91 protein-coding genes and 14 pseudogenes (2 of these 105 running past the window's edge) are annotated in these 114,123 nt (G+C 72.5%); 48 read left to right on the top strand and 57 right to left on the bottom strand.

Going from position 1 to position 114,123, the window contains the following annotated elements:
* Nucleotides 1-1,926 carry the 3' portion of a discoidin domain-containing protein gene (locus KUM38_RS26480; protein WP_217132543.1) on the top strand. 126 nt of this gene lie to the left of the window's left edge, so the window shows 1,926 of its 2,052 coding nt (coding positions 127-2,052); the start codon falls outside the window, past its left edge; the stop codon is at nt 1,924-1,926.
* Nucleotides 1,927-1,934: 8 nt separating this feature from the next.
* Here the strand turns inward: KUM38_RS26480 and KUM38_RS26475 are convergent, their stop codons facing one another.
* Both KUM38_RS26475 and KUM38_RS26470 read right to left on the bottom strand, forming a co-directional pair.
* Nucleotides 1,935-3,515: a glycerol-3-phosphate dehydrogenase/oxidase gene (locus KUM38_RS26475; protein WP_217132536.1), complete on the bottom strand. Its 1,581-nt coding sequence runs from the start codon at nt 3,513-3,515 to the stop codon at nt 1,935-1,937.
* Nucleotides 3,512-4,120, bottom strand: a complete 609-nt coding sequence (locus tag KUM38_RS26470; protein ID WP_217132534.1) for a TetR/AcrR family transcriptional regulator — start codon at nt 4,118-4,120, stop codon at nt 3,512-3,514. Before KUM38_RS26470 ends, KUM38_RS26475 begins: the two co-directional genes overlap by 4 nt.
* Before the next feature lie 82 nt (nt 4,121-4,202).
* Here KUM38_RS26470 and KUM38_RS26465 point away from each other — a divergent pair, with 82 nt between their 5' ends.
* Together KUM38_RS26465 and KUM38_RS26460 are read left to right on the top strand one after the other, a co-directional pair.
* A complete protein-coding gene (locus tag KUM38_RS26465) occupies nt 4,203-5,795 on the top strand; it encodes an FAD-binding oxidoreductase (protein ID WP_217132532.1) in 1,593 nt (530 codons plus the stop codon).
* A 55-nt stretch (nt 5,796-5,850) separates the two neighbouring features.
* A complete protein-coding gene (locus tag KUM38_RS26460; protein WP_217132529.1) occupies nt 5,851-6,732 on the top strand; it encodes a YegS/Rv2252/BmrU family lipid kinase in 882 nt (293 codons plus the stop codon).
* On the opposite strand, the gene KUM38_RS26455 is transcribed toward KUM38_RS26460, so the two are convergent.
* Nucleotides 6,726-7,178 carry a hypothetical protein gene (locus tag KUM38_RS26455; RefSeq protein WP_217132528.1) on the bottom strand — a complete coding sequence of 151 codons (453 nt, stop codon included), beginning with the start codon at nt 7,176-7,178 and terminating at the stop codon, nt 6,726-6,728. The genes KUM38_RS26460 and KUM38_RS26455 overlap by 7 nt on opposite strands.
* An 87-nt stretch (nt 7,179-7,265) precedes the next feature.
* On the opposite strand from KUM38_RS26455, the gene KUM38_RS26450 reads away from it, so the two are divergent.
* The 9 genes and pseudogenes from KUM38_RS26450 (at nt 7,266) to KUM38_RS26415 (ending at nt 15,827) form a co-directional block, all read left to right on the top strand.
* A complete protein-coding gene (locus KUM38_RS26450; protein ID WP_308409055.1) occupies nt 7,266-7,955 on the top strand; it encodes a transcriptional regulator in 690 nt (229 codons plus the stop codon).
* Nucleotides 7,956-7,978: 23 nt separating this feature from the next.
* Nucleotides 7,979-8,535 (top strand): annotated as a pseudogene (locus KUM38_RS42195) (DUF488 family protein); the annotation flags it as partial.
* A 130-nt stretch (nt 8,536-8,665) separates the two neighbouring features.
* On the top strand, nt 8,666-9,103 hold the full coding sequence (locus KUM38_RS26445) for a Fur family transcriptional regulator (RefSeq protein ID WP_217132524.1): 438 nt from the start codon (nt 8,666-8,668) through the stop codon (nt 9,101-9,103).
* 33 nt (nt 9,104-9,136) lie between these two features.
* Entirely contained in the window at nt 9,137-11,368 is a 2,232-nt protein-coding gene (gene katG / locus KUM38_RS26440; RefSeq protein WP_217132522.1) for a catalase/peroxidase HPI, read from the top strand.
* 129 nt (nt 11,369-11,497) lie between these two features.
* Nucleotides 11,498-11,728 (top strand): DUF2945 domain-containing protein, encoded by a 231-nt coding sequence (locus KUM38_RS26435; RefSeq protein WP_217132520.1) that lies wholly within the window; start codon nt 11,498-11,500, stop codon nt 11,726-11,728.
* A complete protein-coding gene (locus tag KUM38_RS26430) occupies nt 11,725-12,075 on the top strand; it encodes a DUF3140 domain-containing protein (RefSeq protein WP_374227081.1) in 351 nt (116 codons plus the stop codon). Before KUM38_RS26435 ends, KUM38_RS26430 begins: the two co-directional genes overlap by 4 nt.
* A gap of 206 nt (nt 12,076-12,281) precedes the next feature.
* Nucleotides 12,282-13,244 (top strand): YihY/virulence factor BrkB family protein, encoded by a 963-nt coding sequence (locus KUM38_RS26425; protein WP_217132518.1) that lies wholly within the window; start codon nt 12,282-12,284, stop codon nt 13,242-13,244.
* Between the two features lie 148 nt (nt 13,245-13,392).
* Nucleotides 13,393-13,881: a hypothetical protein gene (locus KUM38_RS26420; protein ID WP_217132516.1), complete on the top strand. Its 489-nt coding sequence runs from the start codon at nt 13,393-13,395 to the stop codon at nt 13,879-13,881.
* A gap of 299 nt (nt 13,882-14,180) precedes the next feature.
* Entirely contained in the window at nt 14,181-15,827 is a 1,647-nt protein-coding gene (locus KUM38_RS26415) for a cellulose binding domain-containing protein (RefSeq protein WP_217132514.1), read from the top strand.
* Nucleotides 15,828-15,890: 63 nt separating this feature from the next.
* Here the strand turns inward: KUM38_RS26415 and KUM38_RS26410 are convergent, their stop codons facing one another.
* The 3 genes and pseudogenes from KUM38_RS26410 to KUM38_RS26400 form a co-directional block, all read right to left on the bottom strand.
* Nucleotides 15,891-16,313: a DUF350 domain-containing protein gene (locus KUM38_RS26410; protein WP_217132512.1), complete on the bottom strand. Its 423-nt coding sequence runs from the start codon at nt 16,311-16,313 to the stop codon at nt 15,891-15,893.
* A gap of 343 nt (nt 16,314-16,656) precedes the next feature.
* Nucleotides 16,657-17,472, bottom strand: a pseudogene (locus tag KUM38_RS26405) (serine/threonine-protein kinase); the annotation flags it as partial.
* The gene (locus KUM38_RS26400; RefSeq protein WP_254397735.1) at nt 17,469-18,314 is read right to left on the bottom strand and encodes a hypothetical protein; all 846 of its coding nucleotides are present in this window, start codon (nt 18,312-18,314) and stop codon (nt 17,469-17,471) included. The gene KUM38_RS26400 and the pseudogene KUM38_RS26405, both read right to left, overlap by 4 nt.
* 180 nt (nt 18,315-18,494) lie before the next feature.
* On the opposite strand from KUM38_RS26400, the gene KUM38_RS26395 reads away from it, so the two are divergent.
* The 3 genes from KUM38_RS26395 to KUM38_RS26385 all read left to right on the top strand — a co-directional run bounded on the left by KUM38_RS26395 (nt 18,495) and on the right by KUM38_RS26385 (nt 20,668).
* Nucleotides 18,495-18,851 (top strand): hypothetical protein, encoded by a 357-nt coding sequence (locus tag KUM38_RS26395; RefSeq protein ID WP_217132502.1) that lies wholly within the window; start codon nt 18,495-18,497, stop codon nt 18,849-18,851.
* Between the two features lie 166 nt (nt 18,852-19,017).
* Nucleotides 19,018-20,250, top strand: coding sequence for a glycoside hydrolase family 16 protein (locus KUM38_RS26390; protein WP_217132500.1), 1,233 nt, complete (start codon nt 19,018-19,020; stop codon nt 20,248-20,250).
* Between the two features lie 37 nt (nt 20,251-20,287).
* Complete coding sequence (locus KUM38_RS26385; protein WP_217132813.1) at nt 20,288-20,668, top strand: hypothetical protein; 381 nt, start codon at nt 20,288-20,290, stop codon at nt 20,666-20,668.
* A gap of 57 nt (nt 20,669-20,725) precedes the next feature.
* Here KUM38_RS26385 and KUM38_RS26380 read toward each other — a convergent pair whose 3' ends face one another.
* The 3 genes and pseudogenes from KUM38_RS26380 to KUM38_RS42190 all read right to left on the bottom strand — a co-directional run.
* A complete protein-coding gene (locus KUM38_RS26380; RefSeq protein ID WP_217132497.1) occupies nt 20,726-24,694 on the bottom strand; it encodes a metallophosphoesterase in 3,969 nt (1,322 codons plus the stop codon).
* 140 nt (nt 24,695-24,834) lie between these two features.
* The gene (locus KUM38_RS26375; protein WP_254397734.1) at nt 24,835-25,965 is read right to left on the bottom strand and encodes an acyltransferase family protein; all 1,131 of its coding nucleotides are present in this window, start codon (nt 25,963-25,965) and stop codon (nt 24,835-24,837) included.
* Nucleotides 25,966-26,083: 118 nt separating this feature from the next.
* Nucleotides 26,084-26,218, bottom strand: a pseudogene (locus KUM38_RS42190) (glycoside hydrolase family 11 protein); the annotation flags it as partial.
* A 158-nt stretch (nt 26,219-26,376) separates the two neighbouring features.
* On the opposite strand from KUM38_RS42190, the gene KUM38_RS26365 reads away from it, so the two are divergent.
* Nucleotides 26,377-26,943, top strand: coding sequence for a tellurite resistance TerB family protein (locus KUM38_RS26365; protein WP_217132495.1), 567 nt, complete (start codon nt 26,377-26,379; stop codon nt 26,941-26,943).
* On the opposite strand, the gene KUM38_RS26360 is transcribed toward KUM38_RS26365, so the two are convergent.
* Nucleotides 26,920-38,685 (bottom strand): non-ribosomal peptide synthetase/type I polyketide synthase, encoded by an 11,766-nt coding sequence (locus KUM38_RS26360; RefSeq protein ID WP_217132494.1) that lies wholly within the window; start codon nt 38,683-38,685, stop codon nt 26,920-26,922. The genes KUM38_RS26365 and KUM38_RS26360 overlap by 24 nt on opposite strands.
* Nucleotides 38,686-38,816: 131 nt before the next feature.
* Between KUM38_RS26360 and KUM38_RS26355 the strand changes: the two genes are divergently transcribed.
* The gene (locus KUM38_RS26355) at nt 38,817-40,268 is read left to right on the top strand and encodes a WGR domain-containing protein (RefSeq protein WP_217132493.1); all 1,452 of its coding nucleotides are present in this window, start codon (nt 38,817-38,819) and stop codon (nt 40,266-40,268) included.
* A gap of 134 nt (nt 40,269-40,402) precedes the next feature.
* Complete coding sequence (locus KUM38_RS26350) at nt 40,403-41,125, top strand: FAD binding domain-containing protein (protein WP_217132491.1); 723 nt, start codon at nt 40,403-40,405, stop codon at nt 41,123-41,125.
* A 91-nt stretch (nt 41,126-41,216) separates the two neighbouring features.
* On the opposite strand, the pseudogene KUM38_RS26345 reads toward KUM38_RS26350, so the two are convergent.
* The 6 genes and pseudogenes from KUM38_RS26345 to KUM38_RS26320 form a co-directional block, all read right to left on the bottom strand.
* Nucleotides 41,217-41,627, bottom strand: a pseudogene (locus KUM38_RS26345) (AIR synthase-related protein); the annotation flags it as partial.
* A 24-nt stretch (nt 41,628-41,651) separates the two neighbouring features.
* Nucleotides 41,652-42,002, bottom strand: a pseudogene (locus KUM38_RS26340) (DUF6084 family protein); the annotation flags it as partial.
* A complete protein-coding gene (locus KUM38_RS26335) occupies nt 41,981-42,622 on the bottom strand; it encodes a DUF5947 family protein (RefSeq protein WP_217132489.1) in 642 nt (213 codons plus the stop codon). The pseudogene KUM38_RS26340 and the gene KUM38_RS26335, both read right to left, overlap by 22 nt.
* Nucleotides 42,619-43,203 carry a hypothetical protein gene (locus KUM38_RS26330; RefSeq protein WP_217132478.1) on the bottom strand — a complete coding sequence of 195 codons (585 nt, stop codon included), beginning with the start codon at nt 43,201-43,203 and terminating at the stop codon, nt 42,619-42,621. Before KUM38_RS26330 ends, KUM38_RS26335 begins: the two co-directional genes overlap by 4 nt.
* A gap of 62 nt (nt 43,204-43,265) precedes the next feature.
* A pseudogene (locus tag KUM38_RS26325) lies at nt 43,266-43,508 on the bottom strand (hydrogenase); the annotation flags it as partial.
* A 66-nt stretch (nt 43,509-43,574) separates the two neighbouring features.
* Nucleotides 43,575-44,291, bottom strand: a pseudogene (locus KUM38_RS26320) (hypothetical protein).
* 160 nt (nt 44,292-44,451) lie between these two features.
* Between KUM38_RS26320 and KUM38_RS26315 the strand changes: the two are divergent.
* Both KUM38_RS26315 and KUM38_RS26310 read left to right on the top strand, forming a co-directional pair.
* Nucleotides 44,452-44,748: a hypothetical protein gene (locus KUM38_RS26315; protein WP_217132836.1), complete on the top strand. Its 297-nt coding sequence runs from the start codon at nt 44,452-44,454 to the stop codon at nt 44,746-44,748.
* 302 nt (nt 44,749-45,050) lie between these two features.
* Nucleotides 45,051-45,353 (top strand): hypothetical protein, encoded by a 303-nt coding sequence (locus tag KUM38_RS26310; protein ID WP_217132476.1) that lies wholly within the window; start codon nt 45,051-45,053, stop codon nt 45,351-45,353.
* Nucleotides 45,354-45,408: 55 nt separating this feature from the next.
* Here the strand turns inward: KUM38_RS26310 and KUM38_RS26305 are convergent, their stop codons facing one another.
* Together KUM38_RS26305 and KUM38_RS26300 are read right to left on the bottom strand one after the other, a co-directional pair.
* A complete protein-coding gene (locus tag KUM38_RS26305) occupies nt 45,409-46,887 on the bottom strand; it encodes a glutamate-cysteine ligase family protein (RefSeq protein WP_217132470.1) in 1,479 nt (492 codons plus the stop codon).
* Nucleotides 46,888-46,978: 91 nt separating this feature from the next.
* The gene (locus tag KUM38_RS26300) at nt 46,979-47,422 is read right to left on the bottom strand and encodes an SRPBCC domain-containing protein (RefSeq protein ID WP_217132468.1); all 444 of its coding nucleotides are present in this window, start codon (nt 47,420-47,422) and stop codon (nt 46,979-46,981) included.
* Nucleotides 47,423-47,561: 139 nt separating this feature from the next.
* Between KUM38_RS26300 and KUM38_RS26295 the strand changes: the two genes are divergently transcribed.
* Nucleotides 47,562-48,005, top strand: coding sequence for a DNA-binding protein (locus tag KUM38_RS26295; protein ID WP_217132461.1), 444 nt, complete (start codon nt 47,562-47,564; stop codon nt 48,003-48,005).
* Between the two features lie 22 nt (nt 48,006-48,027).
* Here the strand turns inward: KUM38_RS26295 and KUM38_RS26290 are convergent, their stop codons facing one another.
* Nucleotides 48,028-48,687 (bottom strand): lysophospholipid acyltransferase family protein, encoded by a 660-nt coding sequence (locus tag KUM38_RS26290; protein WP_217132459.1) that lies wholly within the window; start codon nt 48,685-48,687, stop codon nt 48,028-48,030.
* A 204-nt stretch (nt 48,688-48,891) separates the two neighbouring features.
* Between KUM38_RS26290 and KUM38_RS26285 the strand changes: the two genes are divergently transcribed.
* From KUM38_RS26285 to KUM38_RS26265, 5 genes are all read left to right on the top strand, one after another.
* Complete coding sequence (locus KUM38_RS26285) at nt 48,892-49,083, top strand: DUF2795 domain-containing protein (protein WP_217132450.1); 192 nt, start codon at nt 48,892-48,894, stop codon at nt 49,081-49,083.
* 73 nt (nt 49,084-49,156) lie between these two features.
* Entirely contained in the window at nt 49,157-49,570 is a 414-nt protein-coding gene (locus KUM38_RS26280; RefSeq protein WP_217132445.1) for an SRPBCC family protein, read from the top strand.
* A gap of 30 nt (nt 49,571-49,600) precedes the next feature.
* The gene (locus KUM38_RS26275) at nt 49,601-50,137 is read left to right on the top strand and encodes a (2Fe-2S)-binding protein (RefSeq protein ID WP_217132443.1); all 537 of its coding nucleotides are present in this window, start codon (nt 49,601-49,603) and stop codon (nt 50,135-50,137) included.
* Nucleotides 50,138-51,157, top strand: a complete 1,020-nt coding sequence (locus KUM38_RS26270; protein WP_217132440.1) for a xanthine dehydrogenase family protein subunit M — start codon at nt 50,138-50,140, stop codon at nt 51,155-51,157.
* Nucleotides 51,154-53,283, top strand: a complete 2,130-nt coding sequence (locus KUM38_RS26265) for a xanthine dehydrogenase family protein molybdopterin-binding subunit (protein WP_217132439.1) — start codon at nt 51,154-51,156, stop codon at nt 53,281-53,283. Before KUM38_RS26270 ends, KUM38_RS26265 begins: the two co-directional genes overlap by 4 nt.
* Here KUM38_RS26265 and KUM38_RS26260 read toward each other — a convergent pair.
* Complete coding sequence (locus KUM38_RS26260) at nt 53,261-54,103, bottom strand: pentapeptide repeat-containing protein (protein WP_308409048.1); 843 nt, start codon at nt 54,101-54,103, stop codon at nt 53,261-53,263. The two genes, KUM38_RS26265 and KUM38_RS26260, sit on opposite strands and share 23 nt — an antisense overlap.
* 181 nt (nt 54,104-54,284) lie before the next feature.
* On the opposite strand from KUM38_RS26260, the gene KUM38_RS26255 reads away from it, so the two are divergent.
* The gene (locus tag KUM38_RS26255; RefSeq protein ID WP_217132434.1) at nt 54,285-55,256 is read left to right on the top strand and encodes a pirin family protein; all 972 of its coding nucleotides are present in this window, start codon (nt 54,285-54,287) and stop codon (nt 55,254-55,256) included.
* A 774-nt stretch (nt 55,257-56,030) separates the two neighbouring features.
* Nucleotides 56,031-56,549 (top strand): transposase, encoded by a 519-nt coding sequence (locus tag KUM38_RS43695; RefSeq protein ID WP_217132433.1) that lies wholly within the window; start codon nt 56,031-56,033, stop codon nt 56,547-56,549.
* Nucleotides 56,550-56,962: 413 nt separating this feature from the next.
* Here the strand turns inward: KUM38_RS43695 and KUM38_RS26245 are convergent, their stop codons facing one another.
* The 3 genes from KUM38_RS26245 to KUM38_RS26235 form a co-directional block, all read right to left on the bottom strand.
* The gene (locus KUM38_RS26245) at nt 56,963-57,352 is read right to left on the bottom strand and encodes a hypothetical protein (protein ID WP_217132431.1); all 390 of its coding nucleotides are present in this window, start codon (nt 57,350-57,352) and stop codon (nt 56,963-56,965) included.
* 270 nt (nt 57,353-57,622) lie between these two features.
* A complete protein-coding gene (locus KUM38_RS43690; protein ID WP_217132427.1) occupies nt 57,623-57,802 on the bottom strand; it encodes an HNH endonuclease signature motif containing protein in 180 nt (59 codons plus the stop codon).
* A 200-nt stretch (nt 57,803-58,002) separates the two neighbouring features.
* Entirely contained in the window at nt 58,003-59,316 is a 1,314-nt protein-coding gene (locus KUM38_RS26235) for a phytase (RefSeq protein WP_217132425.1), read from the bottom strand.
* A gap of 292 nt (nt 59,317-59,608) precedes the next feature.
* Here KUM38_RS26235 and KUM38_RS42185 point away from each other — a divergent pair.
* Nucleotides 59,609-59,770: pseudogene (locus KUM38_RS42185) on the top strand (pirin family protein); the annotation flags it as partial.
* 153 nt (nt 59,771-59,923) lie between these two features.
* Here the strand turns inward: KUM38_RS42185 and KUM38_RS26230 are convergent.
* Nucleotides 59,924-61,021 carry a GlxA family transcriptional regulator gene (locus KUM38_RS26230; protein WP_254397733.1) on the bottom strand — a complete coding sequence of 366 codons (1,098 nt, stop codon included), beginning with the start codon at nt 61,019-61,021 and terminating at the stop codon, nt 59,924-59,926.
* Nucleotides 61,022-61,074: 53 nt separating this feature from the next.
* Between KUM38_RS26230 and KUM38_RS26225 the strand changes: the two genes are divergently transcribed.
* Genes KUM38_RS26225 through KUM38_RS26215 form a run of 3 tightly spaced genes read left to right on the top strand, consistent with a single transcriptional unit; the run spans nt 61,075 to nt 63,103 of the window.
* Nucleotides 61,075-61,728, top strand: a complete 654-nt coding sequence (locus tag KUM38_RS26225; RefSeq protein ID WP_217132423.1) for an HD domain-containing protein — start codon at nt 61,075-61,077, stop codon at nt 61,726-61,728.
* A 2-nt stretch (nt 61,729-61,730) separates the two neighbouring features.
* A complete protein-coding gene (locus KUM38_RS26220; protein WP_217132421.1) occupies nt 61,731-62,375 on the top strand; it encodes a DJ-1/PfpI family protein in 645 nt (214 codons plus the stop codon).
* Complete coding sequence (locus tag KUM38_RS26215; protein ID WP_217132418.1) at nt 62,372-63,103, top strand: DJ-1/PfpI family protein; 732 nt, start codon at nt 62,372-62,374, stop codon at nt 63,101-63,103. Before KUM38_RS26220 ends, KUM38_RS26215 begins: the two co-directional genes overlap by 4 nt.
* A 168-nt stretch (nt 63,104-63,271) precedes the next feature.
* Here KUM38_RS26215 and KUM38_RS26210 read toward each other — a convergent pair whose 3' ends face one another.
* Entirely contained in the window at nt 63,272-63,838 is a 567-nt protein-coding gene (locus KUM38_RS26210) for an ATP-binding protein (RefSeq protein WP_254397732.1), read from the bottom strand.
* A 263-nt stretch (nt 63,839-64,101) separates the two neighbouring features.
* Here KUM38_RS26210 and KUM38_RS26205 point away from each other — a divergent pair, with 263 nt between their 5' ends.
* Together KUM38_RS26205 and KUM38_RS26200 are read left to right on the top strand one after the other, a co-directional pair.
* Nucleotides 64,102-64,977, top strand: coding sequence for a helix-turn-helix transcriptional regulator (locus tag KUM38_RS26205; protein WP_217132416.1), 876 nt, complete (start codon nt 64,102-64,104; stop codon nt 64,975-64,977).
* 56 nt (nt 64,978-65,033) lie between these two features.
* Nucleotides 65,034-65,849: an SAM-dependent methyltransferase gene (locus KUM38_RS26200; protein ID WP_217132408.1), complete on the top strand. Its 816-nt coding sequence runs from the start codon at nt 65,034-65,036 to the stop codon at nt 65,847-65,849.
* A gap of 52 nt (nt 65,850-65,901) precedes the next feature.
* Here the strand turns inward: KUM38_RS26200 and KUM38_RS26195 are convergent, their stop codons facing one another.
* Nucleotides 65,902-66,462, bottom strand: coding sequence for a GNAT family N-acetyltransferase (locus tag KUM38_RS26195; RefSeq protein ID WP_217132406.1), 561 nt, complete (start codon nt 66,460-66,462; stop codon nt 65,902-65,904).
* Nucleotides 66,463-66,638: 176 nt separating this feature from the next.
* Complete coding sequence (locus KUM38_RS26190) at nt 66,639-67,628, bottom strand: YafY family protein (RefSeq protein WP_217132404.1); 990 nt, start codon at nt 67,626-67,628, stop codon at nt 66,639-66,641.
* 33 nt (nt 67,629-67,661) lie between these two features.
* Here KUM38_RS26190 and KUM38_RS26185 point away from each other — a divergent pair.
* Nucleotides 67,662-68,162: pseudogene (locus KUM38_RS26185) on the top strand (DUF664 domain-containing protein); the annotation flags it as partial.
* A 45-nt stretch (nt 68,163-68,207) separates the two neighbouring features.
* On the opposite strand, the gene KUM38_RS26180 reads toward KUM38_RS26185, so the two are convergent.
* The 14 genes and pseudogenes from KUM38_RS26180 to KUM38_RS42180 form a co-directional block, all read right to left on the bottom strand.
* Complete coding sequence (locus tag KUM38_RS26180; protein ID WP_217132403.1) at nt 68,208-68,990, bottom strand: enoyl-CoA hydratase/isomerase family protein; 783 nt, start codon at nt 68,988-68,990, stop codon at nt 68,208-68,210.
* On the bottom strand, nt 68,987-70,252 hold the full coding sequence (locus KUM38_RS26175; RefSeq protein ID WP_217132401.1) for a cytochrome P450: 1,266 nt from the start codon (nt 70,250-70,252) through the stop codon (nt 68,987-68,989). Before KUM38_RS26175 ends, KUM38_RS26180 begins: the two co-directional genes overlap by 4 nt.
* Nucleotides 70,253-70,358: 106 nt before the next feature.
* Nucleotides 70,359-71,654 (bottom strand): cytochrome P450, encoded by a 1,296-nt coding sequence (locus tag KUM38_RS26170; RefSeq protein ID WP_217132804.1) that lies wholly within the window; start codon nt 71,652-71,654, stop codon nt 70,359-70,361.
* A 102-nt stretch (nt 71,655-71,756) separates the two neighbouring features.
* Nucleotides 71,757-72,359 carry an ATP/GTP-binding protein gene (locus KUM38_RS26165; RefSeq protein ID WP_217132399.1) on the bottom strand — a complete coding sequence of 201 codons (603 nt, stop codon included), beginning with the start codon at nt 72,357-72,359 and terminating at the stop codon, nt 71,757-71,759.
* Nucleotides 72,334-72,708, bottom strand: coding sequence for a DUF742 domain-containing protein (locus tag KUM38_RS26160; protein WP_030827099.1), 375 nt, complete (start codon nt 72,706-72,708; stop codon nt 72,334-72,336). Before KUM38_RS26160 ends, KUM38_RS26165 begins: the two co-directional genes overlap by 26 nt.
* Nucleotides 72,705-73,106, bottom strand: coding sequence for a roadblock/LC7 domain-containing protein (locus KUM38_RS26155; RefSeq protein ID WP_217132397.1), 402 nt, complete (start codon nt 73,104-73,106; stop codon nt 72,705-72,707). The genes KUM38_RS26160 and KUM38_RS26155 overlap by 4 nt, the downstream gene beginning before the upstream one ends.
* Nucleotides 73,103-74,311, bottom strand: coding sequence for an ATP-binding protein (locus KUM38_RS26150; protein WP_217132395.1), 1,209 nt, complete (start codon nt 74,309-74,311; stop codon nt 73,103-73,105). The genes KUM38_RS26155 and KUM38_RS26150 overlap by 4 nt, the downstream gene beginning before the upstream one ends.
* A 420-nt stretch (nt 74,312-74,731) precedes the next feature.
* On the bottom strand, nt 74,732-76,012 hold the full coding sequence (locus KUM38_RS26145; RefSeq protein ID WP_217132392.1) for a low temperature requirement protein A: 1,281 nt from the start codon (nt 76,010-76,012) through the stop codon (nt 74,732-74,734).
* Between the two features lie 54 nt (nt 76,013-76,066).
* Nucleotides 76,067-76,624 carry a vitamin K epoxide reductase family protein gene (locus tag KUM38_RS26140; protein WP_217132390.1) on the bottom strand — a complete coding sequence of 186 codons (558 nt, stop codon included), beginning with the start codon at nt 76,622-76,624 and terminating at the stop codon, nt 76,067-76,069.
* 50 nt (nt 76,625-76,674) lie between these two features.
* The gene (narI, locus tag KUM38_RS26135) at nt 76,675-77,421 is read right to left on the bottom strand and encodes a respiratory nitrate reductase subunit gamma (protein WP_217132388.1); all 747 of its coding nucleotides are present in this window, start codon (nt 77,419-77,421) and stop codon (nt 76,675-76,677) included.
* Nucleotides 77,421-78,227 carry a nitrate reductase molybdenum cofactor assembly chaperone gene (narJ, locus tag KUM38_RS26130; protein ID WP_217132386.1) on the bottom strand — a complete coding sequence of 269 codons (807 nt, stop codon included), beginning with the start codon at nt 78,225-78,227 and terminating at the stop codon, nt 77,421-77,423. Before narJ ends, narI begins: the two co-directional genes overlap by 1 nt.
* On the bottom strand, nt 78,224-79,768 hold the full coding sequence (narH, locus tag KUM38_RS26125) for a nitrate reductase subunit beta (RefSeq protein WP_217132384.1): 1,545 nt from the start codon (nt 79,766-79,768) through the stop codon (nt 78,224-78,226). The genes narJ and narH overlap by 4 nt, the downstream gene beginning before the upstream one ends.
* A complete protein-coding gene (locus KUM38_RS26120) occupies nt 79,768-83,466 on the bottom strand; it encodes a nitrate reductase subunit alpha (RefSeq protein ID WP_217132383.1) in 3,699 nt (1,232 codons plus the stop codon). The genes narH and KUM38_RS26120 overlap by 1 nt, the downstream gene beginning before the upstream one ends.
* A 119-nt stretch (nt 83,467-83,585) precedes the next feature.
* Nucleotides 83,586-83,696 (bottom strand): annotated as a pseudogene (locus KUM38_RS42180) (ketosteroid isomerase); the annotation flags it as partial.
* A 522-nt stretch (nt 83,697-84,218) separates the two neighbouring features.
* On the opposite strand from KUM38_RS42180, the gene KUM38_RS26115 reads away from it, so the two are divergent.
* Together KUM38_RS26115 and KUM38_RS43685 are read left to right on the top strand one after the other, a co-directional pair.
* The gene (locus KUM38_RS26115; RefSeq protein WP_217132380.1) at nt 84,219-85,466 is read left to right on the top strand and encodes an MFS transporter; all 1,248 of its coding nucleotides are present in this window, start codon (nt 84,219-84,221) and stop codon (nt 85,464-85,466) included.
* Between the two features lie 26 nt (nt 85,467-85,492).
* Nucleotides 85,493-85,864: pseudogene (locus KUM38_RS43685) on the top strand (hemerythrin domain-containing protein).
* Between the two features lie 66 nt (nt 85,865-85,930).
* Here KUM38_RS43685 and KUM38_RS26105 read toward each other — a convergent pair.
* The 5 genes and pseudogenes from KUM38_RS26105 to KUM38_RS26085 all read right to left on the bottom strand — a co-directional run bounded on the left by KUM38_RS26105 (nt 85,931) and on the right by KUM38_RS26085 (nt 90,424).
* Nucleotides 85,931-87,148 carry a serine hydrolase gene (locus KUM38_RS26105; protein WP_217132378.1) on the bottom strand — a complete coding sequence of 406 codons (1,218 nt, stop codon included), beginning with the start codon at nt 87,146-87,148 and terminating at the stop codon, nt 85,931-85,933.
* A 55-nt stretch (nt 87,149-87,203) separates the two neighbouring features.
* Nucleotides 87,204-87,761 (bottom strand): annotated as a pseudogene (locus KUM38_RS26100) (alpha/beta fold hydrolase); the annotation flags it as partial.
* Between the two features lie 181 nt (nt 87,762-87,942).
* Nucleotides 87,943-88,479 carry a hypothetical protein gene (locus KUM38_RS26095; protein ID WP_217132374.1) on the bottom strand — a complete coding sequence of 179 codons (537 nt, stop codon included), beginning with the start codon at nt 88,477-88,479 and terminating at the stop codon, nt 87,943-87,945.
* Nucleotides 88,480-88,572: 93 nt separating this feature from the next.
* Nucleotides 88,573-89,050 (bottom strand): annotated as a pseudogene (locus KUM38_RS26090) (SDR family oxidoreductase).
* Nucleotides 89,051-89,221: 171 nt separating this feature from the next.
* The gene (locus KUM38_RS26085) at nt 89,222-90,424 is read right to left on the bottom strand and encodes a globin domain-containing protein (protein ID WP_217132372.1); all 1,203 of its coding nucleotides are present in this window, start codon (nt 90,422-90,424) and stop codon (nt 89,222-89,224) included.
* 305 nt (nt 90,425-90,729) lie between these two features.
* Here KUM38_RS26085 and KUM38_RS26080 point away from each other — a divergent pair.
* A pseudogene (locus KUM38_RS26080) lies at nt 90,730-91,115 on the top strand (cupin domain-containing protein).
* Between the two features lie 86 nt (nt 91,116-91,201).
* Here the strand turns inward: KUM38_RS26080 and KUM38_RS43015 are convergent.
* The 3 genes from KUM38_RS43015 to KUM38_RS26070 form a co-directional block, all read right to left on the bottom strand.
* Entirely contained in the window at nt 91,202-91,333 is a 132-nt protein-coding gene (locus tag KUM38_RS43015) for a hypothetical protein (RefSeq protein ID WP_302181272.1), read from the bottom strand.
* A 98-nt stretch (nt 91,334-91,431) separates the two neighbouring features.
* A complete protein-coding gene (locus KUM38_RS26075; RefSeq protein WP_217132802.1) occupies nt 91,432-91,923 on the bottom strand; it encodes a cupin domain-containing protein in 492 nt (163 codons plus the stop codon).
* 186 nt (nt 91,924-92,109) lie between these two features.
* A complete protein-coding gene (locus KUM38_RS26070) occupies nt 92,110-92,583 on the bottom strand; it encodes a carboxymuconolactone decarboxylase family protein (protein WP_217132355.1) in 474 nt (157 codons plus the stop codon).
* 279 nt (nt 92,584-92,862) lie between these two features.
* Here KUM38_RS26070 and KUM38_RS26065 point away from each other — a divergent pair, with 279 nt between their 5' ends.
* The gene (locus tag KUM38_RS26065) at nt 92,863-94,371 is read left to right on the top strand and encodes a PTS transporter subunit EIIC (RefSeq protein WP_217132353.1); all 1,509 of its coding nucleotides are present in this window, start codon (nt 92,863-92,865) and stop codon (nt 94,369-94,371) included.
* 257 nt (nt 94,372-94,628) lie between these two features.
* Here the strand turns inward: KUM38_RS26065 and KUM38_RS26060 are convergent, their stop codons facing one another.
* The gene (locus tag KUM38_RS26060; RefSeq protein WP_217132351.1) at nt 94,629-95,525 is read right to left on the bottom strand and encodes an RNA polymerase sigma-70 factor; all 897 of its coding nucleotides are present in this window, start codon (nt 95,523-95,525) and stop codon (nt 94,629-94,631) included.
* A 523-nt stretch (nt 95,526-96,048) separates the two neighbouring features.
* Here KUM38_RS26060 and KUM38_RS42165 point away from each other — a divergent pair.
* Together KUM38_RS42165 and KUM38_RS26050 are read left to right on the top strand one after the other, a co-directional pair.
* The gene (locus KUM38_RS42165) at nt 96,049-96,249 is read left to right on the top strand and encodes a hypothetical protein (protein WP_254397729.1); all 201 of its coding nucleotides are present in this window, start codon (nt 96,049-96,051) and stop codon (nt 96,247-96,249) included.
* A gap of 399 nt (nt 96,250-96,648) precedes the next feature.
* Nucleotides 96,649-97,524 carry an endonuclease/exonuclease/phosphatase family protein gene (locus tag KUM38_RS26050; RefSeq protein WP_217132349.1) on the top strand — a complete coding sequence of 292 codons (876 nt, stop codon included), beginning with the start codon at nt 96,649-96,651 and terminating at the stop codon, nt 97,522-97,524.
* Between the two features lie 37 nt (nt 97,525-97,561).
* Here KUM38_RS26050 and KUM38_RS26045 read toward each other — a convergent pair whose 3' ends face one another.
* Both KUM38_RS26045 and KUM38_RS26040 read right to left on the bottom strand, forming a co-directional pair.
* Nucleotides 97,562-99,025, bottom strand: coding sequence for an MFS transporter (locus KUM38_RS26045; protein WP_254397728.1), 1,464 nt, complete (start codon nt 99,023-99,025; stop codon nt 97,562-97,564).
* Between the two features lie 367 nt (nt 99,026-99,392).
* Nucleotides 99,393-100,742, bottom strand: a complete 1,350-nt coding sequence (locus tag KUM38_RS26040; RefSeq protein WP_217132345.1) for a family 43 glycosylhydrolase — start codon at nt 100,740-100,742, stop codon at nt 99,393-99,395.
* Nucleotides 100,743-100,982: 240 nt separating this feature from the next.
* Between KUM38_RS26040 and KUM38_RS26035 the strand changes: the two genes are divergently transcribed.
* The 6 genes from KUM38_RS26035 to KUM38_RS26010 all read left to right on the top strand — a co-directional run bounded on the left by KUM38_RS26035 (nt 100,983) and on the right by KUM38_RS26010 (nt 107,485).
* Nucleotides 100,983-102,248: an ROK family transcriptional regulator gene (locus KUM38_RS26035; RefSeq protein WP_217132343.1), complete on the top strand. Its 1,266-nt coding sequence runs from the start codon at nt 100,983-100,985 to the stop codon at nt 102,246-102,248.
* Nucleotides 102,235-103,092, top strand: a complete 858-nt coding sequence (locus KUM38_RS26030) for an ABC transporter permease (protein WP_217132341.1) — start codon at nt 102,235-102,237, stop codon at nt 103,090-103,092. The genes KUM38_RS26035 and KUM38_RS26030 overlap by 14 nt, the downstream gene beginning before the upstream one ends.
* Nucleotides 103,089-103,901: an ABC transporter ATP-binding protein gene (locus tag KUM38_RS26025; RefSeq protein ID WP_217132339.1), complete on the top strand. Its 813-nt coding sequence runs from the start codon at nt 103,089-103,091 to the stop codon at nt 103,899-103,901. The genes KUM38_RS26030 and KUM38_RS26025 overlap by 4 nt, the downstream gene beginning before the upstream one ends.
* 20 nt (nt 103,902-103,921) lie before the next feature.
* Entirely contained in the window at nt 103,922-104,923 is a 1,002-nt protein-coding gene (locus tag KUM38_RS26020; RefSeq protein ID WP_217132337.1) for an aliphatic sulfonate ABC transporter substrate-binding protein, read from the top strand.
* A 92-nt stretch (nt 104,924-105,015) separates the two neighbouring features.
* Nucleotides 105,016-106,482 carry a sulfatase-like hydrolase/transferase gene (locus KUM38_RS26015; protein ID WP_254397783.1) on the top strand — a complete coding sequence of 489 codons (1,467 nt, stop codon included), beginning with the start codon at nt 105,016-105,018 and terminating at the stop codon, nt 106,480-106,482.
* 16 nt (nt 106,483-106,498) lie between these two features.
* Nucleotides 106,499-107,485, top strand: coding sequence for a formylglycine-generating enzyme family protein (locus KUM38_RS26010; protein ID WP_217132333.1), 987 nt, complete (start codon nt 106,499-106,501; stop codon nt 107,483-107,485).
* 123 nt (nt 107,486-107,608) lie between these two features.
* Here KUM38_RS26010 and KUM38_RS26005 read toward each other — a convergent pair whose 3' ends face one another.
* Complete coding sequence (locus KUM38_RS26005) at nt 107,609-108,658, bottom strand: LLM class flavin-dependent oxidoreductase (RefSeq protein WP_217132331.1); 1,050 nt, start codon at nt 108,656-108,658, stop codon at nt 107,609-107,611.
* Nucleotides 108,659-108,917: 259 nt separating this feature from the next.
* Between KUM38_RS26005 and KUM38_RS26000 the strand changes: the two genes are divergently transcribed.
* Nucleotides 108,918-110,147, top strand: a complete 1,230-nt coding sequence (locus KUM38_RS26000; RefSeq protein WP_217132329.1) for an NAD(P)/FAD-dependent oxidoreductase — start codon at nt 108,918-108,920, stop codon at nt 110,145-110,147.
* Here the strand turns inward: KUM38_RS26000 and KUM38_RS25995 are convergent.
* The 4 genes from KUM38_RS25995 to KUM38_RS25980 form a co-directional block, all read right to left on the bottom strand.
* Complete coding sequence (locus KUM38_RS25995) at nt 110,069-110,686, bottom strand: TOPRIM nucleotidyl transferase/hydrolase domain-containing protein (protein WP_217132327.1); 618 nt, start codon at nt 110,684-110,686, stop codon at nt 110,069-110,071. The genes KUM38_RS26000 and KUM38_RS25995 overlap by 79 nt on opposite strands.
* Nucleotides 110,687-110,756: 70 nt before the next feature.
* Nucleotides 110,757-111,839 (bottom strand): lytic polysaccharide monooxygenase, encoded by a 1,083-nt coding sequence (locus tag KUM38_RS25990; protein WP_217132324.1) that lies wholly within the window; start codon nt 111,837-111,839, stop codon nt 110,757-110,759.
* A 188-nt stretch (nt 111,840-112,027) separates the two neighbouring features.
* Nucleotides 112,028-113,155, bottom strand: coding sequence for a cellulose binding domain-containing protein (locus KUM38_RS25985; RefSeq protein ID WP_217132322.1), 1,128 nt, complete (start codon nt 113,153-113,155; stop codon nt 112,028-112,030).
* A gap of 273 nt (nt 113,156-113,428) precedes the next feature.
* Nucleotides 113,429-114,123, bottom strand: the 3' portion of a protein-coding gene (locus tag KUM38_RS25980; protein ID WP_217132320.1) for a LacI family DNA-binding transcriptional regulator. Its footprint extends 328 nt past the window's final position; 695 of the gene's 1,023 nt are visible here — the last part of the coding sequence; its start codon lies off the right edge, out of view; the stop codon is at nt 113,429-113,431.

The raw sequence follows: 114,123 nt of genomic DNA, 5'->3' as shown, positions 1-114,123 counted from the left end.
CCCGCGCCCGACTCCGGGATCGGCGTCACCGGGGAGCCGTTCAAGGGTACGAACGCCGCGGGCGAGGTGCGCGGGTTCGTCGACGCGCACAACCACATCATGTCCAACGAGGCGTTCGGCGGCCGGCTCATCTGCGGCAAGGCCTTCTCCGCGAAGGGGATCGCCGACGCGCTCAAGGACTGCCCCGAGCACTACCCCGACGGCTCGCTCGCCCTCTTCGACTTCATCACAGGCGGCGGTGACGGCAAGCACGATCCGGTCGGCTGGCCCACGTTCGAGGACTGGCCCGCGCACGACTCCCTGACCCACCAGCAGAACTACTACGCCTGGATCGAACGCGCCTGGCGCGGCGGACAACGGGTGCTGGTCAACGACCTCGTCACCAACGGCGTGATCTGCTCCGTGTACTTCTTCAAGGACCGCGGCTGCGACGAGATGACGTCGATCCGTCTCCAGGCGAAGCTGACCTACGACATGCAGGCCTACGTCGACGGGATGTACGGCGGGCCGGGCAAGGGCTGGTTCCGGATCGTCACCGACAGCGCGCAGGCCCGCGACGTCATCGCGCAGGGCAAGCTCGCGGTCGTCCTCGGCGTCGAGACCTCCGAACCGTTCGGCTGCAAGCAGGTCCTGGACGTCGCGCAGTGCGACAGGGCCGACATCGACGCCGGACTCGACGAGCTGTACGCACTGGGCGTGCGCAGCATGTTCCTGTGCCACAAGTTCGACAACGCGCTGTGCGGGGTGCGCTTCGACGAGGGCGCGCTCGGCACGGCGATCAACGTCGGGCAGTTCCTGTCCACCGGCACCTTCTGGCAGACCGAGAAGTGCACCGGGCCGCAGGCCGACAACCCGATCGGGCTCGCCTCCGCGCCCGGCGCCGAGAAGAAGCTCCCCGCGGGCGTCGAGGTCCCGTCGTACGACGAGGACGCGCGGTGCAACGTCCGCGGGCTCACCGAACTCGGCGAGTACGCCGTGCGCGGCATGATGAAGCGCAACATGATGCTCGAGATCGACCACATGAGCGTCAAGGCCACCGGCCGGGTGCTCGACGTCTTCGAGTCCGAGTCCTACCCGGGAGTGCTCTCCTCGCACAGCTGGATGGACCTCGACTGGACCGAACGGGTCTACGGCCTCGGCGGGTTCGTCGCCCAGTACATGCACGGCTCGGAGGAATTCGTCGCCGAGGCGGACCGCACCGGGGCACTGCGCGACGAGTACGGCGTCGGCTACGGCTACGGCACGGACATGAACGGTGTCGGCGGCTGGCCGGCCCCGCGCGGCGCGGACGCGCCCGACGCCGTCACCTACCCCTTCCGCAGCGTCGACGGCGGCTCCGTCCTCGACCGGCAGACCACCGGTGAGCGCACCTGGGACCTGAACACCGACGGCGCCGCGCACTACGGCCTCGTCCCCGACTGGATCGAGGACATCCGGCGCGTCGGCGGGCAGCACGTGGTGGACGACCTCTTCAGGGGAGCCGAGTCCTACCTCGACACCTGGGGCGCCTCCGAACGGCACCGGGCCGGGGTGAACCTCGCCGACGGCGCACCGGCCACGGCCAGTTCGACGGAGTGGAACCCGTTCACCGACCACGCGCCCGGCCGGGCCGTGGACGGCGACCGGGGCACCCGCTGGGCCAGCGACTGGAGCGACGACCAGTGGCTCCGCGTCGACCTCGGCGCCACCCACCGGGTCGGGCGCGTCACCCTGGACTGGGAACGCGCGTACGGCACGTCGTACCGCGTCGACCTCTCCACCGACGGCACCGACTGGCGGACGGTCTGGTCCACGACGTCCGGCGACGGCGGCCTGGACACGGCCGTGTTCACCCCCGCACCGGCCCGCCACGTCCGTGTCCAGCTCCTGGACCGGGGGACCGAGTGGGGGTACTCGCTCCGCGAGGTCGGCGTCCACGGCCGCTGACCCCGTGCTCAACCGCCTGGTGAAAGCGCCCCGTTCACGAGCTCGCGCACTACGCCGAGAGCCGTGGCCCGGTCGGCGGGGACGAGTCCGAGGCGGGTACGGCGGTCGAGCACGTCCTCTTCGTCGAGCGCTCCCTCGTGGCGCAGGGACCAGAGCAGCTCGGCGCCGGTGACCGGATACCCGGGCAGTACCGGCTCGCCCAGCCGGGCATCCCGCGCGGCGAGCGCGTGGACGGCCGGGGCCTCGGTGCCGTAGAGCCGGACGAGGCGGCGCGGCGCGGGCAGTCCGGCGAGGACGTGCGGCGGCGCGGCGCCCACCAGGGGCAGGGACGCGGTGGGGGACGGGCCGGCCGGCAGGCCCCGGACGCGGACGGCGGTGTCGACGGCGTCCTCGGCCATCCGCCGGTACGTGGTGAGCTTGCCGCCGACGACGGTGACGACGCCCTCGGAGGAGGTGAGCACCGCGTGGCGCCGTGAGAGGTCGGCGGTCCTCGGTGCCGTGCCCGGGCGCGCCGCCGTGGTGTCCAGCAGCGGCCGCAGTCCGGCGAAGGTGCCGGCCACGTCGGCGCGGCGGACCGGCGCGTGCAGGGCGGAGCACAGGACGTCGAGGAGGAAGCCGATGTCCGTCTCGGGCGCCCGGGGGACGTCGGGGATGTCGCCGTCCACGGGTTCGTCGGTGAGGCCGACGTAGACCCGGCCGTCGTCCTGGGGCAGGACGAGGACGAAGCGGTCGCTCTCCCCGGGGACCGGGATGTGCAGGCCCGCGGTCAGGGGGCCGAGGCTCTCGGGGCGCAGGACGAGGTGGGTGCCCCGGGAGGGCCGTATCCGGACGCCGTCGACGAGGCCGCCCGCCCAGACACCGGACGCGTTGATCACCGCGCGGGCGCGGATCTCGCCCTCCTCACCGGTGAGTTCGTCACGGACGCGGGCGCCCGTGGAGGTCAGCTCCAGGGCGCGGACCCGGGTCAGGATCCGCGCGCCGCGCGCCGCGGCCGTACGAGCCAGGGCGGTCACCAGCCGGGCGTCGTCGGTGAGCCGGCCGTCCCAGGACAGCAGGCCGCCGCGCAGCCCGTCGCGCCGCAGCGCGGGCGCGAGGTGACGGGTCTCCACCGCGCCGATCCGGCGCGGCGGGGGCAGGGTGGCGCGGGCCGTGCGGGCGGCCAGGCGCAGCGTGTCGCCGGCCCGGAACCCGGCCCGCGCCAGGGCGGCCTGACCGCGCGAGACCAGCGGGGTGAGGGGCAGCACGAACGGCTGGGCCCGTACGAGATGGGGTGCGGTGCGCTCCATCAGCACCCCGCGTTCGACCGCGCTCTCGTGGGCGACGTCGAGCCGTCCGGAGGCGAGGTAGCGCAGTCCGCCGTGGATGAGCTTGCTGCTGAACCGGGACGTGCCGAAGGCCAGGTCGTGGGCGTCGACGGCGACCACGTCCAGCCCGCGCGCCGCGGCGTCCAGCGCCGCCCCGGCGCCCGTGGCGCCGAGACCGACGACCAGCACGTCGACGACCGGGCCGCCGACGGAGCCGGCCAGTTCACGCGCGCGCCGGCGGGCGGACAGGGACGAGGCGGAGGGGGGACTGCCGGGGGAGTTCACGGGGTGAGGGTCCTCTCCAGGATGTCGCGCAGCTCGCCGAGGAACGCCTCGGAGGTGAGCTCGGGGTCGTCCTCGTCGGTCATGGTCCGCAGGGACAGGGTGAAGGACTGCACGATCAGCAGCACCGACCGCGCCTGCCGTCCGGGGTGGGCGGCGCGCACCGAGCCGTCGGCGTGCCCCTCGCGCAGGGAGCCGGCCAGCAGTTCCAGCAGGGCCTCCTGGCTCGCCCCGCGGCGGTCCAGCACGTAGGGGAGGAGCAGTTCGGGGTCCACGTCGAGGATCTTCCGGAAGAGCGGGTGGGCGCCGAAGGCGCGGACCGCCGCCACCAGCCCTTCGGTGATCAGCTCGCGCGTGGGCACGCCCGGCCGGTGCTCGGGGATCGCCCCGGTGGCGACCGCGATCCACTCCCGGGTCATCAGGTCGCCGACCAGTGACCGCACGTCGGGCCACCGCCGGTACAGCGTCATCCGGGAGACCCCGGCGCGGCGGGCCACGTCGGTGAGGGTGGTGCGGCGGACCCCGACGGCCAGGACGCAGTCCCGCACCGCGTCGAGCACCGCGTCGTTGTCCGAACCGCCGGAACCGTTGTGACGAATAGGCGTCATGTGTCACAGTGTAACGCCACGGCGGCCGCCGGGCGACCTCGACGGCCCCGCTCATTCCGACCGACCGGTGAGGACGACAGCCATGGACATGCTGTGGAGCGGCTGGGGGGACCCGGCCGAGGCGACGCCGCTGCCCGACACGGTGATCGGGCTGTTGCGCGATCTGCTCGGCGTCGAGCCGCGCGAGGCCGGACCCCTCGCCATCGAGGACCTGACCGTCCCGGAGAGCCCGCTGCCGCCCGCCGCGCGCCGCGCCCTGATCGCGGCCCTGGGCGACGCGGCCCATGTGCGCACCGACGCCGAGACGCGCATCCGGCACACCCGCGGCAAGTCCACCCCCGACCTGCTGCGCATCCGCGAGGGCGACCTCGCCGCCGTCCCGGCCGCCGTACTCCTGCCCGGCGGTCACGACGAGGTGCTCGCCGTCCTGCGGGTGTGCGCCGAACACGGCCTGCCGCTGGTGCCGTTCGGCGGCGGCACCTCGGTCGTCGGGGGCCTCGCCCCCGAACGGCGCGGTGCCTTCGTCGCCCTCGACCTGCGGCGCATGGACGGCCTGCTCGACCTCGACCCGGTCTCCCGCACCGCCACCCTGCAACCCGGCCTGCGCGCCCCGCGGGCGGAGGCGCTCCTCGCCGGGCACGGCTTCACCCTCGGCCACTTCCCCCAGTCCTACGAGTGGGCCACCGTCGGCGGCTTCGCCGCCACCCGCTCCAGCGGCCAGGCGTCCGCCGGGTACGGCCGCTTCGACGAGATGGTGCTCTCCCTCACCCTCGCCACCCCCGAGGGCACCCTCGACACCGGCCGCGCCCCGCGCTCGGCCGCCGGGCCCGACCTGCGCCAGCTGGTCCTCGGATCGGAAGGCGCGTTCGGCGTCATCACCTCCGTGACCGTACGCGTCCGGCCCGTCCCGCGGACCCGCCGCTACGAAGGCTGGCACTTCCCCTCCTTCGAGGAGGGAACCACCGCACTGCGCCGGCTCGCCCAGGACGGACCGCGGCCGACCGTGCTGCGCCTGTCCGACGAGACCGAGACGCTGATCGGCCTGGCGGACCCCGACGCGATCGGCTCCGGCGCACGACAGGCCGCCGGCTGCACGGCGATCGCAGGGTACGAGGGCACGGAGGAGGACACGGAGTATCGCAGGGAGCGCGCCGCGGCCGTCCTGCGCGCGTGCGGCGGCACGCCGCTCGGCGAGGAGCCGGGCCGGCGCTGGGCACACGGCCGCTACTCGGCCCCGTACCTGCGCGACGCGCTCCTGGACGCCGGGGCCTTCGCGGAGACGCTGGAGACGGCGACGTTCTGGTCCCGCGTCCCCGGGCTGTACGCCTCCGTCCGCGACGCGCTCACCGCCACCCTCACCGGGGCCGGCACCCCGCCCCTGGTGATGTGCCACATCTCGCACGTCTACGAGAACGGCGCCTCGCTCTACTTCACCGTGGTCTCAGCCCGGGGCGAGGACCCCGTGGCGCACTGGACGCGTGCCAAGCACGCCGCGGGCGAGGCGATCCTCGCCGCCGGCGGCACGATCAGCCACCACCACGGGGTGGGCACCGACCACCGGGACTGGTACGTCCGCGAGGCGGGCCCGCTCGGCGTCGCCGCCCTGCGTGCCGTGAAGCGGCGACTGGACCCGGCGGGGCTGCTCAACCCCGGCGTCCTGCTGCCCGCCGGCTGACCCGGAAACCCCGACCGCCCGTCCCCATCCCGTCGGCCCGCCCGGAGGCACACCGATGCGACAGTTCACCGCCGTCGTCAACCCCACCGCGGGCGCGGCCGCCGGAGCGGCCGCGCTGCTCGCCCTGGCCCGGCACCTCCGCGAGGAGGGCGCCGACCTGCGGACCGAGTACAGCCGCAGCCTCGCCCACGCCCGCGAACTGGCCCGCGAGGCCGGGCGGGAGGGGCGGGTCGTCCTCGCCGTCGGCGGGGACGGCATCGCGGGCGGGATCGGCGGCGCGCTCAGCGGGACCGGCGCGACCCTCGGCCTGGTCCCGGCCGGCCGCGGCAACGACTTCGCCCGCGCTCTCGGACTGCCCCGGGACCCGGCGGCCCTGGCCCGCGTCCTGCTCCACGGCGAGCCGCGCCCGGTCGACACCCTCGAGGTCAGCTCGGCCGTCCACGACCGCACCGTCGTCCTCGGCAGCGTGTACGCCGGGGTGGACGCGCTCGCCAACCGCCACGCCAACCGGTCCAGGCTGCTGCGGGGCTCCGCGTCCTACTACGCGGGCGGCCTGCGGGCCGTCACGACCTGGCGGCCCGTCCGCTACCGGGTCACCGTCGACGGCGAGGAGCACCCGCACACCGGCTACACGGTGGTGGCCGCCAACTCCGGCTACTACGGCTCCGGCCGCGTCATCGCGCCGGACGCCCGCGTGGACGACGGCCTGCTGGACGTCGTGATGATCGAGGAGGCGCCCCGGCGGCTGTTCTTCGCCCTGATGAACGAGCTCAGGACCGGCGCCCATGTGCGCCGGCCCCAGGTGCGGGTCCTGCGGGGCAGTGAGATCCGCATCGAGGCCGACCGCGACGTTCCCTACGGCACCGACGGAGAGGTCGACGCGGTCCTCCCCGTCACGGTCGGGGTGCTGCCCGGAGCCCTTCGCGTCCTCTACTGACCGCCACCGACCGCCGTCGGACCGGTGCCGTGGTACCGCTGGGCCAGCCGGGCCAGCGCCACCGCGCCCAGCAGCAGCCCGAAGTCGCGCAGCGCGACGTCGTAGTAGCCGGACAGCGTCAGCAGGTTGACGATGATCCCCGCGAGCCAGCCGGCGACCAGCCAGCCCCCGAAGCGCGGCGCGACGCCCACGACGACGCCGGCCACGATCTCGATCACCCCCACCGCGTACATCGCCGACTGCGCGCCGCCCGGGACGATGCCGTCGATCCACGGCGCGAGGTAGGCCGGCCAGTCCACGAGGAGGTTCGCGAACTTGTCCAGGCCGAACAGGATCGGCGCCACGGTGAAGCCGGTGCGCAGGATGACGTACGCCTGGTAGCCGGGGTCGGTGAGCGCGACCCGCCGAGGCGTGACCGACGTGCCGCTCGTGGTTGTGGAGGCCATGGCCTGCACCTTTCTTCTATCGACAACTCTCATTGACGATAGAAGCGCGATTCCGCTCTTTAGTCAATGGCTGTTGCTTTTACACTGGTGTTCGTGGACGACACGGAAGAAGTACGCGACAAGGACATCGCAGCGATCTCGGCCATTGCCGCTCTCGACGAGCCCACCCGCCGGCGGCTCTACGACTACGTGGTGGGCCGGCGCCACCCGGTCGGCCGGGACGAGGCGGCCGAGGCCCTGGGGCTGGCCCGGCAGACCGCGGCCTTCCACCTGGACCGCCTGGCCGCGGAGGACCTGCTCGACGTGCTCCACGTCCGGCGCAGCGGACGCAGCGGTCCGGGCGCGGGCCGCCCGGCCAAGCTCTACCGCCGCTCGGCCGCGCAGATCGCCGTCAGCCTCCCGGACCGGCGCTACGAACTCGCCGGCCGGCTGCTCGCCCAGGCCGTGGAGGAATCCGGCACCAGCGGGGAACCCGTGCGCGAGGTACTGCACCGCAGGGCGCGGGAACTGGGCGTACGGCTGGGGACGGACGGCGACGGGACGGAGGTCTTCCGCGTACTGGAGCGGTACGGCTTCGAGCCGCGGCACGACGGCGGGTCCGTCGTCCTCGGCAACTGCCCCTTCCACGCGCTGGCCCGCGCGCACACGCAGACGGTGTGCGGCATGAACCTGCACCTGATGCGCGGAGTCCTCGAAGGACTCGGTGAAACGGGGCTCGAGGCCCGTCTGGCACCGGAACCGGGCCGGTGCTGCGTCCGCCTGGAGCCCGCCGCCTGACCCCGGCCGCGAGGAGGCGCGCCATGACCCCGCGCGAGTTGTCGGCCTTCGGCCACGGCACCGCGGACCGGGAGGCGCGGGCCGGGAGGCGCTGACCGCACTGCTGCACGACGCGGGGATCGCCGCCGTCGTGGACGTCCGCATCGGCCCCGGCGGCCGCCGCGATCCCGACCGGCCCGATGGCTGCCCGAGTCGGGCATCGCCCACCGCCGGGAGAGGGACCTGGGCGGCTTCCGCGCACCGCCGCCGGACTCGCCCGACACCGTCTGGCGCAACGAGTCCTTCCGCGGCTGCGCCGCCCACACCCGCACCCCGGGTTCGTCGCCGCGACGGGCACCCTGCTGGAACAGGCCGCCCGCGAACCGACCGCGGTGACGTGCGGTGAATCCGTGCGGCGGCGGTGCCACCGGCGGATCGTCGCCGACTTCGCCCTCCCTCGCCCGCCGCGTGCCGGTATGTCACCTGATGCACGCTCGCCCGCCACGTGCCGGTGCGTCACCTGATGCGCGAAGGGCGCCGCACACGGCACAGCCCCACCCCCGGCGCACGCCTGCGCGGCGACGGGCCGCTCGTCCACGACGGCACCGCCGCCGCGTCGGCGTGGACGGCGTCACGCAACCCGGGAGCCACCCACAGTTACCGGACACGTCCCAAGACTGGACCGGTTCGTTCTCTGGAATTATTCGTGTCTGGGCCTATAGGTTCGGCGCATGACCGCATCCCGGCCGTCGACCACAGCCGAGGAGCTCCGCGGTGCGGGGCTCCGTGCGACGGCGGCCCGCGTCGCCCTCCTCGAAACCGTCCGCCAGGGCGGCCACCTCGGAGTCGAGGCGATCGCCTCCGAAGTGCGCCGGCGCATAGGGCACGTCTCCCTGCAGGCGGTGTACGAGGCGCTGAACGCGCTCACCGGGGCGGGGCTCGTGCGCCGTGTCGAGCCGGCCGGCAGCCCGGCCCGCTACGAGGGCCGGGTCGGGGACAACCACCACCACGTGGTGTGCCGTTCCTGCGGTGTCGTCGCCGACGTCGACTGCGCGGTCGGTGACGCGCCCTGTCTGACCGCGTCCGGCGGTCACGGTTTCGTGATCGACGAGGCCGAGGTCGTCTTCTGGGGTCTGTGCCCCGACTGTTCCACCTCCCGCAGTACCTGAACTGCGCGAAGCTCTTCGCCCGGAAGGACTCCCATGACCGAGAACCATGACGCGATCGTCACCGAACCCAAGACGGAGGAGGCAGGTGGCTGCCCGGTCGCGCACGGGCGCGCCCCGCACCCCACCCAGGGCGGCGGAAACCGCCAGTGGTGGCCCGAGCGCCTCAACCTGAAGATCCTCGCCAAGAACCCGGCCGTGGCGAACCCGCTCGGCGAGGACTTCGACTACGCCGAGGCGTTCCAGGCCCTCGACCTCCCGGCGGTGAAGCGGGACATCGCCGAGGTGCTGACCACCTCGCAGGACTGGTGGCCGGCCGACTTCGGCCACTACGGCCCGCTCATCGTCCGGATGGCCTGGCACAGCGCGGGCACCTACCGCATCAGCGACGGCCGCGGCGGCGCCGGCGCGGGCCAGCAGCGCTTCGCCCCGCTCAACAGCTGGCCGGACAACGCCAACCTCGACAAGGCCCGCCGCCTGCTGTGGCCGGTCAAGAAGAAGTACGGCAAGAGCCTGTCCTGGGCCGACCTGCTGATCCTCTCCGGCAACGTCGCCCTGGAGTCGATGGGCTTCACGACCTTCGGCTTCGCCGGCGGCCGCGCCGACGTCTGGGAGCCGGAGGAGGACGTCTACTGGGGTCCCGAGTCCACCTGGCTCGGCGACGAGCGCTACACCGGCGACCGCGAGCTGGAGAACCCGCTCGGCGCCGTCCAGATGGGCCTCATCTACGTCAACCCCGAGGGCCCCAACGGCAACCCGGACCCGATAGCCTCGGCCCGCGACATCCGCGAGACGTTCCGCCGCATGGCGATGAACGACGAGGAGACCGTCGCCCTGATCGCGGGCGGCCACACCTTCGGCAAGACCCACGGCGCGGGCCCCGCCGACCACGTCGGCGCCGACCCGGAGGCCGCCGGTCTCGAGGAGCAGGGCCTGGGCTGGAAGAGCACCTTCGGCACCGGCAAGGGCGGTGACACGATCACCAGCGGTCTCGAGGTGACGTGGACCAACACCCCGACGACCTGGGACAACAGCTTCTTCGAGATCCTCTTCGGCTATGAGTGGGAGCTGTTCAAGAGCCCCGCGGGCGCCCACCAGTGGCGGCCGAAGGACGGCGCGGGGGCGGGCACCGTGCCCGACGCCCACGACCCGTCGAAGAGCCACCAGCCGACGATGCTGACCACGGACCTCGCGCTCCGCTTCGACCCGGTCTACGGCCCGATCTCCCGGCGCTTCCTGGAGAACCCGGACGAGTTCGCGGACGCCTTCGCCCGCGCCTGGTTCAAGCTCACCCACCGCGACATGGGTCCCAAGTCGCTGTACCTCGGCCCGGAGGTGCCCGCCGAGACCCTGCTGTGGCAGGACCCGCTGCCGGAGCGCACGTACGACCTGATCGACGCCGCGGACGTCGCCGCCCTCAAGGAGCGGATCCTCGCCTCGGGTCTGCCGGTGTCCGAGCTGGTGTCGACGGCGTGGGCGTCGGCCTCGTCCTTCCGCGGCAGCGACAAGCGCGGCGGCGCCAACGGCGCGCGCATCCGCCTGGAGCCGCAGCGTGGCTGGGAGGCCAACGACCCCGACCGGCTGGCGGTGGTGCTGCGCACCCTGGAGGGCGTCCAGGAGTCCTTCAACGCCGAGCAGATCGGCGGCAAGCAGGTCTCGCTCGCCGACCTGATCGTGCTGGCCGGTGCCGCGGGCGTCGAGAAGGCCGCCAAGGACGGCGGCTTCGACATCGAGGTCCCGTTCACGCCGGGCCGCGTGGACGCCGCGCAGGAGGAGACGGACACGGAGTCCTTCGCCGCGCTCGAGCCGACCGCCGACGGCTTCCGCAACTACCTGGGCAAGGGCAACCGCCTGCCCGCCGAGTTCCTGCTGCTGGACAGGGCCAACCTGCTGACGCTGAGCGCCCCCGAGATGACCGTCCTGGTCGGCGGCCTGCGGGTGCTGGGCGCCAACCACCAGCAGACCTCGCACGGCGTGTTCACCACGGCCCCCGGCACCCTGACCAACGACTTCTTCGTCAACCTGCTCGACCTGGGCACCACGTGGAAGTCGACGTCCGAGGACCAGACCGTGTTCGAGGGCCGCGACGCGGCCACCGGCGAGGTCAAGTGGACCGGCACCCGTGCCGACCTCGTGTTCGGATCGAACTCCGAGCTGCGCGCGCTCGCGGAGGTCTACGCGAGCGACGACGCCAGGGAGAAGTTCGTGAAGGACTTCGTCAAGGCGTGGGACAAGGTCATGAACCTCGACCGGTTCGACCTCGTCTGATCCCCTCGTCCCGCTGATCCGGGCCGGCCCTCCGGGGCCGGCCCGGACGTGTGCCGCCACGGGATGCGCGCGGTCCGCCGTGCCACCAGGGTGGAAGGGAGCCGACCGCCACCGAAGGAGGCGCTGGACATGGGCAAGGGCACCGGCCGCGGCGAGGATCTCCACAAGGGCGACGAGGTCGCCTGGAGCAGCCACGGCAGCGAGACGACGGGCAAGGTCGAGAAGAAGATCACCGAGCGTACCGAGGCGGCCGGGCGCACGGTCGCCGCCTCGGAGGAGGAACCGCAGTACGAGGTGCGCAGCGAGAAGTCGGGCAAGTCGGCGGTCCACAAGCCCTCCGTGCTCAAGAAGAAGAAGTGAGCGCCGTGGAACCGGACCGCAAGGACGAGACCTGGGACGAGTTCCGCGAGCTGGTCAACATGAAGCCGGCCGACCTCGAGAAGTGGCTCGGCATGGAGGAGTCCCGCAGCGCGGGTCAGCACGCGGACGGCGGCGAGTCGACCGGTCACGCGTCCGGCCGCCGCATCGTCGGCATCCTCCGGACCGGGAGGAAGGACCTCTCCGACGACGACTACGAGCACATGCGCAAGGTCGTCGGCTACATCCGCCGCCACCTCGCCCAGCGCCCGTCCGGCGACGTACGCGACACCCGCTGGCGCCACTCGCTGATGAACTGGGGACACGACCCGCTCGGCGACGGCTCCTGACGCCACCACCCGCGGGCCTCCCGGGGAAACCGCCTCACTTCCTGACCGAGGTGTCACGCGCCCGCCGCCTGCGCACGGCTGCGCGCGCCCGGTGAACTCTCGCCCGCCGTGGTGGTGGAACGGCACGGAGCCCCGCAGGTGTGACGGAGGGCAAACGGGCCATCAATGAGGGGAGCAGAGCCACTCGGCGCGAGGAGTGTCCGCGTATGGGAACCGTCGTCCACGTCCCGCAGACCCGGGACATGATCGGAGAGGAACTCTCCGGAGACGAGGCGTTCGCCGCGCTGCGGCACTACGGGGGCCTGCGGCTGCTGACCGACTCCTTCGCCCGCTTCCGCTACGCGGACGGCTTCTCCAACGCACGGGCGCTCGCCTTCCAAGTCGTCCTCGGCCTGGTGCCGTTCACCGTGGCGCTGGTCGGTCTGGCGACCTCCGTGCACACCGAGGGCGTGGGCCGGGTCATCGAGCTCACCCTCGGCCGGATCGTGCCCGGCGCCAGCGCCGACATCGTCGAGGACGCCTTCGAGGGGACCCGGCGCAGCGCCCACGACGACGTCGGGAGCGCGCTGGCGCTCTGGCTCGGCCTGGGCTTCGCCCTGCTGAACCTCGCCTCCGCCATGGGCCAGATCGAGCGGGGCGCCAACCGCATCTACGGGATCGAACGCGACCGCCCCTTCCCCCGCAAGTACGGCAGGGCCGTCCTCCTCGCGCTCACCGCGGGCCTGCCGCTGGTCCTCGGGTTCGTCGTGCTCGTCGCCGGCGACGCGGTGGGCGACGCGGTGGTCCGGGTGGCCGGGGGATCCGGCGGCGCGAGGTGGTGGACCGTGCTGCAGCTGCCGGTGGGGCTGGCGCTGGCGTGGGTCGCCTCGGCGGTGATCTTCCGCTGGTCGCCCCGGCGTACCCAGCCCGGCTACACCTGGCTGGCCTTCGGCTCGGCCGTGCACCTCCTGCTGTGGGTCGCGGCGACGTGGCTGCTCGCCCTGTACGTCGAGGGCAGCGGGGCGTTCGGCGCCCTGTACGGGCCGCTCACCGCCTTCGTCGCGCTGCTGCTGTGGGCCTACCTCACCGCCGTCGCCCTCTTCCTCGGCATCTCCTTCGCGGCCCAGCTCGAAGCGGCGCGCGCCGGCATCGACGCGGCGGTCCGCCCGGATCCGGGACCGGGCGCCTGACCTGCCGGGACGAACACGTCGGCCGGGAATTGGGCGTGGCGCCTGCGCGTTGTCGGTGTGAGGTTGCACAATGATCGGAAAAGGAGATCAACTCCGGCGCCGCGCTGGGTAGACGGTCTCGTATCCCGGCTCCGGAAAGGTCCTGCTGATGCTCGCCACCGTCGACCGTCCGAACACCCTCGTCGCCCTGCCGACCGCGCGCCGCCGACCGGACCACCGTCGCGGCGGACCGATAACGACCGAGTTCCCGGCCGTCCCTTCCCGGCCGCGCACCCCGGCCGACACCACCCTCACCGACGTGCTGCGCATCATCTCCGACCCGCGCACTCCCACGTACGTCACCGAGTACGCCAACGGCCGCCGCAGGTACAGCTACTGGCGCCCGCTCGACTCGGCCACCGGCGCGGGGGGCTGTTACGCCGCCCTGCCCACCGCCGAATGCGACGCGTTGCACGCGGCAGGGCGGATCACCCTCGGCGAGCCCGTCGTGGACCCTCACCGCACGACGTACCGCGTCCGCCCCGCCACCCGCTCCGGTCAGGCCCCCCGCGCCCAGTCGGCCGCACGCCCCGAGTCGGCCGCCCGCGTCCGGCCCGAGCCGGTCCGCCCGGTACGGGAGCGCGCCCGCGTGGCCTGACCGGGGCGGCGGCGCCGTGGTCAGGCTGTGCCGCGGGCGTGTGCCCGTGACCGAATTCGCGTCCTGCTGTCGGTCGGGGCGGCAGCGCGATCGCAAGTCGTCCGAAAGTTTCGCTCGCATCGCCCTGGCGGACGTGGTGTTCTGAGGCGGGGTCTTCGGCGTCAAGGCAGATCGCATGCGGCTTCCGGCTTTCGGCAGGGGTCCGAAAGAGTCAATCTGAAACGGGTCTGTCGGTGTTGTTGTCATGTCCCTGAAGCCGTTTCTAGCCTGGGAGCGCTCCCACCCTTCTGGAGGTACCGATGCGCTTCCCCCGACACTGGGCCTGGGCCTGGGTGGCCGCGGTCTTCGCGGTTGCCGTGAGCCTGGCCGTCGCCGCTCTCTTCCCACGGCCGGGCACCGCCGACCCCCTCGTTCCCGTCGCGGCGGAACCCGGTGTCGAGGACGACGGAGCCGACTGCGCCGTCCCCGACACCGGGCCCCTCACCTCCTACTCCAAGCTCCCCGACCCCTTCCGGAAACTGGACGGCACGCGCATCTCCACCCGGTCCGACTGGCGTTGCCGGCGTGCGGAGATCCGGGAGCTGGCGGAGAGACACGTCTACGGTCAGAAGCCCGCCAGGCCCGAGAGCGTCACGGGCACGGTGTCGCGCACCGGCATCACCGTGCGGGTGACGCACCAGGGCAGGAGCGCGAGCTTCTCCGCGAGCGTCGACCTGCCGGGCGGTACCGGCCCGTTCCCCGCGGTCGTGGTGCTCGGAGGGCTGGGCGCGGACACCGCCACCATCAAGAACTCCGGCGCGGCCGTCATCTCCCTCGACCCGTACGCGGTGGGGAAGGAGGGCACACCCCGCAGCGACAAGCAGGGCGCGTTCTACGGCCTCTACGGTTCCTCCAGCAGCACCGGCCTGCTCATGGCCTGGTCATGGGGGGTGAGCCGGGTCATCGACGTCATCGAGCAGTCCGACGGCAGCGTGCTCCGCGCGGACGCCACCGGGGTCACCGGTTGCTCACGCTTCGGCAAGGGCGCCTTCGTGGCCGGCGCCTTCGACCAGCGCATCGCGCTCACCATGCCGATCGAGTCGGGCAGCGCCGGCACCGGCGTCTTCCGCGGCATCCCCGGTGAGAGCGGCGCGCAGCCGCTGAGCAGCGCCTACTCCGAACAGCCCTGGCTGGGCGACGCCTTCGGCTCCTTCACCGGCAGCCCCGCCACCCTCCCCGTGGACACCCACGAGATCGTGGGTCTGGTCGCGCCGCGAGGGCTGCTCGTCATGGAGAACCCGCACGTCGACTGGCTGGGCGCCCGGTCGGGCAGCGTGGCGGCGCTGGGCGGCGCCGAGGTCTACAAGGCGCTGGGCGCGGGCGGGAACATCAGCTACTGGTCCGACGTACAGGACGGCACCCACTGCGCGGCCCGGCCGGAATGGCGCACCCCGCTGCAGCAGAACATCCAGAAGTTCCTGCTGAAGTCCGGTAGTTCCTCCGGGGTGTTCAGGATCTCCCCGGCCAAGTCCGGCGACCTCTCCGCATGGCGGGACTGGCAGACCCCGGGCCTCGCCGACGGCGGCTCGAGCGGCGGCGGCACCGGCGGTGACACAGGGGGAGGCGACGGCGGTGACACGGGCGGCGGTCCCGGCACGCCGGACGACACCTGCACCGCCACCTACCGCACGGTCAACAGCTGGTCCGGCGGCTTCCAGGGCGAGGTGACCGTGCGCAACGACGGCAGCGGCGCCCTCGACGGCTGGACCGTCGGCATGACGCTCGCGTCGGGCCAGTCCCTCAGCAGCCTCTGGAACGGCCGGAACACCGGGACCGGTGGAGCGGTCACGGTGCGCAACACCGAATGGAACGGCGCCGTCGCACCGGGCGCCACGACCACCTTCGGCTTCACGGCCACCGGCAGCTCCTCGACGGCGCCGCACACGCTCACCTGCACCGGCTCCTGAACCGCCACCGCCCGGCCGCCGCGCCCCGGGACGCGGCAGCCGGGCGGTGCGAAGGCACCCGCGTCAGGCGATGGACGCCGAAATGACGGCGGACACCGCGAGGTTGCAGGACGCCGTCACCCAGACCGCCGGGTGGGGTTCGGGCTCGACCAGCGTGGCACCCAGCCGCCCCGGGGTGATGAGGTCCACCACCAGGAACGCCACGGCCATCATCACCAGACCCAGCACGCCGAACGCCGCGGTCGACGCCAGCCCCTTGCCGAAGTCCTCGTACGTGGTCCAGATCGACGTGAACACGATCCCGCCGATGCCGAGCAGCGCGGAGCTCAGCACCATCGCGGCGTTCCGATTGCGCTCCTGCCAGATCTGCCGGCCGAGCTTTCCGGGCGTCAGCACGTCGACCAGGACGATGCCGAGGACCAGCAGTACCAGTCCGAGTGCGCCGTAGGCGGTGGCCCGGCCGAGTCCGTTGACGATGTCGCTCATGGGGGTGCCGGCTCCGTAGCGTGAGAGATCGTGAGTGATCGCGGTCAAGGGCGAGCAAAATGTAGCGCACCCGTTCGACCCCCCGTGGTCCGGTGCCCCGTCATGCCTTCCGGCCGATGTCGTCCGCGCGGGCGACGAAGCGGGCGGCGCCGTCGGTGACCCGGTAGAGGAAGGCGCCGCCGTCCTGGGTGGCGTCGTAGAACTGGCCGCCGGGATCGTAGGAGATCCTGCGCGTGATGCCCTGCCAGGGGCGGCGCAGCAGTTCGGAGCGGAGGGCGGAGGGGCCGTCGTCGCCGGCGGCGGTCAGGCCGTGGGCCGCGAACCGGACGGTGTCGTAGGCCTCGGCCCCGTCCGGGACGTCCTCGGCGAGCTGCGCGGCCGTCTCCGCCGCCGTGGGGCGCGCCCCCGGATCCTTGTCGAGGCAGCGGGCCACGAGCGGCCGTGACGCGGCCCCCACCCCGTCCAGTTCCGGATCGTCGTGGACCGTGCGGTACAGCAGCGCGTCCGGCTCCCCGGTGCCGAAGGGCGGCCGGCCGGACATCGCGTACGCCAGGACGCAGCCCAGCGCGAAGACGTCGCTCGCGGAGCCGGCGGGCTCGCCGCGCGCCTGCTCCGGGGCGAGGAAGCCGGGGGTGCCGACCACGAGCCCCGACGCGGTCAGCGCGGTGTCGTCGACGGCCCGGGCGATACCGAAGTCGATGAGCCGGGGGCCGTCCGGGGCCAGCAGGATGTTGCCGGGCTTGACGTCGCGGTGCACCAGCCCCGCCGCGTGCACGTCGGCCAGCGCGCCGGCCAGCAGCCCGCCCAGGACACGCGCGGCCCGGGCCGGCAGCGGGCCCTGCGCGGCGACGGCCTCGGCGAGGGAGGACCCGGGGACGAACGCGGTGGCCAGCCACGGCGTCCGCGCGTCGGCGTCCGCGTCGAGCACCGGTACGACCCAGGGGTTGTCCACCCGCCGGGCGAGCTCCGTCTCCCGTGCGAACCGGGCCCGGAACGCGTCGTCGGCGGCGCTCTCGGCGTGGATCACCTTGACCGCGGCCAGCTTCCCGGCGTCGGTGCGCCCCAGATAGACCACGCCCATGCCGCCCGCGCCGAGGCGCCGCAGCAACCGGAAGCCCGCGATGCGGGAAGGATCGGACGGCCGCAGCGGCTCACTCATCGCGAGCCTCCCTTCCCGCCCGGCTCCCGGGCGTCCGCCAGCCGGTCGATGTCGGCGGCGACGAAGCCGACCCCCTTGGCCACGTCCGCCGAGACGGCGGACTGCTCCTCCTCGGTCCGCCCGCCGCCGATACGGGCGGTGGCGGCCACGGTGACGGGACCGAGCCGGTACTTGAACCAGTCGAAGGGACGCGCGCCCTTCTCCCCGTCCACCAGGTACTCCCCGGTCTCCGTGAGATCGTCGTCGGCGATGGCGTTGCGTTCCTCGTCGAACGGATTGGCCTGCGAGTACAGCCCCCGCACCCGCTGCGTGGCGTTCAGTCGCTGCTCCGGACAGCGCAGCGCCTCCTCCAGGGAGACGGCCATGTCCCGTCGCCCGGCCGCGGTGTCCTCGTGCACCGTCACGGTGACGGACACGTACACGGCCTCCTTGCCCTTCGCCTCCGGCAGGACGAACGCCCGGGTGAGGCTGGCCAGTACCCGGTCCGGCAGTGGCTCGCGGCGCCACAGACAGTCCTCGCCCAGCACCGCCCACTCGGCCGGATCGCTCTCGTACGGATCGTTCTTGCGGAAGCCGACGCCGAAGTAGTCGGGCCGCACGGTGATTCCGCGCACGAACTCGACCGCCTCGGCCCGGGTGCCGGGCGCCCGGTCCTCCGCCACGGTGTACGGGCCGGTGTCCTCGGAGGCGGCCGGGGACGACGGGCCGGGACCCGGTTCACCGGCCGTGGTCCTCCCTCCCCCGGACGGCTTCGGGGCGCCGGTCCCCTCCTCCGTCCCGGTGCACCCCACCAGCAGCAACGTCCCCGCCACCGCGGCCACGACCGGTCTGTGCGCGACCATGCTCCGCCCCCGCTCCCCAACGGCCGGACTCCTCGCAAGCAGTGTGACGCGTGGTGAGGCGACCGGGTAGCAACTCGACTTCACACAAGGGAACTTGGCCGATGTAGTCGGCAAGGAGTCATGCCCGCGCACATCCGGGGCATCAGAAGTCCACCGGACGGGCCGCGAAGGAGAACAGTCATGAGCAGGGGCAGCCGCACTCTCATCGCCCTGTACGTCGCCGTCGCCCTCTGGCTCTCCTTCTGCACCGTGCGCACCTGGGGCGCCGTCCCCCTCTGGACCACCCTCGCGATGGCGGTCGCCTCGCTCGCCCCGGTGATCGGTGTCGTGCGGGAGACCGTCATCGCCGACGAACGGCGCGCCGTCGCCGTCCTGCGGGAACGCGAGGGCCGCCGGGCGGCGTGGCGCGACGCGGCGGCCGCCGCGTTCGCGCGGGCGGAGGTGGAGGCCGCGTGCTGCGAACGCTGGTGGACGTCGTGCGCGACCGAGCACGACCCGGGCTGCGCGCACCGGACCTCGTGGGGCACGACGGCGTGAACGGGGGTCCGGGTGCGGCCCGGGCGCGCGCCCGGCGATTCCTGGTCCGTACCAGGGGCTTGACGCCCTCTTATCTCACTCCTTAAATCAAGTGGCTGCACCTTCACCCCCACAACCTCGGTCGGCGCACCCGTACATCCGGGTCGCCGTACGGAAAGGGAGAGCCATGTCCTCTCCACGCAGACTCCGCAGATGGCTGGTCGCCGCCGTGTCCGCCGCGCTGGTCGCGTCCGGCGCGGCAGGGACCGCGAAGGCGGAACCGGCCGATGCCGCCGCCGCGGCGGCCGTGACGTTCTCGGACACCTTCGACGGGCCCGCCGGCGCGGCGGTCGACTCCTCGAAGTGGCAGATCGAGACCGGCGACAACGTCAACAACCACGAGCGGCAGTACTACACGTCCGGCAACAAGAACGCCGCCCTGGACGGCCAGGGCCACCTGGTCATCACGGCCCGCAAGGAGAACCCCGCCAACTACCAGTGCTGGTACGGAACCTGCCAGTACACCTCGGCCCGGCTCAACACCTCCGGCAAGTTCACCGCGCAGTACGGACACGTCGAGGCGCGGATGAAGATCCCGCGCGGACAGGGCATGTGGCCCGCGTTCTGGATGCTGGGCACGCCGGTCGACTGGCCGGACTCGGGCGAGATCGACATCATGGAGAACGTCGGCTTCGAACCCTCCACGGTCCACGGCACGATCCACGGCCCCGGCTACTCCGGCTCCGGCGGCATCGGCGCCGGCTACACGCTGCCGGGCGGCCAGGCCTTCGCGGACGCCTTCCACACCTTCGCCGTCGACTGGGCACCGGACTCGATCACCTGGTCCGTCGACGGCAACGTCTACCAGCGGCGCACCCCCGCCGACCTCGGCGGCAAGCAGTGGGTGTTCAACAAGCCGTACTTCCTGATCCTGAACCTGGCGGTGGGCGGCTACTGGCCCGGGGACCCGGACGGCTCCACCGTCTTCCCGCAGCAACTCGTGGTGGACCACGTGTCGGTGACGACCGGTGACTCCCCGGCCGGCGGCGCGATCCGCGGCCTGGCCGGCAAGTGCGTCGACGTCGCCGGGGCCGGCACCGCCAACGGCACCCCCGTACAGCTCTACGACTGCAACGGCACCTCCGCGCAGAACTGGACCGTGGGCTCCGACGGCACGATCCGCGCCCTCGGCAAGTGCCTGGACGTCGCCTCCGGCGGCACCGCCGACGGCACGCCGGTCCAGCTGTGGGACTGCAACGGCACCGCCGCCCAGAGATGGGTCGTCACCGCCGCCCGCGACATCGTCAACCCGCAGGCCGACAAGTGCCTGGACGTGACCGGCAACAACTCCGCCAACGGCACCCGCCTGCAGATCTGGACCTGCACGGGCGGGGCGAACCAGAAGTGGACGGTGGGCTGAACCGGTGAGACGCCCCCGTTCGCCCTCGGGCTGGACCATGGCCGTGTTCGGCGTGCTCGCCGCCGTTCTCGGCACGGTGGGCCTGGTCTCGCCGGACACGCAGCTGTCGCTGCTCGGCCTCGCCACGCCCGGCGAGCGGGGGAGCGGCGACCACACACCGGCGTTCGTGACGGCGTCGTCGACGGCGGCGCTCAACATGGGCGTGTACTACGTGCTGGCCGCGCTCGCCGACTGGCGGGCCTTCTTCCGCTGGACGGTGCCCTTCCGGCTGCTGACCTGCACGGTGTTCACGGTTGCCGTGATCGGCGGGAGGGCGCCGGAGGCGTTCGTCGGCGTCGCGCTCTGGGAGGGCCTCGGCGCCGTCGCGACGGGCGCGGCACTCCGGTACGAACGGCGTGGCGGCACCGGCACGAGGTGAACACACCGCCGCCCCGGACCGGTCGGGTCCGGGGCGGCGGTGTGGTTCGGCAACCGGTCAGCGCCGGTCCGCGGTGGACGCGAACCACGGGTAGGCGGGTACGCCGGGACCCCAGGCGCCGGGCCGGCCGCGGGCGTCCTCGGTCACGAAGACGCTCGGCTCGGACGCGGTCACGCCGCCGCCGGCCGAACGCGCCGTGACGAACCACGCGTGGGCCGTGCCCGGCCTGAGGTTCTTCCAGGTCACCGAGGCGACCTCACCGGAATCGACCCTGTCCCTGCCGATGACGCGCACCGGGTCGTACAGCGCCAGCGAGTCCGTCCTGAACGACGTGGTGCGGGTGCTGAGGTCCACCGGCAGCACCATGTTGTCCTCGGTGCCGTCGTAGCGGTGGTCCGCGTCGTACTCGGTGGCGCCGAACTCGTCGAGCAGCGGCGAGTAGGTGTCCACCGTCAACTCGGCCCGGTCGACGTCGAACTGCAGCATCCGGAAGAAGCTCGAACCGAACCGGAGCTGGTCGTCGGGCCGGTAGCCGCCCACCTCGGTGAGCCCGAGCCGGTCGGCGGACACGGTGTAGAACTGGTAGTCCGCGAGCAGCTCGACGACGCCGTGGGAGACCTCGCCCACCTTCGGCTTCACATTGGTGCCCACGCCGTGCTCGTGACCGGCGAGGATCAGGAACACGTTCGGGTTGTCCTGCACCACCGTCCTGTACAGCATCGACCCGTCGGGCGCGGAGAACGGGGCGCCGCGTCCGTCGGGGCTGCTGCTCGGCGCGAGGTAGTCGTGCGAGAGCAGGATGCCGTTGCGGTCCGGGTAGCGCTCGAACACGGAGTCGGCCCAGGCGGCCTCCTCCTTCGTCACGCCGTACGACAGGCCCACCACCACGAACTCGACACCGCCGGCGGAGAACAGGTCGTAGTGGTTCTGGTTGTCACCCGGCCGCCAGGGACCGCCGTACTCGGCGTGCCGCCAGCCCTCGGACAGCGCCTGGTAGCGGTCCGGCCCGTAGTACCGGTTGTAGAGCGCGTCCGGTCCGTTCTCGGTGCCCGACTGGTTGTCGTGGTTGCCCGCGATCACACCGTTGGGGACCCCGGCGTCGTCGAGGATCCGCTGCTGCTTCGAGGACACCTCCATCTCGCCCACGACCTGCCGCCGGGTGGCCTCGTCGGCGGGCTTGCGGATGTTGTTCTCGATGATGTCGCCGGTGTGGGCCACGTACGAGATCTTCCGCTCGTCCTTGTTGGCGGCGATCCAGCGCGTGACGTCCCCGTACGCCTTCTCCCACACCGCGCGCTCCGCGGCCGTCTCCTGCTCCACCGCACCCTCGGAGAGGTACTGCGTGTCGGTGAAGTGGACGATCGAGAAGTCGTACGCGTCGGGGTCGGCGAACCGGTCCGGGTCACCGGCGTCGATGTCGTCGGCGAACGGGTCCTCGCCGGTCACCATGACGTGGACCCGCTGCCGGTCGACGTACGCACGGTCGACGACCGCCGTCAGCACGGTGTCGCCGTCGGCGGCGCCCCGGGCGCTGGTCAGGACGTCCCACCGCTTCGTCGCGGTGTTCCACACGCGCAGCGCGGCGAGCCGTTCGGGGTCGATGACACCCTCCCAGCGCAGCACCGGCGCGTCGGTACGGCCCTTCACCGGGACGTCGAAGCGCTGGTAGGTGACCTCCTGGGCGGCGGGTGCGTCGAGGGTCCTGCCGTCGGCGGGCGCGAGGCCGGCGGCCTTCACCCGGCGCTCGCCCGGCACCCGCAGCGTCGTGGGGACGGAGTCCGCGGTGCCCTCGTACACCTGCCGCGGCGTGAGGATCTCGGCCTCGGAGAACGTGGCGCTCACCGTGCCCCCGTCGGGCTCGGCCACCTCGGCCGACAGCCGGACACTGCGGCCCGCGTCGGTCGTGCCGGCCTTCGGGGTGAGGCCGGTCGGGGTGTCCGGGATACCGGCGGAGGTGAACGTCACCTCGCGGGTGCCGGTGTTGCCGAGGCTGTCGGTGCCGGACACCGACAGGGTGTGCGCACCGGCGGACAGGCCCGGACCCACGGCCGTGCCGGGCTCGACCGGCTTCCCGTCGAGCTTCACCTCGGGGCCGTCGACCACGCCGGACGCGTCCTCCAGCCGTACGTCGAGCACGACCGACGCGGTGATCCGCTGCCCGGCGGCCGGGACACTGGCGGTGACCCGGGGCGCCGAGTTGTCGGTGACCAGCGTGCGCGTGGCCTTCTCGCCGGACCGGGAGACCGCGGCCAGGGTGTGCTCGCCGTCGTCGATCCGCCGGGTGTCGAGGTCGGCGCGGAGCCCCTGTGCGGGACCCTCGACGAAGAACTCGAGGTCGATCTCGGCCAGCGGGTTGACGTTGTCCCCGCAGTTGCCGTCGCCCAGGCTGTACGAGCCCTTGATCATCCGTCCGGTGGCGGTGCCGCTCGCCGGGGTGAGGGTGATGCCGGAGACGGCGAAGTCGTCGCGGTTGTCCCCGCACGAGGTGGGATACGTGCCGGCGACGAAGTCGACGGTGTTCCAGCCGGGCTCCAGCCACTCGTTGGGGAAGGCCAGGTCGACGTGCTGTCCGGCGAAGTCGCTTTCCAGCACCTGCTTGCGGCCGTTCACCAGGACGTGGTTCCCGTAGCGGGCCTCGATCGAGTTGCCGCCCACGGTGAAGCCGAGGGTCGCGGTCCCCGCGCCGAGGGTGTCACTGACGTGCACGGCGGGGGCGTCGATCGAGTAGTGCAGCTCGACCTCCCGCAGGCGGGTGTCGCTGTCGCCGCAGGAACCGTCGCCCAGGGCGTAGGAGTCCGCGACGTCCCGGCCCGTGACGGTGCCGCCGTCCAGGGCGAGTTCGAGGTGCGCGATGTCGAAGTCGTCGCGGTTGTCGCCGCAGCCGTCCCGGTACGCGCCGGTGACCACCTTGACGGTGTTGTCGCCCGGCACCAGGTGACGGGCCGGGACCGCGATCTCCGTCCGCTGGCTCACCCAGGTGCCGCCCAGGTCGATCCGCTTGCCGTTGACCAGCAGGTGGTTGTCGTACTTGTCGTCGATCGAGTTCGACCCGACGTCGAAGGAGAAGGTGGCCGCGCCGTTGCCGAGGTGCCCCTCGGTGACGGGCGCCGCCCCGTCCACGGTCAGCGACTCGACGCCGCCGCCGGTCCCGGCCGGGAGGCTCGCGGACACCGTCCGCGCGCCGGCCACCAGCGTGCCGTCCTCGGGCAGCAGCCGGGGCGCGCCCGCGGGCGCGTTGTTGACGGTCACGTCGTTCTCGACCGTCTTGCCCGACGTGGTGGTCGCACTGAGGACGTGCGTGCCGTTGCCGAGCTTCGTGGTTTCCAGGTCGGTACGCAGTCCGGTGGTGCCCTGCGGGTCGCCGAGGACGAAGAAGGTGAGGGTCGCCCTCGTCCGCAGGGTGGGGTTGGTACCGCAACTGCCGTCGCCGAACGAGTAGGTGTACTCGTTCTCCTCGCCGTCGGCGGTCTCGCCGAGGAGCTCCAGGGTGATGTCCGAGAGCACGAAGTCGTCGTGGTTGGTGCCGCACGAGCTCTCGACCGTACCGGCGACGATCTCGATCGTGTTCTCGCCCTTGACCAGGTGCTGGTTCGGTATCTCGATCGTGCCCCGCTCGTTGACGAGGTCGCCGATGTCGGCCCGGTGGCCGCCGTTGACCACGATGTGGTTGCGGTAGCGGGCCTCCGTCGAGTTCGAGCCCACGTCGAAGGTGAGCCGGGACACCCCGACCGTCCGCTCCGCGTCGACCTCCTTCCCGTCGACCGCCAGCTTCGTCACGGAGTCACCGGCGAGCGTCGGTGTGGCCGCGACGCGCTCGGTGCCCTCCAGATAGGTCCCGTCGCGGGGGACCAGCGTCGGCAGGCTGGTCCCCCCCGCCGAACCGGCCTGTTCCGTGGGCCGCTTCGGGTCGGCCTGGGCCGCCGCCGTGGTCCCGCCCACCAGGAGCAGCGCCGCGAGCGCCACTCCCGTGAGACGCCGCGCCCCGGACCCGCCGCCCGGCCGTCTTCGCCGCAGTCCCGTTCGCATCAGCAGCCGCCCTCCCTGATCGCCGCACGTTGAAGGGCACACCGGCTGATGCGGGCATGCCCATGGCGCATCCTGGGCGGCGCGGATGAACGCGGGGGGAGCAGCCGTGAACGATCAGGGAAAGGAGGTATCCGGTCCGGTCAGCGCCTGAACGCCCAGGCGGGCCTCGGCTCCACCGCCCAGCGGAAGACCCGTCGCACCGGCGGTGTGCACAACGCCGTCACGACCACGGCGGCGACCAGGGTGACCGTGACCTCGCCGAGCGGGCGGTACAGCCAGTCCGGGTCGTACCAGCCCCAGTACTTGCTGACCTGCGCGACGAAACCGTGCAGCAGATAGCCGTACATCGTGGCCGCGCCCAGCGTCGTGAACCAGGTCCGCCGCCCCGGCACCCAGGCGAGGAAGCAGGCGACGAGGAGCAGCGAGCAGCCGAACAGGACCAGGGTCACGGCGGGGCCGTACCACGCCGGGGCGGACAGTTCCTGCGCACTGTCACGGTGGTAGAGCCAGGCGGACGTCACCCGCGGGACCGCCCAGTACGCCACGGTCAGCGCGCCGGCGAACACCGGTACGGCCAGCATCCGCACCCGGCGGCGGCGCACCGCCCGGAAGTGCTCGGGCCGCAGGACGAGACCGAGCACGAAGTACGGCAGGAACTGCAAGGTGCGCTGCATGTCGAGGTCCTCGCCGAGCGACGGTGAGACCGTCGCCAGCATGGCGACGACGAGCGCGACGGGAACCGGCCACCGCACGAGCTTCCACAGCGGCGTGGTGAGCCGCCACACGAACAACGCGGCCAGGAACCACGTCAGGTACAGCGGCTCCAGCAGCGTGACCGGCCGGTCGGGGACGCCGTCCGTCCACCGGGTGAAGAAGGTGTACGCCGTCTCGAACACGAGGTACGGCAGGGCGACGCCGGTGACCAGGCGCTTGACGCGCTCCGGGCTGCCGTCGAAGCCGCGCGAGTGGTAGCCCGCGAGGACGATGAACGCGGGCATGTGGAACGCGTAGACGAGCATGTACAGCGCGCTGACGGCCCGGCTGCCGTCGCGCAGCGGCTCCCAGGCGTGCCCCACCGCGACCAGCACGATCGCCAGGTACTTGGCGTTGTCGAAGAAGGCGTCACGCCGCGGCGCCCGCCGGGACGCGTCGTCCTGTCCGGCGGGCGCCCGCTGTCGCTCCGTCCCGCTCGCGTCGGCCGTGCGGGTCGGCTGTGGCGCGGTGGTGTCCCCGGTACGGGGTGTGACGGCGGGGATGTGGGGCGACGACATCCCCGCCGCCTCACCCGTCCTGCGGGTGGCCAAACCTGTGATCTGTTCAGCCGCTGACCGAGATGTTCGGGTTTCCGCTGCTCTGGTGGCCCTCGGTCGTGAGGATCATGCAGTAGGTGAAGCTGCCCGAGCACCGCACCGTCCGCCGTCCGCCGTTGCTCCAGCCCTTGCCGCAGACGAAGGTGCCGGTGTTGCTCCACCGGGTGCTGTAACTGCCGCCGGAGGACAGCGCCATGGAGACCGAGCCGCCGCCGAGCACGCTCCTGCGGCTGAACTGCGGGTCCTGTGACGGCGAAACTTTCGGAATGCTTCCGGATCGGCTTTGCTTTTCTTTTGCCGTCCGGGAACATGGTCGGGGCCGCGTCCGTTTGACCGGACGGACCGTGACAGCGACAGAAGAGGTGGCACCAAGTGGCGATGTTTGACCGGCTCAAGGAACAGGCCAGGGCCCTCCAGCAGTCCCAGGGCGCACGGGCGGGAGGCGGACAGCAGCACGGGCACGGTTCCTCCTCGGGCGGTTCCTCCTCGGGCGGCGGCTCCAAGGCCCAGCTGATGGGGTTGTTCAAGTCCCAGCTCGCGTCGGCCAAGGCGGAGCTCAAGAGCGGCGCCTACCGGGACGCCAGCATGGCGATGTGCGCGCTGGTCGCCGCGGCCGACGGACGCGTCGACCCGGCCGAGCGGCAGCGCGTGGAGGAACTGATCGTCTCCAACGAGGTGTTGCAGAACTTCCCGGCGGACCAGCTCCGCAAGCGGTTCAACGAGCACGTGGACCGGCTCACGGCCAACTTCGAGCTGGGCAAGGCCCGGGCGCTGGAGGACATCGCCAAGGCGGCGAAGAAGCCGGCCGAGGCCCGGGCCGTCGTCCAGACCGGCATGGTCGTCGCCGGGGCCGACGGCAGCTTCGAGCCGGCCGAGCAGTACGCCGTGCGCGACGCCTGCTCGGCCCTCGGCCTGTCACCGGCGGAGTTCGGTATCTGACGGCGGCTCGGACAGACCGGCGCCCGGTGCCGGGTCGACGGTGTGACCGAGCAGGTGCAGCGGTGCCGCCGTGACCCCGGCCTCCTCCACGGCGTCCCAGTGGGCCCGCGCCACCGCCGCGTCCACCAGGCCGTGCACCAGCGGCAGCCGGTCGTCCGAGGCGCGCAGCAGGGACTCGGTGCGGCAGGAGGCCAGGGTCCCCTCGATCCAGGGCTGGGCGAGGTAGCCGGCCGCCGCCGCGTCCGGGAGGTCGGCGGCGACCTCCCGGCCGGTGTGGCCGACGTGCAGCAGCCCGCCGCCCACGACCAGGACGTCGCCCCGTTCCCGCATACGGGCCAGGGCCCGTCCGGTGTCGAAGCAGTGCGGGAAGGAATCGTCGACCACGACGGCACCGGGCCGGAGCCGGTCGACGTCGAGCACCGCCGTCGCCCCGCTCACCGCCGTCACCAGCAGATCCGCGGCGTGCACGGCGTCCGGCAGCATCCGCTGCGCCTCGGCGACCTCCACCTCGCCGGCCAGCCCGCGCTCCCGCAGCCGACGGCCGAGTTCCCGCAGCCGTGGCCCGCTGCCGCGCACATCGCACAGCAGCAGACGCCGGGGCGGGCGGGCGGCCAGCGACAGCAGCAGCTCGAGCGAGGACGCACCGATCGAACCCAGCCCGGCGAACGCCACCTCCAGGTCCGCGAGGTCCCGGCCGGTCGCGTCCAGCGCCGCGTGCACCGTCTTGACCACCGACACCACCGTCGCCGCGTGCCCCGTCGTCACCGCCGACGGGTACTGCCGGTGCCGCAGCACGTCGAAGCCGTATCCGGTCAGCGACGGGATCATCCCGGCGAGGGACACACAGCGCGCGCCCAGGGAGGCGGCCAGCGACACCGCGCGAGCGGTGTGGTCCACCAGGGAGGCCCCCCGCCCGAGTTCGTCGGCGAACAGCGGCACGCACACGAAACCCGACCGGCCCAGCGGCGTGCGCACCGTTTCCAGCAGCCTCGGCCCGCCGTCGGGGAACAGCAGGTCGCGCACCTCGGCCCGGGGCAGCGCCGCCTCGGGCAGGCCGGCCAGTCGTGCGAGGTGCTCCGGCGCCGGCAGATAGCCGACGAGAGCCGCGTCCATCGTCCCCCGCCGCTTCCTCGGCGGGGGCACCACGACCCGGCGGTTCCCGGCCGCCCGCACCAGACGGGCGCGCACCGAGCGGACGAAGCCGTCGAGCGCGGCCGGCGAGAACGCGGCGGCGTTGCCCCGGACCGTGACCCGCAGCTCGTCACCGTCCGGCCGTACCGCCATGAACAGGTCCGTCGCCGACGACGGCGGCAGGAACATGCTGTCCGCCGCCTCCCACGACACCCGCAGCGCGCCGTCGCCCCGCGGGGCCAGCGCGGCGAAGTCGAGGTAGGTGAAGAAGAACTGCGACGTCACGGGCAGACCGTCGGCGCGCCGGGGAACGACGTCCTCGTGGGCGCGCGCCTCCTCCGCCTCCGCCACGATCCGGCGCAGCGCGTCACCGGACTCCCCGTCCGTCAGGGGCGCGTCGGCCGCACCGGCCGGCCGCACGGGTACGGCGCCGGCGAACGGCCCGAAGATCCGGTGCGCGTCGGGCAGCGCGCCGTCCCGGCCGCTGACCGCCAGGCCCACGACCAGATCCGGCCGGCCCGTCACCGCCGTCAGCTCCTGGTAGTAGGCGGTCAGCAGCGGGGCGTACAGCGTGGTCCGCGCGGCCGAGGCGACCTCGCGCAGGGCGGCCGTCAGTGTCGCGTCGAGCGTGAACCCGGCCGACTCGAAACGGTGGTCGCCGCTCACGGCGGCGGTGCGCAGCACCGGCGGCCGGTACGGGGCGCTCAGCCGGCCGGCCCGGGCCCGGTGTCCCGCCGTGGCCGGTGCGCGGGCGCCGGACCCGGCCGCCGCCAGGGCGTGGTCGCGGAAGCCGGCCCGCGGCGCGGGCGGTCCGGGCACGGCACCTTCCGCCAACCGGTCGTACACCTCGGTGAGTTCCCGTATCAGCAGTGCCGAGCTGTAGCCGTCGCCGATGAGATGGTGCGCGTGCACCAGCAGGACGTGTTCCCGCGGCTCCAGGGTGAGCACCCGGAGGCGTATCAACGGCCACGCCCAGGGTTCCAGGCGTCGCTCCGCCTCGGTCGCGGCCCGCTCGTCCACCTCGGCGGGCCCGGCGACCGTCTCGAAGTCGACCGGCAGCCGCAGCGACCGGGGCAGCTCCTGCTGAACGGGCGGCCGGGCACCGGCGGGAAAGACGGTGCGCAGCATGCCGTGGCGCTCCACCAGCACGTCCACCGCCCGCTGGAAGAGGTCCGGATCCAGCGGCCCGGACAGCCTGAGCCGCGCCAGCCACGTTCCGCCGCCCGGCGAGAGCGCCTCGGCGAGGAGGAATCCGCGCTGACCGGGAGTGACCGGGAACGGGCCGGGGTACTGGTCACCGGCCGGGACGGGCGCGGCGTCCGCGGCCACGGAGTCCCCTCCCGCGGCGGAGTCCGCGACCTCGGGGTCCCCTTCCGCGGCGGCGTCCACGGCCTCCGCCAGCGCGGCGAGGGTGCGGTGACGGTAGATCACGGTCGGCCGGGGCAGCGGCCCCGCCCGCTCCGCGAGCCGGGCGAACACCTGCAGGACGAGCAGTGAATCGCCGCCCCGTTCGAAGAAGTCGTCCTCCCGGCACACGTCGGTCACCCGCAGCACGTCGCACCAGATCGCCGCCAGCCGGCGCTCGGTCGCCGTGGCCGGGGGAGTCCTCCCGTCACCGGACGACGCGTCCGGACCGCCGGAGACGATTCCGGAGTCCGCCGTCAGCAGCGCCGCCCGGTCCACCTTGCCGGTTCCGGTCAGCGGCAGCGCGTCGACGCACGTGATCCGCGCCGGGACCATGTACGACGGCAGCAGCCCGGCCACATGCCGGCGCACCTCACCCGCGACCGGCGGTTCGGCCCCCGTCCGGGGGGTGACGAAGGCGAGCAGCCGCCCCTCGTGCGCGAGCACCACGGCCCGCCCCACACCGGGACAGGTCTGCAGCGCCGCCTCCACCTCTCCCGGCTCCACCCGGTTCCCGCGGATCTTCACCTGGTCGTCGAGCCGTCCCAGGAACTCCAGGACGCCGTCCGCCGACCGGCGCACCCGGTCCCCGCTGCGGTACCAGCGCCGCCCCCCGCGCATCGTGAACGCCCGTGCGGTCAGCTCCGGTTCGCCCAGATAGCCGGAGGTCAGACCGACGCCCGCGATGAGCAGCTCCCCGGCCTCGCCCGCCCCGCACACGGCACCGTCGGCGTCGACCACCTCCAGCAGGGCACCGGCCGCGGGCCGCCCGATCGGCAGCCGCCGTACCTCGTCGCCCGGGCGCGCCCCGATGATGTGGCAGGTGGCGTTGACGGTCGCCTCGGTCGGCCCGTACAGGTTCGCGATGCGCGTGCCGCCGCCGAACAGGTCGAACCAGCGCCGCACATGCTCCACGGGCAGCGCCTCACCGCCGACGTGCACCCAGCGCAGCGCCGACAGGTCCACCGGCGCCACGCCCCGCGCCGCCCGTACCTCGGCGGCGGACAGCAGCTGCTCCCACAGCGTCGGAACGGAACTCCACACGGTCACCCGCGCCCGCTCCACGTGCGCCAGCAGCAGCTCGGGATCGCGCAGCAGGTGCCTGGGCACGGTCACCACGGTGCCGCCCACCATCAGCGGCGCGAGCAACTGGCGCACCGAGGCGTCGAAACACGGCGACGCGGTCTGCGCGAGACGGTCGTCGGGGCCGTAGCCGAAGGTGGCGACGGCCCAGTCGAGGTAGTTCTCCATCGCCCGGTGGGTGACCGGCACCCCCTTCGGGCGTCCCGTCGACCCGGAGGTGAAGATGACGTACGCGACCGCCCCGGGATCCGGCGCGACGGCGACGGGACGGCCGTCGTCGGTGGACGGGGCGTCGGTGGACGGGGCGTCGGCCGCCACCGTCCGTACGCCGGTCAGGGCCTGGGCGAGGCGCAGGGTGGGGGAGTGGCACACCACCGTGGAGGCGCCCGTACGGGTCAGCTGATCGGCCAGCCGCGCCCGGGGGTGCTCCGGATCCAGCGGGACCCAGCCGGCCCCGGCCCGCAGGATGCCCACCACACCCACCACCGTGTCCGCGCCCGGCTCGGTGAGCAGCCCGACCAGGTCGCCCGGACGGACGCCGTCGGCACGCAGCCGTGCCGCGAGAGCGGCGGAGGCGCGGTCGAGCGCCCCGTAGGTGAGGGACGCGTCCCCGGCGTCGACGGCGATCGCGCCGGAGCGCGTACGGAACCGGTCGAGCAGCCGGGTGACCAGGGGGACGGGTCCGTCGGGCCGGGGGGACGGTACCGGTTCGGCGGGAGTGCGCGAGGCGGCCGCCAGCTCCTCGCGGAACTCCCGGTCCAGACGGGCCACGGTGGCCCGCTCGAACAGCGGCGCCGGGAAGTTCCACGACACGCGCAGCACCGGACCGTCCGCCCAGCACAGCAGGGACATCCGGGTCGTCGCCGATCCGGTGCCGGCCGCGGTCGCCCCCACCTCCACCGGGCAGCCGGGGGCCGCCGCGGCCGGGAACCGGGCGAAGCTGAAGCCCGCCGGGCTCACCGTGCGGGGTCCGGCACCGTCGCCGGGCAGCATTCCGGCCAGGTCCAGGCTGCTCACCCCGGCGTGCCGCTCGCTCTCCAGCCACAGGCGGCGCAACCGCTCCGCCAGCGCCACGACCGGCTCCCCGTCGTCCACCTCGCACAGCAGCGGCAGGGTGTCGGCGAGCGGACCGACGAGCCGCTCCACCCCCTCGAAGCGGTCGTCGCGGCCTGCCCTGGCCACGTTCACGGCGACGTCCCGGCGCCCCGTCCACCGCGCGAGGCAGCGCGCGTACGCGGCGAGGAGCAGATGGAACAGGGACACGCCGTGCGCGGCGGCGAGCCGTTCGAGACCGGCACTCGACTCCGCGTCGAACGCGCCGTGGTGCTGCACGATCGGGCCGGTCGCGGGAGCGTCGGGATCCCCGTCGTAGGGCAGTCGCAGGGGCGCGCCGCGCGCGGCGAGACGCTCCGCCCAGTAGCGCCGGACGGCGTCCGGCACGCCGGAGCGCCGTGTGCTCGCCGCGTACCGCGCGAAGTCCGGCGCCGGCGGCACCGGCCGCGGTGCGGGCTCCCCGTGCCACAGCGCGGTGTACGAGGCCCACAGTTCCTCGGCGAGGACGTTGAGGCTGTACCCGTCGGCGGCCGCGTGGTGCACGACCAGCAGCAGATGGGCGAGTTCCGGCTCCTGGCGGAGCAGCACGGCGCGTACCGGCGGACCCGTCGTCAGGTCGAAGGGCCGGTTGCACACGGCGGACTCGATGCCGGCCACGTCCTCGGCGGCGCAGTCGAGCACCTCGTACCAGTCCGTCACCGGAACCGGCGGCGCCACCCGCTGCGCCGGCCGCGCGCCCGAGGTGTCCACCCGCAGCCGCAGCGTGCCGTGCCGTTCCGCCAGGTGCGCCAGCGCCCGGCCGAGGACGCCGGTGTCGAGCGGGCCGCGGACCGTCAGCCGCAGATGACCGCGCGCCGGGACGTTCGGGTGGAGCAGACTGCTGGTGTGCAGCGCGAGCTGGACGGGCGTCAGCGTGAAGGGCTCGCCGTCCGGGTGGTCCGGGGCCCGGTCGTCGAGGTGGGCGGCGAGTTCGCGCACGGTCCGGTGCTCGAAGAAGAGCGTGGTGGGCAGGGACCGCCCCAGCTCCCGCTCCAGCCGCTTGACGAGATCGACGGCGCCCAGCGAGTCCAGGCCGAGGGCCAGGAACGGCGTGTCGTCGTCGACCGCCGCCGGCGGGACCTCGAGGGACCGCGCCAGCAGCTCCCGCAGTACGGCGGCCGTACCGGAGGAGACCGGGGTTCGTCCACCTGTCTCGTCGGCCGTGGGCGGCGGCACCGGCACGGCGGGAGGCGCCACGGGTGTCAGATCGGCGAGCACCAGCTGCGCCACGTCCGTGCCGCAGGCCGACCGCAGGGCCGCCAGCGCGGGCGCCGTCGCCAGCGGCCGGCCCGCGGCGGTCGCGAGACCGCCGGCGCCCCCGGCGGCGAGACCCGTCTCGCCGAACGGGCCGAGGTTCACCGACAGCCACGGGCGGCCTGCCCGCCGCTCGGCGCCGGCGAAGGAGTCGAGGAAGGCGTTCGCCGCCGCGTACGCGCCCAGGGCGCCGGCCAGGCCGGGAAGCACCGACGACACCGACGAGAACGCGACGCACACCCCGGGGCGCTGCCCGTGCCGGTCCAGCGCCCCGGCCAGCAGGACGGTGCCGAGCGTCTTCGCGCCCAGCGCGTCGACCGTCTCCCGCACGTCCGTGCCGCGCAGACTGCCGGGCCGGGCGACTCCGGCCGCGTGGAAGACGGCGTCCAGCGGGGGCAGCCCGGCGACGAGCCGTTCGACGTCGTCGGGGACGGTGAGGTCGGCCCTGACGTAGCGGGCGTCGGCGCCGAGCGCGGTGAGTTCTTCCAGCAGGCCCTGGGGCGGGTGGGACGACCGGCCCGCCAGTACGAGGACGGGGCGGGCGCGGTCGGCGAGGCGCCGGGCCAGTGCGGAGCCGATGTCTCCGGCGCCGCCCGTGATGAGGTAGGTGCCGTTGACGGGCAACGGGGCCGTGCGGGCCGTGTGTTCCTCGGTGCGCGGCACGACGGCCCGCACCGAGCGCTGCCCGGCCCGCCAGGCGACGGCTCCCTCCGCCTGCGGCGCCGACGCCTCGGCGAGCAGTGCCCGCAGGTGCTGCTCCTCGTCGTCGAGGGAGGAGAGGTCGATCCAGTTCGCGATCACCCCCGACTCCTCGGGGACGGCCAGGGCCAGGCCGCCGAGGATCGCCTGGGCGGGGTTCGGGTGTTCCGGGCCGTGGCCCGTGACGTGTGCGTCCTGGGTCACCACCAGCAGGCGGCGGGCGCCGGTGCGGTCGAGCAGCGCGAGGGCTTCATGCAGTGCCGTGACTGCCTTGTGCTGGTGCTGCTCGAGATCCGTCACCGTTTGCGGTCGGGTTGTTCCGGCGAGGAGGATCACGGTTTCCGGGGTCTCGACGTCATCCGCTCCTTGGGCGGCGAGTCGGTCTGCCAGCCGGCGTACCGCTGTCGGGTCCGCACCGGTCACCACGACGCCGGGGCGCGTCGGAGTGGGCCGGGGGTGGGATTGCATGGCCCGGCGCTCACGAGGTGCCGCCGCGCCCGCAGTGGGCGCGCTTCGCCACACGATGTCGTGCAGCAAGCCTTGAGGTGCGGGTCCGGGCCAGTAGGCGCGTCGCTGGTACGGGTATGGCGGGAGCGGAACCCGTCGGCAGCCCTCGTCGAGTGCTGTGCGGTCCACCGGTACGCCTCGGGTCCACAGTCGCGCCACGGTCTCCAGCAACTCCCTTGCCCCGCCCGCCGCTCCGACCGCGGACAGCACGAAGGCATCGGCGGTGGGCGCGACCGTCCGGGTCGGACCGAGGTCCACGAACGTGTCGTAGCCCTCCTCCACCAGACGCGCCACCGCCCGGTCGAACCGCACCGGGCGCAGGGCGTGTTCGCGCAGGTGGTCCGGGGTCATCGGCGGCTGCCACGCGGCGGTGAGGGTGCTCATCACCGGCGTCGTGGGCGCCGTCGGCGTCAGCCCGCGCGCCGCGTCCGCCAGGGCCTGCGCGACCGGCTCCATCAGCGGGGAGTGAAAGGCGTGCGACACCCGCAACGGACGGACGGCCGCGCCCTGTTCGGTGAGCCGCCGCGACGCCCGGCGGACCGCGTCGGGGGTGCCGGAGATCGCCAGTCGCCCCGGCCCGTTGTACGCCGCGACCGCCAGTGCACCCCCGGAGGCGTCCACCAGGGCGGCCACCTCCCGTTCCTCGGCGCCCAGTACGGCCGCCATGGCGCCCGGTGCGGTCGACCCGCCCATGAGCCGGCCGCGTTCCGCCGCGTACGTGACCGCCTCGCGCAGGGACAGCGTCCCGCCCACGCAGGCGGCCGCGAGTTCGCCGACGCTGTGCCCGACGACCGCGTCGGGCCGTACGCCCCAGGCGGTCAACTGCCGGGCGAGGGCGACCCCGTGCGCGACCAGCAGCGGCTGCGCCACCTCCGTCGCGGCCAGGTCGTCCTCGGTCACGTCGCCGTCGGCGCACCAGTCCGTCAGCTCCCGCCCGCGCACCGTGCCGACGAGCGCCGACGCCTCGTCGAGCGTGGCGCGGTACACCGGTGCCGTGGCGTACAGCGCCGCGCCCGGACCCGGCCGCAGGCCGCCCTGACCGGGCAGGACGAAGACGGTCCGGGGCCGGTGCGTCACCGTCCCGGTGAGCGCGCCCCGAAGCGCCGTGGACGCCGCGGTGAGCCGTTCCCGCAGGTCGCCGTCGGCGACGAGCGCGAGACGGTGGGGCCGGTCGTCCCGCGCCGCACCGGCCGTCGCGCAGACGTCGGCCTCGTCGAGTTCCGGGTGCTCGCGCAGATGCTCCGCGAGCCGCGACGTCCACGCCTCCAGCCCCTCCGCGCTGCCCGCCGAAAGGGTCAGCAGACGAGGGCCGTCGGCCGCCCGGCGCGCGGTGCGCACCGGCGCGGGCGGGGCCTCCTCGAGGACGGCGTGCGCGTTGGTGCCGCCGAAGCCGAAGGCGTTGACGCCCGCCCTGCGCGGCCCGTCCGACTCCCAGTCGGTCTCCCCGGTGACCAGGGCGAACCCGGACCGTTCCACCGCGGGGGAGGGCGGGGTGTGGTGCAGCGAGGCGGGCAGCCGGCCGTGGCCGAGGGCCAGGACGACCTTCACCAGCGAGGGCAGCGCGGCCGCGTTCAGCAGATGCCCGATGTTGGTCTTCACCGAGCCGAGCAGCCGGGGCCGGCCGTCCGGGCGGGACGGGAAGGCGTGCGTGAGGGACCGCAGTTCGATCGGGTCGCCGACGGCCGTGCCCGTGCCGTGCGCCTCGACGTAGGTCACCGACGCCGGGTCGACGCCGCAGCCCTCGTACGCCCGGGTGATCACCTCCCGCTGGCGCAGCGGATTGGGCGCCATCAGACTCAGCGACGTACCGTCGTTGTTGACGGCGGTGCCGCGGACGACGGCGAGCACCGTGTCACCGTCACGGTGGGCCTCCGCCAGGCGTCGTACGACGAGTGCCGCCCCGCCCTCGCCCGGTACGAACCCGTCGGCCGCCGAATTGAAGGCGCGGCCGCGCCCGGTCGGCGACAGGGCCTGTGCCGCCTCCAGGGACCGGTGCGCGGCCGGGGTCAGATGCAGGTTGACGCCGCCGACGACCGCGATGTCGCACTCGCCGTCCGCGAGGCTGCGCCGGGCCAGGTGCAGGGCCACCAGGCCCGAGGAACAGGCGGTGTCCACGGCCAGCGCCGGGCCGTCCAGGTCGAGACAGTGCGCCACGCGGGCGGCGACGAGGTTCGGGAGGTTGCCGGTCAGGGCGGCCTCGGCCGGCGGCGCACCGTCGGGGGCGGCCTCGGTGAGGATCTGCCGGTAGCCGCTGTCGCCGACGGCGGCGAAGACGCCGATCCGCAGGCCGTGGCGGCGCGGCCCGGCGTATCCGGCGCGTTCCAGTGCCTCGTGGGCGAGTTCGAGGAAGATCCGTGCCTGCGGGTCGAGCGCGCGCGCCTCCTCGGCACCGATCCCGAAGTGGCCGGCGTCGAAGGCGGCGGGGTCGTCCAGGAAGGCGCCCCACCGTCCGTCCTCCGCCCCGGCCGTGCCCCAGCGGCCCGCGGGCACCGTCGTCACGGCGTCGCGGCCGGCGGTGAGCAGCTCCCAGAACTCCTCCGGCGTACCCGCGCCGGGGAACCGGCAGGCCAGCCCCACCACGGCGGTCTCCGTGCCCTGCGACGGCGTGCCGCCCCCGATCTCCCGGCGCTCGGACGCCTGTCGCCCCACCGCGTCCAGGAGGTGGTCGGTGAGCGCGGCCACCGTGTCGTCGCGCATCACGGCCGGCCCGAGCGTCACGTCCAGCGCCCGTTCCAGTCCGGCGAGCGCCTCCATCGCCTTGAGCGAGCCGCCGCCCAGCTCGGCGAACCGGTCCCGGTCCCCGAACGACGGCTCCGGTACCCCCAGCACCTCCGCCCAGACCTCCCGCACCACGCGCCGCACCTGAGCGCGGGAGCGGGGCGCCGGCGCCGGGCCGCCGGACGGCCGCAGCGGCTCCCGGCTCGCCGGGACCGCCCCGGAGGCGGCCGTGGGCCGGTACGCCCCCGCCTCGAACCGTGACCGCATCCGCTGCCGCTGCACCTTGCCGCTGGTCGTGCGCGGGAAGGCGGACGGCGGCAGCGCGAACACCCGCACGTCGTCGTGGCCCAGCGCCGCCCGGACCCGCCCCGCCACCCGGTCCAGCACCCCGGCCGCCGCATGCGGCGGCCGGGCCCAGGCCACGAACACCACCACCCGCTCCCCGCCGGTCACCGGGTCGGTGGACCCGATCACCGCCGTCGTCCCGGCCGGCACCCCGGGCGTGGCCGCCGCGACCTCCTCCATGTCCGGGGCGTGGAACGTACGGCCGTTGACGAAGAGCACGTCCTTGTGCCGGCCGCTGACGCACAGCCGGCCGTCCCGGAGGAAACCGAGGTCACCGGTGCGCAGCCAGCCGTCGGCGAAGGCGGCCGCCGTCGCCTCCGGCAGACCGTGGTACCCCCGGGCGACCTGCGGACCGCGCACCTCGACGTGCCCCACCCGCCGGTCGCCCAGCGGACGGCCCCGGTCGTCGGTGACACGCACCGAGCACCCCGGCACCGGCAGCCCCACGTCCATCAACTCCACGGCGTCGCCGCCCGGTTCCCGCTCCACCGCCCGTCCCCGGCTGAGCGCGGCACGCTCCAGCGCCACGGGCACGGCCACCTCGCCCGGCGGCGGGAACGTGACGGCCAGGGTCGCCTCGGCCAGTCCGTACACGGGCGTCGCCGCCCGGGGGTCGAGCCCGGACGGCCGGGTCCGGGCGGTGAAGTCCCGCCACACCGCCGGCGAGATCGGCTCGGCGCCCACCAGGATCAGCCGTACCGTGCTCAGATCGAGCCCGGCGAACACCTCCTCGGGGACCCGGCGGACGGTCAGCGCCAGGGCGAAGTTGGCGGCGGACAGCAGGGTGGCCCGGTGCGCGGCGGCCACCTCGAACCACAGCCGGGGGTTCTTCGCGAACGACAGCGGGGCGATCCGCACCTGCTTGGCCCGCGCGGCGAGCGGCGCCAGATGGGTGCCGATGAGCCCCATGTCGTGGAAGTACGGCATCCAGCTGACCACCACGTCCCGGTCGGTGAGCGCGGCGGCCTCCGTCAGCTGGCGGAGGTTGGCCAGCACGGCGGCGTGGGTCAGCTCCACGCCCTTGGGCGCCCCGGTGCTGCCGGAGGAGAACTGCAGGAACGCCAGGTCCTCCGGGGCGGCGGTGGCGGGCGACTCGACGGCGGAGGACGTCCTCAGCTCCTCCAGCCGCAGCACACGGGCGTCCTCGGGGAGCCGGCCGGCCACGTCCGCGCAGGCCTCGTCCACCGCGACCGGGGGGCGGCCGAGGTGCTCCCACACGGGGCGGACCCGCCGCACGTCGGGCGCCAGCGGCACCGGCACCAGACCGGCCGCGAGCGCGCCCCAGAACAGGGGCTGGAAGTCCTCACCGCGGTCCGCGACCACCGGCACGCAGGTGCCCGGCAGGACTCCCGCGTCACGGTAACCGCCCGCGACCCGCAGGGAGTCCTCCAGCAGCCGCCGGAAGGTGACGGGCGTTTCACCGCCGTCCCCCCGGACATGGACGACCACCTGGTCGGGGGCACGGCGGGCGGCGTCCAGCAGGACGTCCAGCAGGGTTACGGCGTTCATGGGTCCGTTCGTTCACGCGTGGGCGAGGGGTCGGCGACGACGACCGACCCCATTGTCAGTGGCTGCGCCTACGGTTTGATCAGTAGGACCCGGCGGAACGGCCGCGGGTTCCGTCCGGGGAGGGGTGTGCCATGTCTGCCGGTGCCACGGTGTCGACGACGTATCTGGAGCTGTCGCAGGAGGACGGTGCCGCGCACAAGTTCTACGAAGTGACGGTCGACGGCCAGACGGTGACGGTCCGTTACGGAAGGATCGGCGCGACGGGACAGACCCAGACGACGACGTTCCCCACGGCCGCGAAGGCGCAGGCCGCCGCGGCGAAGAAGGTGGGGGAGAAGGTCCGCAAGGGGTATGCGCCGGCGGTGCGGGGGCAGCGGGCCCCGCGCGCGGTGACCCGGCGTCAGGTGGCCTCGGCCCCGTCCACCGCGCGTGCCGTGGCCCCCGTGCTGTGGCGGTTCGGCACCGGCTCCTCGGCGTTCGGCATCCACGTCGACGACGAGCGCTGCTGGGTCGGCAACCAGTCCGGTGACGTCTTCACCCTGGACCACGAGGGCGAGGTACTGGCCCGCTTCAGCCTGCCGGACGGGGTGAAGTGCCTGGTCGCGGACGACTTCTGGATCTACGCGGGCTGTGACGACGGCCGGGTCTACGACCTCTCCTCGAAGCTGCCGTTCGCCGCCTACGACATCGCCGCGGACGTCGACATCTTCTGGCTGGACATCCACGAGGGCGTGCTGAACGTCTCGGACCGGGCCGGCCGCCTCACCGTCATCGACCACGAGGACGAGCACCAGTGGACCCGCCGCAGCCAGGGTGAGCACGCCTGGATGGTCCGCGCCGACGACCGGGCCGTCTACCACGGCCACCACAGAGGTGTCACGGCCTACGCGCCCGACGGCGGCGGCGAGTTGTGGCACACCCCCACCCGGGGCGGGGTGCTGTTCGGCTGGCAGGAGGACGACACCGTCTACGCCGGTACGGCGCACCGCGTGGTGCAGCGGCTGTCGAAGGCGACCGGCACCATCGAGGCCACCTACGCCTGCGACAGCGCCGTGTACTCCTGCGCCACCTCCCCGGGCGGACGGTTCGTCTTCGCCGGCGACGCCGCGTCGTCCGTCTACTGCTTCGACCGGGACGGCACGCGCCTGTGGAAGCTCGGCACGGGAGGCGGATCGGCGCTGTCCATGCAGTACCGGAACGAGCGGCTCTACCTGGTGACCACGGACGGTTCGCTGGTGTGCGTGGACGCGAGCGAGGCCGCCGTCACCGCGGCGCAGCAGGGCACGGTGCCGGTCGCGCGGGACGTCAAGCTCGCCGCGGCCCTGCCGACCTACGCGCCGGCCACGGCCGCGACCGCGGTGGCGACCGTCGCGCAGGCCCCCTCCGGCGCCGTCGTCGTCGAATGCACGCAGCAGAACGGCCGGCTGCGCGTCCACGTCGTGTCCGACGGCTACGACGGTTCCTGGAACGTGCAGTTCCCGCGGGCGATACGGGTGCCCGGCGCACGCTATGTCGTGGACGCGCTGCACCCGGCGGCCGGCGGCTTCTACCGGGTGCGCGGCGAGATCCGCCGGCTCCAGTGACCGCCGGCGGGCGCACTCGGCGAACCCGTGAGCCCTGTATGCGCCCCCGAATGGGTAAGGACAATGCAGTGCTCGTGATCACCCCGTGAAACGCCGTGGTTTCCGGCCCCGTTCAGGAAAGCAGGTCGACCGTCGTGCTGTTGCGTCTGCCCACGTCCTTGTCCGAAGCTCAGCGGTATCTGGCCGAAGGAGCGGTGCCCGTCGGCGGAGCCACCCTCGTGTGGGCCCTCTGGCAGCGCGACGGCTTCCCCGAGCAGGCGATGTCCCTGCGCAAGCTTCCCCAGGCCAACCTCATAGAACGCGAGGCGCTGGGCGCCGCCGTCCTGCTGCACCAGGTGGACGACCGGGTGCCGGACGTGCTGCGCCGCGCGGCCTCCACCGTGGGCACCGGCGCCGTACGCCGTACGGCCACCGTCGGCGGCAACATCGTGGGCAGCACCCTGCGCTGTCTGCTGCCCGCGGCGCTGGTCCTGGACGCGCGGGCGACCGTACTGGACCGGGACGGCACCTACGAGACCGACCTGACCGACGTGGTGGCCAAGCGCCATCTGCTGCTCGGGATCCGCTGGCGCGACCCCGTGGCCAGCGGATACTACAAGGCGGCCGGTGAGGCGGGCGGGCGGCCGCCCTTCGTCGTCGCCACCGCCGTGCACGCCGACGGCGACGGCGCGCGCCGCCTCTTCGTCGCCGTCCGGGACGGCTACGAGGTGATCAGCGAGACCACCCCGTGCCACACCGGAGTCGAGCAGGTGCTCCAGAGCCTCGACCGTACCGACCTGGGATCACTCCCCGCCGAGGCACGGGACGAGGTGCGCCGCGAGGTGACCGCGATCCTGGACCGCACCACCGGCAGCTGACACCGACGCGCCATCCGGACCGTCCGGGTGGCGCACCGGCGCGCACCGCACACGGCCGGCGGACACACGCGCCCGGGAACACCGCTTCCGGTCAGCAGATCCGCGGAAGCCGTCCGCCCATCGGCAGATCCACCACCCGGGTGCCCCCGAGCCCGGTCCGCGCGACGACCATGCCGGGGCACTCCGCGACCACCTCACCGATGACGGCGGCATCGGCGCCCAGATGATGTGCCTTCATCGCGGCCGGCACCGCGTCCGCGTGCTCCCGCGGCACGAAGGCGACGAGCTTTCCCTCGTCGGCCACGTACATGGGGTCGGGACCCGGCATCGCACGGGCGCCGGCCACCGGCGGCGGCACCGGGACGGCACGCTCCTGGACGACGACCCCGCACCCCGACGCCGGGGCGCTCTCGTTGAGCGAGGCCGCCAGCCCCCCGTGGGCCGGATCGCGCAGCACCCGCAGGTCCGAGGTGACCGACGGCATCGCCTCCACGAGCCCACCGGGAAGCGGTGCTCGGCGTCGTGGTCATCGTGTCCTCTCACCCGCCGCTGCCGGCAGCCGGTCGACGGCCGCCTCCCACGAGGGCAGCGCCTCCCGGTCCCAGGGGACGGGCTCGACCCGGAACCCGCCGGCTCCGGTGAACGCGGTGCCGGAGAACAGCATCCGCAGCGGCACCTCCCCTTCGTCCGGGACGTGGAAGCAGCGGGCGGAGGCGATGCCCATGTCGTAGGCGCAGGGCACCACCAGGTCGGTCTCGGTCTCGCCGGTGAACTCCCGCACCATCACCGGGACCTGGGCGAACTCCACGGGGTCGAGGGTGCCGCCCCAGCGGGACCGTTCCCCGGACAGGCCGGTCACGACGGGCTCCCCCCGGCGTCACGGGCCCGCTCGCGCACATGGCCGAAGAACTCCTCCAGATCGGCACGCGCCTCGGCGCCCCCGTCGAAGCCCTGCCACCGCAGTCGCATACGGCCCACCAGTTCGTAGCAGATGTCGATCGGCACCAGATGGCACTCCACCCGCCCCTGGTGGCGGCGCAGCAGCAGCGCCTCCACGTCCGGTTCGAGGAGCCCGGCCAGGGGGGAGGCGTCCAGGACGGACTGCCAGGCCTCCGGATCCGGTTCGCTCTCGGTGGCGCCGGCCGGGCCCGGACAGAGCGCGACCGGCCGGTCGAGCGCGGAGTCGTGGAAGAAGAAGGCGACGCCGACGGGGATGCGCAGCCGCTCCCAGGCCGCCTCGTCGAGACCGTGCCCGGGGTCGCTCAGATAGCGGCAGGGAACCGCGCGGAACCGGCCCGTGGACGCGCCCGACGCGTCCAGGAGCCGGGCGCAGGGGTCACAGGCGCAGGCCAGGGTCCGGTTCTCGGTGTCGACGAGATGCCGGTGGCCGGGGTCCGGCAGGGCGGCGGCGCACAGCTCGCAGCGCTCCTCGCGGGGCGGCCGGGGCGCGGTGAACCGGAACAGGCCCCCGCGCGCCGGGAGTCGCGGCGTGCTCATGGTGCCGCGGTGGCCGGCGGACGGCCGCTCGGCCCGGACGAGGACGCGCCGGGCGGGCCCGCGCCGATCTGGAGCAGCACCGGCCCGGACGCGGTGTCCGCCTCCAGCGTCACCGCCGTCACCTCGGGGGCGAAACACGCGAGCGTGTCCCGGGCCGCCTGCTCGACGGCGTCCCGGGCGTCGCCGCGGCCGCAGTCGGCCGAGCCGGTCAGCCGCAGCCGCAACTCGCCCGTGGCCGGGTCGAAGCCGATGCTCTCCACGTCCTGCGGGAGGGTGTCGAGGGCGTGGGCGATACGGGTCGGCGCGTCGTCCGGGTGCAGCCCGTGCAGCACCAGCAGGCCCGCGACGAGCTCGTCACGGAGCAGCGCGTCCACGGCCTCGCGGGCCGGCCGCTCCGGGCAGTGGCCGAGCAGGTCCATGGCCCGCGCGAACGCGGCGCCGTAGAACTCCATGAGGACGCGCACGAGTTCCTCGGCGGCCTCGCACGCCGCGCGGTCGCCGGAGGAGGCGAGCCGGTCGAGGATCTCCTCGACCATCCGCCCGGCCGTCTCCGCGTTCGGCGCGGTCCGCGCGCCGCTCATCCGGCCAGACCGCTCAGGCCGGTGGGCACGTGCGTCGACTTCACCGTCCGGCCGTCGCCGACGTGCATGTCGCCGCAGATGCCGCAGGTGCGGCTGGTGACGAAGTGGGCGTCGCGCGGGTCCTTGCCCCGCATGAAGAGGCCGTAGCCGCGGAAGACCGACGAGGTGCTGGAGCACTCGGCGATCCGCTTCCGCTTGAAGTCGATCTTCGTGTGGATGCCGAGGCTGCCCACGATCCGGGTGATCGGGTCCCACGCCATCTCCACCAGGCCGGTGCCGTCACCGGTCGTCGTCGAGGTCGCCATCGTGTCTGTGCTGCCCTTCGGTGGTTCGGGTCGGTGAGTGGAACGCGGGCCGGCGTCAGGTGGTGGTCACAGGGGCGGCCGGTAGCCGGTGGTGAGTTCCCGGCCGGTGTGCCGCCACTTGGGTTCCTTGTCCACCGTCCGCGCCGCCGGCGGTGGTGGAGAGCTTCGCGCCGGGCGGCTCGTCCATGAGCGGCATGAACTTGTCGGGGAAGCCGGGCATGGTGCAGGCGATGCGGATGCCGCCGACGTTCGGGCAGCCGCCGATGCCGTTCATCCAGCCGCGCCCGGGCACGTCGCACTTCACCACGGGCCCTCCAGCAGCCGATCTTCACCAGGCATCGCGGGGAGTCGTACGAGGCGGCGAACCGGCCCTGCCCGTAGTGGCCGGCCCGGTCGTACCCCTCGTGCACGGTGGCCCCGAGCAGCCAGGTGGGGCGCAGCTTGTCGTCCAGCGGGATCACCGGCGCGGACCCCTCGATCACCAGGACGAACGGATCGATCTCCCTGCGCTCGCCCTTGGAGGACCACTCGATGAACGTGTCCGCGCCGCCGACCGGCCCGCACCCGAAGTCGATGAGCGGCCGGTGCACGGCGATCTTCGGCGGGCCCGGCACACAGCCCAGGGCGATCTCCTCGATGCCGGGCTGCATGGCGGCCGTCAACCGAGTCGCCGTCGCGACTCAGCCCGGCGTTGATCCAGAGGATGCGGATCGGCTTCTCGTCCGTGCCGATGCCGCCGGACGTCTCCGCCTCGGCGCTCGTGGCCGGGGGTGCTGCGTTCATCAACGCCTCCTGGGGGAGGGATGCGGACACGCCGGTGTCCCGGCCCGTGTCCTCGGCCGCCCCGGACGGCACCGCAGGCGCGGCCGGTGAGGGCTCTTTGCGCACGAACGCCCGGCGCGGCGCGTGGTACGGAGCGCCGGGGTCGAAGAAAATCCTGCGCATGCGCGCGAGTTCCCGCTCGCGCACCGCGGCCAGTGGGGTGACGGCCTCCCGGCGCTCGCGCTCGGCCTTCTTCGCGACGAGCCGCGACCGCGCCCCGGAAGAACCCGCCCAGCGCTGGGCCGGCCGGATGACCTCGGCGGGGAAGCGGGCGGAAGGGCACGCGATCACCCGGTCGGCCGGGCCGATGTCCCGCGCCCGCTCGGCACCGACCGGAAGCGCCTCCCGGACGAGCCGCTGCACTGCCGCGGCGCCCACCCGCCGCGGCAGGGTCACCAGTCAGATCAGCGATCCGTAGTGGTTCTACGGCAGGCTGTCACGCGCACGCCCGGCGCCCAGGCGACGTCGGGCACCCTTCTCGGTGAGGTCGCGAGAGTTCACCGACCAGCGTCGCCGGCTGCGTCGGTCGGACACACCGGCCTGCGAGCGTCGACACGAATCCCGTTCCTCACCCTCGCGGGTGATGCTTCCGTCCGCATGGCAAGGAGCGCGACCGACCCCGAATCATCCGATGTGACCAGAAATGCAATGAGTGGGACGCTTTTACTGCCGGGGTGCTGAGGGACGTGCCCCTACGAGAGCGGACAGGTGGGCCGACACATGCCCGAGGATCGCAAGTCGCCGCGACCGTCACGGGGCCGCGGGGCCGGCCGTCACCAGGGGAGTGGGCACCACGGCTGGTCCCCGGACGTCGACGAGACGCGGCAGGAGGAGAACCCGAGCGCCCGCCGCTCCTTCCACGCGGAGGAACACGCGCCGTCGCGCGGAGCGGGCCGCAAGCACGTCGAGGAGGAGCGCACCTCCGTCCCGGGCGACGTCGCGCGCAGTGACGTACGACGGGGCGAGGAGTACGCGGACCGGGGCGAGGAGGGCAAGCGGGGCACGGGCCGCCGGCCGGGCTGACGGGCGGGCCCGGCCCGGAGGCCCACCCGCAGCGTCACCACGAACATCATCACCGTCAGTCGACGGGCCAGGTGTGGACCGGGGCGTTGAGGTGCATGTAGTCGATGTACTGCTGCGTCATGCGCCGCAGCGCCTCGTGGCGGCCGCAGCGCGCGGAGTCCTCGATGTGGTGGAACATCTCCTTCTGCCACACCGCTCCGTTGCGGCCGGTGACACAGCGCTGCTCGATGACGCCGAGCAGCGGCTCGCGCCAGGCGTCGTCCATGCCGGAGCGCTCCAGCCCGCGGTGCGCCAGCGGCAGCAGCCGCCGCAGCACCAGTTCGGACGCGGGCACCTCGCCCATCCCGGGCCAGTACAGCCGGGCGTCGATGCCGTACCGCGCCGCCGTCCGCAGATTGTCCTCGGCGGCCGAGAAGGACATCCGTGACCACACCGGACGGTCCTCCTCCACCAGGGCGCGGGTCAGCCCGTAGTAGAAGGCGCCGTTGGCGAGGGTGTCGGCCACGGTCGGGCCGGCGGGCAGCACCCGGTTCTCCACCCGTACGTGCGGTTTGTCCTGGGCGACGGCGTAGACCGGGCGGTTCCAGCGGTAGATGGTGCCGTTGTGCAGGGTCAGCTCCCCGAGTTCGGGGATGTCGCCCCGCTCCAGCGTCTCCGCCGGGTTCTGCTCGTCGCACAGGGGCAGCAGGGCCGGGAAGTAGCGCAGGTTCTCCTCGAAGAGGTCGAAGACGCTGGTGATCCAGCGCTCCCCGAACCACACCCGGGGCCGCACGCCCTGCACCTTGATCTCCTGCGGGCGGGTGTCGGTGGCCTGCTCGAACAGCGGGATCCGGGTCTCGTGCCAGAGCTCCTTGCCGAACAGGAAGGGGGAGTTGGCGGCGAGCGCGACCTGGACGCCGGCGATCGCCTGCGCCGCGTTCCAGTAGGCGGCGAACTGTTCCGGGGACACCTGGAGGTGGAACTGCGTGCTGGTGCAGGCGGCCTCCGGGGTGATCGTGTCCGCGTAGGTGCGCAGCCGGTCGATGCCGGTCACCTCGATGTGCAGGTCCTCCCCGCGCGCCGCGAAGATCTGGTCGTTGAGCAGCCGGTAGCGCGGGTTCTCCGACAGCGCTCCCTCGCCGACGTCCTCCTGGCGCAGGGTGGGGAGGATGCCCGTCATGATCAGACGGGCGCCGATCGACCTGGCGCGCTCCTCCGCGTGGTTCAGCGCGTCGCGGATCTCGGACTCCCAGGAGTCGGGGCCGCCCGCCGTGAGCCGCCGCGGCGGGATGTTGATCTCGAGGTTGAACCGGCCCAGCTCCGTGGCCCAGGCCGGGTCCGCGATCGCCTCCAGCGCATCGGTGTTGCGCATCGCGGGCTCGGCCCGGTCGTCGACCAGGTTCAGCTCGATCTCCAGACCCACCTGGGGCCGCTCGGCCTCGAAGCGTGACTCGCGCAGCATCTGCGCGAACGTCTCGAGGCACTCCTGCATCTTGATCCGGTAGCGGCGGCGGTCCTCGCGGGTGAAGGTGAGCGCCGGGACGTCCCGTCCCATCGGTCTCCCTCCAGGGCTCTCGTCCTCGGAACCTGTCCACCCCAGCGTCGCACCGGCGGGCGGGTCCGACCACGCGAGCCCGGCCCGTCGCCTAGGCGTCCTCGGCCAGGAAGGCGGTCAGACCGTCGAGGAGCATGGTGCTGCCCTGCTCGGCCATGTCGCGCTCCTCCGCCGTGTCGCACGTCTGGCGGAGCGCGATCCGCGTCCGGCCGCCGTCCTCGGCGAGTTCCACGGCCATCACCGACGGCTCGGGCTTCCCGGGCACGTCCATCCCCACCACCAGCAGGCGGTTCTCGGCGACGTCGAGGTAGGACCCGGTCAGCGGGAACTCGCCGCCGTCCGGCGTGACCATGGTGGCCTTCCAGGCGCCGCCCGGCCGTACGTCCATCTCGACGGAGCCGGGAGCGGCGTACGCCCACCGGGCGTACCGGTCCGGAGTGGTCCACGCCTGCCACACCCTGCCCACGGGGGCGTCCAGCGTGCGGGTCAGGTGGTAGGAGAAGGCGTTGTCCGTGGTGGTCCGCTCGGCGCTCATGGCGTTGTCCCCTCGTCTTGTGTCCCGGTCGGCGGATGAGTCCGTCGCAGGTGCAGACGTGCGGGGGCGTGGGGAGTCATCGGTCTCCGGTGGAAATTTTCCGTTGACAACGGAATGTTCATCCTGTGATGCTCGTGCCATGTCTCCGAAGACTCACGAACACTCCGACGACCCCTTCACACCGCCGAGTTCCGACGCGGCACGAGCACAACGGGTGTACGCCTCCCTGTTCCGCATCGCCGAGCGGCACGCGGCCACGGACGCACAGCGCCGCCGCCAGATCCACCCCGGCGTGATCGGTCCGCACGAGGCGGTCAGGCTCGTGGCCTTCCTGCTCAGCGGCGCCGCGCTGCCCGAGGACGGCGAACCCGAGGTGGACCGCGCGGACATCACCGCCGCGCTGAGCCTCGTACCGCGTGCCCGCGCGGAGATGGACGAACTGGAGGTCGGACTCCTCGAGATGGCGCGCGGACGCGGCATGACCTGGCCCGAGATCGCCTTCGGCCTCGGCCTGCGCAGCCCGCAGGCCGCCCGGCAGCGCTACGAACGCCTGGTCGGCCGCACCGACACGGACGACCGGTAGCCGCCGACCGGTAGCCGCCCGGTCAGCCGTCGTGGACCTGCTCGCCCACGGCCCGGGCGGCCCGCCGCCAGGCGGTGGCGACCGCCCGGTGCGCCGCCTCCGTACCGGCCGCCGTCCCGGACGGCAGGCGCACGGGACGGCCGATGTGGACGTGGAGGCGCGGACGGCGCACCGGAGCGGTGAGCACACCGGCCAGTTGCTTCGCGACCGGTCCGGAGGCCAGCCGCCGGGCCCCCGCCTGGCCCACGGGGACGACCGGGGCGCCGGTGGCGGCTGAAAGCCGTGCCAGACCGGTACGGAACGGCCGGGGCGCGGCACACCCCGCGTCCCGGCGCGACGGCAGGCCCCCCTCCGCGTAGATGAGCACATGGCGTCCCGACCGCACCACCTCCGCCGCGGCCTCCAGCGCGTCCGCCGCGCGGGCCGATCCCCGGTGCACGGGAACGTGCCCGCCCTGCGACAGGGCGCGCCCCAGCACCGGCACCCGCCACAGCCCCGCCGTCGCCAGGACGGCCGGTGCCACGCCCACCTCGCGCAGGGCGGCCAGCACGAGCGCCGGATCGGCCAGCGAGTCGTGGTTGGCGACGAAGACACTGCCCGCGGGGAACGGCCCGTCGGTCTCGCGGGTGACGGTGAGCCGCCCGAACAGCGGCAGCAGGACGGCGGCGGCACGGCTGAGCAAGGAACGTCCTTCCGGCAGACGGGATTCCTGCCGGCCAGCTTCGGGCACGGCGGACTCCCCGCGCCTGAGTACGCGTACTCGGACCGGCGGCGCCGCCTACTCGGTTCAGGGCCGGGGGCCGGGGCTGAATCACCCCCGGGCGCCCTGGGTACCCGCCACTTCCCCGCGCGGACACGCCGCGCCGCTCCACCACGGGAGGCTGCCATGGCCGACCTCGACCCGATCGACCTGCAGAAGGCCCTCAAGGGCGCCGACCCCGCCGGCAAGGACGACCTCGTCTCGGTGGCGAAGAGCGACGGCGCGGACGACACCCTCGTCAAGAAGCTGGGACAGACCGGCACCAAGCGGTTCGACGGCCCCAACGAGGTGCAGAAGGCGGTCTTCGGCGACGCATAGCGCCGTGTCCCGGGGCCGCCCCCCACGGCAGCCCCGGTCCTGCCGGACAACCGAGACGAAGGACGGTACCGCCATGACCGAGTACGAGCGTTCACACACGATGCCCGCATCACCCGAGCACGTCTTCGACCAGGCGGCCAACATCGACCAGATGGGTGACTGGCTGCCCGAGGACCTGCACGTGCACGCCGAGGAACTGCCCGCCGTCACCGTGCACGAGGACCGCTCCGACGAGGACACCTCCGCGCTGCTGCGGGCCCGGCGGGACCAGATGCGGCTCGAATGGGGCACGCGTGAGCAGGGCAGCTACACCGGCTGGCTGCAGGTCGCCGGCATCGGCAGCGGGGCCAGCGAGGTCACGGTGCACCTGTCCTTCTTCGACGACAGCCACGACCCGGGGGAGAAGGCCGTGGGCGAGGCCCTGGACACCAGCCTCCGGCGCCTGGAGGAACAGGTACGGCTCCGCGTCGACAACGCCGCCGGCTGAGCGCCGCCCGCCCGGAAGGCCATCCCCATCATGAGCAGTGATCCCACCACCGAGCACCGCTCGGAAACCACTCTCAGGGTCAACGGCAAGCCGCACACCCTCCTCCTCGACCACCGGCGGGTCCTGCTGGACGTCCTGCGCGAGGACCTCGGCCTCACCGGGGCCAAGAAGGGCTGCGACCACGGCCAGTGCGGGGCCTGCACGGTCCTGGTCGACGGCCGCCGCGTCAACGGCTGCCTGCTCCTGGCCGTGTCCCTGGACGGCCGCGACGTCACCACGGTCGAGGGCCTCACCGACGACGGCGACGGCCTGCACCCCCTGCAGCAGGCGTTCCTCGACCGCGACGCCTTCCAGTGCGGGTACTGCACGCCGGGACAGATCTGCTCCGCCGTCGGTGCCCTCGCCGAGGCCGCGGCCGGCCATCCGTCCCACGTCACCGACCCGGCCACCCCCTCGGGACGCCCCGTCCCGCTGGACGCCGCCGAGATCCGCGAACGGCTCAGCGGCAACCTGTGCCGCTGCGGCGCCTATCCGCACATCGTCGAGGCCGTGCGGGACGTGATCTGAGTGAAATCCTTCGGATACGTACGGGCCGGCACCGTTCAGGAGGCGGTCGAGGCGCTCGCCGCACATCCCGGCGCGCGCTGCCTCGGCGGCGGCACCAACCTCGTCGACCTGATGAAACTGGGCGTGGAACGCCCCGGCGTCCTCGTCGACGTCAGCCGTCTGCCGCTGGACACGGTGGAGGAACTGCCCGACGGCTCCGTACGCGTCGGCGCCACCGTCCGCAACAGTGACCTCGCGGCCCACCCCCTGGTCCGCGACCGCTACCCCGCCCTGTCCCGGGCGCTCCTCGCCGGCGCCTCCGGACAGCTGCGCAACGCCGCGACCACCGGCGGCAACCTCCTCCAGCGCACCCGCTGCCCCTACTTCCAGGACCTGTCCAAGCCGTGCAACAAGCGCACACCGGGCACCGGCTGCGGCGCCCGGGAGGGCACCCACCGCGACCACGCGGTGCTCGGCCACTCCGAGCACTGCGTCGCCACCCACCCCTCGGACATGGCGGTCGCCCTGGCCGCCCTGGACGCACGCGTGGAACTGTACGGCGGCCAGGGCGCCCGGGACGTCCCTGCGGACCGGTTCCACCGGCTCCCCGGCGACCACCCGGAGCGGGACACCGAGATCCGGCCCGGCGAACTGATCACCGGCGTGCTGCTGCCGGCCGCCACGGCGTCGCTGCCCTCCGCCTACCGCAAGGCCCGCGACCGCGCCTCGTACGCGTTCGCCCTGGCGTCGGTCGCCGCCGTCCTGGACACGGCGGACGACGGCACCGTCACCCACGTGGGGCTCGCCTTCGGCGCGCTCGCCCACAAACCGTGGCGGGCGCGGCGCGCCGAGGCCGCGCTGCGCGGCGCCCCGGCGACCGCGGACGCCTTCGCCCACGCCGTGGACCTGGAACTCGAGGCGGCCCGGCCGCTGCGGGACAACGGCCACAAGGTGCCCCTCGCCCGGAACCTCGCCGTGGACGTCCTGACCCGGCTCGCGCCGCCGGCCCGGCGCACCCGACACCTCACGGAGGACTCATGACCGGCACCGGTACCGCGCCGGGTGCTCCGGCCGAACGCCGCGAAGGACGCCAGAAGGTCACCGGCGGCGCCCGCTACGCCGCCGAGCATCCCCTGCCGGACCGCGCCCACGCCTGGCCGGTCCCCGCGACCGTCGCCCGCGGCCGGGTGACGGCCGTCGACACCACGGCCGCCCTCGGCCGGCCCGGCGTCCTCACCGTGCTCACCCACGAGAACGCCCCCCGGCTCGCCGAGCCCGACGACCCCACCCTGGCCGTGCTGCAGGACTCCCGCGTGCCGCACCGCGGCTGGTTCGTGGCGCTCGTCGTCGCCCGTTCCCCGGAGGAGGCCCGTGCCGCAGCCGCGGCGGTCCGGGTCGAGTACGCCGTGGAGGAGCACGACGTGAGCCTCACCGCGGACCACCCCGAGGCGTACGAACCGGAGACCGCCAACGCCGGACACCCGGCCCGCCGTGAGTACGGGGATCCCGACGGCGCCTTCGCCTCGGCTCCCGTCCGGATCGACGTCTCCTACCGTGTGCCGCCGTTGCACAACCACCCCATGGAACCCCACACCAGTACGGCCGAGTGGGAAGGCGACCGCCTCGTCGTGCACACCTCCAGCCAGGGCGGCACGGCGGTGCGCGCCGTGCTCGCCGCGCTGTTCGGACTGCCCGAGGACCGGATCACCGTCGACACCGGCCACGTGGGAGGCGGCTTCGGCTCCAAGGGCACCCCACGCCCCGACGTCGTGCTCGCCGTCATGGCCGCCCGCGAGACCGGCCGGCCGGTGACCGTCGCCCTGCCCCGCCGCCACCTTCCCGCCGTCGTCGGCCACCGGGCCCCCACCCTGCACCGGCTGCGGCTCGGCGCGGGCACCGACGGCCGGCTGACCGCCCTGACCCACGAGATCGTCACGCACAGCTCCCGCATCAAGGAGTTCGTGGAGCAGGCGGCGGTCCCCGCACGCGTCATGTACGCCACCCCGAGCAGCCGCACGCTCCACCGCGTGGTCCGGCTCGACGTGCCGAGTCCCTCCTGGATGCGCGCCCCCGGTGAATGCCCCGGCATGTACGCCCTGGAGTCGGCGGTGGACGAACTCGCCGGCGCCCTCGGCATGGACCCGGTCGGGCTGCGCCTCCTCAACGAACCCGAGCGCGAACCGGACAGCGGCAAACCGTTCAGCAGCAGGCACCTCACGGAGTGTCTGCGCGAGGGCGCGCGCCGCTTCGGCTGGGACCGCAGGGACCCCCGTCCCCGTACCCGGGCGGAGGGACCCCTGCTCGTCGGCACGGGCGTCGCGGCGGCCACCTACCCCGTCCTCGTGCAGCCGTCCACCGCCGAGGCACGGGCGCTGCCGGACGGGACCTTCGTCGTCCGCGTCAACGCCACCGACATCGGCACCGGAGCCCGCACCGTGCTCGCCCAGGTGGCGGCCGACACCCTCCGCGTGCCCCTGGACCGGGTACGGGCCGACATCGGCGACAGCGACCTGCCGTCCGCGTCCCTGGCCGGGGGGTCCTCCGGAACCGCCTCCTGGGGATGGGCCGTGCACGACGCGTGCACCAGGCTCGCGGGCCGGCTCGGTGGTCTCACCGGCCGGCTGCCCGACGAGGGCGTCACCGCCCACGCCGACACGACGGGTCGGGCGAACGCCGAGAGCCCCTACGCCCGCCACGCCTTCGGCGCGCACTTCGCCGAGGTCACCGTCGACTCCGTCACCGGCGAGGTCCGGGTGCGCCGGATGCTCGGTGTCTTCGCCGCCGGACGGATCCTCAACGCCCGTACCGCGCGCTCCCAGTTCATCGGCGGCATGGTCATGGGGCTGGGCATGGCGCTGACCGAGGGCAGCACGATGGACGCCGCGTTCGGCGACTTCACCGAGTCCGACCTGGCGTCGTACCACGTGCCCGCGCACGCCGACGTGCCCGCCGTGGAGGCGCACTGGATCGACGAGGACGACACCCGCCTCAACCCGATGGGCAGCAAGGGGATCGGCGAGATCGGCAACGTGGGCAGCGCGGCCGCCATCGGCAACGCCGTCCACCACGCCACCGGCGTCCGCTTCCGCGAACTCCCGCTGACCCCCGACAAGGTGCTCGCCGGACTGTCGGGACCGCCCGCGCCTACCAGTGGGCGGGCCGGCTGAGGGCAGGGGGCAGCACGGTGGTCGCGTCGCCCCGGGCCGCGTCGAGCTGCGCCTGGGTGAGGAAGAGGGCGCCGGTGAGATCGGCGCCGCCGAGGTCCGCGTCGCGCAGGTCGGCGCCGATCAGGTCGGCGTCACGCAGATCCGCCCCGCCGAGGTCGGCGGCGACGAGGAGGGCGCCGCGCAGGCTCGCCCCGCGCAGGTCGGCGCCGGACAGCCGGGCACCGATCAGATCGGCTCCGCGGTGGTTCTTCCTGCGGCCGGGGACCCGGGCCCGGGCGAGTTCGCTCGCCCGCAGCAGCAGCGGGTTGACCTCGCCGCGCAGCGCGTTCACGTCCAGCCCGGTGATCGACTCGGCGCTGCCGCGGGTCAGGCCGTCGATCCGGGCCAGCGCCCGCCGCAGCTCCTTGTGGACGGGGCGGGCCGCGGCGAGCCCGAGGGCCTCGGTGACGTAATGGAGCAGCTCGTGCAGCTGCCGCATCACGGGGAAGACCTCGAACATGGAGCGCGCCGACTCCGGCGCCCGGCGCCAGTCGGTGCCGCCGAAGGTGACCTGCGACACCTTCTGCCCGGCGCCGAAGCAGTCGAAGACGGTGCAGCCGGAGTAGCCCTTGTCGCGCAGCCGCTCGTGGATGCCGCAGCGGAAGTCCGCCCGGAGGTGGGAGCACGGCTGCCCCGCGGCCTTGTCGACGGCGAAGTCGGCGGAGCGGGCGAAGGGCAGGGCCACGCAGCACAGGCCGAAGCAGTTGGCGCAGTCGGCCTGGAGGTCCTTGCGGTCCCCGGAGGCCGCGGAGGTCGCGAGGGCTTCGTGCTGTGGTGACACCGTGCGGGCTCCCGTTGTACGACGAGCGGTCGCGCCCATTCTCGCAGACGGTTCACCTGCGGATTCCCGGGACGGCCGAGGCTCACGGCCGTCGGCGCGCGCTCCCGGGACACTCGTCTTGTCATGGTCGACCCATTAAAGTTGAACCCCGAACTTTTCTGTGGTGGTGGAGGATCGGAACATGAGCAACACGGAAACGCATCCGACGGAGGCGCTCTGCGGCGCGGACGTCGACGGACCGCCCCCGCCGGGCATCGAGATCCTCACCCCGAGGGACGTGCCCCTCGGCGGCCCCCGGGCCATGCGGGTGCGGCGAACCCTGCCCCAGCGGGCGCGCACCCTCATCGGGGCGTGGTGCTTCGCCGACCACTACGGTCCCGACGACATCACCGAGTCCGGGGGCATGCGGGTGCCGCCGCACCCGCACACCGGCCTGCAGACGGTCAGCTGGCTGTTCAGCGGCGAGATCGAACACCGCGACAGCCTCGGCAGCCACGCCTTCGTCCGGCCCGGCGAACTCAACCTCATGACCGGCGGGTACGGCATCAGCCACTCCGAGGTCTCCACCGGGAGCACCCGGATCCTGCACGGCGCGCAGCTGTGGGTGGCGCTGCCCGCGGAACACCGCGACACGGCCCGGGACTTCCAGCACCACGTCCCCTCCCCGGTCGCGCTGGACGGCGGCGAGGCGCGCGTCTTCCTGGGCACGCTCGCCGGCGACACCTCACCGGTGCGCACCTTCACCCCGCTGCTCGGCGCCGAGATCACCCTGGACCCGGGCGCCCGCGTGACCCTCGACGTGGACCCCGGCTTCGAACACGGGGTCCTCGTCGACAGCGGCGACGTCCTCCTCGCCGACACGCCCCTGCAGCCGGCCGAACTGGGATACGTGCCCCCGGGCCGCACCGCCCTCACCCTGGCCAACCGGGCGACGGACCCGGCCCGGCTGCTGCTCCTGGGCGGGCCGCCCTTCCAGGAGGAGATCGTCATGTGGTGGAACTTCATCGGCCGGTCGCACGACGACATCGTCCAGGCTCGCGAGGACTGGATGAAGGGGACCCGTTTCGGCGAGGTGCACGGATATGACGGGGCTCCACTGCCCGCACCGGAGCTGCCGAACGCACCCTTGAAGCCGCGAGGAAGGATGCGCTGACCTGCGAAAACATGAGTCCTGAACTAAGGGCCTCAAGATCGCTGCTGCGCCCGCCCGGTGACGTGGCCATCCCCTGGCGCGGGTCTTCGGTTCCTGCCCTCTGGGCACCTCTGAAGCTGTCCGCAGTTCTCAATGTATGGGCATCTGCGGGCAGTTCCAGTCGAACCAATGCTGACCTTTTGCTGACTTTTCTGATCGTGCGTCAGGTAGCTGGCGGGGCGGCGTCCTCTCCACTCGCCCCTTCATGAGGCGCCCTCGGCGCTACAGCGCTTCGCTGATGCCGGGTCTGAAGTCGACGGGCTCGTCCCGTGGCAACCGCCCTGGCGTGACACTGTGTGCCGCTTGTGGGAATCCGACAAGGGGTGTGCTTGGCGGGCAGGTATCCCGACCCGGCCCCTGCTCGGTGTCGACAGCGACGAGCAGTTCGATGACGGTGGACCAGCCGCCCGGTCCATCCAGTGTCACGACAGTGACCACGAGACCTCCCCGCGATCCCGTCGACGTCCTCGTGGCGAACGGTCTCTTCATCAACGAGAAGACGATGACCACCTACTCGCGCAGCTCGAACAGCCGTACTTTCCACGCCACCTGGACCGTCCACACTGCTGACGATGGCTCAGGGGCCCTTCGCCTGCCGGTATCGCCTCGCCACCCTGCGCCGCCAGTGATCGACTGAGTCGGACACCGCAGCTGTAGATTCATCGTTGGTGCAGGTCAGGAGCTTGTGGGGGTCGGGTAAGGGCGGCAGATCGGCCACCGCGATCATGATGCTTTGTGACGAGCGATCAGGAAGCGGTGGCCGCGGAGGACACGATAGCCCGGGTCGCGTGGCAGCGGGTGTTCGAGGTGTCGAGGGACACGATCTCGAGCTGTTTCGCAAGAGGTGAGCCCCGTGCGACAGCCGCAGCGATGATCGCGGGGCTGCTGGGGCTGCTGGACACGCGAAACTGCTGGACGCCGGCACAGCAGGCGGGGCAACCAGGGCCGCACCGCATGCACCATCTGCTGTCGAGGGGGAAGTTCGACCACGACCAGGCCCGCGAGAACATCGCTCGCCTCGTTGTGCGTGAACTCGCAGGCCAGGACGTGGTGCTGGTCACCGACGAGACCGGCGAAGCGAAGTCCTCCGCCACCTGCGTCGGGGCCGCGGCAGGACTGGGCTGCGGACGAGGAGCGCCGCGACCTGGCCGGTGTCCCGGAGGAGGTCATGTTCGCCACGAAGCTCGAGCAGGCCATCGCCATGGTCCGCGACGCTCTTCAACTCGGCCTCAGCGCTTCGTGGTTCGCGGGTGACGAGGTGTATTCCGGTCGGCGGCACCGCAGGTCATACCGCGAGCTCGGACGCTGCTACGCGGTCGCCGTCAAGACCGACCACGTGATCACCTGCGGATTCGGGAAGCGGTGGGAAGCGCGCCACGCGATCAACAAGGTCAGACCGGAGCAGTGGCAGCGCATGCGCATGCGCACGGGCACGGCTCCAAGGGCACCCGCGAGTACGACTGGGCCTGGACCGTCGTCCTTGCCCTCACTCTCGCTGAGGCCATGGCAAAGGCAGGCACTCCCGCCACGGTCGCAGGTATCACGCTCGTGCCGCTGTCCAGCCCCGAACTCGTACGCATCCTGCGGGACTTCGTTCTGCCCGAACAGCCCCGCAACCAGGCTTACAAACGGTGGTGGCGGACCTGGCGCCGACGCCACCAGGCCATTCAGCTGTCGGCTTCGGGTGGATGCTGACCGCTCGCGCCAGCCTGAAGGCGGTGCTCGACCTCCAACCCAAGGATCATTCTGTCCAACTCATCCACCTTGCGGCGCATTTCATCCACAGTCGCCTGGAGCTCCCGCCGTTGGCTTCGCCGAGCGCGTCGGTCGTCCGGCGGCGGCCGCTCCGCCGCCCTCGCCACCCGCCGGTAGTGCTCCTCTACGTCCTCGAAGAAGCGCCGAAGGTGCTGCGCTCTTTCCCACAGTCCCATGTCCCCGGCGCCGATCCACCCGGCCAGCAGCCGCATCCGCTCGGCCAGGAACTGGCAATGGCTGTGCGCGTGCGCGGCTTGACGCTGGAGAGATTGAAGATATCGACCACCGCGATCCGAGAACACGTGTCCATCTTCCCGCAGCGAGCTATCCGACGCCATCCCGTACCGCAGGAGCACTCCCTGGCCGCCCGCACCTGCCCCTTGCGGATACCTGACAATGCACTGCAGCGCCGCCCGCCGAACTCGTGTGCGTACAGAACGTACGGACCGCCACCGGAACCTGACCACCAATTACCCGAAACCACAGTTGCCGTGAGTGAGCACCATCGACGGACGCGGCCCAATGGGCGCGTCCCTTTTGTTGCCCGGGGCGGTGTGCCCCGGGCAGCGGCTTCAATCCTGGTCCTTGCCTCGCCGCGTTTCATGCCGCTTCAGGGCTTCAGCCCGAAGTCGCTCCCTCAACTCGTTACGACCTGCACTCCGGGTCTTGTCGGCATGACAGTTGGGGCAGAGAGCGATCATTGCGCTTGGGTAGTCACGCCCGCCTGCCGTGTGGTCATCGACGTGGTCCACTTCGAGTAGCCGCTTCCCCGCTGATGTGCGGTACGGCACATCTGACAGAAGACACTCGGGGTTCTCACAGCGGCCCCCACCGCGCCTGAGAACCGCTCGCGTTGCGGCACCGTCCCGGTCCCGTCGCTCCGCTGTCCTCTCTAGCCGGCGCGGTGGTTCGGGGCGACGCGGAGCCGGAGGGTGCGGGCTGACGGGTGGGGTCAGTCCGCGTCGCGGGGATCGAAGGAGTCGGTGTCGACCGTGAGCGGTTCGGGGAATGCGCCGGCGACGGCGTCCCAGCGGACGAACTTGAAGTTGGTGCCCTCGCGGTCGCCGTCGGCCGGGGTGGCCTCGCCGTCGTGGGTGATCAGCAGACCCTTGGGGAAGGACCGACCCAGAGGGACGTTGACGACCGTGGAGCCGTCGGAGTGCCGCACGCCGTCGGTGGCGCCGTCGGTGACGGCGAACGAGCCGAGGTAGCCGTTGTCCCCGTCGCGCTCGTACACGGCGAAGGTGTCGTCGCCCTGGCTGGAGGCGAGGACGTATCCAGTGCCGTCCTCGGCGTGGTAGATGGTGACGCCCTCCGCGTCGGCGCTCAGGTGCTCACCGCCGAAGCCGGGGTCGTTGTCCGTGTCGAGGACGCACTCCTCCTCCTCGGCGTCGTACGTCCACGGCGTGCCGTACTCGCGGACGCGGTCGACGAGCTCAGGGTCCTCGAACTCCTCGTCGTCCAGGTCGATCCGCCACAGGCCCACCGCCTCCTGGGCGGCGTACAGGACGTGCTCCTCCAGGTCGACGGCCATGCCCTCGACCTGGGGGTTCTCACCGGGGTCCGCGCACGGGGTCCAGTCGGTGCCGTCGGGCAGGGCGAAGGTGGCGGGCAGGTCGAGGGTGTCCTCGGTCTCGTAGCCGACGCGCCCGTCGTCGTCCTTCAGCTGGAGCAGACGCAGGCGGGTCTCCTCGCGCTGCGACACCACCACGTAGGCGTCGTCGTCCGTGAAGGCGGTCAGGCCGTAGGAGGTGCGCTGGTCGTCCACCCCGGCCTCGTCGGCGGCGAAGACCGGTGCGGCGTCGGCTGCGGTGACGTCCTTCAGTGGCGGCTTGCCGGCCGCGACGGCTGCGGGGTCGATGGCGTAGGCGCGGATACGGTCGCGGCCCCGGTCGCTGACGAGGGCCAGGTCCGTCTTCTCGCCGTCCAGTTCGAAACCGTAGACGATGTCGACGTTGTTGAAGCGGCCGGGCTCGGCGTCCTCGTCCGGGGCCTGGGGTGCCGCTATGTGCTGCAGACGGCGGCCGTCGAGTCCGTAGACATCGAGGCCGGCCTCCTTCAGCGTGCCGATGACGATGCTGCGGCCGGGGTTCTCGGGGTCGACCCACACGGCCGGGTCGTCGGCGTCGGCGTTGCCGCCGGCCTCGTCGTCGTACACCGCGGGAGTCTCCACGGTGGCCGTGACGGTCACCGGGGCCGTGGGACCGGTGGTCAGGGTTAACGCGGTGGCGAGTGCGGTCAGGGTGCTGAGAGCGAAGGCGCTCATGTTACTCCTTAGTAGGGATGTGGACGCCGGGAATGCTATGGAAGGTTCACGAAGGGATCGCGACGCGATCGTGAACGCGGCGTGATGTCGCGGTTCGGCGTGTCTGCATACTGAACACCGCTGTCCGTGCCCCTGAGACGGCCGTACTTGGCGCGGATGGTCTCGGGGGCGGTGATCAGGAGCCGGCCGATCTGGTTCAGGGCGGCGATGCGGGCCTTGACGGCGGAGCGGGCGGCGTTGTGCAGGGCGCGTATGCCGGCGACGGTGTCGTCCTTGGGTACGGCCTGGGCCCTGGTGGAACTTCATCGGCCGGTCGCACGACGACATCGTCCAGGCTCGCGAGGACTGGATGAAGGGGACCCGTTTCGGCGAGGTGCACGGATACGACGGGGCTCCCCTGCCCGCGCCGGAGCTGCCGAACGCACCCTTGAAGCCGCGCAGAGACGGGCGTTGACCTGCAGGGGCGGCTGTTCGTCCGATCGTGGTGCGGGTGGGATGCCGGTGGTGCACCACCGGTGCTCCGCGGGTGCCCGGCCCCGCGGCCGTCCGTCGGCCCGAGGTCCCGTGAGGAGCGGGCAGGCCCCGGCGTGACGTGACGGTGGCGTGCTCACTCCGGCGCCGACCGGGTGCCCGCTGTGCTGCGTCGAGCAGGGGCACACGGCGTCTTGGGCCCGCCGGCTCCGGGGCGCTCCGGGCCGGCGGGGCGGCCGGCGGGCCGGTGGTCCTCGTCGGGGTTCGCCGTGGGGGTGAACGCCGCGCGATAGGCGGTGGGTGTCGTCCCGAGGGTGCGGCGGAAGTGCAGCCGGAGGTTCGAGGGACTGCCCAGACCGCATCGGTCGGCTATGTGGTCGACGGCGAGTCCGGTGCTCTCCAGGAGCTCCCGGGCACGGTCGAGCCGGGCGGCGAGCAGCCACCGCAGGGGAGTCGTGCCGGTCTCGGCGACGAACCGCCGGGCGAAGGTCCGCGGTGCCATGTGCGCGTGCGCGGCGAGCCGGGGGACCGTCAGCGGTTCGTGCAGGCGGGCCAGGGCCCACGCCCGGGTGGGTGCGAGGGTGACGCCGTACGTGTCGGGGGCCAGCGGCCGTCTGATGTACTGCGCCTGCCCGCCGTCGCGGTGGGGAGCGGAGACCAGGGAGCGCGCCACCTGGTTCGCCGTCCGCGCGCCGAGGTCGCGTCGCACCAGGTGCAGGCACAGGTCGATGCCGGCGGCGACGCCCGCCGAGGTCAGCACCTGTCCCTCGTCCACGTAGAGCACGCGCGGGTCCACCGACACCCTCGGGTGGCGTGCCGCCAGTTCGTCGGCGTACCTCCAGTGGGTGGTGGCCTCGCGGCCGTCCAGGATCCCGGCCGCGGCCAGCGCGAACGCCCCGGTGCAGATGGACACCAGCCGCCGGCCCCGGGCGTGGGCCCCGGCCAGTGCGGCGAGCACGTCCGCCGGGAGCTCCCGCAGGTGCGGTGCGTACCCCGGGACCACCACGGTGTCCGCGTCACGCACCGCTTCCAGCCCGGCCGTCACCGTCACGGCGAACCCCGCGGCGGTCGGGACCGACCCCGCGGTCCGTCCGCACAGGGTCAGTTCATAGGGGTCACCGGGCACGGCGATGAAGACCTGGGCCGGGATGCCCAGGTCCAGGGGCAGCACGTCGTCCAGGACCAGCACCGCCACTCGGTGCGGTGCGGCGGGGGTGGCAGTTTCCTCTCGCATGGAGGCAAGTCTGCCTCTGTCGCGGGTGGTTGACACAGCCGATCATCGATTTCATGAACGACGTGATGATCGCCGGCGTCCCGCCGCTCCCCGACACCCCCGTCGCCCGCCGCGCGCTGGACCTGGTGCGCGGGACGGAGTCCACCGCGACCGCCAACCACAGCGTCCGCAGCGCGCTGTTCGCCCGCCTCCGCGCCGACCACCAGGGCGCGAAGCCGGGACGTGACTACGATCCGGAGCTGCTGTTCCTGGCTTGCGTCCTGCACGACATCGGCCTGACCCGGGCCGGTGACCGCCACCAGCGGTTCGAGGTGGACGGCGCCGACACGGCCGCGGAGTTCCTCACCGCGCAGGGCCTGCCCGCCGCCGACGTCGACGCCGTGTGGGAGGCCGTCGCCCTGCACACGACGCCGGGCATCGCCGAGCGCCGCGGCACCCTGTGCGCCCTGGTGCACCAGGGGACCGGCATGGACTTCGGCTGGGACACCGACTGCGTCGACGACGCCACCGGGGCCGCGATCCACGCCGCCTATCCGCGGCTGTCCATGGCCACCACCCTCACCGACGAGATCGTCGCCCAGGCACGGCACCGCCCGGAGAAGGCCCCGCTCTTCTCCCTCCCGTCCGAACTGCTGAGGGAGCGGTCCGTGCCGCCGCACAGGACCCGGATGGAGACCATGGCCGACGCCGCGCGCTGGGGCAACTGACCATGACCACGTACGGAATCCTGCTGTTCGACTCGGCGCAGGAACTCGACTTCACCGGCCCGTGGGAAGTGTTCACCACCTCCTCCGGGCTGCGCGACGGCAGGGACGACGTCCTGCTCGTCGCCGAACGCTCCGAGCCCGTCCGGTGTTCCCAGGGCATGCGGGTACTGCCGGACCGCACACTCGGCGACCACCCGCCCCTGGACGTCGTCCTCGTACCGGGCGGGCACGGCGCCCGGGAGGCCGAGACCCGCAACGAGCGGGTCACCGGCTGGCTCACCGGCACCGCCGCGCGCGCCGCCTGGGTGGTCGGCGTCTGCACCGGGACCTTCCTGCTGCACGCCGCCGGCCCGGCCCGGTCCCGCCGGGTCGCCACCCACTGGCAGTACGAGGAGGCGCTCGAAGAACGCGGCGACGTCACCGTCGTCCGGGACGCCCGCTATGTCGTCGACGGCAACCTGCTCACCAGCCAGGGCGTCTCCGCCGGCATCGACAGTGCCCTGTGGCTCGTCGGCCACCTGCACGGGCGCGAGCACGCCCGCGCCGTGCGCCGTGCCCTCCAGTACGACCCGGCACCGCCGTACCTGGCGGACGAGCCCGTCCCCCTGCCCATGACCGACCGGGAAATGGAGTACCGACCGAGATGAACCGCCGTACCCTCCTGCACGCCACCACCGCGCTCGGGGCCGCGACGCTGACCGCCGGCGCCGCCACCCGGGCCGACGCCGCCACCTCCGAAGCCCCCGGACGTGATCGACCCCTGCGCGTCCACGTGGTCATGTTCGACGGTGTGGAGGAACTCGACTTCTCCGCCCCGTACGAGGTGTTCTCCGCCTCGGGCCACTTCGCGGACCGGGAAGTGGAGACCCGCTACGTGGCGATCGACGGCCCGCGTACCGTCAAGGCCGCCTACGGCACCCGCCTGCGCGTCGACCACGGGTGGGCCCCCGAGGAGGCGGACCTCCTCGTCGTCCCCGGCGGCGGGTACGCGCGCCGCGAGGACCCCGGTGTGTGGGCCGAGATCCGGCGGGGTTCGCTGCCCCGGGCGCTGGCCGCCGCGACCCGCCCGGGGCTGACCGTCAGCGCGCTGTGCACGGGCGTGATGCTGCTCTCCGCCGCCGGGCTGACCTCGGGGCGCCCCTGCACCACCCATCACCGGGCGCGGGCCGACCTGGAGCGGCAGGGCGGCGTGCTGAAGAACGCCCGCGTGGTCGACGACGGCGACCTGGTCACCGCCGGCGGGGTGACCTCCGGACTGGACCTCGCCCTGTGGCTGGTGCGCCGGGAACTCGGCGCGGACGCCGCGGTCGGCCTGGAGGAGATGCTCGAGTACGAGGCCCGCGGCACGGTGTGGACGGCGCGAAGCAGCCGGTGAGCGGCTTTCGGCGGTCGCCGTCCCGGCACCCTGCCCCGGCACCCTGCCCCGGCACGCGCCGCCCGTCGTGGGCGATGCCGTGGGCGGGTGCGCGCGCCGTGCTTCGCCGCGGGGGTACGGCGCGGGACGCCGGGGGCTCCGGGCCCTCACCCGGGAGGCGCCCGCCGCTCAGGGCCGTGCGTGCCCTCCGCGGGGCAGGGCGAGTTCCGCCCAGACGACGCGGCCGTACCGGCCCGGGGCGCGGCCGACCCCCCAGTCGCTGCTCAGCGCGTCGACCAGGAGCAGCCCGCGTCCGTTCTGGTCGTCGGGGCCGGGCCTGCGGAGCACGGGCAGCTCCGGGCCGCGGGCCTGGTCCTCGACCTCGACGCGGATCCGGTCGGCCCGTACGCGCAGCCGGCAGACGATCCGTTCGCCGGCCGCGTGGGTGAGCGCGTTGGTGAGGAGCTCCGAGGCCACGACGACAGCGTCGTCGCACACCTCGTCGGGGACATCCCGCGCGGTGAGCAGCTCCCGCACACCGCCACGGGCGGTACGGACCGAGGCGGGTGTCGCCGGCAGGTCGAACGCGCGGGTCTCCGTATGGAGTTCGGCCCCGCGGGGTCCGGAGACGAGACGTCCGGGGCCGTCCGGCCGGGGGAGTGGAGCCGCCGGCTCGCCTCCGGCCGGTCCGGGGGAGGAGGGCTCGTTCCCGGCGTGGTGCAGCGGCCTGGGTAAGGGGAGCCGAGCCATCTCCATGGGCCTTTCGTCTGCTTGCGCACGAGGGGGCCGTCATGCACCCACCGGCCGCGGTCGATCGGCCGGTCCGGTACGGCCCTTCAGCGGGGCCGGGGGACGGTGCGAACACTCTGGCACTCGTCAACGGCGGTTCGCAACCGGCAAGTTGAAAATTGCATCTGACCGCGTGCATGCTGCTTCCGCCGACGAGTGATCGAACGTGTCCGTACCGGGCGATCGCATGAGACGGTGAGCCCGGAACACCCGATGTGAGGGGGCACGGCGTGACCGCGGAGACCGACTGGGGCGGTGCCCCCTCCGTCCTGCGCATGATCCTGGGCAGACAGCTCGAGGAGTTACGCGGCCGGGCCGGTCTGACCTACGAGGAGGCGGGCGCCGCCATCGGGGTCAGCCACTCCACGATCCGCCGGATGGAAGCCGCCAAGGTCGCCCGGCTCAGACTCGCCGACGCCGAGAAGCTGCTCCGTGTCTACGGCGTGACCGACCAGCAGGAGATCGACACCTTCCTGAAGTCGGCCCGTGAGGCCAACAAACGGGGCTGGTGGCACACCTACCGCGATGTCATGCCGGACTGGTTCGCCGCCTACCTCAGCCTGGAACAGGCCGCCCTGCAGATCCGCGCCTACGAGAGCCAGTTCGTCCACGGGCTGCTGCAGACGGAGGCGTACGCCCGTGCCCTGCTGAGCGCCGGCAATCCGCACGCCCCGGCCGAGGCCACCGAGCGCCGGATCGCCCTGCGGATGCGCCGGCAGGAACTGCTCGGGCGCGAGACGCCACCGCGGGTGTGGGTGGTGATGGACGAGACGGTGCTCCGCTGGCCGGTCGGGGGCCCGGACGTGATGCGGGACCAGATCGGCCACCTCGTCGAACTGAACCGCCTGCCGCAGGTGACGCTGCAGATCATGCCCTTCACCAACGGCCCCCACCCGGCCATGCGCGCCGGGTCCTTCCAGCTCTTCCGGTTCCGGGCGCGTGAACTGCCCGACGTCGTCTACCTCAACGGCCTGGTCGGCGCCGTCTACCTCGACAAGGGCGACGACGTCGTGGTGTACCGCGAGGCCCTCGACCGGGCCGGTGCCCAGGCGACGCCCACGACCAGGACCGAGGCCGTTCTCGACCGGATCCGCAAGGATCTCTGACCCGCGCGGCTCGTCCGCCCCGCCCCCAGAACCACGACCTGCGAAGGAGACACCCCGTGCCCGAGAACGGATGGCCGGCCGACCGCATCGACACCGAGAACGCGCACTCCGCGCGGATCTACGACTACATCCTCGGCGGCAAGGACTACTACCCGGCGGACCAGGAGGCCGGCGACGCCATGGCCCGGGAGTGGCCCGCCCTGCCCGTCCACATGCGCGCCAACCGGGACTGGATGAACCGGGCGGTCCGCTGGCTCGTCGAGGAAGCGGGCATGCGCCAGTTCCTGGACGTCGGCACCGGCATACCCACCTCCCCGAACCTGCACGAGATCGCCCAGTCGGTGGCTCCCGACTCACGCGTGGTCTACGTCGACAACGACCCCATCGTCCTCACCCTCTCCCAGGGGCTCCTGGCCAGCACGCCCGAGGGGAGGACGTCGTACATCGAGGCGGACTTCCGCGACCCGGCGAGCATCCTGGACGCCCCCGAACTGCGGGAGACCCTCGACCTGGACCGGCCGGTGGCCCTGACGGTGATCGCCATCGTCCACTTCGTCCTCGACGAGGACGACGCCGTCGGCATCGTCCGCCGCCTGCTGGAGCCGCTCCCCTCCGGCAGCCACCTGGCCATGACGATCGGCACCGCGGAGTTCGCCCCCGAGGAGGTGGGACGGGTGGCCCGCGAGTACGCGGCCCGCGACATGCCGATGCGGCTGCGCACCATCGACGAGGCCCACGAGTTCTTCGAGGGCCTCGACCTGGTCGAGCCGGGCATCGTCCAGGTCCACAAGTGGCACCCGGACGGCACCGGCGAACAGGGCGTCCGCGACGAGGACATCGCCATGTACGGAGCGATCGCCCGCAAGCCGTAGGGCCCCTGCCCGCGTCCGCGCCGGGAGCCGTACGGCGCCCGGCCCCGCGCCGTCACGAACCGGCCCGGAACCCGTCCGCCGTCATCCGCCGGACGACCTCGACGCCCACCTCCCCGGGCGCCGTCGGCCCCTCGGGCATCGGCCGGCGTCCGGCCTCGGTGAGTCCGGCGCGGCGGGCCACGGCCGCGCTCGCCCGGTTGGCGGCGTCGTGACGGATCTCGACGTGACGCACTCCCGCCAGCCGCAGGCCCTGGCGGACCAGGGCCGAGGCGGTCATGGTGGCCAGACCGCGTCCCGTCCAGCCGGGATGCAGCCAGTAGCCGATGTCGAGCCCGCCCGGACCGATGCGCCGGTACAGGCCGCAACTGCCCACCAGCGCGCCCTCCGACGTGATCCCGTAGGCGTAGGCCTGCCCACTGGCCCACTGCTCCTGGTTCCGGGCCAGGAAATCGGCGAGGTCCTCCCGGGTGGGCGGGTCGGACGCCCAGGGCATCCACGGCACCAGGTGCTCCAGCGACTCGTGGATCACCCGTTCCAGGGCGTCGAGGTCGTCCGGACGCCACCGGCGCAGCACGACCCGGTCGAAGGTGAGGATCCCAGCAGGCTCTCGCATGCCACAGATGCTCTCCCGGCCCACCGCCCCGGCGTCAACCGACTATCGTCTCCCGGGTGTCGACGGCGTGGTGGACCGTCGTCCCGTGACGGTCGTACAGGCGGGACGCCCGGGAATCCGGCGGCCCGGCCCGGGGGTGCAACGGCTTTTCGGCAACGGCTTTTCAGGACCGTGAATCACCCGCCGGGCGCACCGGCCGCCGCACGGGCGTAACGGCGTGCCAGGACCGCGAAGGCGTCCTTGAGTTGCTGCGGGCCGACCACTTCGACGGCGGCGTCGAACCGTCCGACGTCGGCGGCGAGGGCGGTCCACGACCAGGAGCCCAGGACGAGCCGGCAGCGGCCGGGGCCCAGCTCCTCGACGACGGCGTCGTGGGCGTGGCGGGACACGGTGGCGGCGGGCAGGTCCAGGATCACCTCGCCGCGGCAGGGCCACTCGCCGGAGCCGTCCGCTCCCCGGAACCTGCCGGTGACGAACGCGGCCACGTCGCCTCCGGGGACCTCGCGCGGTGCGAAGCGGGGCCCCGTGGGGCTGCGCGGGGTGATCCGGTCGGCGCGGAAGACGCGCCAGTCGGCGCGGTCGAGGTCGAAGGCGACGAGGTACCAGCGCCCGCCCCGGCTGACGAGACGGTGCGGCTCCACCCGGCGCGGCGGACGGGCGGCGCCCTCCGGCGGGGAGGCGGCGGCGTAGTCGAAGCGCAGCACTTCGCCGGCGTGGACGGCGGCGCTCAGCGTCATGAGCAGCGCGCCGTCGACGGACGGGTGCGGCCGGGCCGAGGACGGCTCCACGGTGGTCACCCGGAGGGTGTCGACGCGGTGGCGCAGCCGCGCGGGCATGACCTGCCGGACGGTGGCCAGGGCGCGAACCGCGTCCTCCCGGATCGCGGCACCCGTGGTGGCGGCGGCCCGCAGCGCGACGGCGAGGGCGACGGCCTGCCCGTCGTCGAACAGCAGGGGCGGCAGCCGGGTGCCGGCGTCCAGCCGGTATCCCCCGTCGGGCCCCTTGAAGGCCGCGACCGGATAACCGAGTTCGCGCAGCCGGTCCACGTCACGGCGTACGGTCCGCGGGCTCACCCCCAGCCGCTCGGCCAGCAGCGCCCCCGGCCAGTCACGGCGGGCCTGGAGCAGGGAGAGCAGGGAGAGCAGTCGGGCTGAGGTCTTCGGCATGCCGTCGATACTGCCCCGGGAAGAGGACACGACCTGACCGCCATGGCGCGCGGACCGAGCGACGAACAGGCCGGTGCGCGCCCGACGGCCGGCGCCCTGTGCCCTGTGCCCGGGCGGGCTGATCAAGCACGTCGCGGCCGTCGAGGAGGCGCGGACGGCCTTCGTGACCGAGGGCCCTTCCGCGCTGCGCCACGACCTGCCCGACGGCGTCACCTGGGCCGATCTCGCGGCCGGCACCGCCCGCGAGGTCCCGCGGTGGGCGATCGAGCACCGGAACGACTTCCGGACGCTGCCCGGCGACACCCTGGACGGCGTCCTCGCGTGCTACGAGCGGGTCGCCGCCCGCAGCGAGGAGATCGTCGCCTCCGTGCCCGACCTGTCGGCGACCCACCCGCTGCCCGAGGCCCCCGGCACGAGCCGGGAGCCGTGCGCAGCGCGCGCGGGGTGCTGATGCGCCTTATCGCCGGGACCGCGCGGCACGCGGGACACGCCGGCACCCTGCGCGGGACACTCGACGGGCGGACGTCCACCTGACCGGCGCGGATCACCGCGTCCGCCCGCCGAGCGGCACGCCCGCGGTCAGCCGGGCCGGTGCTGCTGGGTGAGGACCGCCGTCAGGAGTTCGGGATCGAACACCGAGGTGTCGGCGAGTCGGGTGGTGGCGGTGAGCGAGTTGAACATGGCCTTGGTGACCCGCAGGGCGGAGGCCGACCGCCGCAGGACGGGTTTGGCCCAGGCCATGACGGCGTCGTCGAGCGCGTCCCGCGGCACGGCCCGATGGAGGACCGACAGAGCGAGGGCCTCCTGGGCGTCGAAGACACGTGCGGTGAGGATCAGCTCCCGCACGCGGGCGGCCCCCACCTCGCTGATCAGGCGGGAGAGCAGCCCGCCCCAGGCGGGGGGCAGTCCGAGGGCGAGTTCGGGCAGGCGGAAGGACGCGGTGTCCGCACCCACGCGCAGATCGCAGGCGAGCGCGAGCCCGACGCCGGCGCCGACGGCCCTGCCCTGGACGCGGGCGATGGTGACGGCGGGGTTGGCGATGAGGGCCTCGCACACACGCAGGGCCTTCGTCCCGTTGACACGGACGCCGCCGCCGGTGGGGTCGTCGGCGAGGTGCTGGGGGAACTCGTGCCGGTCACCGCCGAGACAGAACTCGTCTCCGGCGGCGGCCAGCACCAGGACCCGTACCGCCGGGTCCTGGTCGTCGAGGACGGTGAGGAGGTCCTCCAGCATGGCGTCGGTGACGGCGTTGCCCTCTTCGGGGACGTTCAGTTCGACGGTGAGGAGAGGACCCTGCCGGTAGGTGCGGAGGGTCTTGAGTATCCGGTCGGCGGGGAGATCGGTGAGGGGACGGGTGCTCATGTCGTTACTTTCAGTGAAGTGATGCGGCGGAAGACGAGCCGGGAGACGTCGTAGGCGGGAGGTGCGGCGGGCCGCAGGGTCGGGAAGCGTTCCAGCACCTGGGCGATCAGCTCCCGGGCCTCGGTACGCGCGAGGGCCGCGCCGAGGCAGTAGTGGGCGCCGCTGCCGAAAGTGATGTGGCCGCCGCCACGCAGGATGTCGAAGACATGCGGATCCGGGTTGCGCCGGGGGTCATGGGCCGCCGAACCGTACAGGATGTGGACGGTGGTGTCCTTGGGCATGGGGGTGCCGGCGAGGACGATGTCGGCGGCGGCGACATGGGAGTTGAGCCACACCGGGGGGTCGTAGCGCAGGGATTCCTCCACCAGGTCCTCGATGTGCTCCGGGTGCGCGCGCAGCCACTCGGCCCGGGCGGGGTCCTCGGTGGCGAACCGCACCGCGTTGGTCAGCAGGACCGCGCTGGTCTCCAGGGAGGCGATGGTGATGAACATCGTGAGGTGGTAGATCACCCGGTCCGCGGCGGCGCGATCGTCCGGGTACCGCGCGTCCCAGTAGTGGATCCAGCCGGTGAGGACATCGTTGCCAGGGCGGGCCCGCCGGTCGCGGATCAGTTCGGTGAAGAAGACCCGCATCTCCAGCGTGGCACGGCCCGCCTCCGCGAGCTCTTCCCTGGTGGGGAACAGCTCCTGAGCGTAGGCCTGCCGGTGGGTGAAGTTCAGGATGTGCGCGAAGTGCTCTTCGGGGATGCCGAGCCACTCGCAGACCGTGCGAACCGGGAGCAGTTCGGCGACGGTGTGGACGAAGTCCGCCTCCCCGTCACTGCGCAGACGTTCCTCCAGGTCGTCCAGGAGGCCGGAGGCGAGAGCGGCGATCCGGGGACGCAGGCCCTCCAGGGTGGCGCGGTCGAACGGGTTGCCCAGGGCCCGTCGCTGACAGGTGTGCGTCGGGGGGTTGATACGGGACAGGGTCCCGGTCAACTCCTGGGTGGCCAACTCCTGCCAGCGACTCGGGTCGGGCTGCCGCTCCTGCCAGGCGAAGTCCGGCACGAGCCAGTCCCTGCTGCGCAGGACCTGGCTGCATGCCTCGAAACCGGTGACGAAGTAGCCGCCCCAGGGAGAAGGTACGACGTCTCCGAGGGCGCGCAACTCCTCCCAGACAGGGAGGGGATTGGCCTGTCCTTCGGCCGAACGCAGGTGCCGGAGGAGGGAGATGACGGCTCGGCGGTGGGTGGTGGTGCCGCGTATGTCGCCGACGGCGGTCACGCAGAGCTCCTTTTACTGGGCGCTGTTGATCACTACCGCCGGAACCTACCCTTCCCCCTTGCCTTGTCATGCACCCCTGGAGGTTGCTCCGGTCACATGCCGTGCGTCAGACGCGGAAGATGTCCAGGAAGCTGCTCCAGAATCCCTTCTTCCGCACCGGTTCCTGCCGTACCGGAGCGGACGACGGGAGCGGTTGTTGCGCACCCGGTGCCGCGGCCCGGTTCTGGAGCGCGGCCGCCATCCGGGTGGCCGGCGTGGGGCTGAACGTCACCGGCAGCGCGACCAGGGCCCGGTGGAACGGGCCCGGCCGCCACTGCAGGTCCTTCTCCGGCACGGCCAGGGTGAGGTCGGGCAGCGCGTTGAGCAGCCGTTCGATCGCGGTGATCGCGATGACCTGCGCCGGGTCCTTGGCGGGGCAGGCGTGCGGACCGGCGCCCCATGCCAGGTGGGCGCCCTTGCTGTGGGTGCGGCGGGCCTCGGCGAGCGCGGGGTCGCTGTTGGCGCCCGCGAAGGAGATGACGACCGGCGTGTTCGCCTCCGCCACATGGCCACCGAGATCGACGTCCTGGACCGGGTAGTGGGCGGCGTAGTTGGCGATCGGTGTCTGGTTCCACAGCACGTGATCGAGTGCCTCCTCGATCAGCATGCCGCTCTGCCGGCCGTCCGTCCCGGACAGCAGCAGCACCATGGCGTTGCCGATGAGGTTGCGCTCGGGTTCGATGCCGGCGCCCATCAACAGCGCCAGCTGGTCCTTGAGCTCCTCGTCGGTCAGCCCGGCCGGGTGCTGGATCAGCCAGGAGGTGACGTCGTCACCGGGCGAGCGCCGCTTGAGCGCGATCAGCTCCATGAGGCAGGCGGTGAGGTCCTCGTTGGCGCGCAGCGCGTCCTTGCCGTCGAAGATCGCCGACATGGCGGTGGTGAGGGTGTCACCGATGTCCGCGGGGCAGCCGAACAGCTTGTTGAACAGCAGCAGCGGCAGCAGCTTGGCGTAGTCGTTGAGCAGGTCGGCCCGGCCGCGCTCGCTGAACTGGTCGAGCAGGTAGTCGGCGATCGGCTCGACGTCACGCCGGATCCGGGTGATGTTGAGCCGGGCCAGGCTGTCCACCACGGCCTTGCGCAGCCGCAGGTGCACCGCACCGTCGGTGAACAGGCAGTTGGGCCGGTACGCCATCATCGGCAGCACCGGGTTGTCCATGCCGATGCGACCCTCGTTGAGTGCCTTCCAGCGGCGGGCGTCGCGGGCGAACAGCTCGGTGTTCTGCAGCACGCGCAGCGCCGTCTCGTGGCCGACGACCAGCGTGGCGTCCGTGCCGGGGGCGAGCTCGACGGGGCCGGCCGGGGCGTGGGCGCGCAGCCGGTCGTAGACCTGCTGGGGATCGGCGGCGAACGCGGCGTCGTGCATGGGGCATCTGCTGACGGTGGCGGCAGACGGTGCTTGGGGGTCCATGGAGTCTTCCTTAGGGGTCGAAGAACCGCTGTTCCCGGTCCGGGCGGCGCGGGGCGGTCAGGCCGCGCGGTCGAGCAGGTGCCTCACCAGGGCGATCAGCGCCCTGGCGGACGACTGCTGGTCGCGGGCGTCGCAGTAGACGACAGGGGTGTCCGGGAGCAGGTCGAGCGCCTCGCGCACCTCGGCCTCGCCGTAGGTGGCGGCGGGGTCGAAGCAGTTGACGGCGATGGCGTACTCCAGGCCGTACCGCTCGATGAGGTCGATGACCGGGAAGGTCTCCTCCAGACGTCCCGGGTCGACCAGGAGCAGCGCCCCGAGCGCGCCGCGGGCCATGTCCTCCCACAGCTGCATGAAGCGCTGCTGTCCCGGGGTGCCGAACAGGTACAGCACCAGGTCGTCGCTCAGGGTGAGACGGCCGAAGTCCAGGGCGACCGTGGTGGTGGTCTTGTCCGCCACGCCCCGCAGGTCGTCGACGTGGACGGACGCCTGGGTCATCTTCTCCTCGGTGCGCAGCGGAGTGATCTCCGACAGCGAGCCGATGAAGGTCGTCTTGCCCACGGCGAAGTGCCCGACGACGAGGATCTTGGCGGCGTTGGTCACCGCGCTGGAGACGTAGATGGACCTCTGCGCCGTCTCAGCCGATGAGGGATTGGAGTCCATTCAGAACCTTCTCGAGGGTCGCTCTGTCAACGTTCTGGGCCCGGGGCGGCTCGGCCCGGCGGAGCAGGTGTCCCTGCTCCGCTAAATCGGTGAGCAGCAGCCGGGCCACCCCGACGGGCAGGCCGAGGTGGCCCGCCACCTCGGCGACCGACAGGTAGCCACCCGCGCACAGCTCCCAGATCGCCCTGACCTCGGGGCCGGCTCCCAGCGGAAGCGTCCGCTCGGGAGCCAGGGTGACCAAGGTGTGCAGCGCCAGTTCGTCCGAGGACGGCAGGCTCCGGCCGCCCGTGATGACGTACGAGCGGACGAAGTCACTGGTGACGGGTGCTTCCTCGCCGGGCGTCGTCATACGCCGGCACCGTTGTCCGAGCGCGGGGCCACGCTCATCGCCTTGCTCAGCGCCGCCACCGTCTTCTGCATGCGGAACGACATGGCCTCCATGTCGACGTCCAGCGCCGCCGAGACGGCCAGGTAGGCGCCCTGCCCGGCCGCGATGAGGAAGATCCAGCCGCCGTCGTACTCCAGCAGCGTCTGCTTCCAGATGCCGTGCCCCGCCCCGACGAAACCGGCGACCGCCCGGCTCAGGGACTGCATGGAGCTCATCGCGGCGGCGTTCGTCTCGGCGTCGTCGCGTGAGATCTCGTCCGAACGCTGCAGCAGCAGGCCGTCACCCGAGACGAGGACCGCGTGGCGGGCTCCACGCACCTCGAGCACGTCGTTCAGCACCCACGACAGGTCGGTGTTCACTGGTGGTCAGGTCCTTCCGTGGTGTTGGTCCGTCCGAGCTGGGTGCCGCGCGCGAACGCCCCCAGGCGCGACGCGGTCACCTCGCCGGCCGACTCGGACGTCTGCTGGTCGATGGCTGCCGTGTCCTGCGGCGCCGGCACCACCGAGATGGGCCCCTGGCGCCGGCGACGCTTGGGCAGTCCGCCGGTCGTCGTGCCCACCACGTGGGAGGGGCCGACCGGGACGGGCGCCAGCCGCTGCGGGGCGCTCTCCCCGCCCTGGTCCGCGGGCTCCCGGACGGGTTCGGCGGGGGTGACGGCCTCGGCCGCCAGAAGGCTTTCCGGCACTCGGATCACTGCGCGCACTCCGCCGTAGGGGGACACCGAACCGACGGAGACGGCGAAGCCGTACCGTGCGGCGAGCATGCCGCACACCGCGAACCCGAACCGGGGCGGGTCGCCGAGACCGGTGATGTCGACGGGGCCGTCGGCGGACAGCAGCGCCGCCGCCCGGTCCTTGGTCTCCTGGTCCATGCCCAGACCGGCGTCGTCGACGATGAAGCACACACCCGTCGGCACGGCCTGGATGTTGACCTCGACCGGTGTGCCCGGAGCGCTGTACGTGGTCGCGTTGTCCAGCAGCTCGGCGAGGACCACCGCCACCGGCTCGACGGCCTTGCTGGTGACGGCGACGCTGGCCTGCGCGTGGATGCTCACCCGGTTGAAGTCCTTGATGCGGCCCTGCGCGCTGCGGGCCACGTCGTAGACGGTCGCCACCCCCTCGCGCCGGCCCAGCCATCCGCCGCACAGCACCGAGATGCCCTTGGCCCGGCGGCTGAACTGACTGCCGGTGTGGTCCACCGACATCAGGTCCGCCAGCACCTCGGTGTCGTTGCCGTACTTCTGCAGCAGCCCGTCCAGCAGCAGTTGCTGCTCCTCGGCGAGCGACTGGAGCGTGCCCATCGCCGACTTCAGTACCGCCTTGGTCGACGACTCCGCGTCCGCCCGGACGTCCGCGAGGTCACCGCGGTGCTGGGTGTCCAGGGAGGCGATGTGTCCCTGGAGCTGGTCGATCCGGCTCTGGGCCTGGCCCAGTCCGTCCTCCAGGTCCTTTTTCGTTTTTCGGAGCGCCAGATTGGTTCTCCGGGCCCGCTGCACTGCGAACACCGCAGCGACGAGCACCACAAGCAGGATCCATAGCAGCGGATCCCCGGTCAATGACGTCATGAGACTCTCTTCAAGTCGCATCGCGCCGGGAGTTCGGCAGATCCGCGCATGCGTGGGACGGGTCCGGGCCGTCGAACGGCACGGGCCCGCGGCGGACCAAGCCTCAACTCCTCAGCGATGGGGCCTTAGAGACTGTCCCCCGTACGCGTTCACGACGCGCCGCCAGCCTGCTGAAAGTTCGATGATCGTATCAGGCGGGCAGCGGCAACCCACCTTACCGGCCGGTCACTTGACAACCCTCACGAGACCCGCACACCACACCGCCGTACGGCCCCGGGAAGCCGGTGCCGCCGTGGCGACATGTACCGTACGTGCCCCGGTGAACCGGTGGAACGGGCCCCGGCGGCGGCGGAATCCACGCAGTGCCAACGGCATCCGACGGCCGCGTGGACACCACGGAAACGGGGCGTCGCGCGGGCCTCACCCCGTACCGAGGTCGCGCAGCATCCGCCGCTGGTGACGGTGACCGATCGTCTCGTAGCCGACCACGGTGACGAACGGGGCGAGCATCACCACCAGCAGGCACACCGCCGTCCCCGCCCCGGCGGCGGCGAGGAGCACCGCGGCGGCCAGCACCGCGAGGGTCAGCGAGATCAGCAGCAGGTGGAACCTGTCCCCCGCGGACAGCAGCAGGGTGTGCAGCAGATAGACCATCAGAAGGAAGAGGCCGACCGGCACGGCCAGCGACAGCACCACGGCGACATCGCCGATCCTCGCGTGGTGTTCCAGGTACAGTCCCGCCACGTGCAGCCCCGCGCCCGCACCGGCGATGCCGACGAACAGCGGGATGTGGCCGTAGCCGAAGAGGTACCCGCGACGACGCCGGTGGACCAGGACGGCACCGAACGGGGTGGTGAAGTACACCCACCACATGCCGAAGGTCAGCCCCACACCGGCGACGACCACGGCGACCGCGTCGGCGCTCCAGCCCGTCCCGGCCGCGCCGCCCAGGAGGTCACCGGACGAGGCGACGGTGCCGACCACCCCCTCGCCGAGCGTGATGATCGCGAACAGGCCGTACCGTTCCGCGACGTGGTGCGGGTGCCACGGAGTGCCGTCGGCCCGGCCCTGGGCGAGCAGCGGCAGCAGCAGCTCCGCGACCCCCAGCACGGCGAAGGCGACGAACGCCACCGCGAGCGTCAGATGCGTGAACCCGACCACGATCCAGGCGATCTGGACCAGCACGGTCCAGCGCAGGTTCCGCATCCCCACGTCGTGGAACGGCGGGGACTCACGGGCCGCGCGCCACCACTGCAGCACCATGGCGATCCGTATCACGACGTACCCGATCACCATGGCGCGCAGCTCCAGGTGCTCGCCCTCCTCGACCGAGTGGAACATCGCCGGCAGGCCGAGGGAGAACACCACGACACCGACCATCTGCACCATGGTCAGGACCCGGTAGTGCCAGTCGTCGGTGGCGAACGCGGAGGAGAACCAGCTGAAGCTGATCCAGGCGACGCTGATCGCGAACATCGCCAGGGTGAAGGCGCCGACGGCCTCCAGGGCGTGGTCCTCGGCGAGCATCTCGGCGAAGTGGGAGGCCGCGGTGCCCACCGCCACCACGAAGGTCAGGTCGAACAGCAGCTCCAGAGGCGTGGCGGACCGGCCCGGTTCCGCCGGGTCACGGCCGGTCATCGGCCTCCGGCTGTGCGCCAGCCTGCCACCGCCGGCCGGGCTGATGTGTTCGGGGTCACTCATGAGCAGCATGATGACGCATGCGCACGGGAGCGCCGCCGACATCGGCGGATCCGGCTACGGCAGGCCGCTCCAGTACGTCCGGAAACGGGTCAGGACGAGCAGCACGACCACGCCGTACCAGCCGGCCGGCAGCAGCCAGTGGCTCTCCAGGACCAGGTTCAGGGCGGCGCGCCCGCGCCGGGGCACGGGAAGGACGCCGTGCGCGCAGTCGCGCAGGGTCACGTACCAGAACAGGGCGACGGTCACGACCCAGACGACGGCGCAGTACGGGCAGAGGCGGTCGAGTTCGTACAGCGACTGCCGGATCAGCCAGTGGACGAACCCCACCGCCGCCGACGCCCCGCCGTTCAGCGTCAGCCACAGTGCCCGGTGGAGCCGCGCCCCCGTCAGCACGCCCACGCCGAGGGCGGCCACCGCGGCGAAGGCGCCCAGGCCGATCAGCATGTTGGGGAAGCCCAGCAGATTCCCCTGCGGGCTCGCCATGGCGCTGCCACAGCCCACCACCGGGCTGACGTCGCACGACGGTACGTAGTCGGGGTCCTTGAGCAGACGCCGGTCGTCGATCGCGAGGCGCAGGGAGGCGAGCCGGCCGACGGCCCCGGTCAGCGTCATGAGCCGGCCGATACGCCTGCCCGGTGCCGTCGCCGGGCCGGCCGGCCCGCTCATACGGCCCGCCGCCCGCCCGGCGCGGTGCCGGCGCCCCGCCGCCGAGGCGCCCCCGCGGCCGCGCGCCGCCGGTAGACCACGTAGGGGCGTACGAGGTAGCCGACCGGCGCGCTCCACACGTGGACGAGCCGGGTGAACGGCCAGGCGGCGAAGAGCAGACAGGCGGTGAGGGCGTGGAGCCGGAACAGCAGCGGGGCCCCGGCGATCGCCCCCGGCTCGGGGGAGAGGGCGAACAGCCCGCGGAACCACACCGAGACGGTGGAGCGGTAGTCGTAACCGGCGCCGAAGACGTTGTGGGCGGCGGTGGCGGTGATGCCGAGCAGCACGGTGGCCGACAGCAGCGGGAAGAGGACCTTGTCGCTGCGGTCGGTGCCGAGCCGGACCCGCCGGCTCAGCAGCCGGCGGGCGCACAGCATGCCGAGGCCGGCGACCATGGCGACCCCGGCGACCGAACCCGCCCACACGGCGGTGGTGTGGTAGGTGTGCTCGTCGACGCCCACCGCCTCCGTCCAGGAAGCCGGCACCGCGAGGCCGACGGCATGCCCGGCGATCACCATGAACGCGCCGAGGTGGAACAGCGGGCTGCCCCAGCGCAGCCACCGGTGCTCCAGGAGCTGACTGGTGCGCGAGGTCCAGCCGAACTGGTCCTGGCGGTAGCGCCAGACGTGCCCGACGGCGAACACCGTGAGGCAGACGTAGGGGACGGCGACCCAGAGGAGGAGGTCGGCTGCGGAGGTGTTCATCAGCGGTCTTCCTGACGGTGTGCGGCGGACGGCGGCACGAGGGCGGGCGGAGCCTGATCGGGCGGGACGAACGCGCCCGGCGGCGCGAACTCACCGGCCCCGTACGTCCCGTACGGGTCGAGGCCGACGTCCTCGTTCGGCGGGCCCTCGGCGGCCAGCTCGGCCACCGCCCGCAGATCGGCCCCGGTCGGCGGCGGCAGCAGCGCGATCAGCGCCGCGAGGACGTGCCGGTAGGGGGAGCCCGCGTCGGCCAGGGCGCGGTGGATCAGTTCGATGCCGCGCCGGTGCTGCCGCAGCGGGGCCTCGCCCCGGCCGGGACCGGCCAGGGCGGCGAACTCGAGGACGACGGGGAGGTGGTCGGGGAGTTCACCGCCGTCGGTGTCCCAGCCGGCCGCGCGGTACCGCTGGGCGAGGGTGAGCAGGGCCATGCCGCGGCGGCGGGTGTCGCCGTGCAGGTAGTAGGTGAGGTGGAGGCCGCTCCTGCGGCACAGGTCGAACCTCTCGACGTAGTGCCGCTCCAGGGCGTCGGTCTCCTGTCCGGCGAACCAGACGGTGAACTCGGCCAGGTGCTCGGCGGCGGGCGAGGGCGGCAACGCCTCGACGCTCGCGGTGAGCACCGGCCGGGCGGCGGCGAGATCGGCGTCCGGGTACTGGAGCAGCAGCGACATCAGCCGCAGCAGCAGCGCCCGTCGCTCCGTCTCCTCGGGGGTGAGCGGGGTGGTGCGGGGGGTGCGGTCCGGGCGGCGCAGGGCCGCCCGGACCCTGGTGCGGACGATCCCCGGCACGGTGGACGGCAACGGGCTCACGGCCGGCCTCCTGCGGGAGTCCCGGAGGAGCGGCGACGCAGGGTGGGAATGCCGAGCATCACGCGGCGGCCGTCGGAGGGCTCCGGGTCGCCGGAGGACTCGACGGGGCAGCGGTTCTCCATGGCGGTCGGCGCGGCGGCGTCCTCCTTGTGCGCGGCGGGAACGACATAACGGTCGGCGTACTTGGCGACGGCGAGCAGCCGGTGCAGCTCCTCGGCCTCCCGCGCGGTCAGCCCGACGGCCTTGAGCGCGGTCTCGTCGCCCTCCTCCCCGAGGGTGCGTTCACGCATGTACGAGCGGAGCGCGGTGAGCTTCATCAGGACCCCGCCGACCACATCGGTGTCCCCGGCGGTGAACAGCTCCGCCAGGTACTCCAGCGGGATGCGCAGCCGGGTGACGGCGGCGAACACGTGGTCGGGGTCGTCCTGGTCGCCGCCGGCCGCGTCGACGGCGTCGAGGACGGGGGAGAGCGGCGGCACGTACCAGACCATCGGCAGGGTGCGGTACTCCGGGTGCAGCGGCAGCGCCACCTTGTACGTCGACACCAGGGCGTGCACCGGGGAGCGGCGGGCGGCGTCCAGCCAGTCCTCGGGGATGCCCGACTCCCGTGCGGCGGCGGCGACTTCGGGATCGTGCGGGTCGAGGAAGACACCGCGCTGGGCGTCCAGCAGGTCCTTCTCGTCAGGGGTGGCCGCCGCCTCGCCGACCCGGTCGGCGTCGTACAGCAGCAGGCCGAGGTAGCGCAGCCGGCCCACGCAGGTCTCGGAACAGACGGTGGGCTGGCCGGCCTCGATGCGCGGGAAGCAGAACGTGCACTTCTCGGCCTTGCCGGTGGCGTGGTTGACGTACACCTTCTTGTACGGGCACGCCGTCACGCACATCCGCCAGCCGCGGCACTCGTCCTGGTCGACCAGGACGATGCCGTCCTCCACCCGCTTGTACATCGCGCCGGACGGACAGGCCGACACACAAGCCGGATTGAGGCAGTGCTCGCACAGCCGGGGGAGATGGAAGAGGAAGGTCTGCTCGAACTCGAACCTGACCTTCTCCGCCCACGCGCCCGACAGGTTGGGGTCGGCGCCGGCGTTCTCGGGAGCCCCGCCGAGGCCGTCCTCCCAGTTGGCGCCCCAGGTGATGGAGGTGGGTTCGCCGGTGAGGACCGAGCGGGGCCGGGCGACCGGCATGTCGGGCCCGGCGGGGGCGCTGATGAGGGTGTCGTAGTCGTAGGTGACCGGCTCGTAGTAGTCCTCCAGGGACGGCAGGTCGGGGTTGGAGAACAGCGACAGCAGCCGCTTGACCCGGCCCCCGGAGCGCAGCACCAGGCGTCCGCGCCTGTCGAGCATCCAGCCGCCCTTCCACTGCCGCTGGTCCTCGTAGCGGCGGGGGTAGCCGACACCGGGCTTGGTCTCGACGTTGTTGAACCAGGCGTACTCGACGCCGGTGCGGTTGGTCCACGTCTGCTTGCAGGTGACCGAGCAGGTGTGGCACCCGACGCACTTGTCGAGGTTCATCACCATCGCGATCTGGGCCATGACCCTCATCAGTAATCAACCTCCTGGGAGCGGCGGCGGATGACGGTGACCTCGTCGCGCTGGTTGCCGGTCGGTCCGTAGTAGTTGAAGGCGTAGGTGAACTGGGCGTAGCCGCCGGCGAGATGGGTGGGCTTGAGCAGCAGGCGGGTCAGGGAGTTGTGCATGCCGCCGCGCCTGCCGCCGACCTCGGTCTTCGGCACGTTCACGTTGCGGTCCTGGGCGTGGTACATGTACACGGTCCCCTCGGGCATCCGATGGGTGACCACGGCCCGGCAGGCGACGACGCCGTTGCGGTTGTACGCCTCGATCCACTCGTTGTCCTTGACGCCGATCCTCTCGGCGTCCTGAAGCGACATCCAGATGACCGGACCGCCGCGGGACAGGTCGAGCATGTACTTGTTGTCCTGGTAGTTGGAGTGGATGGACCACTTCGAGTGCGGGGTCAGGTAGCGGACCGTGACCTCGGCCCGCCCGTCCTCGTGCAGCTGCTCGTCGCCGTAGTGCCGCGGGGTGTTCAACGGCGGCCGGTAGACGGGCAGTTGCTCGCCGAGCTCGGTCATCCAGTCGTGCTGGACGAAGAAGTGCTGGCGGCCGGTGAGGGTGTGCCAGGGCTTGAAGTGTTCGGTGTTGATGACGAACGGGGAGTAGCGGCGCCCGCCGGTCTCCGAGCCCGACCACTCGTAGGAGGTCATCACCGAGCGCGGCTGGGTGCGGGTGTCGGCGAAGGTGATCCGTTCCGCCTCGCGTTCGGCGGCGAGTTCCACCAGTCCCGCGCTGCCGGTCTGCCGCTCCAGCTCGCGGAACCCCTCGGTGGCCAGGCGGCCGTTGGTGGTGCCGGACAGGGCCAGGATCGCCTCGCACATGTCGGAGGCGGTGGCCAGCGACGGCCGGCCGGCGGCGATTCCGTCCCGGACGGTCCCGTTGCGCCGACGCAGGTCCTCGATCTCCCGGTCGGGGTGGACGGTGACGCCCTTGGTGGTGGTGCCCAGGGTGTCCAGCAGCGGGCCGACGGCGCGCATCTTCTGCGCGATCGTGGCGTAGTCCCGTTCGATGACGACCAGCTTCGGCATGGTCTTCCCGGGAACGGGTTCGCACTCGCCGGTCCTCCAGTCCCGCACCACCCCGCCGGGCTGGGCGAGTTCGTCGGGGGTGTCGTGCGTCAGCGGCACCGCCAGGACGTCGGTACGCGTTCCCAGGTGCTCGGCGGCCAGATCGCTGAACTTGTCGGCGACGGCGAGGAAGCCGTCGTAGTCGGTGCGGGCCTGCCAGGGCGGGGCGATGGCGGGGGTGAAGGCGTGCACGAAGGGGTGCATGTCCGTGCTGGACAGGTCGTCCTTCTCGTACCAGGTCGCGGCCGGCAGGACGACGTCGGAGAGCAGGCCGGTGGAGGTCATCCGGAAGTCCATGGTGACCAGCAGGTCGAGCTTGCCCTCGGGCGCCTCGCGGTGCCAGACCACCTCACGCGGGCGTCCCTCCGGCGGGGTCTCCTCGGAGCGGACGGCGGCGTCCGTGCCCAGCAGGTGCCGCAGGAAGTACTCGTTGCCCTTGCCCGACGACCCCAGCAGGTTCGCCCGCCACACGGTCAGCACGCGCGGGAAGTTGGCCGGGTCGTCGGGGTCCTCGGCGGCGAACCGCAGCCGCCCCGCCTTCAGTTCGTCCACGATGTGCTCGGCGACCGGACGCCCCAGCGCCGCCGCCTCGTCCGCCAGGTCGAGAGGGTTGCGGTCGAAGCCGGGGTGACCCGGCGTCCAGCCCAGCCGCACCGCCTGCGCCAGGCAGTCGGCGAACGTCTTGCCGGCGAGTCTGCCCCTGCCCAGCGGGGAGGCCAGCTCGTCCGCCCCGAACGCCTCGTACCGCCACTGGTCGGAGTTGAGGTACCAGTAGGAGGTGCCCGCCATGTGCCGGGTGGGCCGCTGCCAGTCGAAGGCGAACGCCAGGTGCTGGAAACCGGTGAGGGGACGGACCTTCTCCTGCCCGACGTAGTGCGCCCAGCCGCCGCCGTTGACGCCCTGGCAGCCGGTCATCGTGGTCAGTGCCAGGAACGCCCGGTAGATCGTGTCGGAGTGGAACCAGTGGTTGGTGCCGGCCCCCAGCGCGATCATCGAACGGCCCTGCGTCCGCTCGGCGTTGCGGGCGAACTCCCGGGCGATCCGGGCCGCCTGCTCCGCCGGCACGGACGTGACCGTCTCCTGCCAGGCCGGGGTGTACGGCTGCGAGGCGTCGTCGTACGAGGAGGGCCAGTCGCCGGGCAGCCCCGGGCGCCCGACGCCGTACTGCGCCAGCATCAGGTCGAAGACGGTGGTGACCAGGCGGCCGCCGACGCGGTGCACCGGCACTCCGCGCAGCATGCTCGAACCGCCCTCGGTGGGGCCCTCGTCGAAGCGGGGCAACGCCACGGCGGCGGTCTCCCGTGCCCGCCCCAGCAGGCTCAGCTCGGGGACGACGTCACCGAGGTCGAGGTTCCAGCTGCCCGCCCCGCTCTTCGCCCAGCGGAAGCCGAGCGAGCCGTTGGGGACGACGGGCTCGCCCGTGGCCGAGTCCAGCAGGACGGTCTTGGAGTCCGCGTTCTCGTCCTGCCGCCCCAGGTCGGCGGCGGTCAGGAAGCCGTCGGGCACCAGGCCCGCACCGTGCTCCCGCAGCGTCACCAGGAAGGGCGCGTCGGTGAACCTGCGCAGATAGTCCCGGAAGTACGGCACCTCGCGGTCCACCAGGAACTCCCGCAGGATCACATGTCCCATCGCCATCGCCAGCGCGCCGTCGGTGCCCGGGTGCGGTGACATCCACTCGTCGGCGTGCTTGACGTTGTCGGCGTAGTCGGGGCTGACGGCGACGACCTTGGTGCCGTTGTAGCGGGTCTCGGTCAGGAAGTGGGCGTCGGGCGTGCGGGTGACGGGGATGTTGGAGCCCCACATGATCAGATAGCCGGTGTTCCACCAGTCCGCCGCCTCCGGCACGTCCGTCTGGTCACCGAACACCTGCGGGGACGCCACCGGAAGGTCGGCGTACCAGTCGTAGAACGACAGCAGGGTGCCGCCGATCAGCGACATGAACCGGGAGCCGGCCGCGAACGAGGCCATCGACATCGCCGGGATCGGCGAGAAGCCGACCACCCGGTCGGGGCCGTACTGCTTGATGGTGTGCACATGGGCGGCGGCGACCAGTTCGGTGACCTCGTCCCAGCCGGCGCGCACCAGGCCGCCCTTGCCGCGGGCCCGCTTGTAGGCGCGGGCCTTCGCCGGATCACCGGTGATCTCCGCCCAGGCGGCCACCGGGTCGCCGAGCCGGCGGCGCGCCTCGCGCCACATCGTGAGCAGCGTGCCCCGGACGTACGGGTGACGCACCCGGCCGGGCGAGTAGGTGTACCAGGAGAACGACGCCCCGCGCGGGCAGCCGCGCGGCTCGTACTCGGGGCAGTCGGTGCCGATCGACGGGTAGTCGGTGGCCTGGTGCTCCCAGGTGATGATGCCGTCCTTGACGTACACCATCCAGGAGCAGGAACCGGTGCAGTTGACGCCGTGGGTGGAGCGCACCACCTTGTCGTGGGACCAGCGGTCCCGGTAGAAACCCTCCCACTTCGGGTCGCCCTCACCGAACACCGCGCGCCCGTCGGACGAGACCTCACGGCGGTTCAGCAGCCTGCGCGCGGCCAGCGGCCAGCCCCGCGGGGCGAGGGCCTGTTCCCGGGGTGCGCTCTGATCGTTCTCCATGGCCGAGAACGCTAGGTTCCGGCCGCACGGGCGGCCTTGGGCCGAACGGCCCCGCCCACCCCTCCTTCCGGCCCGTTCCCCGTCCACCGGTCAGGGCCCCTCGGCGCGCCCCTGCCGCCTCACCCGTTCCGCGGCTCGAACGCCCGGGCGACCGCCGGGCTGTCCTCGTGGACGTGGTGCCGGGTGACGAGGCCGTCCCGGACCGTGAGGTGCAGGGCGAACCGGGCCCGGGGTCCCCCCTCCGCCGATCCGGCGCAGCGACTCCCCGACGACGGTGCGCGTCTGCGCGGAGGTGGCCGTGGCCACGGCTCCGCCTCCTCGTCCCTGCTGACGTGGAGCCCCGTCCTCGCCCGCGCGCACCGGTCCGGCGACCGCCTCCCGGGTGAGGGCGGACGGCCCGCCCGCCGCGGGGAGGGACCTTCGGCCCACCCGATCGGGACCGGCCGGCCGGGGTGCCGGCCCGGCCCCGTGCGGGAGGCCGGCACCGACCGATCCGGAGGTGCTGATCCGCTTCGGCTACGGCCCCGAGGCGAAGGGCACTCCGCGCGCCACGGCGCGTCCGTCCGTCCCTCCGGTGCCGCCCGCCGTTCGGACCCCGATTCCGGGACCGCCGGACCCCGCCGATGAGGACTGACGGCCCACTCGCCCACCGCCTCCCGCTGCGGACAGTGACTGCGGGACGCCGGGACACAGCCTGGTACCCGCGGCGCCGACTGATCCGGGCCGCACCGCGAACAGGGAGGACGGGCGGCATGCTCCAGCCGTCGAGCAAGTCGAATCGAGCACCGGAACCCGGTGCGGCCGTGACCGGCCGGGCCTGGCTGATGCTGGCCCTGGCCACGACCGGGTTCGCCCTCAACTTCTGGGCCTGGGCACTGCTCAGCCCCCTCGCCCCCCGGCTGAAGGACTCCTTGGGCCTGTCGTCGTTCGAGCAGTCGCTGCTGGTGGCGGTTCCCGTCGTGGTGGGCTCCCTGGGCCGCGTCCCGGTCGGCGCGCTCACCGACCGGTTCGGCGGACGGGTGATGTTCCCGCTGGTCTCGGCGGCCACCATCGTGCCCGTGCTCTACCTCGGCCTGGCCGGGCACTCCTCGCTCGCCGCGCTGCTGGCCGGCGGCCTCTTCCTCGGCATCGGCGGCACCTCCTTCGCCGTCGGCGTGCCGTTCGTCAGCGCGTGGTTCCCGCCCGAACGCCGCGGCCTGGCCATCGGCGTCTTCGGCGCCGGCATGGGCGGCACCGCGATCAGCGCCCTCACCACGGTCAAGCTGGTCGACGCGTACGGGATGGCCAACCCGTTCCTGATCACCGCCGCGGCGCTGGCCGGGTACGCGGTGGCCGCCGCCCTGCTGCTGCGCGACGCCCCCGGGCGCACCGTGCCGGCCGGGCCGCCGGCGCCCCGTCCGGCCGCGACCTTCAGGCTGGGCATCACCTGGCAGGCGTCCGCCCTGTACGCGGTGGCCTTCGGCGGCTACGTCGCCTTCTCGGTCTACCTGCCCACCTACCTGAAGACCGGTTACGGCCTCACCCAGGCGGACGCGGCCAACCGGATGGCGGGGTTCGTGCTGCTGGCCGTGGCCATGCGGCCGGTCGGCGGCTGGCTGTCGGACCGTATCGGCCCGGTACGGGTGCTCGCCGGTTCGCTGGCCCTCGTGGTCGCCGGAGCGCTCGCCCAGTCGTTCACCCCCGCCCTGGCACCCGTCGGCACCGTCGCGTTCCTCTCCCTGGCCGCGGCGCTCGGCGCCGGAAGCGGCGCCGTCTTCGCCCTCGTGGCGCTGCTGGCCCCGGCGAACAAGGTCGGCTCGGTCACCGGTGTCGTCGGTGCGGCCGGCGGCCTCGGCGGCTTCCTGCCGCCGCTGGTCATGGGCGCCCTGTACGGCGCGTACGGCTCCTACGCCGTGGGCCTGGTACTGCTGGCCCTGGTGGCCGCGGCGGCCCTGGCCCACACCGCGACCGGCGTACGCAGCGGGGTCACCGCTCGCGTCCCCGCCGGCCGGCCGAACTGACCGTCACATCCCCGAGGCGTCACGCCATGTGCGAATACTGCGGCTGCCAGTCCCTGACGGCGATCGACGACCTCACCCGCGAGCACGACGCGGTGGTGGATCTGATCGGCCACGTCCGGGACGCCCACCGCGCCGGCGACACCGACCGGACGGCCGCGCTCGAGGCGGAGCACCGTCGCATCGAGGCCGTGCTGGAGGAGGCCGCGGCCGGCACCCCGCGGGACGTCACCTGACCGGACCGGCTGATGGGGGCGCTCGATCTGCTGCGCGGGCACATCCTCAAGGAGCAGGACGGTGTCTTCCCGGCCGCGCCGGCGGTCCTGTCCACCGAGCAGTGGGAGGCGGTCGAGGCGGTGCGCGCCCGCGTCGGTTCGCGCGTGGAACAGCCGGCGGGCTGAGACGGGCCCGTGCCCCGGCCGGACGGTTGTCCGGCCGGGGCACGGGTGCGGGTGCCGGCGGCCGGGTCAGTCGCGGGTGACCTGGGGAGCGATGTCCTCGGTGTAACCGCGGGGCGGGGCGGTGGACTTGAACTTGGACGTGGCGGCGGCCGTACCGGAGCCGCAGAAGGAGGCGTCCAGCGTGGCGCCGAGGGTGGCGTTCACGGTTCCGTTGTTGGAGGTGTTCGCCAGGGAGGTCATGCTGCGGGCGCCGTCACTGGTGGTGAAGGCGTAGGTGTAGTAGCCCTGGACGGTTCCGGTGTGGCCGTAGACGGTGGTGCCGCAGGAGAGCTTCCGTGCCCTGAGGCCCAGTCCGTAGGACTGCTTTCCGTCCGCGGTGACCGGGACCATGGTGGTCATCTCCTCCAGCTGCTCGGCGGGCAGGAGCCTGCCGGACAGCAGCGCGGAGAAGAAGCGGTTGAGGTCCTTCCCATTGGAGATGACCGCGCCCGCGGACTGGGCCCAGGAGACGGTCTGCTCGGTGGAGTCGACCAGCGGCAGCGTGGTGTCGTCCTGGCGGAGGTACCCGCGGGCGTAGGAGCCGGAGAGGGTCGTCCGCGGATGGACGTACGAGGTGTTCCGCAGCCGCAGGGGAGCGAAGATGCGCCGCTGGTACTGGGTGGCGACCGGGGTGCCGGTGAGGTGCTCGATCATCTGCCCCAGCACCACGAAGTTGGTGTTGGAGTAACTGTAGGCGGCGCCCGGCGTGTTGTTCAGGGGGCGCGCGGTGGACAGGTCGATGAGCTCCTGGTAGCTGAAGACCTTGTTCCGGACCGCCTCGAAACCCGGGACGGTGTTGTAGAACATGTCGTTGGTGTAGTCGTACAGGCCGCTGCGGTGGCTGAGCAGGTGCCGCACGGTGATGCGGTCGTCGGGCAGCGGTTCGGGCAGGTAGTGGTTGGCCGGGGCGTCGAGGTCGACGCGTCCCTCGGCGGCGAGTTGCAGCAGCACCACCGCGGTGAAGGTCTTGCTGACGCTGCCCACGCGGAACCGGCGGCCGGTGTCCATCGCCGTGTGGGCGCCGGTGTCGGCCTCCCCGGTGGCGACGCGATAGGTGGTGAAGCCCTCGTCGATCCGGGTGAGCGCTCCCGGAGCGCCCTGCGAGAGGGCCGTGTCGTGCACGGTGCGCACGGCGGTGAGGTCGGGGGCGGGCAGGGAGGAACTGTCCGCGAGGGCCGGAGAGGCCCCCAGAGTGACGATCAGGGTGGAGCCGGCGAGCACCAGACTCACGTCTTTGATCCGCATCCGCATCTTTCTTGATGGTGGGGGAATCGGAGGACGCCCGCGGCTCCGGATCGGCTCAACTTGCCTTTGCTGTCCGGAAGTCGGAGAAGTCACCGGCGGCCGGGGCGGTACCGGGGGCATCGTAGTGCACCGCCGGTCGCCCGCCGGGCACCAGGAACCCGGCCACCGCGGCGTGGAATCCCCCCGGGCGCCCTAGGCGCCCAGGGCGCCCCGGACGCGCCAAGTGGTCCGCCTCATCGAGGATCACCAACCGTGCGCCGGGGATGCCGTCATGGAGCGTCCGCGCCCGGTGCGGCCCGCGGACGAAGTCGTCCGCACCGACCGGCACCAGTGGGGGAGCGGTGCGGGAGGACAGCGGATCGCGGACGTCGAAGGGAGACCCCCCGCCCCGGTTCGGCGCGGTCGTGCAGCCGGCCGTCTCGGGGTGCCCGGCGATGTGCCGCTGCACGAAACGCTCCATGCGGGCGACCGCGGCCGACCAGAAGGCGGCGTCCGCCACCGGCGAGGTGTCGTACAGCACCAGGGCCGAGACACGCCCGGCGTGTTCGAGGGCGTACCACCGGGCGGTGAACCCGCCGTGCGAGCGCCCGAGCGGCACGAGGTCCGGCGGGTCGAGGTGCTCGACACACTGTGACGCTTGCCCTCATATGTTGTGGAGAAAGGCTTTGCTACGTTGACCACAACGTTCCGGGGACCCCGCGACACGATCCCCGTGAAGAGCGCCCGGAACAGGGTGGTTCCGGGCCCCTGTCCTGAACCTCGTCAGGCTGCGCCCGGAACCGCGGGGAGAGGCATCAGGGGCGCTTGGCCCGGTACAGGCCCCGGCCGCTGCGCCGGATGCGGGACGTGCCGACGAGGCGGTCGAGGGTGCTGCGGACCGCGTTGATGGTTCCGCTGTCGGTGTCCCGGCCGAGGGCCGCCGCCACGTCGCGGGCCCGTACGTCCACGTCTCCCACCGTGGCGAAGTAGTCGAGGATCTGCTCGGTGAGCCGGCCGTACTTCTTCTGCCCGTCCGCGTCGGCGGAGGGACCGGAGGTGCGGCGGACCTGCGCCGGGGTCTTCGCCGTGACGTCCACGGAGGGCACGTCCGCCCTGGGTGCCGGCGCCTGCCGCGGCTCCGCCGCGCCGGCTCGGGCCGGGGCCGCCGGGGCGGGTTCGCGCATCAGGACCTGGAGGGCGCCGAGGGCCCGCTGGACGGAGCCCAGGTGTGCCACGACGGCGGCCAGTTCTCTCTCCAGGGCCTGCTTCTGCAACTCCAGGCGGGCCAGGTCCTCCTGGAGGCTCTCAGCGGTGACCTCGATGTTGTGCGCCGCGTGGGTTCCAGAGACCATGTGTTCCCCTCGTCCTCAACCTTCCCACCACATCATATCGCCGACGGCATCGGCACCGTTGTGGCGCGGACGGAACGGCCCGGGACCGTGTGGTCAGCGCGTGCCCCGGTGGGCGGCCGTCCAGTCGGTGTAACGGGTGGGGGCGAGACGGGCGTCCTCCTTGCCGGTGAGGACGTTCCCGCGGACGACACCGAACATTCCCGCGTCGTCGTCCCTGACGACGGGGTGCCGGGCAGACGGATGGTGTCCCCTTCGGTGGTCCAGGACAGGATCGCGTCCACGAACTCCATGAACCGGGTGGCACGCACGATGGAGTACGGGACCGGTCCGGTGGCCAGGAGCTTCTCCATCGAGGTCCGGAAGAAAGCGGGCGAGGCCTCGTCGAAGGTGGGGAGTTCGTCAGGTCGACGATCACCTCGGCGCCCTCGACCGCCTTCTCCAGCCCTTCACCGGTGAGCACGTCCACCCCGGTCGACCGCGCGTGCGGCACCGCTTCGTGACCGGAGGCGTTCAGCTTCTCGACGACCTTCGACCCGATCAGGCCGGTACCGCCGAAGACTGCGATCTCCATGACGTGCCCTTCCACGAAGGTCCACGAAGGAGCGACATGGTGTTCACGGCTTGTCCGGCAACATGTCAGTGCCACTGTTGCGGTCGGCAGGACGGAGCGCGTGAAACGGAGCGCGTGAACGTGACGACGAGAGGCGGACCGCCCGAGTGGCGGTCCGCCTCCTGTCCGGTACTACTTGCTGAGCCAGAGGTCGGGGCCGAACACCTCGTAGTGGACGTCCTTCGGGCCGATCCCCCGGGCGAGCAGGTCACCGCGGACGGCCTGCATGAAGGGCAGCGGGCCGCACAGGAACGCGCTGACGCCCTCCCGCAGCGACAGCCGGGTCACGTCGGCCAGGCCCTCGTGGACGTGGGGCGCCACCGGCTCCCCGGGCGTCTCGTACCACACGTGCAGCGCGGCGTTCGGAAGCCGGCCGACGAGTTCCTCCATCTCCAGACGGTGCGCGTGGTGGGCGGGGGAGCGGTCGGCGTGCAGGACGGTGACGTGGCGCTCGGCCGAGGTGTCGGCCAGGTGGTCGAGCATCGACAGCATGGGCGTGACGCCGATGCCGGCGGAGGCGAGCAGCAGCGGGCTGTCGCCCTCGGGGAGCACGAGGTCGCCGAAGGGCAGGGAGACCTTCACGATGTCGCCCGGGCGGGCGTGGGCGTGGAGCCAGGAGGACACCTCTCCCTCGGGGGCCCGGCCGTCGGCGGAGCGCTCGCGCTTCACGGTGATCCGCCAGGTCTTGCGGCCGGGGGCGGTGGAGAGGCTGTACTGGCGTATCTGCTTCGCCCCGTCGGGGAGCTCGACCCAGACACTGACGTACTGGCCGGGGGTGAACGGCCCGGTGGGGTCGCCGTCGGGGCGGCGCAGCTCGAAGGAGGCCGCGTCGACCGACTCCTCGGTGCGTTCGGCGATCTCCATGTCCTGCCAGACGGCGCCGTTCTCGACCCCCGCGCCGGCGTACAGCCGTGCCTCCATGGCGATCAGCGCGTTGGCCATGAGCCAGTACACCTCGTCCCAGGCGGCCGCGACCTCGGGGGTCACGGCGTCCCCGAGGACCTCGCCGACGGCCCCCATCAGATGCCGTCCCACGAGCGTGTACTGGTCGGACGTGATGCCGAGCGAGGCGTGCTTGTGGGCGATGCGCCCGAGGACGGCGTCGGGACGTTCACCGGGCCGCTCCACCAGCGTGGTGGCGAAGGCCGCGACGGCGCCGGCGAGGGCCTCGCGCTGGGCGCCGTTGGCCTGGTTCGCGCGGTTGAACAGGCTGCGCAGCAGATCCGGGCGCTCCTCGAACATCCGGCGGTAGAACAGCTCGGTGATGCTGCCGAGGGAGGCCCCGACGGCGGGCAGCGTGGCCCGGACGACCGGGATCGACTGGGTGGAGAGCATCTTCTGGCTCCTTGATCGGCACTGATGTGCTTCGTGGATCGCGCGCAACGGCATGCTAGTTAATTGGCATCTCAGATTCCTATTTAAGAGAGTGTGATCTGTACGACTCTCCCGCGCGCACCGCTCCGCCCTCGCCCGTGTCACAGACGCGCACCCCGCCCGGTCAACACCGAGGAACAGTCGTGGGGCGCGGGCGGTGTTCCCGCTCCCCGGCACGGGACACCTACGAAAGGTGTGGCACAGTGTCGGGCAATCGCGCAGGACACGTGCACGGGGCCGACGGGCACGGCGAGCGGGCGAGCTGGATGAAGGCGGCCCGGATGATCCAGGACGCCTCGCCGATCACCGTCCCGGAGGGCGCGTCGGCGATGACCATCGAGGTCGAGTGGGAGCCCGGCGACTCCGGGACCCCTCCCCACCGTCACTCGGGCCGGCGTTCGGTTACGTCGTCGAGGGCGCCGTCCGTTTCGAACTCGAGGGTCAGCCCGAGCGCGTCGTCGAGGCCGGCGGGACGTTCTGGGAGCCCTGCGGCGACGTCATCCCCTATCAGGACGGCAACGCGCTGACCGACGCGCGCACCCGGTTCGTGGTGACCATGATGTGCGCGCGGGGCAAGCCCATGCTCGAACTGGTCGACGAGGGGGAACTGGCGCGGCGGTCCCACCTGCGCACCCCGCGGCCCACCGGCTGAGCCGCCGCCCGCCCACCCGGGAAACGTCCGGCCCCCGTCCCCTCCGCTGCCGGAGGGGACGGGGGCCGGACGGCTGTCCGCAGCGCTCACACCGCGCCGACGACGGCCTTGCTGCGCATCAGGGAGTCCGGCGGGAAGCCGTCGTGCGGCACACCCGGCGCCATCCAGTGGGTGGGGCGGCCGCCGCTGTCCTGGCGCTCAGCGGGATGCGCCGGCACTGCTCGACGAGGCGGTCGGTGCAGGCCTCGGCCTCGTCGGCCCGGCATCAGCCGGGACCGGACGGGCCCCTCGCCCGTGACGTCCCCGCGGGCCGCGGTCACTCCACGAAGTACGAGTCGTGCCTGTCGAAGAACCGGGCGCGTTCCTCCTCGGAGGCGTGGGCCAGCTGCGACACCTGCTCGAAGTACTCCTCGCGCGGCGCACCCGGCGTGAACAGCAGCAGCATGTCGGCCGGGGCGTCCGAGTCGTTGCGGAAGGCGTGCAGTCCGCCCTGCGGGACGTGCAGGAAGTCACCCTTCTCCGCGTCGACCCACCGCTCGCCGTCGAAGAGCCGGACGGTGCCCTCGAGGATGTAGAACGACTCCGAGATGGTCTTGTGGAAGTGGGTCTTCGGACCCCCCGCCTTCGGGCGCATCTCGACCCGGTACAGGCCGAACTCGCCCCGCGTGGTGGCCGTGGTCGCCAGGTAGTGGAGGGCGTCCCCGCCGGTGCCGCTCTCGCCGATGTCGGCCGGGGTGCCGACCGGGCGGTACCGCGCGCTGACCTCGCCGCTGTCTCCCCAGTAGACCTGCTCCGGGTAGTACGACATGTTCGTCATTCCTCTCTTGTACGGGGACCGCTGTTCTCACCGGCCGAGCGGTTCGAAGACGACGGCCGGTCTCCCGACGAACCGCTCACGGTGCGCGGCGGTGCCGCCGGCCGGGAGACGACGCGTGAACGATGTGGGGCGGCGCGGTACGGGTGACCGTCGAGCCCGGCGGATGAGGCGGGTGCCTCAGCCGAACTGGCCGGGCTGGTAGTCACCGGCGGGCTGCTGGATGATGACGTTGACGCGGTTGTAGGCGTTGATGATCGCGATCAGGGAGATCAGCGCGGCGAGCTCGTCCTCGTCGAAGTGCTTCGCGGCGTTCGCCCAGGCCTCGTCCGTGACACCACCGGCGGCGTCCGCGATGCGGGTGCCCTGCTCGGCCAGCTCCAGGGCGGCGCGCTCGGCCTCGGTGAAGACCTTGGCCTCACGCCACGTGGCGACCAGGTTGAGGCGCTGCTGGGTCTCGCCCGCGGCGGTGGCGTCCTTGGTGTGCATGTCGGTGCAGAAGCCGCAGCCGTTGATCTGGCTGGCGCGGATCTTCACCAGTTCCTGGGTCGTGACCGGCAGGATCGAGTCGTGCACCACCTTGTTCGCCGAGTTGATGTGCTTGAGCACCTTGCCGGCGAGCGCGTTGCCGAAGAGGTTGATGCGAGCGTCCATGGTGGAATCCGTCCTCCGTAGTGCGGTTACACCCTCCTGACCGGGACGGTGCGGCTTCCCGTGACAGCAGTCAGGTGTGACGTGCGTCACATTTCCGGCGTTCATATGGTCCGATCGACACGGTGGCGAACGGTGTGCGGACGGCCTCTGCGTGGCCTGCCGCTTTCGGACGCTTGACGCCCCGGGGCGCTGAAAATATCTTTCAGCTTCGAGCAGGACGCGAGAAAGAAAATTTCGAAGACGTGCCGGCCCCACCTCACAGCAAGGCATGACCGCACCATGAGCGAAGAGAACAAGCACCACGCCACCGCTGCCGCCCTCCTCCCCCTGGTCGGAGGCGCGCAGAACGTGACGTCGGTGGCCCACTGCATGACCCGTCTCAGGCTGGGGCTGCACGACCGGTCCCTCGTGCAGGACGAGCGGCTCAAGGCACTTCCCGCGGTCATGGGCGTCGTCGAGGACGACACCTACCAGATCGTGCTGGGGCCGGGAGCGGTGGCGCGTGTCACCCCGGAGTTCGAGGCCCTGGTCGAGGCGGAGAAGACCGGGGCCGCGACGGCGTCCCCCGCCCCGGACCGCGGGGACGACCCCGTGACGGCCGAGGCGCTCGCCGCACAGGGAGCGGCGCTCAGGGCGGAGCGGAAGGCGAGGAACGCGACGCCGTTCAAGCTCTTCCTGCGCCGGATCGCGAACATCTTCGTGCCGCTGATCCCCGCGCTCATCGGCTGCGGCATCATCGCCGGTCTGAACGGCCTGCTGGTCAACCTGCACTGGCTCCCGGGAGTCACCCCGGCCCTGGCCGCCATGGCGTCCGGGTTCATGGCGCTGATCGCCGTCTTCGTCGGCCACAACACGGCCAAGGAGTTCGGCGGTACGCCGATCCTGGGCGGTGCCGTCGCGTCGATCATCGTCTACGCGGGAGTGGCGGACGTCGAGGCGTTCGGCCGGCACCTCGCACCGGGACAGGGCGGTGTGCTCGGTGCTCTGGGTGCCGCGTGGCTCGGCGTGTACGTGGAGAAGTGGTGCCGACGCCGGGTCCCCGAAGCGGTCGACGTCCTGGTGACGCCGACCGTCACCGTGCTCGTGGCCGGACTGGCGACCCTGTTCGGACTGATGTTCCTCGCCGGTACGGTGTCCACCTGGATCGGTGACGCCGCCGACTGGCTGCTGTCCCACGGTGGCGCGGGCGCCGGGTTCCTCCTCGGGGGCCTCTTCCTGCCGCTGGTCATGCTGGGCCTGCACCAGGCCCTGATCCCCATCCACACGACCCTCATCGAGGGCGCCGGCTTCACCGTCCTGCTGCCGATCCTCGCGATGGCGGGCGCGGGACAGGTCGGTGCGGCGATCGCGGTCTACTACCGGCTGCCGCACAACACCTCGATCCGGACGACCATCAAGTCCGCGCTCTGGCCCGGCTTCCTCGGCGTCGGCGAGCCCCTCATCTACGGCGTGTCCCTCCCCCTGGGACGTCCGTTCGTCACCGCCTGCGCGGGCGGAGCCTTCGGCGGCGCGTTCGTCGGTCTCTTCAACCAGCTGGGCACGGACGTCGGTTCGACCGCGATCGGCCCCTCCGGGTGGGCGCTGTTCCCCCTCCTCGACGGCGACCACGGTCCGGCGCGGACGGTCGCCGTCTACGCCGCAGGTCTGATCGTCGGTTATGCGGCGGGCTTCCTCGCCACCTACTGCTTCGGCTTCACGAAGACCATGCTCGCGGAACTCGACGCGGCGCCCGCCGCTCCGTCGGAGGGCCGGACCGTTCCCGCGGAGCGCGCCGCGGAGAAGGTCTGACCCGACGGCCGCGAAGGCCGGGAACGCCGCCCGGTCACGGCGCAGCGGGGGAGTTCCCTTCCCCGGCGGCCACCGGATCGAGCTCTTCGGCGTCCCCGGGGCTCATGCGTCCGCCACCCGGGAGCCCGAACCGAGGAACGAGGCGATCTTGCCCGGTTCGGACACCCCCATCACACGGGGGATGCCCGCACACGAGGCCACGCTCGTCATGAAGGTGGTGGGCCGGCCATTGCCCGGAGCCCGTACCGGGGAGCGGTTCAGCCGCTCAGGGATGCCACATAGGGAGACAACTTGTCCGGGTTCATCACCCACATGATCCGGTCGATCCCGTCCGCCGACACGTCGACGGACAGCAGGGCCACGGCGTTCTCGCCGACGGAGACGAGCACGGCCGGCCGTCCGTTGGCCTCGACCCAGCGCGTCCGCGTCGGCGGCCAGAACCGCGGCGCGAAGGCGGTGAGGTACTTGGACACGTGGTCACGTCCCACGACCGGGATCCTCGAGGCGCCCCGGACGCCTCCGCCGTCCGTGTAGCTGACGACGTCGGCGGCGAGGACCTTCTCCAGCACCGCCAGATCGCCCGTCTGCGCGGCGGCGAGGAACACCTCCAGCAGGCGCCGGTGATCGGCGGGGCTGACGGGTTCCTTGCGTTCGGCGGCGAGGTGCTTGCGCGCACGGCTCACCAGCTGGCGGGTGTTGGCCTCACTGGTCTCCAGGATGTCCGCGACCTGCTTGTACGGGTAGTCGAAGGCTTCCCGCAGTACGTAGGCGCCCCGCTCCAGCGGGTTCAGCCTCTCGAGCAGGAGGAGGACCGCCAGTTCCAGCGCCTCGGCGCGCTCCGCACCCATCTGCGGGTCCTGGCTGGTGTCGACCGGCTCGGGGAGCCACGGTCCGACGTAGGACTCCCGCCGTACCCGCGCGGACTGCGCGACGTTGATGGCCAGGCGCGTGGTGATCGTGGTCAGGAAGGCCGTGGGCTCGTGGATGCCGGCGCGGTCGGTGTTCTGCCACCGCACCCATGTCTCCTGGAGGACGTCCTCGGCTTCCGCGGAGCTGCCGAGCATGCGGTACGCGATCCCGAACAGTTGTGGACGCGCCGCGATGAAATCCCTCGTGGCACGCTCGAGGGAATCGGTGCCGTCCCCAGTGTGCATGGTTGCCCCTTCCGGCTCCTGCGCGACCATGCTACAAGCCGGTTCAGCGGCGTGCGCCCGGGGAACGTGTGAGCCCCCACACCGCCACGGACCCGGAACGACACACCGTGTCACTCCTTCTTGAGGTCCTCGCCGATGATCCCGCGGGTCCGGGGCATCGGCGCCGTCCGGCCGCGACGGCGCGGAGGCCCGGCCACGGGTGCGGCGTGCACACCGTCCCCGTACGCGCCCATGAGCGGCTTGGGCCCGCAGGACCTTCCCCGGCCCGTGGTGGCGCAGGAGGCGGAGGCGTACTCGAGTCCGCGCCGCCGACCACCGGTACCGTCCCCTGTACGACCGGGCCGGCGGCGCCCAGATCGCCGAGCTGCGCACCCAACTGGGCGCTCCGCTGCCGCTGATCACCCTCGGCGGGTTCCACAACGGCGCCGACGACCTCTCCCGCGCCGATCACCTGCACCAGCTCACCAGCGCCCACGACCGGATCGAACGCGTCTGCACCTGGATCCTCCCGCAGCGTCGGCGGGTGTCCCGCCGCAGCGGACGGGACCGCGCCCGGCGCGCCGGAAAGATCACCGTGCACCGGCTCGACCCGGCCATCCACGTCGGGCGGCGCGGCTGCATCAACCCCGACTCGTATTGCCCCGACGGCCGCAGCCACCTGGACCACACCACCGACACCGTGCTCGCGCTCCTCCGCGCGACGAGCCCGGCCGGACCCCGCTGAGCCGGTACAGGGCCGCGGCGGGTCCGGGTTGTAGCCGTGCGCCCGGGCGGTGGGCTCGTACCACTGGATGTCCACGACCACGGTGTCCCACCCGTACGCGAGCAAGTGGTCCCGCAGGAACGCCGCGTCGGCGAGGACCTCCTCCTCGGTCACCGTGGTGCCGTAGCAGTCCCAGCTGTTCCAGCCCATCGGCGGACGCAGATGACGTGCGGGGATCGGCCGTGCCGGTCGGGTCATGACGGGGTGTCCTCACGCAGACGTGTGCGGGCGGGTGTTCCACGGCGGTGCACGGGGAGATTCTGACAGGCCCCGACCGGGCGGTACGGTGCTGTGACGACGGACGAAAGTCCCCACGGAACGCACTGTGTTGGCCCTGCCCCTACCCGACCTGGAGAAGGTGTGAAGTCCAGATCCCGACGTTCTGTCCGCGCCACCGCCGTACTCGCCGCCGCGTTCGCCGCCACCCTGCCGGCCATGGCCGCACCGGCCACGGCCGCCGGTGCTCCCGGAGCACACGCTCCCGCGGTGCCGCTGCGGGTGGCGACGTACAACATTCACGCCGGGGCCGGCCAGGACCAGGTCTTCGACCTGGACCGCACCGCGGCGGCCCTGCGCGACCTGCGCGCCGATGTGATCGGCCTCCAGGAGGTCGACGTCCACTGGGGTGCCCGGAGCGACTTCGCCGACGAGGCACGCGCACTGGCCGAGAAGCTGGACATGCGGGTGTTCTTCGCACCGATCTACGACCTGGACCCGGCCGACCGGGACGGCGAGCGGCGGCAGTTCGGCGTCGCCGTGCTGAGCCGCCACCCGGTGCTCGCCGCCGAGAACCACGAGATCACCCGGCTCTCCACCCAGACACCCGATCCGGTACCGGCCCCGGCGCCCGGCTTCGCCGAGGTGGTGGTCGATGTGCGGGGCGCCCACGTGCACGTCTACACCACGCACCTGGACTACCGGGCCGACCCGTCGGTCCGTGAGGCCCAGGTGGCGGACATGCTCGGCGTCCTGGCCGCCGACCGCGGACCGAAGGTCCTGGTCGGCGACTTCAACGCCGAGGCGACGGCCCCCGAGTTGGCGCCGCTGTGGGAGCGTCTGCGGGACGCCGCCCCCGACGCCGGCGGAACGTACCCGGCGATCGACCCGGTCAAGCGCATCGACCTGATCACCGTCTCGCCCGGCATCCGCGTGACCGGCGCCCGTACGGTGGCGACGGAGGCGTCGGACCACCGGCCCGTGGTCACGGACCTGAGGGTCCGCCGACGCGGCCACTGAACCGGTCACCGGCGGGCCCGCTCACCGGCGGGCCCGCTCACCCGCCCTGGAGGCGTCGCAGGTCGGAGGGGCGGACCTGGATGGCCACCAGGGCGATCAGCGCGGCGAGCACGGCGAAGATCGCCGCCATGACGAAGGCCGCCGAGACACCGGAGGTGAGGACCTCGTCGGCCCAGGGTGGTGGCAGCTCCCCGGTGCGCTGGAAGCGCAGGCGCTCGGCGGGGGTCGCCTGCCGCAGGAAGAGCGGAACCTGTTTCTCCGCCTCGTTGCCGCTCGCCGTACCGAACACCGTGACCAGGATGGACAGACCGAGCGAGCCGCCGACCTGCTGGGTGGCGTTGAGGAGGCCGGAGGCCGCGCCGCTCTCCCGCACGGGCACGTCCGACAGCGCCATCAGCGTCAGCGACACGAACTCCATGCCCATGCCGAGGCTGAAGACCAGCATCGGCCCGAGGACGCTGCCCGCGTAGGTGGAGTGGACGTCGGTCAGCGTCAGCCAGCCCAGGCCCGCCGCCGCGAGGACACCGCCCCCGACCATGAAGGGCTTGGGCCCGTACACGGGCAGGAACCGCGCGGTCAGCCCGGCACCGACCGCGATGACCGCGCTGACCGGCAGGAAGGCGAGTCCGGCCCGCAGGGGACTGAAGTCCAGCACGTTCTGCACGAAGAGCGTCAGGAAGAAGAACATGCCGAACATCGCCGCGGCCAGGCACAGCATGATGCCGTACGTGCCCGCGCGGTTGCGGTCGGCGAACATGTGCAGCGGGGTGATCGGCTGTCTCGACCTCCTCTCGACCAGGACGAACCCGGCGAGGACGAGGACGGCCGCGGCGAACGAGGCCAGGGTGAGCGCGTCCCGCCAGCCGTCCTGCGCGGCCCTGATGAACCCGTAGACCAGCAGCACCATGCCGGCGGTGGAGGCCAGCGCGCCGGTGAGGTCGAAGCGGCCCGGATGGCGTTCGGACTCCTTGATCCAGCGTGGTGCGGCGAGGGCGATGAGCAGCCCGATCGGGACGTTGACGAAGAGCACCCACCGCCAGTTCAGCCACTCGACGAGCACACCTCCGGCGAGCAGCCCGATCGCGCCGCCGCCCGCCGACACCGCGGCGAAGACCCCGAAGGCCCGGTTGCGTTCCGGCCCTTCGCGGAAGGTCGTACTGATCAGGGCGAGGGACGTCGGGGAGGCGATGGCGCCTCCCACGCCCTGGAGGGCGCGGGCGGCGAGGAGTTGGCCGGAGTTCCGGGCGAACCCGCCGAGCAGCGACGCCAGTACGAAGAGCAGCACGCCGGCGACGAAGACGCGCCGTCTGCCGAGGATGTCACCGGCCCGGCCGCCGAGCAGCAGCAGACCGCCGAAGGTCAGGGTGTAGGCGTTGACCACCCACGACAGGCTGGTGGTGGAGAAGTCCAGGGAGCGCTGGATCTGCGGCAGCGCGATGTTCACGATGGTGATGTCCAGCACCACCATCAGTTGACACGACGCGATGACCAGCAGCGCCATCGTGTTTCCCCCGCCACCGGTGTCCCGGACGGCGTGCTGCGCTGTGGAGGCCGATCGCGGACTGCTTCTGGTCATGCCGGGTCGCCCTTTCGGGAGTCCACCGTTCGACCGTACGCGCACGTCCCCTCGCCTACATCTCGATCACCACGGTCCGGCGGGAGGCCCACGGCAGTCGGCAGCGGTCGGCTCGGCTTCCGGCCTGCCGCTCCGATCGTGCGCTGTCCGTCGGCCTCGTGGCACGTGACAGCGTGCCGGGCACGACCCGTGCCGGTCGGGACCGCGGGCTGCCCGCGGAGACCGTCCCCGGTCTCCGCGGGCCACCGGCGAGGCAGGGCGAAACGCGCCGGCTCACCGGGTCAACTGCCTGTCATCGGCCCGCATCACGGCGCTCGACGTACAGGCGGGCGTCCTTCCTGCCGGTCCACTCCAGCCGTACGACACCGGGCACGGCGGCGTCGGCGACGCGCTCCGGGTCCTTCCAGTAGCCCTGGGCCGGGTTCCGGAAGAACGTCGCCCACAGGCCGCCCTTGTGGTCCTCGAAGAAGTTGTTGTGACCGGCGCCGACACCCGCGGTCCACCGCTCGGAGTACGGCCCCTCGAAGCTGTCGGAAACGGCGACGATCACGTCGTACTGGTACTGCACACGGCCCGGCCCGGGCGGGTCGTAGGCGTTGCGTGTGCTTCCGTAGGCATCGACCGACGTGCGGTCCCACGCGGCGTGGAGCAGGTAGTACTTGCCCTTGTACTTGAACACGTACGCGCCCTCGAGGTACGGCTCGGGGGAGTAGGGCGTCTGCTGGAACTTCGGGAGGTCCGTCGTCGTGACGATGTCCTCCATGTCGTCCCGGAACTTGGCGTAGAGGTCGTTGTGCAGCACGAGCCACGCGTCGTCGCCCTCGGTGTAGAGGCCGCCGTCGATGTGGAAGTAGGCGCCGGGCTCGATGAACGCCGGCCCCCCGATGAACGACTCGCCGAAGGGCTTCTCCAGGTTCCCCTCGACCAGCCGGTACGGACCCTCGACGCCGCCCTCGCTCACCAGCATGAACGAGCCCACCTTGCGGGAGTGGTCGCCCGTGCAGGCGAGGATGTACCACTTCCCCTTGAAGTGGTGCACCTCCGGGGCCCACGCGTTGCCGCGCTTGCCGAAGCGGTCGTCGTGCCAGTACTCCTGCCAGGGCGCGACGACCGTGCGGCCGGGCCGGTTCTCCCCGACGAACTCGGGCGACCACACCTTGCCCTTCTCGGCGTCCGGCCGTATGCCGGTCGTGTCGGCGAGTCTCCACGGCCCCTCGAGCGAGGGCGCCGTCCACACGAAGATGCCGTCGTTCCACGGGCCGGCCGCTTCCAGCCCGGGCACGCGGCTGGTGCCCGTGGCGACGTAGACCGGCCGGCCGTCGACGACGAAGCAGTTGACGTAGGTGTCGCGTATCCACACCTGGCCGCGCTCCTGGTCACGGGGCCGCAGCTCCAGCGGCAGCAGGAAGGAGTTGTCCTCCCGCGGCCACAGGTCCAGCCGGGTGTCCGCGACACCGTACGGCGCGGGGTCGGGCCAGTTCGACGGGTGACGCCGCGCCGACGCGGCCGGGGACGGCGTGGCCGGTGACGGCGCGGGTGTGGCGGCCTGCGCGGCGGTCACGGGAAGGGCGGCTGCCGCCCCCACGCCGGCGGCACCGGCCAGCAGGGAGCGTCGGCGCAAACGGTTCCGGGCATCGGCCATCAGTCGCGTTCTCCTTCGTCGTCCCCGCCAGGAACCCCAAAGGGCAGCCCAGGGCGGGCTGTGGGGCGGGGGTGTGCCGCACAGCATGCGAACACCGACGCATTTACGTCAACACCTCGGACGAATAATCCCCGTTGACCGACGCACTCAGGGCATTGTCCATCAGGCCTTATGAACGCTTCGTTGCGTTTTTCTGTCGGAGTGTTGACGAAATAATCCGGCCTCCCTACCTTGACCGGCATGCAGATGCCCAGCGGAGTGCACGCACTGGTCAGACGGACCCATGAGGAACGCGTCCTGCGTGCGCTGCAGGAGAACGGCGCCATGAGCCGCGGTGAGATAGCCCGGGTCGTGGGCCTGTCCCGCACCACCCTGTCCGAGATCACGGGAAGCCTCCTGCAACGAGGCGCGATCGTGGTCGTGGACACCGATGCCTCCAGGCGTGAGGGGAGTGGCCGGCCGGCCGAGCGGCTGGCGCTCGACCCCGCGTCGGCGCAGTTCATGGGCGTCGACTTCGGCCATCGACGCGTCCATGTCGCCGTGGCCGACGCCTCGCACGAGATCATGGCCTCGGGCGCGGCCCGCTACGACGACACGGCGTCCTGGCAGGTGCGGACCGGACTCGCCCTGGACCTGGTCGAGCGGCTGAGCGCCGAGGCCGGTGTCCACTACGGAGCGCTTCAGGGCATCGGCATCGGCGTGCCGGGGCCCTACCCGGCCCCGGAGGGAGCGGCCCCGCCCCGCACCACCCCCTTGGGGACGGTGCTCCGCCCGGCCCCGGACGGGGTCGACGTCGCCTTCGCCGAACGCTTCGACGCACCGGTGATCGTCGACAACAACACCCGTCTGGCCGCTCTCGCCGAGGCGATCAGCGGCGCCGAGAGCGTCGCCGACCTGGTCTACGTACGGTTGTCGGACGGGGTCGGCGGAGGTCTCGTCGTCGGCGGGCACCTGGTGACCGGCTCGGCCGGACTGGCCGGCGAGCTCGGGCACGTCACCGTCGAACCGGCGGGCCGGCCGTGCCGGTGCGGCAAGCGCGGCTGTCTGGAGACGGTGGCCTCGGTCCCCGCGATCCTCGCGGCCTGCTGGGAGTTCGGTCTGCCCCTGGAGAACCTGCGGGACCTGGCGGACGCCGTGGCCCGTGCGCACCCCGTCGCCGACCGGGTGCTGCGCGAGGCAGCCGGGGCCCTGGGACGCGTCGTCGGAGCGGCGACCATGACCCTCAACCCGGCGAAGGTCGTCATCGGCGGCGAGATCACCCAGCTGGCGCCCGTCATCGTGGAGCAGGTCGCCGCGACCCTCGCCGCCGACCTCTTCCCGACCGCGTCGGCCGGTCCCGTCGTCGAGGCCGCGCGGCTCTCGGACGACGACGGGGCGATCGGCGCCCTCGCCGCCGTCTTCCACAACTCCCCGCTTCTGGCGAGGTATCCCGAAACCGCCGACGTGAAGGGCGACACCGATGCCCGCGTTTCCACCACCGAAGGAGCCGCCCATGTCCGTCCTTGAAAAGCGGGGCGCCGAACCATCCGGACAGACGCCCCCGGCCCCGGACGACGCCGGCACCACGAACACGACGAAGACCGCGGCGGCGCCTTCGCGGCCGGGCCGGCGCGGGCTTCCCCTGATCCTCAACGCCGTGTCCGTCGTGCTCGGCATCGCACTGTGGTGGGCCGCGGCGGCCGCCGGCTTCAAACTGCCGACACCGCCGGAGGTCGTCTCCCGGGCCGGGACGCTGATCGCGGACGGGACCCTCGGCGAGGACGTCCTCGCCAGCCTGACCCGCGTACTCATCGGCTTCGCCCTCGGCACCGCCGCGGCCGTCCCGGTCGGCTTCCTCATGGGCTGGTACGGCACCGCGCGCGGCCTGATGGAACCCTGGATCCAGTTCTTCCGCACCATTCCGCCGCTGGCGATCATCCCGTTGGCCGTGGTCGTCATGGGAATCGACGAGACGCCGAAGATCTTCGTCATCTTCCTCGCCGCGTTCCTGGCGTGCGTGATCTCGACCTTCCAGGGTGTGGTGAACGTCGATCGCACCCTGATCAACGCGGCCAGGGTCCTGGGCGCCAAGGACCCGACGATCTTCGCCCGTGTGGTGGTGCCCGCGTCCACCCCGTTCATCCTCGTCGGCATGCGGGTCGGGCTCGGCTCGGCCTGGGCCACGCTGGTCGCCGCGGAGCTCATCGCGGCCCAGGAGGGGCTCGGCTACCGCATGCAGAACGCCCAGCTCTACTACGACCTCCCGACCATCTTCGTCGGGCTCATCTCGATCGGGATCCTCGGTCTCCTCATGGACCGGGTCCTCCTCCTCGCGGAACGCAAGCTCACCGGATGGCAGGAACGCCGATGACCAGTAAGCCGGCCAAGATATCCGTTCAGGGTGTCACCAAGACCTTCGCCCTGGGCCGGGAGACCTTCACCGCCCTCGACAATGTCTCGGTCGACATCGAGGACCATGAGTTCGTCACCGTCGTCGGCCCCTCGGGCTGTGGCAAGAGCACGCTCATGAACATCCTCGCCGGGCTGGAGACACCCACGGCGGGGCGTGCGCTGGTGGACGGCGCGCCCGTGTCCGGGCCAGGACCCGAGCGCGGCGTGATCTTCCAGCAGTACGCGCTCTTCCCCTGGCTGACGGTCCGTCAGAACGTCGAGTTCGGCCTGCGGACGGCGGGCGTCCCGAAGGGTGAACGCCGGAGCCGTGCCGAGCACTTCATCGAGCTGGTCGGCCTGGAACGCTTCGCCGACGCGCTGCCCAAGACCCTGTCCGGCGGCATGCGCCAGCGGTGCGCCATCGCCCGCGCCTACGCCGTCGACCCCTCGATCCTCCTGATGGACGAACCGTTCGGCGCCCTCGACGCCCTGACCCGGGTGAAACTCCAGGAACAGCTGCTGGAGACCTGGAGCCAGGACAAGCGCACCGTGCTGTTCATCACCCACGACGTCGACGAGGCCGTGTTCCTGGCCAACCGGGTGATCGTCATGGCGGCCCGCCCCGGGCGCATCTACGACGTCATCGAGGTCGACCCCGCCATCGAGCGCAACGAGGAATTCCGCCTCAGCTCCGAGTTCGCCGCACTGCGCAACCGTGTGTGGCACTCCGTCTACCACCAGGAAGGCCGCACCGCCGCCCCTTCCGCCGCCCACGCCTCGACACCATGATCCGGAAGGGACTCCCCGCGATGCCGTCCACCACCACCCGCAGATACCTCTCCGCCACGCTCGCCGGCCTGTCCGCGATGGCGCTGCTGACCGCGTGCGGCAGCGGCTCGGACTCCGGCGGGTCGGGCGAGAAGGTGCGGTTCGGCTACATCAACGACTTCAACGGTGCGAGCCTGATCGCCATCGCCGACGCCGAGGGCCTGTGGAAGAAGCACGGGCTGACGGCGGAGGCCAAGGTCTTCACCAACGGGCCGCTGCAGATCCAGGCCCTCGGAACGAACAACCTCGACTTCGGCTACATCGGCCCGGGTGCGATGTGGCTGCCCGCCTCGGGTCAGGCCAAGGTCGTCGCGATCAACACGCTGGGCAACTCCGACCGGGTCATCGCCCAGCCGGGCATCGACTCGATGGAGCAGCTCAAGGGGAAGACCGTGGCCGTTCCCGAAGGCACCTCTGGCGACATGATCCTCACGCTCGCCCTGCAGAAGGCGGGGATGACCAAGGACGACCTCAAGGTCGTCCCCATGGATCCGTCGACCATCGTCTCCGCGTTCTCCTCGAAGCAGGTCGACGCGGCCGGCTTCTGGTATCCGGCCGCGGCCACGATCAAGAAGCAGATTCCCGACATGAAGGAGCTGGCCAAGAACACCGACTTCGAGGACGACGTCTCCTTCCCCACCGCGTTCGTGGCCGGCAACAAGCTGGTGAAGGACAACCCGGAGAAGGTCGAGAAGGTCCTCGCCGTCCTCCGCGACGCCATGAAGTTCCGGTCCGAGCACACCGACGAGGCCATCGAACTCACCGCCGAGAAGCTGAAGCTCCCCGTCGACCAGGTCAAGGCCGACGCGGCGAACAACAAGGTGCTCGGCGTGGACGAACTCGACTCGCTGACCAAGGACGGCACCATCGCCAAGTGGCTGACGGGCATGAACGACTACTTCGTCGAGACGGGCAAGCTGAAGAAGCCCGTCGACCCGAAGACCTACTACACCGGCGACCTCTTCATCGGAGCAGGCAAGTGACCTCGTCCAGCACGTCCCGTCCGGCCGACGCGACCAGCGGGGCCGGCGAGCCCGGCACGTCCGGCGCGTCCAGGAAGAACATCCTCTTCCTCATGACCGACCAGCACCGGGCGGACACCCTCGGCGCCTACGGCAACCCGCTGGCGCACACCCCGGTTCTCGACGACCTCGCCGCCACGGGCACCCGCTTCGACCGCTGGTACACCCCCACCGCGATCTGCACCCCGGCCCGGGCCAGCCTGCTGACCGGCCAGGCCCCCTTCCGGCACAAACTGCTCGCCAACCACGAGCGCAACGTCGGCTACCTCGAGGACCTGGCCGAGGACCAGTTCACCTTCTCCCACGCCCTGCGGGAGAACGGCTACAACTGCGGCCTCATCGGCAAGTGGCACGTCGGCACCCGCCGGACCGCGGCCGACTACGGCTTCGACGGTCCGGAACTGCCCGGCTGGCACAACCCGGTGGACCACCCGGACTACCTCGCCTATCTCGACGAGCACGGTCTGCCGCCGTACGAGATCAGCGACCGCATCCGCGGCACCCTGCCCAACGGCGGTCCCGGCAACCTGCTCGCCGCCCGGCTGCACCAGCCGGTCGAGGCGACCTTCGAGCACTACCTGGCCACCCGCGCCATCGAGCAGCTCGAGCGGTACGCCGCCGACGCGCGAGAGCGGGAACAGCCCTTCTTCCTCGCACTGCACTTCTTCGGACCGCACCTGCCGTACATCCTCCCCGACGAGTACTTCGACCTGGTCGATCCGGCGGACGTGGAGCTGCCGCGGTCCATCGCGGAGACCTTCCAGGGCAAGCCTCCGGTCCAGCGCAACTACAGCGCGCACTGGACCTTCGACACCATGCCGATCGAGACCACCCGCAAGCTCATCGCGGTCTACTGGGGCTACGTGGCGCTGATCGACAGGCAGATCGGCCGGGTGATGGAGGCCATGGAGCGGCTCGGGCTGGTGGACGACACCGCGGTGTTCTTCACCTGTGACCACGGTGAGTTCACCGGTTCGCACCGGCTGCACGACAAGGGCCCGGCGATGTACGAGGACATCTACCGCACGCCCGGCCTGGTCCGGGTCCCGGGCGCGTCCGGCGGTGTCGTACGCTCCGAGTTCGTCAGTCTGCTCGACTGCACCGCGACCATTCTCGACCTGGCCGGCATCGACCCGAAGGCCGCGGTCGACTCGCGCAGTCTGCTGCCTCTGGTGCAGGACGAGTCGGTCGACTGGGACGAGGACATCGTCTGCGAGTTCCACGGCCATCACTTCCCGTACCCGCAGCGCATGCTGCGCGAGGACCGGTACAAGCTCGTCGTCAATCCCGACTCCGTCAACGAGCTCTACGATCTGCACACCGACCCGGACGAACTGCAGAACGTCTACGCCCACCCCGAACAGGCGGAAGTCCGTTCCCGCATGATGCGCCGCCTGTACGGCGTGCTGCGGGAGCGCGGTGACAACTTCTACCACTGGATGACGTCGATGTACGACGTCGGCGAAGTGGGACACGACCCGACCCTGAGCGGGCTCGACGAATCCACCTACCGGACGTGACGGAGGACTACGACGCATGACGCGCGATCACCGCCCCTGCTGCACCCCTGCCGTCACCGGCACACCGGTCGCGATCACCATGCCCCCCGCGGGGGAGCGGCCGCTGTCGGCGGCTGCCGCCCGGGAACGCTCGACACGCGGACAGATCCACTTGTCCGGTGGGGAGTTCGCCATGGGTGACGCCTTCGACGAGGGGTACCGCGCGGACGGTGAGACGCCGGTCCACGCGGTGCGTCTCAAGCCCTTCCACATCGACGAGACCGCCGTGACCAACGCCCAGTTCGCGACGTTCGTCAAGGCCACCGGTCATGTGACGGACGCCGAACGTTACGGCTCCTCGGCCGTCTTCCACCTCGTGGTCGACGCACCCGCCACCGACATCCTCGGCAACGCGGCCGGAGCGCCCTGGTGGATCAACGTCAAGGGCGCCCACTGGCGCCGCCCGGAGGGCGCCCGCTCCGACATCACCGGCCGGCAGAACCACCCCGTCGTCCACATCTCGTGGAACGACGCGACCGCCTACGCCCGGTGGGCGGGCAAGCGCCTGCCCACCGAGGCCGAGTGGGAGTACGCGGCACGCGGCGGCCTGGCCGGACGCCGCTACGCCTGGGGTGACGACCTCACCCCCGACGGCCGCTGGCGCTGCAACATCTGGCAGGGACGCTTCCCCCACACCAACACCGCCGAGGACGGCCACCTCACCACCGCGCCGGTGAAGTCCTACCGCCCCAACGGCTTCGGCCTGTGGAACACCGCCGGCAACGTGTGGGAGTGGTGCGCCGACTGGTTCTCGCCCACCTACTACGCCCACTCCGCCCCGGAGGACCCGCGCGGCCCGGACACCGGGAACGCACGGGTCCTGCGCGGCGGCTCGTACCTCTGCCACGACTCCTACTGCAACCGCTACCGGGTCGCGGCCCGCTCCTCCAACACTCCGGAGTCGTCCTCGGCCAACCTGGGCTTCCGCTGCGCCAACGACGCGTCCGGGAGGCCGGACCGATAGTGCGACGGGGCTTGTGCCGACCGGTCGCGGGGCTTTCCTCAGCCGACGCCTTGCCGTGATGTCGACTGCTGTCACAGAGGGTTCCCGTGCTCTTGCGCCGTGAGGAGCCCGTGCCTCCGCGCCTCAGGCCAGCACGGGCATGATCTCCCGGTGTATCAGGCGCAGTTGGTCGTCGGCGTCCGCCACACCGTCCAGGTCCCGGCCGGTGAAGGCCCGCACCAGCCGCCGGTCGGTGAGGGCGCAGATGACGTGGTTCACGCCGCTGGGCGCGATCTGGGTACGGATCTTCTCCGCGCACTCGGCCGGTGTGCCCGCGACGGACAGCCGCTCGGCGACCTCCGGTGTGGTGAGTTCGATGCCTCGTGCCAGATCGCCGGCGCCGATCGCCTCGATCACCGGTTTCAGCTCGGCGGGTTCCACACCGTTGCGGCGCAGTTGCTCCTCGGGCATGGAGGAGGCGTAGATGCCCACCATGCTGCGGGCCGCCTCCTTCGCCGCCCGGGAGTCGGGCCCGGTGGCGAACACCACCCAGGCGCCGATGTCGAGGGAGCGCCAGTCCTTGCCCGCCCGTTCCGCCCCGGCCTTGATGTGGCGGACCGCGTACGCGTAGGCCTCCGCGGTGTAGCTCAGTGCGTGGTGGCATCCGTCGGACAGTTCACCGGCCGCCTCGAAGGACCTGGGCCCCCGCATCGCCCCGAGCTTCAGGGGCACGCGCCGCTGGACCGGGCGGGCGAAGGTGAACAGCCCGTCGTAGGAGTAGAACTCGCCGCGGTGGGTGATGGTGCCCTCGTCCAGCAGCGTCCGCACCACGTGCAGCGCCTCCTTGACGCGGGACAGGGGCCGGGTCCGGGTCCAGTCGATGCCGTACTGCGCCAGGAGGCCGAAGTTGCCGCTGGACAGCACCGCCTCGGCCCGGCCGTCGGAGAGTTCGTCGAGCGTGGCCAGGGCCTGCGCGATCAGCGTCGGCTCGCGCAGGGTGACGGGGGAGACGCTGGGCCCCAGGCGGATGGTGCGCGTCTGGCCGGCGGCCGCGGCGAACAGCAGCCACATGTCCTTGTGCCAGGTCTCGTCCGCGGCGTAACAGGCGTAGAAGCCCAGTTCGTCGGCGAGTCTGATGGACGCCAGCGAGTCCTGCAGCGGGTAGTCGGGTAACAGGGCGTAGCTGAACCTCATGGGCGCGTCCTCTCCGGCCTCGGCCGATCGGTCACCGACCCGCCCAGTGTCCAGGCCGGTTCGGTACCTGGCCAGGGTGCGCACGCGCCCTTGCGTCCTTCCGGCGAACAAGGTGCACACCCGCTTCACACCCGGCGCCGATGAGGTGCCACGCAGGAGCGAGGCGTGCCCCCCACTTGCCGCACCTATCGAATTTCGATAATTTCCCATCGTGATTCGATCGAAGCGTTCGCCTTCGACGGCCCGAAGGAGCACAGCCATGCCCACAGCAGCCCGCACCCGCGGAGACACGGTCGAAACGGATGTGCTGGTGGTCGGCGCGGGGCTGGCCGGCCTCCACGTCGCCACACTTCTCGCCCGGCGGGGCCACGACGTGCTCCTGGCCGAGCGGCGGACCGGCCTCACCGGTGCGATCCGCACCACGGGAATCTTCGTACGGAAGACGCTGGACGACTTCCCGCTGCCCGACGAACACCTCGGGCCGCCGATCCGGCGCGTGGTGCTCTACCCTCCTGGCCTGCGCCTCCCCGTCAGCCTGGTCAGTGACCGTGACGAGTTCCGGGTGGGCGACATGGCGCCGCTGTACGAGGCGGCGGCCACGGCGGCGGTCGAGGCCGGCGTGCGGCTGGCACTGGGCACGCGCTACGCCGGCCGGGAAGACGACACCTTCCGCCTGGTGGGCCGCGACGGCCCGACCGCGGTCCGGGCGCGCTTCGTCGTCGGAGCGGACGGAGCCCGTTCGAGCGTCGCCCGCGACCTCGGCCTCGACCGCAACCGCCGGCTGCTGGTCGGTGCCGAAGAGGTCTTCGAGGTGCCCGCGAACGGCGAACCGCCGACCTTCCACTGCGTCCTCGACCCCTCGCTCGCCCCCGGGTACCTGGCCTGGGTGGTCAACGACGGGCGGCACGCCCATGTCGGGGTCGCGGGCTACGCCGACCGCTTCCCCCGGGGACTGCGCCGCGCCATGGAAGGCTTCAGCGCCTCGGCTCCCGGACTGGCCGGCGTGAACCGGCCCGAGTCGGTGGAGCGACGCGGGGGCCCGATACCCGTCGGCGGAGTCCTGCGCCGCATCGCCTGTGCCGACGGGCTGCTCGTGGGCGACGCGGCAGGCGCGGTCTCCCCGCTCACCGCCGGCGGTCTGGACCCGTGCCTGCGACTGTCGGAGTTGGCCGCCTCCGTCCTCGACGCCGCACTGCGGTCGGGCGGGGCGGACCCCCTCGCCCACTACAGCGGAGCCACCCTGCGCGCACAGTTCCGAGGCCGCCTCACCCTGCGCAGAGGCCTGGCGCACCTTCGGACACCGGCCGCGGCCACAGCGGCGTTCGCCGTGCTGCGCACGCCGCTCGGCCGGGCCGCGGCCGCCCGCGTCCTGTTCGGCGACCGGTCCTTCCCCGACCCGTCGCCCGCCGGTCAGAGGCTGGTGAGCAGGTCGTCGAGCGGGGCGGGCACGCGCTCGGGGTGGAGTGCCTCGACGAGGACGCGACCGTAGTGGATCTTGCGGCCCTTCTTCGTGCCGAGGAAGCGCCGCAACCGCTGCTGTGCGGTGCGTTCCCGCTGGGCGGGCTGGTTCAGGAAGGTCCGCAGGGGGCGCAGATCGCCCTCCGCCCGTATGAGCTCTTCCACCCGCGTCACCCCCAGCGCGCGGATGAGTTCGTCCTCCAGGTCCGCGGCACAGACGAAGAACTCCTGCCGTGCCACACCGGCCCGCTCCCACCCGCGGGCGTAGTAACCGCGTTCGCCCTCGTCGCAGAGCCCCGTGAGGCGCAGGTCCAGCCCGGGTGGTCCGAGGAGGCGGGCGAAGCGCCCGACGTTCATCGCGCCGCCCATCGGCAGGACGCAGACACCTTCGGCCGGCAGGTCCCGGCCGCGGCCCGCGGCCAGCGCGCCGACCGCCGCGGCGTCGCTCAGCCCTTCGAGCAGCACCACCGTCCGGACGCCGAGTCGCGCGGCCAGCTCGCGCGCGGGGTCGTCGGGACCACCGGCCGCCCACGTGGTGACCGCGTCCCGGAACGACTCCATGTCAGTCATGAGAGGAGTCTCGGCCCTTGCCGGGCGACACCGGTAGGGATTTTCCGCCGGTGCCGCCCGTCGAGGCCGGCTACGGTGCCACGCAGCCGATCGTTCCCACCGGGAAGTCGTTGCCCGACGACGTGGCCGTGAAGCCGAACGTCACGCTCCCGTCGGGATTGATCACACGGTTGTGATCGACGTTCCGCACCGTCACCGTGCCGTCGGACCCCTTGGTCAGGGAGCCGTTCCACGCACTGCCGATCGTGGTCCCGGAACCGGGCTTCCACTGCACGGCCCAGCCGTTGAGCGGCGACGTCCCGTGGTTCATCACCTCGACCGAGCCCTGGAAGCCGCCGTCCCAGGAGTTCACCACGTTGTAGACGGCCATGCAGGAGCCGGTGTGCGTCGGGGGGTCCGTCGGGTCCGGGGTCGGGTCCGGGGTCGGCGTGCCGCCCGAGCCCCGGATGCCGGTCACCTCGCCGTTGCCGCCGTCGAAGACGACGTCGGAGCAGGAGAAGAAGTTCTCCTGGCTGTCCGAACGCACCCACTGCATGAAGATCAGCGCGTCGCCGGAGCGCCCGGAGGGAAGCTTCAGGTCCCAGTGGTAGTGGCCGCCGTTGGTGCCCGGTGAGCCCTGCTGGGGCGGGTTGGTGACGGTCTGGATGAGCTCCAGGTCGTCCCAGCCCAGCTGCGATGTGGGCGACCAGCCGGGCTTGGTGAGGTAGACCCGGAAGTCACCGGGGTGCGCGGCCCAGTTGCTGTACTTCACCTTGACCGTCGCTCCGGACGTCAGATGCGTCCGGGGCCAGTCCGCGCGGGCCGCGTTGTAGGCGGAGAAGTCGTACGGGGAGCGGTCGCCCGCGCTGCAGAGCGTGCCGTCCGGGACGTAGCCGGCGCCCCGTCCCGCCGCCTTGGAGTCGAGTACGGCGAACCAGTTGTACAGCGCCGACGCGCCGCTCTGGTTCAGCGCGTTCCGGCACGCCGGGTTGGTCGGGTCCAGCCCGCCGGTGCCGGTGACGGCGTCCAGCTGGCAGAGGTAGGTGCGTGATCCGGGCATCATCGCCACGCCGTGCGCCTGTGCGTCGTTCTGCCAGAGGAAGCTCAGGCCGAGCCCTCCGAGGAGGGTGGCCAGTACTGCTGCCAGGGAGACGAATCTCCGTCGTAGGGCCATGGGGTCTCCTGTGCCGGTGGTGGATGGGGCGGACAGGTGCGGGGGGTGGAAACCCCGCCCGTCCCGGGAGGGGCGTCGACCGGACGGGCGGGGGGCTCGGGGGGACCCGGGGCCCGCCCTGTCGGCGCAGGGAGGAAGAACGGGCCCCGGGTCGGGGGACACGGCGGGTGCGCGGTCCGCCGGTCGCGTCAAGCGGCCGTGCAGGCGGTGCCGTTCAGGCTGAAGCCGTTCGGCTGGGTGAAGGTGCCGCTGTAGGTTCCCTGGAAGCCGAAGCTCTGGCTGCCGCCGGGCGCGATCTGCGCGTTGCCGCCGAGCCCGCTCGCCGTGACCGCGCCCGAGGAGGGGCTGACGGACGCGTTCCAGGCGTTGGTGACGCGCTGCCCGGAGGGCAGGGTGAAGCCGAGCTTCCAGCCGTCGACGGCGGACGAACCGGTGTTCTTCACGGTGACGTTCGCGGTGAAGCCGCCCGGCCAGACGTTCGTGGCGTACGACACGGTGCACGCGGCCGGGTCACCGGGCCCACCCGGGCCGCCGCCACCGGTGTTGATGGTGGAGGAGAAGGAGTTCACCGCGAGCCCCGCCCCGTTCTGCCAGGGCTCGAAACCCGCCTGAACGCTCGTCAGGTACCAGTCGTTCTGCGCCATTCCGCGCGCGACGGTCTCCCGGACGAAGTCCATGACGTCGAAGCTGAAGTTGCTGATCGCCGACGGTGCGACGAACGAGAGCACGTCGTTGGAGCCGTTGCCGCCCGACCACACCTGCCAGGTGCGCCCGGCCACGGTGGCCGTGCCGACCTGGGAGCCGATCGGCTGGATCGGGCCCACCTTGTTCAGCCAGATCATGATCTCGGTCCGGTTCACGCCGTCGGTCCGGGGCGTCGGGTCCAGCCAGATGTCGTACGAGGCGTTGTACACGGCGTCGCTGACGTAGCCGTACGAGATGCTGCTGGGCGCGCCGGTGATGCCGCTGATCCGCGCGGGGAGGGCGGTTCCCGGCGAGCAGTTGGTGTAGTGGCAGCCGTTGAAGACCGACGGGTACGACTTCGGGGCCCCGTTGGTCGGCACCGAGCCGTCGGCCTGGGCGACGCGGAAACCGGTGTCCGTGGCGGTGACGCACTGGGTGGCGCTGGTGCCCCAGCGGTTGTTCTGGACGACGTAGCGCCCCTGGATGGTGGTCGATCCGTACTGTTCGCAGATCGTGGTGTCGGCCTGGGCCGGCGCCGTCCCGGTCACCAGCGCCGCGACCACGGCGAGAGCGGTGAGGAGCGTCGCGAACAGGCCGCGCAGGGCCCGGGTGTGGTGCGGTAACCGTCGCATGCGGGGACCTCTCCAAGAGGGTGTGGGGGACGACCGGGCGGGAGCGCTCCCGCCTCCCCATTGATGGGAGCGCTCCCATTGGTGTTTCGGGACGGGACTGTAGGAGCTACGCATGTCCCTGACAAGGCTGTGCGCGGGAAACTGTCGAATTTATTTCGAAGCCGCAGGTCAGCGAGGTGATCCTTAAGGGCCGTCCGTCTCGGGAGCGCTCCCGAAACATTCGATGCGGCTGTGGCTCGTGAGGCGGACGAGGAGACGGGGGGAAAAGACGGGTCAGGCGGAGTCGCGCAACACCAGTTCCGTACGGAGGATGACGTGCCGCCAGGCCACCTCCGGCTCCTCCATCTCCTCCAGGAGCAGCCGCACCATCGTCCGGCCGATCTCCTCCAGCGGCTGGCGCACCGTCGTCAGCTTCGGATCGGTGTGCTGGGCGAGCGGGAAGTCGTCGAACCCGATCACCGCGACGTCCTCCGGCACCCGGCGTCCCGCCGCGCGCAGGGCGTCGAGCGCGCCCGCGGCCATGGTGTCCGACGCGGCGAACACGGCGTCGGTCTCCGGGGCCCGCTCGAGGAGTTCGGCCATCGCCCGGCGCCCGCTGTCGGCCGAGAAGTCCCCCTCGACCGTCCAGGCCGGCCTGGTCTCGGCGCCCGCCCGTTCCAGCGCCTCGCGGTAACCGCGCAACCGGCACTGGGCCACGTACATGTCGAGCGGCCCGGTGATGGTCGCGATCGAGCGGCGTCCGAGGCCCAGCAGGTGCGCCACCGCGCCGCGGGCACCGCCGGTGTTGTCCGCGTCGACGTAGGTCACGCTCTCCTCGCCCGAGCGCCGCCCCAGCAGGACGGTGGGCAGCCCCACTTCGGCCAGCATGTCGGGCAGCGCGTCCTCGGCGTGCACGGACATCAGCATCACGCCGTCGACCCGGCCGCCGCGCGCGTACTCCACGAGGCGCTGCCGTTCGGCGTCCGTGC

Origin of the sequence: Streptomyces sp. AC558_RSS880, from assembly GCF_019049255.1 — a bacterium.
Taxonomy (GTDB): domain Bacteria; phylum Actinomycetota; class Actinomycetes; order Streptomycetales; family Streptomycetaceae; genus Streptomyces.
This window is presented reverse-complemented; position numbering and strand designations above follow the sequence as displayed.

Coding starts and splice junctions, on each gene's coding strand:
- KUM38_RS26470 (WP_217132534.1), bottom strand. CDS start 4,120: ATGACGCCTATTCGTCACAACGGTTCCGGCGGTTCGGACAACGACGCG.
- KUM38_RS26465 (WP_217132532.1), top strand. CDS start 4,203: ATGGACATGCTGTGGAGCGGCTGGGGGGACCCGGCCGAGGCGACGCCG.
- KUM38_RS26460 (WP_217132529.1), top strand. CDS start 5,851: ATGCGACAGTTCACCGCCGTCGTCAACCCCACCGCGGGCGCGGCCGCC.
- KUM38_RS26455 (WP_217132528.1), bottom strand. CDS start 7,178: ATGGCCTCCACAACCACGAGCGGCACGTCGGTCACGCCTCGGCGGGTC.
- KUM38_RS26445 (WP_217132524.1), top strand. CDS start 8,666: ATGACCGCATCCCGGCCGTCGACCACAGCCGAGGAGCTCCGCGGTGCG.
- katG (WP_217132522.1), top strand. CDS start 9,137: ATGACCGAGAACCATGACGCGATCGTCACCGAACCCAAGACGGAGGAG.
- KUM38_RS26435 (WP_217132520.1), top strand. CDS start 11,498: ATGGGCAAGGGCACCGGCCGCGGCGAGGATCTCCACAAGGGCGACGAG.
- KUM38_RS26425 (WP_217132518.1), top strand. CDS start 12,282: ATGGGAACCGTCGTCCACGTCCCGCAGACCCGGGACATGATCGGAGAG.
- KUM38_RS26420 (WP_217132516.1), top strand. CDS start 13,393: ATGCTCGCCACCGTCGACCGTCCGAACACCCTCGTCGCCCTGCCGACC.
- KUM38_RS26415 (WP_217132514.1), top strand. CDS start 14,181: ATGCGCTTCCCCCGACACTGGGCCTGGGCCTGGGTGGCCGCGGTCTTC.
- KUM38_RS26410 (WP_217132512.1), bottom strand. CDS start 16,313: ATGAGCGACATCGTCAACGGACTCGGCCGGGCCACCGCCTACGGCGCA.
- KUM38_RS26400 (WP_254397735.1), bottom strand. CDS start 18,314: ATGGTCGCGCACAGACCGGTCGTGGCCGCGGTGGCGGGGACGTTGCTG.
- KUM38_RS26395 (WP_217132502.1), top strand. CDS start 18,495: ATGAGCAGGGGCAGCCGCACTCTCATCGCCCTGTACGTCGCCGTCGCC.
- KUM38_RS26390 (WP_217132500.1), top strand. CDS start 19,018: ATGTCCTCTCCACGCAGACTCCGCAGATGGCTGGTCGCCGCCGTGTCC.
- KUM38_RS26385 (WP_217132813.1), top strand. CDS start 20,288: ATGGCCGTGTTCGGCGTGCTCGCCGCCGTTCTCGGCACGGTGGGCCTG.
- KUM38_RS26380 (WP_217132497.1), bottom strand. CDS start 24,694: ATGCGAACGGGACTGCGGCGAAGACGGCCGGGCGGCGGGTCCGGGGCG.
- KUM38_RS26375 (WP_254397734.1), bottom strand. CDS start 25,965: ATGTCGTCGCCCCACATCCCCGCCGTCACACCCCGTACCGGGGACACC.
- KUM38_RS26360 (WP_217132494.1), bottom strand. CDS start 38,685: ATGAACGCCGTAACCCTGCTGGACGTCCTGCTGGACGCCGCCCGCCGT.
- KUM38_RS26355 (WP_217132493.1), top strand. CDS start 38,817: ATGTCTGCCGGTGCCACGGTGTCGACGACGTATCTGGAGCTGTCGCAG.
- KUM38_RS26335 (WP_217132489.1), bottom strand. CDS start 42,622: ATGAGCACGCCGCGACTCCCGGCGCGCGGGGGCCTGTTCCGGTTCACC.
- KUM38_RS26330 (WP_217132478.1), bottom strand. CDS start 43,203: ATGAGCGGCGCGCGGACCGCGCCGAACGCGGAGACGGCCGGGCGGATG.
- KUM38_RS26315 (WP_217132836.1), top strand. CDS start 44,452: ATGCGCGCGAGTTCCCGCTCGCGCACCGCGGCCAGTGGGGTGACGGCC.
- KUM38_RS26310 (WP_217132476.1), top strand. CDS start 45,051: ATGCCCGAGGATCGCAAGTCGCCGCGACCGTCACGGGGCCGCGGGGCC.
- KUM38_RS26305 (WP_217132470.1), bottom strand. CDS start 46,887: ATGGGACGGGACGTCCCGGCGCTCACCTTCACCCGCGAGGACCGCCGC.
- KUM38_RS26300 (WP_217132468.1), bottom strand. CDS start 47,422: ATGAGCGCCGAGCGGACCACCACGGACAACGCCTTCTCCTACCACCTG.
- KUM38_RS26295 (WP_217132461.1), top strand. CDS start 47,562: ATGTCTCCGAAGACTCACGAACACTCCGACGACCCCTTCACACCGCCG.
- KUM38_RS26285 (WP_217132450.1), top strand. CDS start 48,892: ATGGCCGACCTCGACCCGATCGACCTGCAGAAGGCCCTCAAGGGCGCC.
- KUM38_RS26280 (WP_217132445.1), top strand. CDS start 49,157: ATGACCGAGTACGAGCGTTCACACACGATGCCCGCATCACCCGAGCAC.
- KUM38_RS26275 (WP_217132443.1), top strand. CDS start 49,601: ATGAGCAGTGATCCCACCACCGAGCACCGCTCGGAAACCACTCTCAGG.
- KUM38_RS26265 (WP_217132439.1), top strand. CDS start 51,154: ATGACCGGCACCGGTACCGCGCCGGGTGCTCCGGCCGAACGCCGCGAA.
- KUM38_RS26255 (WP_217132434.1), top strand. CDS start 54,285: ATGAGCAACACGGAAACGCATCCGACGGAGGCGCTCTGCGGCGCGGAC.
- KUM38_RS26235 (WP_217132425.1), bottom strand. CDS start 59,316: ATGAGCGCCTTCGCTCTCAGCACCCTGACCGCACTCGCCACCGCGTTA.
- KUM38_RS26230 (WP_254397733.1), bottom strand. CDS start 61,021: ATGCGAGAGGAAACTGCCACCCCCGCCGCACCGCACCGAGTGGCGGTG.
- KUM38_RS26225 (WP_217132423.1), top strand. CDS start 61,075: ATGAACGACGTGATGATCGCCGGCGTCCCGCCGCTCCCCGACACCCCC.
- KUM38_RS26220 (WP_217132421.1), top strand. CDS start 61,731: ATGACCACGTACGGAATCCTGCTGTTCGACTCGGCGCAGGAACTCGAC.
- KUM38_RS26215 (WP_217132418.1), top strand. CDS start 62,372: ATGAACCGCCGTACCCTCCTGCACGCCACCACCGCGCTCGGGGCCGCG.
- KUM38_RS26210 (WP_254397732.1), bottom strand. CDS start 63,838: ATGGAGATGGCTCGGCTCCCCTTACCCAGGCCGCTGCACCACGCCGGG.
- KUM38_RS26195 (WP_217132406.1), bottom strand. CDS start 66,462: ATGCGAGAGCCTGCTGGGATCCTCACCTTCGACCGGGTCGTGCTGCGC.
- KUM38_RS26190 (WP_217132404.1), bottom strand. CDS start 67,628: ATGCCGAAGACCTCAGCCCGACTGCTCTCCCTGCTCTCCCTGCTCCAG.
- KUM38_RS26180 (WP_217132403.1), bottom strand. CDS start 68,990: ATGAGCACCCGTCCCCTCACCGATCTCCCCGCCGACCGGATACTCAAG.
- KUM38_RS26170 (WP_217132804.1), bottom strand. CDS start 71,654: ATGCACGACGCCGCGTTCGCCGCCGATCCCCAGCAGGTCTACGACCGG.
- KUM38_RS26165 (WP_217132399.1), bottom strand. CDS start 72,359: ATGGACTCCAATCCCTCATCGGCTGAGACGGCGCAGAGGTCCATCTAC.
- KUM38_RS26160 (WP_030827099.1), bottom strand. CDS start 72,708: ATGACGACGCCCGGCGAGGAAGCACCCGTCACCAGTGACTTCGTCCGC.
- KUM38_RS26150 (WP_217132395.1), bottom strand. CDS start 74,311: ATGACGTCATTGACCGGGGATCCGCTGCTATGGATCCTGCTTGTGGTG.
- KUM38_RS26145 (WP_217132392.1), bottom strand. CDS start 76,012: ATGAGTGACCCCGAACACATCAGCCCGGCCGGCGGTGGCAGGCTGGCG.
- KUM38_RS26140 (WP_217132390.1), bottom strand. CDS start 76,624: ATGACGCTGACCGGGGCCGTCGGCCGGCTCGCCTCCCTGCGCCTCGCG.
- narI (WP_217132388.1), bottom strand. CDS start 77,421: ATGAACACCTCCGCAGCCGACCTCCTCCTCTGGGTCGCCGTCCCCTAC.
- narH (WP_217132384.1), bottom strand. CDS start 79,768: ATGAGGGTCATGGCCCAGATCGCGATGGTGATGAACCTCGACAAGTGC.
- KUM38_RS26120 (WP_217132383.1), bottom strand. CDS start 83,466: ATGGAGAACGATCAGAGCGCACCCCGGGAACAGGCCCTCGCCCCGCGG.
- KUM38_RS26115 (WP_217132380.1), top strand. CDS start 84,219: ATGCTCCAGCCGTCGAGCAAGTCGAATCGAGCACCGGAACCCGGTGCG.
- KUM38_RS26105 (WP_217132378.1), bottom strand. CDS start 87,148: ATGCGGATCAAAGACGTGAGTCTGGTGCTCGCCGGCTCCACCCTGATC.
- KUM38_RS26095 (WP_217132374.1), bottom strand. CDS start 88,479: ATGGTCTCTGGAACCCACGCGGCGCACAACATCGAGGTCACCGCTGAG.
- KUM38_RS26085 (WP_217132372.1), bottom strand. CDS start 90,424: ATGCTCTCCACCCAGTCGATCCCGGTCGTCCGGGCCACGCTGCCCGCC.
- KUM38_RS26075 (WP_217132802.1), bottom strand. CDS start 91,923: ATGTCGTACTACCCGGAGCAGGTCTACTGGGGAGACAGCGGCGAGGTC.
- KUM38_RS26070 (WP_217132355.1), bottom strand. CDS start 92,583: ATGGACGCTCGCATCAACCTCTTCGGCAACGCGCTCGCCGGCAAGGTG.
- KUM38_RS26065 (WP_217132353.1), top strand. CDS start 92,863: ATGAGCGAAGAGAACAAGCACCACGCCACCGCTGCCGCCCTCCTCCCC.
- KUM38_RS26060 (WP_217132351.1), bottom strand. CDS start 95,525: ATGCACACTGGGGACGGCACCGATTCCCTCGAGCGTGCCACGAGGGAT.
- KUM38_RS26045 (WP_254397728.1), bottom strand. CDS start 99,025: ATGGCGCTGCTGGTCATCGCGTCGTGTCAACTGATGGTGGTGCTGGAC.
- KUM38_RS26040 (WP_217132345.1), bottom strand. CDS start 100,742: ATGGCCGATGCCCGGAACCGTTTGCGCCGACGCTCCCTGCTGGCCGGT.
- KUM38_RS26035 (WP_217132343.1), top strand. CDS start 100,983: ATGCAGATGCCCAGCGGAGTGCACGCACTGGTCAGACGGACCCATGAG.
- KUM38_RS26030 (WP_217132341.1), top strand. CDS start 102,235: ATGTCCGTCCTTGAAAAGCGGGGCGCCGAACCATCCGGACAGACGCCC.
- KUM38_RS26025 (WP_217132339.1), top strand. CDS start 103,089: ATGACCAGTAAGCCGGCCAAGATATCCGTTCAGGGTGTCACCAAGACC.
- KUM38_RS26020 (WP_217132337.1), top strand. CDS start 103,922: ATGCCGTCCACCACCACCCGCAGATACCTCTCCGCCACGCTCGCCGGC.
- KUM38_RS26015 (WP_254397783.1), top strand. CDS start 105,016: ATGACCGACCAGCACCGGGCGGACACCCTCGGCGCCTACGGCAACCCG.
- KUM38_RS26010 (WP_217132333.1), top strand. CDS start 106,499: ATGACGCGCGATCACCGCCCCTGCTGCACCCCTGCCGTCACCGGCACA.
- KUM38_RS26005 (WP_217132331.1), bottom strand. CDS start 108,658: ATGAGGTTCAGCTACGCCCTGTTACCCGACTACCCGCTGCAGGACTCG.
- KUM38_RS26000 (WP_217132329.1), top strand. CDS start 108,918: ATGCCCACAGCAGCCCGCACCCGCGGAGACACGGTCGAAACGGATGTG.
- KUM38_RS25995 (WP_217132327.1), bottom strand. CDS start 110,686: ATGACTGACATGGAGTCGTTCCGGGACGCGGTCACCACGTGGGCGGCC.
- KUM38_RS25990 (WP_217132324.1), bottom strand. CDS start 111,839: ATGGCCCTACGACGGAGATTCGTCTCCCTGGCAGCAGTACTGGCCACC.
- KUM38_RS25985 (WP_217132322.1), bottom strand. CDS start 113,155: ATGCGACGGTTACCGCACCACACCCGGGCCCTGCGCGGCCTGTTCGCG.